This is a genomic window from Duganella lactea (genome assembly GCF_009857505.1).
Lineage (GTDB): Bacteria > Pseudomonadota > Gammaproteobacteria > Burkholderiales > Burkholderiaceae_D > Rugamonas > Rugamonas lactea.
The window spans coordinates 1-114,572 of sequence record NZ_WWCP01000001.1; the positions used below are offsets into that span (position 1 = coordinate 1).

Genomic DNA, 114,572 nt, shown 5'->3' on the forward strand with positions numbered 1-114,572 from the left:
GGCGCTGGTCAGCGCGGCGGCCTGGTTGGTGCCGATCGCGACGATCTGGTTGGTGCTCAGCGCGTTCAGGTTGTCGGTGCTGATGGCGGCGAACTGGCCGCTGGTCAGCGCTTGTACCTGGTCGGTGGTCAGCACCTTGAACTGGTCGCTGCTCAGCGTGGCGATGATGCTGGTTTTCAGGCCGACGAGGTCGCGGGTTTCAATCGCCGCGATATTGTTGGTCGACAGTGCGTTGAACTGCGACGAGTTCCAGCCGCTGAACTGCGCCGAACCCATGGCGACGATCTGGTCGGTGCTCAGGCCGGCCAGCTGGTCCGAGGTCATCGCGGCGAACTGTGCGCTCTTCAAGCCGGCGATGTTTTCGGTGGTCAGCGCGTGGACCTGGTTGCTGCTCAGCGCGGCGATCACCGAGGTCTTCAGCGCGGCCGCGTCGGCCGACTGCAGGCTCACGATCTGGTTGGTGGTGAGGCTCTGCGTCTGGTCGCTGCCCAGCGAGCCGGCTTGCGTGGTGGTCAGCGCGACGATCTGGTCGGTGCTCAGCACTTTGATCTGGTCGCTGTTCAGTCCGGCCATAGCCGCGGTTTTCAGTGCAGCAAAATCAACCGTGTTCAGCGCGACCAGGGCATTGGTCGTCAACGCCCCCACCTGAGTCGACGACAGCGCGCCGGTCTGCAGCGTGCTCAAGGCCGCAACCTGGTTGGTGGTCAGGCCCAGTGACAATTGGGTGGTGGTGATCACCGCGATCTGACGCGAGGTGAGCACGCTGAATTGCGTCGTGGTAAGGGCGGCGAATTGATCCGAGTTGAGACCTGCGACATCCTCTGTCGCCAGAGCAGCGATCGTATTGGTGGACAGGGCTGCTATCTGGGCGGTGGAAAAACTGGTGACGAGGCTCATTTTTACTCTCCTGAGGGGTACTGCTGAATTCTGTCTTTGGGCAACGCAACCAACGGGACCACCCCAGGTTTGCGCTCGCGGCCGGCATCCCGATCCGCTATTATTTTTCGATTAACACGACTGCAACTGACTATGTTCAATTCTTAACGACAACGGATTCGTTTACTTTAGGAATCTAAAGTTACGAAACTTGTTAGCGCTTACGCGCCCTGCCACCAATGCACTGAGATGATGCACACCACCGCCATGACGAGGTGCTTGGTGAATAAGCGACCGCCGCCAGGGTTTCATTAAGTAAACTTGTTTACTATGAGAAATTAAAACTCTACTGGTGCAATGCCCTGCTTCCAGTCCTCTCACACTGCCTGTGAGCAACAAAAAGCACACAAACAGAGCGCAAGTATAGCTGAAATTAATTTCCCAAAGGAATTTTTTAACGCCACTGTATCACCGCCGCAACCTGATTTTCGGTCAATATTTCGAGCCCGAAAGCCGCATGAATACAGGCTTGACGGGCAAATCTGCGTTTTATCAATACTGCAAAAAGCAATGTTGATTTGAAATTACTTTTTAAATAGGAGTCGGGGCGCAATATTTCCTCAAGACATGATGAGGCTTGCAGATGACCGCAGTATGACGCCGCCGGTCAGGACGCGGTCGCGGGCTGGCGCGCGCGCCGGTAGCAGACGACGGCGGTCACCGCCAGCAAGACCAACGCCAGCAGATTCACCACGAGGACGCCCTCGGCGACACGCAGCGACACGCCGAGGCTGACGCCAGCCTGCAGACTGAACTGCCAGCCACCGTCGAAGCGGTGGAAACTCAGCACTTGTGGCAGGTAATACAGCATGCCGCCCCACGCGCCAGCGCGGTGGCGCCTGAGCGACAGCAGCGCCGCCAGAAAACCGAGCAGCGCGACGCCGAACGTCGCCATGCGCGCCGGCGGCGCCTGGCCCAACAAGCCGAGGCTGACGGCCAGCGCCAGCCCGCTATTGAGCAACAACACCCGGGCCAGCCATTTTTCCAGTTCCCGCATCGGCCTCATCCAAAACGCGATTGATAGTCACTGGGCGCGACGCCCAGCTGCGCGGCAAACGCGCGCCGCAGATTGTACTCGCTGCCGAAGCCGCTCTGGCGGGCGGCGCGCTTGACCGTCATGCCGGGCCGCTCCAGCAGCGCGCAGGCCGCCTCCATCCGCAGGCGCAGCAATAACTGCGCCGGCGACATGCCGGCCTCCTGTCGCAGCCGGCGGTGCAGCGTGCGCACCGAGGTCGCCAGCGCCGCCGCCATCTGCTCGACATCGAGCTGCTGCGCCAGGCGCGGGCGCAGCCACGCGGTCAACTGGCCGTGCCAGCCCTGCGGCGCGGCCTGGGCCAGCAGTTCCGAGCTGAACTGGCGCTGCCCGCCGGGGCGCTTGAAGAACACCACCAGCCGTTTGGCCACCGCCAGGCCGGCGGCGCGGCCGCGGTCCTCCTCCACCAGCGCCAGCGCCAGGTCCATGCCGGCGGCGATGCCGGCCGAGGTGTACAGCGCGCCGTCTCTAATATAGATGGCGTCGTCCTGCACCGTGATCGCGGGATGCTGGGCCTGCAGCGCGGCGGCGTCCAGCCAATGGGTGACGGCGCGGCGGCCATCCAGCAGGCCGGCGCGCGCCAGCACGAAGGCGCCGGTGCACACCGAGCAGCAGCGGCCGGCGTGGGCGGCCGCCTGCCGCACCCAGCCGACCAGCTCCGGCGCCAGGGCCGGGCTGGCGCCGCATTCCAGGCCGCGCCCGCCGGACACGATCAGCGTCGCCCCGGCCAGCGCGGACGGCGATGGCAGCGGCGCGGTCAGCAGCGTCACGCCGGCGCTGGACACGACCGGGCCGCCGTCGGCGGACAGCATATGAATCCGATAAGGTTCGGGCAAGCCGGCGGCGCGCGCCTCGTCGTTCGCGGAAGAAAACACCTGGGCGGGGCCGCTGGCGTCCAGCAGCAGAAAGCCCGGATAGACCAGCAGCCAGAGATCGATGGGTGGCATCTGGCAGATATTCCACCATGGATGGCATATGTGTCAATCGCCGGCATGGCACGATGACAGCCATTCCCATCAGGAGGCAAGCCATGACACGCAGCGTCGGCATCTATGTATTCGATCAGGTAGAGGTGTTGGACTTCGCCGGTCCCTACGAGGTCTTCACCTGCGCCGCGCGGGTGGCGGGCGACGCGCCGTTCGCGGTGCGCACCATCGGCGCCAGCCGTGCGGCGGTGCGTGCCCGCGCCGGCCTGGCCGTGCATCCCGAGACCACGTTTACCGACTGCGCTCCGGTGGACGTACTGATCATTCCAGGCGGCGTCGTGACGGCCGAGCTGGCGCGTGCCGAAGTCATCGACTGGATCGCCGGCATGGCGCGTGAGTGCGAGCTGGTCGCCTCGGTCTGCACCGGTGCCATGCTGCTGGCCGAAGCCGGCCTGCTCGACGGGCTGAGCGCCACCACCCATTGGGAAGATCTGGACGCGCTGCGCGCCGGCTGGCCGCAAGTGCGCGTGGAAGGCGAGCGCCGCTGGATCGACCACGGCCAGATCGTGACCTCGGCGGGCATCTCGGCCGGCATCGACATGTCGCTGCACCTGGTCGCGCGCCTGGCGGGCCGCGCCCTGGCCGAGCGCACCGCCCGCCAGATGGACTACGATTGGAACCCCGGTGTCAGGTCTGACACCGGGTTTTACCGCCTAGAGTTTCTTCAGCTGTTCGCGGGCGTAGGCGGCGCTGGGGTGGTTGGGCGCCAGCGCGAGGAAGCTGGCGTAGGCTTGCCTGGCCTTGTCGGCGTCGGCCAGCTTCATGCGGGCGTCGCCGAGATTTAAATACGCGATGGCGCGCGAGGCGTCGATCTGCACCGTGTTTTCAAACCAGCGCGCCGCTTCGGCGTACTTTTCCTGCTTGTAGTAGACGAAGCCGAGGTTGTTGGCCGCCAACCCGAAGTCGGGCCGGTATTTCAACGCTTCGGTGAACGCCGCCTCCGCCTGCGCGTATTGCTTCTCCTTGTACAGTTGCAGCCCCTTGTCGTTGGCACGCTGCGCCAGTTGGCGCGCCGAGGCGTCCACCGGCTGCGGCGCGGCGATCTTCTGCTCGCCGCCCTGCAGGTTTTTGATGGTCACCGTGTTGCCGTCGGCTTGCTGGCTGCGGCCGGTGTCGAGCTTGCTGTTCAGGGCGATGGCGTCGGCCGGCAGTTGCGCCGATTGCGCGCTGAGGAACTCCGCTTCGGCCGGCAGCTGGAAGACGAATTCGCCCCCCTCCGAGCCCGGCAGGCTGCCGAACGCCGGCGTCTGTTGCGATACGCTGGCCACCGCCGGCGCCACATACGCGGCCAGTTCGGTGGCGGTGATCAGGCCGTCACCGTTGAGGTCGGCCTTGCCGTTCAGCGCCTGCAGCAGGGTCCAGGTGAACACCGAGTGGCCGCCCGGGCCGCCATCGGCCACCATCTGGTCGGCGCCGCCGGCGGTCAGCATCTGCCGGCCGATGCGGCGCGCGTTGTCGCGCAGGAAGGCGTTGCCGCCGCCGCCGCGCGTCAGCCCCAGGCCGCTGTAGCAGGCATCCATCACGAACAACACATGCTTGGCGTTGAGGCTTTCGGCGATGTTCTGCAAATCGGTCATCGGAATGGCGTCGACGCTGACTTGCTGCGGATCGGAGTCGGCCGGGATGATATAGCCGAGATTGCGCCCGGACGATAGCTGGCGCGTGGCGCCGTGCCCGGCAAAGAACACGAAGATGCGGTCGTCCTTCTTCAGCTTGGCCTCGGCCAGCTTGTCGTGGAATACCGCCAGCATGTTGTTGCGGGTCGCCTCGCCGTTGGTCAGCGTGAACACGCGCGCGCTGTCGAAGCCGAACTTGCCCACCAGCGTTTCGCGGATCGCTTTGGCATCCTGCACGGCGTAGCGCAGCTTCGGCCACTTCTGGTAATCGTTGATGCCGATCACCACCGCATAGCTGTTGGCGTAGCCGGTGCTGACGGCGATCTTCTCCGGCTCGGGTTGCGGCGCACCTTTCGGCACGTTGAAATCCTGGCCGTCCCAGCCGGCGAAGCTGTAGCCGTCGGCGATCAGCTTGTCCAGCACCATCGGCAGCGCCTTGACGCTGCGGTCGTGAATGTCGTGGAACAGGATGATGCCGCGCTGCTCCTTGCTCAGCGTGGTCAGCACACGGTTGGCGATCGAGCTCGGCACCGGATCGGCCCAGTCCATCGAGTCGACATTCCACATCACCGAGCGCAGGCCCAGCTTGGACAGCACGGCCATGCCCTCGGCGTTGCGCGCGCCGTAAGGGAAGCGGAACAGCGGCGAGCGGCGCGCATCGGCCGCCTTCAGCGCGGTGTCGGCGTCGGCGATTTCGCCGTACAGCTTGTCGCCGCTCTGCTTCGACAGCAGCGCGTGGCTGTAGCTGTGGTTGCCGACGGCGTGGCCGGCGTCGATCAGGCGCTTGCTCTCGCCCTGGTAGCGGCTGACGTTCTGCCCGACTTCAAAGAACACCCCCGGCACATTGTATTGCTTGAGGATGGCGGCGATTTCTTCGGTATAACTGCCATGCGGACCGTCGTCAAAGGTCAGCACCACGGTTTTCGGCGGCAGCGAATAGCCGAAGGTTTCCTTGGCCGGCGCGGCGGCCGGCGGCTCCGGGTACGGCACGATGACGCCGTAATCCTTCATGATCTGCTCACGGCTGTACAGCTTGCGCAGATGGGCGACGTAGTCGTCCCATTTCTCGCGCTTGGGCGTGATGGCGCGCGCCTCGAAGCGCGAGAAGATATCGCTGATTTCCTTGTCGTATTGCTTCTCGATATCCTCCAGCGCCGCCAGATCCTCGCTGACGCGCTTGTGCAGCTTGATGGCCGGCAGCGTCTGATCGGCGGCGGCCAGCTTTTGCAGCGCCAGCAGCACTTCGCGGAACGCCAGCCGGTCGGCATCGTACAGGTCCGGCGCGGATTCGATATACGACAGCAGCGCATCGTCGGCCGCGTCGCGCTGGGCCGGCGGCAGCGCCTGCGTCTGCGCCAGCAGCGGCTGGATGCGCGCCAGGCGCGCCAGATTTTCATGGAACAAGGACTGGCCGACCTGGTTGGCGGCCTTGCGCTCGCTGTCGTTGAGTGTCTTCTCGTCGGCCAGCAGCACGATGATCTTGCGGTAATTGGCCAGCAGCGCCTGCAATTCGGGCTGCAACGCCGGCGCCGCGGCAGCGGCGGCGGGCGCCTCGGAGGGCTGGCCGCGCAGCGCCATATACGCGCCGCCGGCCGCCAGCGCGGCCACGACCGCCGCGATCATCAACCTGGATTTCATTAGCAATTCTTTAAAGCAACGAAACCGGCATTTTATGACAGATTTGGCAACGCCGGCGACTTATTCCTGGTGCTCGTCCGATTTGGCCTCGCGCATCCACTGCACCAGCGGGTAGGCGTCCTTGAGGCCGGCGGCCAGCATCGGCACCAGCTTTTCCGGCTGGTTCAGCGGCACGGCGATCTCGGTCCAGACGAAGAAGCTCTTCAGCTTGATGTACTCGATGTGCTCGTGCTCCGGATCGAACCCCTTCGGCGGACGCATCAGCTTGCCTTCGTTCTGGATGTCGCCATAGGTGGCCACCAGTTTCTTGTTCTTGAGTACCTTGCGGAAGCCGGCCGCGTCGTCGACCATGTGCTGGCGCAGCGCTTTCAGCCGGTGCGGCGGCGGCATGTATTCGCCGGCGCCGAACAGCAGCTTGCCGCTGCCGTCGATCTGCATATAGTAGGTCGGGCCGCCGGCCTTGCTCGGGCGGCGCATGTCGTTCGGCGCCACCGCCGCCGAGAAACGCGTCTTGTATGGCCGCTTGTCATGCGCGAAACGCACGTCGCGGTTGATGCGGAACATGGCCTTCTTCGGATTGCTGAACTTGACCTGCGCATCGAACTTGCCCAGCTCGGCGATCATGTCCGTCACCACCTGCAGGAATTCCTCGCGCAGGATGTCGTAGCGCGGCTTGTTCATGATGAACCAGGGCCGGTTGTTGTTCTCTTCCAGCTCACGCAGGTATTGGGTCAGGTCGCGCAGATGCATGGGGTTCCTTATTTCGGGTTGGCCGGCCGCTTGCCGACCGTGACGTCCAGCGTGGTTTCCTGGTTTTTACGCAAGATCGTCATTTTAGCTTTTTCACCCGGCGTCAGCTGGGCGATCAGATTCAGCATGCTGTTGGTGTCGGCCACCGGCTTGCCGTCCACCGTCAGCAGAATGTCGCCCGGCTTGATGCCGCCCTTGTCGGCCGGGCCGTGGCGCACCACGCCGGCGATGATGGCGCCGCTCTGGCGCGGCAGGCGGAAGCTGGCCGCCAGCTCGGGCGTGATCTCCTGGCTTTCCACGCCGATCCAGCCACGCACCACATGGCCGGTCTTGATGATGGCTTCCATCACATTCTTGGCGGTCGAGACCGGAATGGCGAAGCCGATGCCGACCGAGCCGCCGCTCTGCGAGTAAATCGCCGAGTTGATGCCCAGCAGGTTGCCGCTGACGTCGACCAGCGCGCCGCCCGAGTTGCCGAAGTTGATGGCGGCGTCGGTCTGGATGAAGTTCTCGAAATGGTTGATGTGCAGGTTGTTGCGCCCCAGCGCAGAGATGATGCCCATGGTCACCGTCTGGCCGACGCCGAACGGATTGCCGATGGCCAGCACCACGTCCCCCACCTGCGCCTGCTCGGCCTGGCCAAGCACGATCACCGGCAGCTTCTCCATGCTGATCTTGATCACCGCCAGATCGGTTTCCGGGTCGGTGCCGACCAGCTTGGCGGCGGCCTTGCGGCCGTCGGTCAGCACCACCTCGATCTCGTCGGCCGCCTCCACCACGTGGTTGTTGGTCAGGATATAGCCCTGCGCCGAGACGATCACGCCCGAGCCCAGGCTGGACTCGTCGTCGTCGCTGTCCTCGCGCTCGCCGAAGAATTTTTTAAAGAAGGGATCGCGCAGCAGCGGATGCTTGCCGCGCCGCGGCTTCTTGCTGGTGATGATGTTGACCACCGCCGGCATGGCGCGCGCCGCCGCCGCCCGGTACGAGCCGCCGGCCGTCACCGGTGGCTTGGCCGGCCCGGCCTCCAGCATCGCCGCCGGATGGTCGGTGCTGCCCATTTGCTGCACGCGCACCGGCGCCGGGCGCTCCAGGCCCGTTGCCTTGTAGACGAAATACAGTGCCAATACGACGGTCACCGTTTGCGCAAACAATAACCAGAGTCGTCGCATAGCAGTCCAGCACGCCGCCTCGGAGGGCGGCTTCTATCAGTTATTTTTTCAGGGAATCGCGAATTTCACGCAACAGCACAATATCTTCCGGCGTGGGCGCTGGCGGCGCGGCGGCGGCCGCCGCCGCGTCCTGCTTCAGGCCCAGCGAGCGCGCCTTGTTCATCAGCCGCACCATCTGGAAGATCACGAACGCCAGAATAATGAAATTGAGCAAGATCGTAGCAAAATTCCCGTAAGCGAACACGGCGCCCAGTTTCTTTGCCTCCGCCAGGCTCAGATTGGCGGCCTGGCCGTTCAAGGCGATGTAGTAGTTGGCGAAGTCCAGCCCGCCAAACAGCTTGCCGATCGGCGGCATGATGATGTCGGCCACCAGCGAGTCGACGATCTTGCCGAAGGCGCCGCCGATGATCACACCGACCGCCAGATCGACCACATTGCCCTTCATCGCGAATTCTTTAAATTCCTGCATCATTGCCATAATATTATCCTCGCCAGTGTGGTCAATTGTGAACAAAACCGCGCTTGGATCATACTATTTTTTCAATTGGATTCCAAACACCCTTGCTGTTTACGCATTTACAAGCCGAATTACGCTATAAATTGACCTACATCAATTTCTGCGCACGGCCCCAGCACCTATCATCGCACCGGGAACGGTGTAAACCTGGATAAATTGGGAATCGGGCAACGTTGGTGTAAGGAGTTGCATCGTGCATACCTTATAAGGTAAGGTGGCTCGGTTTCGTTCTTGATCAAGTTTTCAGCATTCAGGTTGGTACACAGTTCTCGAGATTTTGTTCGCACTTTGACTGATTGGGGTTTGTATGAGTAACGAAAAGCAGGTCGATTCGGGCCGTCGCGGCATATTGGTCGCGACCGGCGCGGCGGGCGGCGTGGTAGGCTTGGCCACCGCCGGCGCATTGGTAAGTACCTTCCAGCCGTCGGAGCGCGCGAAAGCGGCCGGCGCACCGGTCGAAGTGGATATCTCCACGCTCAACGCCGGCGAAATGACCACCGTCGAGTGGCGCGGCAAACCGGTCTGGATCATCAAGCGCACGCCGGACATGATCGCGTCGCTGAAGAAGACCGACGGCAAGGTGGCCGACGCCGACTCCAAACGCAACCCCGAAGAATTCACCCCCGAATACGCCCGCAACGAATGGCGCTCGCGCAAGCCGGAAATCCTGGTCGCGGTCGGCATCTGCACGCACCTCGGCTGTTCGCCCTCGTCGAAGTTCACCCCCGGTCCGCAGCCGTCGCTGCCGGACGACTGGGAAGGCGGCTTCCTGTGCCCGTGCCATGGCTCGACCTTCGACATGGCCGGCCGGGTCTTTAAAAACAAGCCGGCGCCGGACAACCTGCAGGTGCCGCGCTATATGTTTTTGAGCGACACCAAACTGGTCATCGGTAAAGACGAGAAAGGCGAGGCATAACATGGGCGCTTTCAAGGAGACCAAATTCCCGGACGACGCGCCGGCCGCGCAAAAGGCGCTGGGCTGGGTCGACGACCGCTTCCCGCTGACCAAGCTGTGGAACGACCAGTGGGGCAAATACTACGCCCCGAAAAACTTCAACTTCTGGTACATCTTCGGCTCGCTGGCGATGCTGGTGCTGGTGCTGCAGATCGTCACCGGCATCTTCCTGACCATGCACTACAAGCCGGATGCCAGCCTGGCGTTCGCCTCGGTCGAATACATCATGCGCGAAGTGCCGTGGGGCTGGCTGGTGCGCTATATGCACTCGACCGGCGCCTCGGCCTTCTTCATCATCGTCTACCTGCACATGACCCGCGGCCTGCTGTACGGCTCGTACCGCAAGCCGCGCGAGCTGATCTGGCTGTTCGGCTTCGCCATCTTCCTGTGCCTGATGGCCGAGGCCTTCTTCGGCTATCTGCTGCCGTGGGGCCAGATGTCGTACTGGGGCGCGCAGGTGATCGTCAACCTGTTCGGCGCCATTCCGCTGATCGGCCCCGACCTGTCGCTGTGGATCCGCGGCGACTACGTGGTGTCCGACGCCACGCTGAACCGCTTCTTCGCCTTCCACGTGATCGCCATCCCGCTGGTGCTGCTGGGCCTGGTGGCGGCGCACCTGATCGCGCTGCACGAAGTCGGTTCAAGCAATCCGGACGGCATTGAAGTGAAGGAAAACCTGGGCCCGGACGGCCATCCGGTCGACTCGATCCCGTCGCACCCGTATTACACCGTGCACGACCTGTTCGGCGTCTCGATCTTCCTGCTGATCTTCAGCACGGTGGTGTTCTTCGCGCCGGAAATGGGCGGCTACTTCCTGGAGTACAACAACTTCCTGCCGGGCGACTCGCTGAAGACCCCGCTGCACATCGCGCCGACCTGGTACTTCACCGCCTTCTACTCGGTGCTGCGCGCCACCACCGCCGACTTCATGTGGGTGCTGATGTGCTTTGTCGCCGCCTACGTGGTGTTCGTCTGGCTCAAATCGCGCCTGGCGCGCACCACCAAGATCGCCATCGCCGTGATCGCGCTGGTGGCCATCATCGGCATGCTGCCGCAGATCCTCGACGCCAAATTCTGGGGCGTGGTGTTCTTCGGCGGCTCGGTGGTGATCCTGGCCTTCCTGCCATGGCTGGACAAGTCGCCGGTCAAGTCGATCCGCTATCGTCCCACCTGGCACAAATACGTGTACGCCGTGTTTTTCCTGTCGTTCCTGACGCTGGGCTACCTGGGCACGCTGGCGCCGACCGACGGCCGTACCCTGGTGTCGCAAGTGTGCACCCTGCTGTACTTTAGTTTCTTCCTGTTCATGCCTTGGTGGAGCGCCGCCGGCACGTTCAAGAAGGTTCCGGACCGCGTGGTCTACCAAGGTCACTGATCGCTAAAGTATATAAAGGACACCCCATGAAATTCCCGAAACGCGTGCTTGCCATTTTGGCACTGTTGCCCGGTCTGGCCTTGGCAAACGAGGGCGGCATCGCCCTCGACAAGGCGCCGGACCGCTCCAACAACATGGCGGCGCTGCAGCACGGCGCCAAACTGTTCGTCAATTACTGCTTAAACTGTCATAATGCGTCTTCCATGCGCTACAACCGCCTGAAAGACCTGGGCTTGAGCGAGGAGCAGATCAAGGCCAATTTGCTGTTTACCGGTGAGAAGGTCGGCGAAATGATGACCACCAGCATGAAACCAAGCGATGCGAAAGCCTGGTTCGGCGTGGTGCCGCCGGACCTGTCGGTGATCCAGCGCGCGAAAGCGTCTGGCGCCGGCAGCGGCAGCGACTACCTGTACACCTATCTGCGCACCTTCTACAAGGACGACACCCGCCCGACCGGCTGGAACAATATGGTCGTTAACAATGTGGCAATGCCACATGTGCTGTGGGAGTTGCAGGGCGTACAGAAAGTGGTCATGCGCGACGTGCCCGATCCGCACGAGCATGGCAAAATGATGCATCAGTTTGCTGGATTTGAGCAGGTCACTCCGGGTAAACTAGATAAATTGGCGTTTGACACCGCCGTGGCCGACCTGGTCGGCTACATGGAGTGGATGGCGGAGCCTGCTGCGCAGACCCGCAAAAAACTGGGCGCCATAGTCGTGTTATTCATGGCTGTGTTCGCCTTCCTGGCATGGCGCTTGAACGCGTCGTTCTGGAAAGAAGTGAAATAGACGAGAGCGCCGGCTGGTACGGCGCTTGTTTTGCGAAGCCCGCATTGACGGGCCGATATGGGGTGATCCGTTCGCGGCCCACCCCCTTTTGTTCTTCTAAGGAACGATAAACATGATGGTTCTCTACTCGGGCACGACCTGCCCATTTTCGCAACGCTGCCGCCTGGTCCTGTTTGAAAAAGGCATGGACTTCGAAGTGCGCGATGTCGACCTGTTCAACAAACCAGAAGATATCTCGACCATGAATCCGTATGGTCAGGTGCCGATTCTGGTCGAGCGCGAGCTGATCCTGTACGAATCGAACATCATCAACGAGTACATCGACGAACGCTTCCCGCACCCGCAACTGATGCCGGCCGACCCGCTGATGCGCGCCCGCGCCCGCCTGATGCTGTTCAACTTCGAGAAGGAACTGTTCGTCCACGTGCACACGCTGGAAAGCGAGCGCGCCAAAGGCAACGACAAGAGCCACGACAAGGCCCGCGCCGAAATCCGCGATCGCCTGACCACGCTGGCGCCGCTGTTCCTGAAAAACAAATACATGCTCGGCGACGAGTTCTCGATGCTGGACGTGGCCGTCGCGCCGCTGCTGTGGCGTCTGGACCACTACGGCATCGAACTGTCGAAGACCGCCGCGCCGCTGATGAAGTACGCGGAGCGCATCTTCTCGCGTCCGGCCTACATCGAAGCGCTGACGCCGTCGGAAAAGGTCATGCGCCGTTAAGCGGACGCTGGCTGTTTAGTCGAAGTATGACGGCGCGTTTGCCGGCCCTGCGCCGGCGGCGCGCCGTGTTTCACCGCCGTCTGGAATCCCATGCCTGAAATCTCAACCAAGCCCTACCTGCTGCGCGCCATCTACGAGTGGTGCACGGACAGCGGCTACACCCCCTACCTCGCCGTCAAGGTCGACGCCGGCACCACGGTGCCGATGGAATACGTGAAAAAGGGCGAAATCGTGCTCAACATCAGCTTCGGCGCCACCTCGGGCCTGAAGATGGACAACGACAGCATTCGCTTCCACGCCCGCTTTGGCGGCGTCTCGCGCGAAATCTACATCCCGGTCAACAACGTGATGGCGATCTACGCCAACGAAAACGGCCAGGGCATGGCGTTCGAGCCGCAGATCGGCGAGGCCGCCGCGCCGACGCCCGATGCGGTGGACAACGCCCCGGCCGCACCGGCGCTGGCCGCCGTCCCACCGGCCGCCGCCGACGCCAAAACCGACGCCGCAGCGCCGTCCGGCGACGACACCGACCCGCCCAAAAAGGGCGGCCGCCCCACCCTTACGCGAATTAAATAGCGTATAATTCGCACCGTAAAAGTTACGCCGACTTAGCTCATTTGGTAGAGCAGTTGATTTGTAATCATCAGGTGGCCAGTTCGAAACCGGCAGTCGGCACCAAAAAAATCAAAGGGTTACAGTGCATTCGCCTGTAGCCCTTTGTCGTATTAGGATATCCTCCAGCAGGCATTCGGCCCGCCGCTGTCTCAAGGACTGCCGGCATACCTCTTCGACAGCGCCTCCAGCTGCAGCGCGCCATGCGCGCCGATCCAGTTCCACACCGCTTCCACCTGCTCGCGGTTGCGCTGGTAGTAGTTGCGGTTGGCGCCCAGCCACATCGATGCGACACGCACCGGTTTGTTCAGCCGGGTTACCTGCTGGCCGTAGCGTTGGACGATGTAGGGGTCCAGCGCGGACGGCGTCATCAGTGACAGGCTGAAGCCGTCCACCCGCCTGAGCCGCAGTTTGTCCAGATTGTTCCACGAGCTGAAGCTGCCGTCGTCAACTTGCAGACCGGCGGCCTTCAGATGCAAGGCCAGGTTCGTGCCCTGGTTAACCGCCAGGGCATGCGTCTTGAAGTAACGCGCCGGATCGGTATCGGCAGGCAGATGATCCTCCGACCGCACGAACACATACGCCATCGTCCGCAACGCGCGACGATGGTCGGGCTCGCCGCTAGGGGTGGTGGCGATCAGGTAGCCGGTCTGTTGGTCGACCGGCGTTTCGGCGGGGGCGATGTCGATCGCGCCGCTGGTCAGCGCCAGACGCACGCGCGCCATCGGCAGTCGCACCAGCTCGACAGGACAGCCGACGCTGCGGAAGGCGTCGCGGAACAACTCCACCAGCACGCCGGGCTTGGCCGGCACTTCGGCGCCGTTGCCCATGTAGTAGGGCACGCGCTCGCGGTCCGCATAGCCGACGCGCACCGCTGTGCATGGCGCCGCCTGCGCGCCGCTGCAGGCCAGTAACAATAAAATAATCCAATGTTTCATGCCGCGAGTATAACGGCTGAACGGACAAGCTTGCCTAATCATTATTCTTAATCGAGAAACAAGATGACTGTCGGCACGGAAAAAGCCCCGCCTCGTGGGCAGGGCTTCTGCGCATTACGACTTGGCGAAGGCCAGGAAGTCGTTGTGGAACTTTTCTTTGTGTGTATCGGTCAGGCCGTGCGGCGCGCCTGGGTAGACGATCAGCTGCGAACCCTTGACGATCTTGGCCGAGGCGATGCCGGCGGCTTTGATCGGCACGATTTGATCATCATCGCCGTGGATGATCAAGGTCGGCTTGTCGAACTTTTTCAGATCTTCGCGGAAGTCGGTCTCCGAGAAGGCTTTGATCGAGTCGTAAGTATTCTTGAAGCCGCCCTGCATGCCTTGCGCATACCAGGCCTGGATGATGCCTTGCGATGGCTTGGCGCCCGCACGGTTGTAGTTGTAGAACGGCCCCGAGGCGAGGTCCAAATACAGCTGCGCACGGTCTTTGACCGAGGCGGCGCGGATGCCATCGAACACTTCCAGCGGCAGGCCGTCCGGATTGTCGGCGGTCTTCAGCATCAATGGTGGCACGGCGGAGATCAGGCCCAGCTTGGCGATGCGCTGGGTGCCGTGCCGGCCAACGTAGCGCGCCACCTCGCCGCCGCCGGTCGAGAAGCCTGCCAGGATGATGTTCTTCAGATTCAGCGCTTCGATCAGTTGCGCCAGGTCGTCGGCGTAGTGATCCATGTCGTTGCCATCCCAAGGCTGGCTCGAACGGCCATGGCCGCGGCGGTCGTGGGTGATGACGCGGAAGCCGTTATTGGCCAGGAAGAACGCCGCCGATTCCCAGCTATCCGCGTTCAGCGGCCAGCCGTGGCTCAGGATCACCGGTTGACCGCCACGCGGGCCCCAGTCTTTGTAGTAGATCTCAACGCCGTCGCGGGTGGTGATGGCGCTCGCGGTCTTGGTCACCGGGCCGGTGGTGGCGGCTTGCGCTTCGGCGGCGGTGCCCATGGCGGCCAGCGGCAGCGCCACGGCGGCGGCGGCGCCGACAGAGCTGAAGAATGCGTTGCGGCGGGACAGGTTGACGGTTGCGTTCATGATCTTCTTCCTTTTAGTCTATGTATGGATATGCAGTGGTTGTGCTACAGTCATTGCGTTCTGCAGCTGCGATGGAGTGCATCTTAGGCCGCGCAAAACGTTTGTGGAACAGACAACGCTGCAAGCCCACTTTGCAAAAATGCAGACCCCCTGATGCCAACTAGCACCGACTTCGACTGGAACGACATTCCGCTGATCCTCGCGCTCGCCCGCAGCGGCAGCATGAGCGCCACCGGCCGCCAGTTGGGCGTCGACGCCTCGACCATCAGCCGCCGCATCGCCGCCGCCGAGAAGGCGCTGAAGCTGCGCCTGTTCATCCGCGATAACACCGGCTACCGGCTGACCGACGCCGGCCAGGTCTTCGTCGAGCATGGCGAGGCGGTCTACGGCAATGTGCAGAGCATGCTGCAAGCCTCGTCGCAGGAGGCCGACGCCAACGCCGGCCCGGTCAACCTGACCTCGATCGATTTCCTGTTCGACTATTGGCTGCTGGAGCACGTCCCCGCGCTGCACGCCCAGCATCCCCATCTGCAACTGACCTTGCAGGCGGAAAACCAGAATCTCTCCTTCACCCGCCGCGAAGCCGACTTCGCGCTGCGCCTGGGCAAACCCAGCGACGACGCCGCGCTGGTCATGCGCAAGCTGGGCGACCTGGGCTTCGCCGTCTACGGCCACGAAAAATTCGCCGGCACGCCGCGCGCTTGCTGGGGCACGCAACCGTGGATCGCCTATGACGACGCGTTGGCCGGCACCGGCGAAATGCAATGGCTGGCGGCGATGCAGCCGTCGCCGCGCAAAGTACTCAAGGTGAACAGCCTGAGCACGATGGTGCGCGCCGCCCGCGCCGGCGTCGGCATGGCGCTGCTGCCGTGCCTCCTGGGCCGGCAGGAAGGGCTGCACCGCATCGGCGCCACAGTGGAAGTGCAGCGCGATATCTGGCTGCTCAGCCATCGCGACGCCGGTGGCATCGCCCGTTTCAAAACCGTCTCCGCCTGGCTGTCCCAGGCCTACGCCGCCAACGAACAGCTGTTGTGCGGCGCGGCTTCACACCCTTAAAACGCATTCTGCCCCCCGTTTTTCGCAGTTCGTCACATGCCGGTGGCTGGCCGGATAGCCCTTGTCTATAGTTCACTCAACACAACGAACTAACCACCCCAAGGAGCTTAAAATGAACATCGCTAAAAACATGGAAATCATCTTCGCCGCCGCTGTTGTCGTCGTCAGCGCCACCTCGTTCGCCACCGCCGCGGTCAACCCGCCAGTGATCTCGGTGAAGGCCGATTCGGTCAACATTCCAAGCGTGACGGTCACCGCCAAGCGCCTGACCGCCGCTGAAAAAGCCGCCTTGTAATTCCCACCCGATCAACACGGAGCGCAGCATGAAAAAATATCTGAAGGCCGCGATGCTGGCGGCGGTACTGGGCAGCGGCGCACACGCCGCGCAGGCCGCCGAGGTAATCAGCGAGAGCCGCAGCGTGGATGCGCGCGCCGTCAAGATCGAGCTGGATGGTGTGATCAGTCTCAAAGTAAAGCAAGGCGCGACTGCCTCGCTGACGATTTACGGCGAACCGGATGCCGTTAAAAAAGTGGTGGTGGAACAGAGCGGCGAAACGCTGCACATCGGCACCGCCAAGATGAACACCATCCACTTCGGTAACAAGCGCGAACTGCGCGCCGAACTGACGCTGCCGAATCTGCGCATGCTCACTTCCGGCGGCGTCGGTTCCGCCGATATCAGCGGCTTTAGCGGCGACAATCTGCGCCTGGCGCTGGAAGGCGCGGGCTCGGTAAAGGTCGATGCGCAGTACCGAAATATCGATGCGCGTCTCGGCGGCGTCGGTGGCATGACCATCAACGGCGGCAGCAGCGACAACGTCGACCTGCAGCTGAACGGCGCCGGCCTGATCGAGATGATCGGCAAGGCCAAACAACTGAACGCCAGCCTTGGCGGCGTGGGCAGCCTGGATGCGGAGCAGCTGCGCGCCGAGAACATCGACATCAGAATGAGCGGCCTGGGTAGCGCGACGGTGTACGCCAAAACCAGCGCCAGTCTGAAATTAACCGGTATGGGTTCGGCCAAGGTGTACGGCAACCCGACCAATCGTAACGCCAGCGCGCGCGGCATGGGCAGCGTGAGCTGGCAGTAAGGAACGCTCCGGCCCACGCGGCCGGGCTATCGTAAACACATGGGTGTGTTTTTTACCGTCCAAAAGGAGACAACTCCTTTCGGACGGTTTTTTTATTTGAGGTGGCGCACATCGTGACCGAGTACGATGCGCATGTCTGCATACGGCGTGCCGCCACTGGCTTGTTGCAGCGGCATGTGCAGGCGCCGGGCCAATGCCTGCGCCGTCTCACGCTGCCCGCGCACATATTCGATGCGGCCCCGCGGCACCACGAACGGCCGCATGTTGGACAAGCGCACGGTCTGCAATCCATCCAGCGCCAATGAACGCGCCAGCCGCGCGGCGGCGCCGGAGATACCGTTGCCGTTGCTGATCTCCAGCCGCACCGCCGCCGGCGCGGTTGGTGTGACTGTCTGGTCGGCGGCGTCGCTGCGCAGCACTTCCACCAGCGCCGGGCCGAGACGGCGCACCTGCGTGCGCGGCATATCGGCGACGGCTTCGTCGCGCGCCTGCTGCAGCACCGCGTAGTCCTGCCGCACATCATGCGCACGCAACGAGGCGGCTTGCAGATACATGGTGGCCGCGCGCTCACGCTCGCCGGCCACGACCAGCGCCGCCGCCAGCCGCTCCCAGTTGTCGGCATTGAGCGGATCACGCACGCACAATTGCTCCAGCGGCGTGATCGTATCGGTCTGCACCTGAACGCCGCCGCATGCGGCCAGCAGCATGCAGCTGGTGATGAATGTCTTGTTCATCGTCGCTTCCTAGTGAGGTTGCATCATGCGGTAGACCTGGATGGCGGCGGGGCCGATCAGCACCAGCATCAGCGTGGGGAAGATGCAGAAGATCAGCGGGAACAGCAGCTTCAAGGCGATTTTGGCGGCGGCCTCCTCGGCCAGCACGCTGCGCTTGCCGCGCAGGTTCTCGGAATGGATGCGCAGCGAATCGCCCATGCTGGTACCGAAGCGCTCCGACTGAATCAGCATCGCCACCAGCGTGTCAACATCCTCCACGCCGCTGCGCAGCGCCAGGTTGCGCAGTGCGCGTTCCTTGGTAAAGCCGGCGCGCATCTCCATCAGCACCAGTTGCAGTTCCTGCGCCAAGGTCATGCTCTTGATGTGGATCTCGCCCGCCACCTTGGCCAGCGCACGCTCCAGGCTCAGGCCAGCTTCCACACAAACGGTGAGCAGGTCGAGCGCATCCGGGAAGTTCTCGAAGATCTCCTGGCTGCGCGCGGCGGCCCGGTGCGACAGGACCGCGTTGGGCAGATAATAGCCGATCGCCGCCACCAGCAACAGCACCGACATGAAGCCCTTCTGCGGTATGTTCAACGTCAGTGCGCCGCCCAGCGCCACGATGGCGGGCAACCCAAGCGCCAACAGCGTCTTGGTGGCGAAGTACAGCGACGGCGCCGACGCGCCGCGCCAGCCGGCATTCATGAAGCGCGTGCGCAACGGCGATCTTTCCCAGCCCTGCTCCGGCAAGGACAGGCGCGAGAACGGCAGCGCCGCCTGCGCCACCTTTTCCACCCAGCCGGCGCCCACAGGATCGGGCGCCACGTCGGTGGTTTCTATTACGTCGGTCAGCCGCTCGCGCAGCGCCACCGGCGAAAATACCAGCAGCGCCGCCACCGCAATGCCGGCGGCCACCAGAAACACAATGGCCAGAAATATGATCTGTGATCCACCCATGCAGTCCTCCGTTCAAACGCGGATGCGTATGACCTTGCGCATCCACAGCACGCCGCCCGCCGCCACGGCCAGCGCATACCACATCAACTGGACGCCGATCGGGTCGGTCCACAGCACCCGCACATAAATCGGATTGGCCGCCACCATCACCGCCATCACGCCCAGCGGCAGCAGGCAAAGCACCCAGGCGGACATGCGGCCTTCGGCCGACATCACCCGCACCTGCGACAACAACCGGAGCCGCGCGCGTATCAGGCGGCTGATATTGCCGAACACCTCGGCCAGATTGCCGCCCGATTCACGCTGGATCAGCACCGCGATCACCAGATAGCGCAAATCAGTCAACGGCACGCGCAGCGCCAGGTTGTGCAGGGCTTCGTTCATCGGCACGCCGTAATTGACTTCCTCGTAGGCGAATTTGAATTCGCCGGCGATAGGCTCGGGCATCTCCTCGCCCACCATCTGTATCACGTTGGCGAAGGAATGGCCGGCACGTAGCGCGCGACCGAGGAAGTCGGCCGCTTCCGGCAACTGCTCCTCCAGCTTGCGCAGACGCGCGGCGCGGACGCGCAGCAACGCCAGCCACGGCAAGGCCGCGGCCAGCGCCAGCACGCCGATGGCAGGCGGCAGCGGCATGCCGAACATCGGCGGTAGCGCCAGGCCGGCAATCATCAGCATCAGCGAACAGCCGAGAAACTGCGCCACCGACCAGCGCACGCCGGCCTGCATCAGCAAGCGGTCCAGCGCGGCCAGCCGGCCGATGCGGCGCAGCTGCTTTTCCAGCCGCGGATTGCCGCTGTAGCTGCGGCGCTTGAGAATGTCCACCCGCTCGATGCCGCCCTGGCCGGAGGCCGCCATCATGTGCAGCCGCTTGGCGATGCGCCTCGCCGCGCCGCCATGCGCGCCGGACCACCACAGCCAGGCGCCCTCGATCATCAGGATCACGGCCGCGAACAGCAGCACGGCAAAGGCGGTGAAGATGCCGTCCATGTCGCCTACTCGTAGATCTTGTCCGGATCGAACACCGAATCCGGCACCTGCACACCGAACATGCGCAGACGGTCGGCAAAGCGCGGCCGCACGCCGGTGGCGGAGAACCGTCCCAGCACCCTGCCGTCCGCATCGACGCCCTTCTGCTCGAAGCGGAAAATCTCGTGCATCGCGATCACCTCCCCCTCCATGCCGGTCACCTCCTGCAAGCTGACCAGCTTGCGCGTGCCGTCGGTCAGGCGCGACACCTGCATCACCACCGTCACGGCGGAGCAGATCTGCTGGCGCGTGGCGCGCGGCGTCAGGTTCACGCCGGCCATGCCGACCATGTTCTCCAGCCGCGACAGCGCATCGCGCGGCGTGTTGGAGTGGATGGTGGCCAGCGAGCCTTCGTGGCCGGTGTTCATGGCCTGCAGCATGTCCAGCGCCTCCGGTCCGCGCACCTCGCCGAGGATGATGCGGTCCGGCCGCATGCGCAGCGCGTTGCGCACCAGCGAGCGCTGATTGACCTCGCCCTTGCCCTCGATATTCGGCGGCCGCGTTTCAAGACGCACCACATGCGGCTGGCGCAGCGCCAGCTCCGCCGCGTCCTCGATGGTGACGATGCGTTCGTGCGCCGGAATATACCCGGACAACACGTTCAGCATGGTGGTCTTGCCGGAACCGGTGCCGCCGGAGATCAGGATATTGATCTTGGCCTGTCCCAGCGCCTTCAGCACTTCCACCATCGGCGGCGTCAGGCTGCGGTAGTCCAGCAGGTTGTCGATGCTGAGCGGGTTGACCGCGAAGCGGCGTATCGACAGGATCGGCCCATCGATCGCCAGCGGCGGAATGATGGCGTTGACACGCGAGCCGTCCGGCAGCCGCGCGTCGACCATCGGGCTGGATTCATCCACGCGCCGGCCGACGCGCGAAACGATCTTCTCGATGATTTTCATCAGGTGGGCGTTGTCGTTGAACGTGGTCTCGGTCAGTTCCAGGCGGCCGGCCCGCTCGACATAGACTTTGGCCGCCGTATTGACCAGGATGTCGGACACGCCGGGATCGGCCAGCAAGGGCTCCAGCGGGCCGAAACCCAGCATCTCGTGCTGAATGTCCAGCACCAGGTTATGCCGCTCGTGCTGATTGAGCACGATGCGCTCCTCCTCGATGATGCGCTGGATCAGCAGCGCCAGTTCATGCTTGAACTGCTCGGGCGTGAGGCGCTTCAGGCGCTCCAGGTCGATGCGGTCCAGGATGGTCTGGTGCATGCTCTTCTTCAGCTCCTGGTAGGCGGCAGCGGCCAGTCCGGGCGGCCCGCCGGCGCCACGATCATCCTCCACATGCGACAGACGTTCGCGTAAGCTCATCATCATCCTCCATCGTTGCGGCCAAAGATGCGGTCGAACAGTCCCTTGCTCTCGGCGACGCGGCGCGCCGCCACCAGCTCCACCAGCTCCGCCAGGCTGCGCGACACCGCACTGGCGCGCGACAGTTGCAGCACCGGGATGCCCTGGTTGACCGAGTCCGTCGCCGACAGGTAATCGTTGGGCACCGTGTGCACCACGTCCGCGCCCAGCGCCTGCTCCAGATCCATCAGCCGCAGCTTGCCGCCCTTTTCGTAACGGTTGACGATCAGGCGCGTGCGCTCGTTCGGATAGCCCAGCGAGCGAAAGATGTCCAGCAGCCGGCGGCCGTCGCGGATGTCCGGCAGCGCCAGTTGCAGCACCGGGTAGATGGTGTCCGCCTGGTCCAGCGCGCGCAGCGAGATGGCGTCGATCTGGCGGCCGACATCCAGCACCACGAAATCGTAGTGCTGGCGGGCGATGCGCAGGATGGTGTCCATATGCTCCGGCTTCATGTCCACCGTGCCGTTGGGATCATCCGCCGCCGCCAACACGCCGAAGTTGGAGGCCACGTGCACCAGGCAGGAGTCGAGGAAGGCGCCGTCCATGCGGCTGATCTGCGCGCAGATGTCGGACAGCGTCATCGCCGGCTTCTGGTCGGAGACGTACAGCGTGGCGTCGCCGAACTGGCCGTGCAGGTCGATCAGCAGCACCTTCTTGTCGGCCAGCGCGGCCAGCGCGTAGCCGAAGTTGGTCGACAAAAAAGTCGCGCCGCTGCCGCCCTTGCAGGAGATAAAGGCCAGCACCTTGCCTTCGCGGACAGGGCTCAGGCCCGCCGCCACTTCGATGCGGTCCATCGCCTCGTGGAAGGCGCGGTGCACCAGCGGCAGCGGCAGCACCTCGCGCATGCCGGCGCGCATGGCGCGGATCAGCAGGTCCTGCCGCGGATCGCGCGTCAGCAGCATGAAGGTGGCCGACGGGTACTGCTTGCTCAGGCGTTCCACCAGCTCGCCCTCTTCTGCGGCGGCGTCGCTGGCGTCCAGTACCACCAGGTCCGGCGTTTCGGGCAGCGGGCGTTCCACCGCGTCGCGCAAGCCGTTGCGTGACGCCACCAGCTGCACCGCCGGCATGCGCGCCGAACCCTGCGCCGCGATTTCCGCGTGCAGCAGGCTGTCCTTGCTGATCATCAGTGCCTTCATTTGAGACCGCCCGTCGCCAGCGACTGCGTAGGCTGCGACTCGCCGCCGGATTTCTGATAGCGTTCGTAAGCGGCGCGGGCGCTGCGGCCATCCATGCCGGTCACCGGATCGGTATTGCGCGCAGCGGCAGGGTCGATCACCTGCTGCATCAGCGCCATGCGCGTGGCGACGCCGAAGCGGCTGTCCCAATGCGGCGTGGTGCTGGTGCAGGCGGACAAGGCGCCGGCCAGTAGTATCGGTACGTAACGCATGATCACTCCTTGCTAGGCTGTTCCGGCGTCGCTTCCATGCGGCCGTCCAGGAATAACCTGGCGCGGCTGGGCGTGGCGATGCTGTCGGTCGGCAGTTTGTAATTGGCGGGTAGCGGTCGCACCAGATGCGGCGTGACGACAAACAGCAGCTCGGTGCGGTCCTGCTGAAAGTCTGTGCTGCGAAACAGCGCGCCCAGCACCGGCAGTTCGCCGAGGATCGGCAGGCCGTGGATGTTGGTGCTCTGGCTATTGCGGATCAAGCCACCGATGGCGAAGCTCTGGCCGTCGTACAGCTCCACGGTGGTGCTGGCGCGGCGCGTGGTGAACAGCGGCAGCACGGCGGTGCCGGAAATGCCGGCCGCCGAAATACCAATGCCTTCGCGCGAAACCTCGGACACTTCCGGCGCCACGCGCAGGTTGATGCGGCCGCCGGCAAGCACGGTGGGCGTGAAACGCAGGCCGATGCCAAATTCCTTTTCATCCAGCGTGACCTTGTTGTTGTCCTGCGCCACCGGCACCAGAATGCGGCCGCCGGCGAGGAAGCTGCCTTCCTGGCCGCTGATCGCCATCACCGTGGGTTCGGCCAGCATGCGCACCAGCGCGTCCTTCTTGTCGGCGGCGATGGCGCCGCGTGTGCCGATGTTGAGCAAGCCTTTCAGCGTCTGGCTGACAAAGCTGGTGTTCAGCGTACTGGCCCAGCTGCCGCCGCCGAAGCTCAAATTGACGTTCGCTTCCAGCTTGTCCAGCAGCGATTTGGAGACTTCGGCGATTTTCACTTCCAGCATGACCTGCTGCGGCGCGCCGATATTCAGGAAGTTGACGATGCGGGCACTGGCCTGTGCGGTGGCGGTGGCGCTGCCGGCCGGCGGCAACGATGCCGTGGCGCCTTCGCTGCGCTTGCCGTCCAGCGCCAGCGGTTGCGCAGGGCGGCGCACGAAGGCGGCGGCCAGGTCCAGCACGCGCGCGGCGGTGGGCGCATCGTCCACGGTGCCGCTGATGACCAGCGTGTCGCCAGCGGCGCTGACCTGAATGTCCTTCTGCTCGGGCATCAGCGCGGCCAGGGCTTGCTGCAAGCCAGCGGGATCGATGCCGACCACCACTTCCACCACGTTGCACAAACCGCTGCGGCCTTGCACGATCATGTTGCTGGTGCCGATATCGGCACCCACCAGGTACAGCGTGTCCGGCGCCACCAGCATCGCCTGCAGCACGGCGGGATTGCCGACGCTGCGCGCCTGCACCGCTTCCGGCATGCGCATCAGTGTGGACTTACCCAGTTGCAGCGACAGGCTGCCCGGCTGCGCCGCCTGGCCGGTGCAGCGCAAGCCGCCATCGCCGGCGACGGGCGCGGACATGGGCGCCGCCTGCAGCGGCGCGGCCAGCAGCGGCGCGGCCAGCGTCAGCGCGGCGCACAGCGCCCATGGAGGGTGACGGAAGTCCATGGCACGCTCACAGACATTCCTGCGAGCGCTGAGCGCCCGCGATGACGCTGACACAGGGCCGCGCACGCGGCGTGGCGGTGGCGACCTGCACGCGCGGTCGCTCGATCACCTGCGCGCTCTCCGGCGGTACGGCCACCGGCGGCGCGGCCTGCGGCTCATGGCTTCCCAGCAGCGTGCCCTTGGTGGCGCCATCGGTGGTGCCGGGGCGCGGGTCCACCTGATTGCGCAGCACCAGCGACAGCGTGCCGACGCTGCGCGCCAGGTCCAGATTCTCGGCCTGCGCCGGCGTCACCTCCAGCGTCACCGCATTGACCACGCGCGGCTTGGTCTCGTCGCGCCCGACCTCCTGCGCCACCGCCAGCACCAGTATCCGTTCCAGCACGATCTTGGAAATCGCCCGCTCATTGGTCTGGGTGTTGACGATGATGTCGACAAAATTCCCCGGCAGCGCGAATCCCGCCACGCCCACCACGTCGTTGACGCGCACGGTGATGGCGCGCTTGCCCTCGGCGATCAGCGCCGACAGTCCGCCCAGCGTACCGGCCGGCGCCAGCTTGGCCTCGCTCAGCGGCTCGTCGCGCAGCACACTGCTTTTCAGCACGCGGCCAACCAGCTTGCCGCTGTCGGTCAGCGCGCCGCGCGGCAGCGCGTCGGCCGGCCAGTCGATCTGCTTGAGCATCTCCGGCGTCAGGCGCTGCCCCAGATTCACGTCGGTCGCCGCCACCACGATCTTGCTGGCGGTGCCCGGCGTCTGCCGCAGCAGCCAGCGCGACGCCAGCGACACCGCCGCCAGCCCGAACACGACGGCCAGCGCCATCATCAACAATGCGCGCCGGTTCTTCATGCTATCCGAGGCTCCACGTCATCGTCCACGCGCGCGCCCTCATCGGCGAACATGCTGACCCAGGCCTGCTCCAGCGAGGCCGGCGACAGGCGCGCCGGCTCGCCCAGATACGCGGCGAAGTCGACCACCCGGCCGACGATCTCGCGCGGATAGCAGGCCAGCAGCGGCAGGCCAGCACCCGCATGCAACTCGTCAAGCAGGTAGCGCAGCGCCGCCTCGTCATAGGCCACGCCCATGCTGATGCACTGCTGGCGAAACAGCGTGCGGTAACTGGCGGCGCTCAGTGCTCCCACCGGAATCTTGTAGCCCACGCGCCGCAGCGCCGCCTCGTCCAGCAGCGACGATGGCGTCTGGCTGGTGGCGAACACCAGCCGCAAACGGCACGGCGCCGGGAAGTGATATCCGCCGGCCAGCGACAGCACGCTGCGTCCCGTCTCCAGCGCCTGGACGAAGCGGTTCAGCAGCTCGGCGGCCGGCACGCGCTGGCGTCCCAGATCGTCGACGATCAGCAAACCGTTGTTGGCCTTCAGCTGCGGCGGCGCGCAGTAGCAACCATTGGCCGCATCCGGCTGCAGGTCCAGCATCTGCGCCTCCAGCGCGCCGTCCAGCGCCACCACGGGGCGCTGGCACAGCACCCAGCGCGGATCGCCGCTGCGCCGCTCCGGCGACGGCTGCACCATGCGTGCCTGGCGCGGCGACGGCGCGCGATGCACCGCCGCGTCATACACCTGCACGATGTCCTGCCCCACCACCAGCGCGTGCGGCACCGCCACCAGCCCTTGCAACAGACCGCCCAGGCGCCGCGCCAGCAGCGACTTGCCGCCGCCGGAGGGTCCGTACAGCAGCATGCTGCGGCCGGCGTGCATCGCCGCGCCCAGCATGCGCTGCACCGGCGGCGCCAGGAAATCGTCGGCGAATTCCGCCGCCAGATCATCGGCGGCCGGCTGCGGTGCCTGCAGCACCTGGCGTTCGACCATGGCGCGGTAGGCTTCCAGCGTCACCGGCGCCGCGCCGGCATAGGGGCTGCGCTCCAGCCACGCGCTGGCGCGCTGCTTGCCGGCGCCGGTCAGCTGGTACTGCACGTCGAGGTCGGAGTCGCCGCGCCACGCCACCTCCGCCACATGTTCGGCCACCATGAAATCGAGCACCTCACGCAGCACGTTGATCGACAGGTGCAGCCTGGTGGTCAGCACCGGCAGGTGGCATTTGCCGCCCAGGTACAGCGCCTTGGCGATCAGCTCGACAATCAATTGCTGCGGCAGGCCGGTGTCGCGCACCGACTTCGGCTGCGGCGGCAGCAAGGACTCCGGTTCGGCGTCCAGCAGGCGGGCATAGGGGGATGGCGGTTCGAGGGCAAGCATCGTTATCTCCGCAAGGCAATTGTTCGGCGTGGAAACAAGTCTATCCAGCCACCGTCATGCGGACATTGACGTGCAGCAAGCTCCGTTCAGTGATGCGTCCAGGCGACGAAGCCCACCGTGCCGAGCGCCACGGCAACGCCATACGGCATGCCACCGACGCTGTCGGCCGGCGGCAGCGGCACCGGCAGCAGCGGCACTCCTAACAAACGCAACAGCAACGGCTTGCACAGCAGCGCCAGATTGCGCAGGCCCTGCCGCCAGCGGCCGCCGCACAACAGCAGCGCCAGCGCCAGCACACCGCCGATCACATACGCCAGCGCGGCGATCCTCAGCGCCGGGCCGGGGCCGGCAAAGCTGCCGACCATGGCCATCAGCTTGACGTCGCCGGCGGCCATGCCGCGCAGCAGGTACAGCGGCAGGAACAAAAAAAAGCCGGCCACCGCGCCGGCCAACCACTGCGACAGCGGCGCCCAGGGCGGCCCGGCCAGCAGGTGCAGGATCAGCGCCAGCAACAGGCCGCTGAGGATCAGAACGTTGGGGATCTTGCGCAGGGCCAGGTCGGTCAGCGCCGCCTGCGTCACCAGGCAGATCAGAATCACTTCGAGGGCATTGAGCATGGGAAGGCTCCGCGAAAAGGCTCTCCAGCCTGGCTGCGACTGGAAAGCCGGGCTGCTTACGTCACTTTGATTTTCAGGGCGATGGCCTGGAAGGCATCCCCCAGCGCCGGTCCCAGATAGGCGAACGCGGCCGCCACGGCGGTCACCATGGTTGCCGCGATCAGGCCGTATTCGATGGCCGTGATCCCGTCCTCGTCGCGCGCAAACTCTTTTGCAATTGCCATCAGCGAGTGCATGTCGTACTCCTTGGTTAGTCCATAAAAAGCCTCTGATGCCATGTTCCGCACCATTGCTTGCCACTATACGGAGGCTGTATCCAAGAGGGTTGATGCCACGCAAGCTTTCCTTGTGGAATCTTTTCTAATCTATGTTGAAGATGATTGTAGGAAAAAAAACTCATTATTAGGCAATGTTAGTTTTTTTCACACATGAGAATTGCTTCAGTTGCAAAAAGCTATTATCCTGATCAGCTGTTTTTTGGAAAGGCATATGGATTCCCTACTGAAACACATGGTGGACATGACCGGTCACCGCGATCACACGATGCTCGACATCTCGGTGATTTCGGCGGTGCAGGAGCTTGCCTGCGCCAGTCAGGTCCGTGTGCTGACGCTGGCCACGGTCAGAGGGAAGGTGTTTGTCCGTCCGCGCGCCCTCATCCGCGCCGGCGAAACGGCGCAGATGATCGACACCGCCTACCAGCAGCATCCGGGCGATCCGATCGAGCGCACGCCGGCGCTGGCGCAATGCATCGCCCGCCACGAGACCAGCGCCGAGCTCGCCAACGAGGCCGGTGAGCACACGCTGTGGCTGCCGATCTGGCTCGGCGACAAGGCCGACACCTGCCTGGAAATCGTCCATCCGACGCCGTACACCCGGGAGACCATCCACGTCATCGGCGGCATCGTCAACGTCTACCGCAATTTCCAGAATCTGCTGGACTACAGCGAACGCGATTCGCTGACCGGCCTGCTCAACCGCAAGACCTTCGACGACCAGCTGTCCAAGATGCTGGCCGCCAGCACCGAGCAGGACGCCATCACGCTGCCGGGCGAGCCGGAGCGCCGCACCCACAGCGACGAGGAAAAGCAATGGCTGGCGGTGGTCGATGTCGACCATTTCAAGCACGTGAACGACCGTTTCGGCCATTTATACGGCGATGAGGTGCTGATCCTGATCGCCAACCTGCTGACCACGTCGTTCCGCGCGCAGGACCGCGTGTTCCGTTTCGGCGGCGAGGAGTTCGTCGTGCTGCTGCGCTCGGCCACGCTGGACAACGCCAAGAAAATCATCGAGCGCTTCCGCATGAACGTGGCCGCGCACGACTTCCCGCAGGTGGGCAAGGTGACGGTGAGTGTGGGCTTTGTCAGCATCAGCGCGCTGGAGGCGCCGGTGATCATCCTCGGCCACGCCGACCAGGCGCTGTACTACGCCAAGAGCCACGGCCGCAACCTGGTGTGCCACTACGACGAGCTGGTCAGCGGCGGCCTGCTGCAGACCATCGAATCCAACGATACCGCCGAGTTCTTCTAGGCGGCCACCGTCAGGAAGCGCATCGGATCGACATTCCATTTGTCCGGCGACTCCTGGCCGACGATCTTGTCGCCGCCGCCAAAGCCCAGCCCGCGCGACAAATCGACGGTTTCCGGCTTGATGTAGACATTCTTCTTGGTGTGGAAGAACACGTTGACCTTGGGCGCCAGCAGATTGGTTTCATGCGATTCCACCACCACCCCCAGCCGACCCGACTCCAGCAGCACCATGGTGCCCACCGGATAAATGCCGACACAGCGCATGAATTCCTGCGCATACTGCGGGTTGAAATGGAACTTGCTCCACTCGTAGATCTTGCGCAGCGCCGCCGCCGCCGGCAAACCCTTGCGGTAGCAGCGGTCTGAGGTAATGGCATCGTACACATCGACAATAGCGGCCATCTGCGCCAGTTCGCTGATCTGGCCGCTGGCCTGACTGCCGGGGTAGCCGCTGCCGTCGCAGCGCTCGTGGTGATGCAGCGTGATATCGAGCGGAATCGGGCCAATCTCCGGCGATTGCTTGAGGATGCGGTAGCCATCTTCCGGATGCTTCTTGACGATGGCGAATTCCTCGTCGCTCAGCGCACCGGGCTTGTTGAGTATGTCGTCGGGCACCAGCGCCTTGCCGGTGTCGTGCAGCAGCCCGCCCAGGCCGGCCTGGTGGGTCATGTCGGCCGGCAGGTTGCGCGAGCGGCAGAACGCCACCAGCAGCGTACACACGCTAACCGAGTGCAAAAAGGTGTAATCGTCCTTGTTCTTGATCCGCAGCAGGCCGATCAGCGCGCCCGGATTGCGCAGGATCGACTCGGTGATGTTCTGCACCACCGGCTGCACCTGGTCCAGCTCGATGGCCTTGCCGAGCCGGGCGTCGCGCATCACACTGCGCACCAGCGTCGAGGCCTGATGGCGGATCTTCACCGCACGCTGCAGCTCCTCGCCCAGCGAAACGCGTGCCGGAATCGGCGCCTGGACGGCCAGGTCGACGATCTCGCGCTCGGTGGCCGCTTGCGCTTCGGCCAGCGTCGGCGCATCCTCCACATCGTGTCCCCTGGCGCTGTCGATGACCACGGTACGGATGCCGGCGTCGACGATCTTGCGGATTTCGTCCGGGCTGGAAAGCATAAAACGGTTGCGCACAAATGGATGGGTCATCCAGTCGCAGCTCAAGTCATGAATATACATGCCGAGTTTCAGCTGAGAAGCATCAACTTTCTTTAACATACGAATACCCATCAAATAGAAGCTGGACGTTACGCCGTCATGCATTCAGTATAACAAAACGTTTCTCTGAGGGACTTAAATTTACATGGAACTGCGCCAGTTACGCTATTTTGTTGCCATCGCCGATCACGGCTCGCTGTCGCGCGCGGCGCTGATGTTGCACATTGCCCAGCCCGCGCTGACCCAGCAGCTGCGCCAGCTGGAGCAGGAACTGGGCGTGCAGCTGCTGCACCGCACCGCCCAGGGCGTGCTCAGCACGGATGCCGGCAAAGTGTTCTACGAGCACGCCCAGGCCATCCTCAAGCAGGTGGCCGACGCCCGCTCGGCGGTGGCGCAGTCGGCCGAACGGCCCAGCGGCAGCGTCACGCTGGGGCTGCCGCAGAGCATCTCCGGCGCGCTGGCCCTGCCGCTGCTGAAGGCCAGCCGCGCGCAGTATCCGGAAATCACGCTGCAGCTGACCGAGGAGCTGACCGGCAACCTCAGCGACCAGCTCAAGTCCGGCCGCGTCAATCTGGCCGTGCTGTTCGATGACGGCCAGCTGAGCCAGTTCGCCACCAGTCCGCTGGCGGAGGAGGAACTGCATTTCATCTGCCACGCCGACGCGGCGCAGGCCACCGCCGCACCGGCGGAGATCACGCTGGAGCAGGCTTTGCAGGCGGCGCTGATCCTGCCCGGCCTGCAACACGGCGTGCGGCCGCGGATTGAAAGCGTGGCGCGCGCGGCCGGCCTCAACGTCGGCAGCGTGATCGAAATCAACTCCATCGCCATCCTCAAATCCGCGCTGCTGGCGGACATGGGCGCCACCATCCTGCCCTCGGCGCCGGTGCTGGACGAACTGCGGCGCGGCGCCCTGCGCGCCCGGCGCATCCACAGTCCGGCGATTTCGCGCACCGTGGTGTTGTGCTCGTCACGAAACATTCCACCAACCAACGCCGCCGCCGCCATCGGCAGACTGGTGCGCCAAGTCAGCGAGCAGCTGTGTGCCGCCGGCCTGTGGCCCGGTGCCACCCCCCTATAAGATTTTCTTATACCCCCATCGGGATTCGGTATTTCCGTATACGTCAAGTAGCGCCGATACTGGGAGCAAGCCGCCGACCAGGCGGCATGATGGCTTGACCCTGGCGCGTCCACCCGACGTCCCCCAGTTCGAGCGCGATCCAACGACCAGACGGAGACACCGCCATGCCAGACGGCACCAGCTCGCTCACCTCCGTGAGCCTCGACGACAAATACACCTCCACCAACGGCAAGATCTTCCTGTCCGGCATCCAGGCGCTGGTGCGCCTGCCGATGATCCAGCACGCGCGCGACAAGACCGCCGGCCTGAACACCGCCGGCTTCATCTCCGGCTACCGCGGCTCGCCGCTGGGCGGCCTGGATGAAAACCTGTGGCAGGCCAAGCCGCATCTGGCGGCGCACAATGTGCAGTTCGTGCCGGGCGTGAACGAGGATCTGGCGGCCACCGCCGTCTGGGGCTCGCAGCAGGTGGATCTGATCGGCGAATCAAAATACGACGGCGTGTTCGCCATGTGGTACGGCAAGGGCCCCGGCGTCGACCGCTGCGGCGACGTGTTCAAGCACATGAACCACGCCGGCACGGCCAAGCACGGCGGCGTGTTGCTGGTGGCGGGCGACGACCATGGCGCGTATTCATCCACACTGCCGCACCAGTCGGACCATATCTTCTCGGCCTGCATGGTGCCGGTGCTCTACCCTTGCAATGTGCAGGAATACCTGGACCTGGGCGTGCATGGCTGGGCCATGTCGCGCTTCTCCGGCTGCGCGGTGGCCTTCAAGGCGCTGGCCGACACGGTGGAATCGTCGGCCTCGATCGACGCCGATCCGTTCCGCGTCGAGGTCAAGCTACCGAAGGACTTCGTCATGCCGCCCGGCGGCCTGAATGCCCGCCTGTCGTCCGTGCCATTGGGCCAGCAGGCGCGCAATCAGGAAGCGCTGATGCAGGACTACAAAATCTACGCGGCGCTGGCCTACGCGCGCGAGAACAAGCTGAATCACACCACCATCGATTCGCAAGATGCGAAGCTGGGCATCATCGCCTCCGGCAAATCCTACCTGGACGTGCTGGAAGCGCTGGAAGAACTGGGCATCGATGAAGCGATGGCCGCCAAGGTCGGCCTGCGCCTGTTCAAGGTGGCGATGCCCTGGCCGCTGGAACCGGACAGCGTGCGCGAATTCGCGCAGGGCCTCGATGAAATCCTGGTGGTGGAAGAAAAGCGCCAGTTCGTCGAATACCAGCTGAAGGAACAGCTGTACAACTGGCGTGACGACGTGCGGCCGCGCGTGATCGGCAAGTTCGACGACAAGGGCGAGTGGGTGGCGCCGCGCGGCGAATGGCTGCTGCCGCCAAAGGCCGACTTCTCGGTCTCGCAAGTGGCGCGCGTGATCGCCAGCCGCGTGGCGCGCTACATCAGCGACGCCCACATTCAGGACCAGATCAAGGCGCGCCTGGCCTTCCTCGACGCGAAAGACGCGGTGCTGAAGAAGGCCATCAACACGCCCTTCCGTCCAGCGTTCTACTGCTCCGGGTGCCCGCACAACACCTCGACCAAGGTACCGGACGGTTCGTTCGCGCTGGCCGGCATCGGCTGCCATGTGATGGCCACCTCGATCTACCCCGAGTACAACAAGCTGACCACCCACATGGGCGGCGAAGGCGCGCCGTGGATCGGCCAGGCCGCGTTCTCCAAAGTGCCGCATGTGTTCCAGAATCTCGGCGACGGCACCTACTTCCACTCCGGCTACCTGGCGATCCGCGCCGCGGTGGCGGCGCGCGTCAATATCACCTACAAAATTCTGTACAACGACGCGGTGGCCATGACCGGCGGCCAGCCGGTGGACGGCCAGACCTCGGTGCCGATGATCGCCCAGCAGATGGCGGCTGAGGGGGTAAAACGAATTGCGCTGGTGACGGAAGACCTGTCGCGCTACACCGACCGCGGCGCCCTGCCGGCCATCGTCACACTGCACGACCGCAAGGACATGGACACGGTGCAGCGCGAGCTGCGCGACATCGCCGGCGTATCGGTGCTGATCTACGACCAGACCTGCGCCGCAGAAAAGCGCCGCCGCCGCAAAACCGGCGCCTATCCGGATATCGCCAAACGCATGGTCATCAACGAAGCGGTATGCGAAGGCTGCGGAGACTGCGGCATTCAATCGAACTGCGTGTCCATCCTGCCGAAGGAAACCGAGTTCGGCCGCAAGCGCACCATCGACCAGTCGTCATGCAACAAGGACTACTCGTGCGTGAAAGGCTTCTGCCCGAGCTTCGTCACGGTGGAAGGCGGCGCGCTGAAAAAATCCAAGGCCGGCGCCACGTCAAGCGATGACGGCTGGGACGCGCTGCCGGCACCCGCGCTGCCGGACTGCGAACATCCCTACAACATCCTGATCAACGGCATCGGCGGCACCGGTGTGATCACCGTCGGCGCGCTGATGGGCATGGCCGCGCACATCGAAGGCAAAGGCGCCTCGGTGCTGGACATGACCGGCATGTCGCAGAAAAACGGCTCGGTCACCTCGCATGTGAAGATCACGCTTACGCCGTCGCACCTGCGCGCGCAACGTATCGCCACCGGCGAGGCGGACGTCATCCTCGGCTGCGACATGCTGACCGCCGGCGCCGCAGACGCGGTATCCAAGATGCGCCCCGGCCGCACGCTGGCCATCGTCAATCTGCACGAGCAGCCACCCGGCACCTTTGCGCAGAACGCCGACTGGCAGTACCCGGCCGCCGAGGTACGCGCGCTGATCGAAGAATCGGTCGGCGCGGGCGCGGCGGACTTCATCGACGCCACCAAGCTGGCCACCGCGCTGATGGGCGACTCGATCGCCGCCAACCTGTTCATGCTGGGCTATGCGTGGCAACGCGGCCGCATTCCGCTCAAAGAAGAATCGCTGCTGCGCGCGATCGAACTGAATGGCGTGGCCGTCGCCTCCAACAAAAAAAGCTTCCTGTGGGGCCGCCGCGCCGCCGTGGATCTGAAGCGCGTGGAACGCGTCGCCACGCCGGCACAACCCATCGTACTGCAAATGCCGCAAAACCTGGACAGCATCGTCGCCAAGCGCATGGAGTTCCTCACGGCCTACCAGAACGCCGCCTACGCCAACACCTACTCGGAACTGGTGGCGCAAGTGCGCGCACGCGAGACGGCGCTGGGCCTGAACAACCAGCTGTCCACCGCCGTCGCCAAGTACTACTTCAAGCTGATGGCCTACAAGGATGAATACGAAGTGGCGCGTCTGTACACGGACGGCCGCTTTGTCGAACAGCTCAAGCAGCAGTTCGAGGGCGACTTCAGCGTGAAGTTCAATCTGGCGCCGCCGCTGTTCGCGAAGAAGGACGCCAAGGGCCATCTGGTGAAGGCGGAATTCGGCTCGTGGATGTGGAACGCTTTCAGGCTGCTGGCGAAAATGAAGGGCCTGCGCGGCGGCATGTTCGACATCTTCGGCCATACCGAAGAACGCAAGATGGAGCGCGCGCTGATCGCCGAATACCGCGAACTGGTGGCCACGCTGATCGGCAAGCTGGATGCGGACAACCACGCCGTTGCCGTGGAACTAGCCTCGCTGCCCGAGAAGGTACGTGGCTTCGGCCACGTGAAGGAAGCCGCCGTCGCCACCTTCCACGCCGACAAGGCCCGCCTGCTGACGCAATTTGACCAGAAACGCGCCGCCTGAACCGTCCCCCGCTGGCGCGGGGACGAAAAATGAAATTACGCTAAAAATAACGGGACACCAATGAACGACCTCTCAACTCCGAAAGCTGCGGCCATCGCCGACCAGCCACCGCGCGTGGCGAACAAAATCCGCTTCGTCACGGCCGCGTCCTTGTTCGACGGCCACGATGCCTCGATCAACATCATGCGCCGCATCCTGCAATCGAACGGCGTGGAAGTCATCCACCTCGGCCACAACCGCTCGGTGGACGAAGTGGTCACCGCCGCGCTGGCGGAAGACGTGCAAGGCATCGCCATCTCCAGCTACCAGGGCGGCCATGTCGAATACTTCAAATACATGATCGACCTGCTGCGCCAGCGCGGCGGCGCCCACATCAAGGTGTTCGGCGGCGGCGGCGGTGTCATCGTCCCGCACGAAATCGAAGAGCTGCATGCTTACGGCGTCACCAAAATCTTCAGCCCCGAAGACGGCCAGCGCATGGGCCTCGTCGGCATGATCCAGTGGATGGTGCAGCAGTGCGACATCGACCTGTCGCGCTACGCGCCCACCTCGCTGGTGCCGCTGCGCGAAGGCGCCGACACCGCCGCGCGCCACCGCCCGCTGGCGCAACTGATCACGGCGCTGGAAAACGAAAAGGCCGCACCCACGCTGCGCGCCGAACTGCTGGCCGCCGCCGAAGACCTGCCAGCGCCCACGCTGGGCATCACCGGCACCGGCGGCGCCGGCAAATCCTCGCTGACCGATGAACTGATCCGCCGCATCCGCCTCGACCAGGGCGATACGCTGAACATCGCGGTGATCTCGATCGACCCGTCGCGCCGCAAATCCGGCGGCGCCTTGCTGGGCGACCGTATCCGCATGAACGCCATCAATCCATGGGCCGGCCAGTCGCGCGTGTTCATGCGCTCTCTCGCCACGCGCGAAGCCGGCTCCGAGATTTCGCAGGCGCTGCCCGACGTCATCGCCGCCTGCAAGGTGGCCGGCTTTGACCTGGTGATCGTCGAAACCTCCGGCATCGGCCAGGGCGACGCCGCCATCGTGCCGCATGTCGATGTGTCGCTGTACGTGATGACGCCGGAATTCGGCGCCGCCTCGCAGCTGGAAAAAATCGACATGCTCGATTTTGCCGACTTCATCGCCATCAACAAGTTTGACCGCAAGGGCGCGCTGGACGCGCTGCGCGACGTCGCCAAGCAGTACCAGCGCAACCGCGAACTGTGGAGCAAGCGCCCGGAAGAGATGCCGGTCTATGGCACGCAAGCCTCGCGCTTCAATGACGACGGCGTGACCGCGCTGTATCAAGGCCTGCTGCCCAAGCTCGCCGAATTCGGCCTGCGCGCGCAACCCTCCAAACTGCCGGCGACCGACATCCGCCACTCCAGCGGCAAGCATGTCATTGTGCCGCCGGCCCGCGCGCGCTACCTGGCGGAGATCGCCGACACCGTGCGCGGCTACCACCGCTTCACGCGCAAGCAGGTGACGCTGGCGCGCGAACGCCAGCAGCTCAGCGCGACCAAACGCATGCTGGCCATCGCCCACAAGACCGCCGACCTGGACGACCTGATCGCCGAGCGCGATACCGCCATGGACGCCGGCGCGAAAAAGCTGCTGGCCCAATGGCCGGACATGCAAGCCGCCTACGCCGGCGACGACTACGTGGTCAACATCCGCGACAAGGAAATCCGTACACGTCTGGTGCAGCACACGCTGTCCGGCACACGCATACGCAAGGTGGCGCTGCCGCGCTACGAAGACCACGGCGAAATCCTGCGCTTCCTGATGCTGGAAAACGTGCCGGGTTCCTTCCCTTTCACCGCCGGCGTATTCGCGTTCAAGCGCGAAGGCGAAGACCCGACCCGCATGTTCGCCGGCGAAGGCGACGCTTTCCGCACCAACCGCCGCTTCAAGCTGGTCTCCACCGGCATGGACGCCAAGCGCCTGTCCACCGCCTTCGACTCGGTCACCTTGTACGGCGCAGATCCGGCGCTGCGGCCGGACATCTACGGCAAGGTCGGCAACTCCGGCGTATCGATCGCCACGCTGGACGACATGAAAGTGCTGTACGACGGCTTCAACCTGTGCAGCCCAAGCACCTCGGTGTCGATGACCATCAACGGTCCGGCGCCAACGATACTGGCGATGTTCATGAACGCCGCCATCGACCAGCAGATCAGCAAATTCGTCGAAGAGAACAAACGCCAGCCGAGCGCCGACGAAGCGGCCAAGATCAAAGCCTGGGTGCTGCAAAACGTGCGCGGCACCGTGCAGGCCGACATTCTGAAGGAAGACCAGGGCCAAAACACCTGCATCTTCTCGACCGAGTTCTCGCTGAAGGTGATGGGCGACATCCAGGAATACTTTGTCCACCATCAGGTGCGCAACTTCTACTCGGTGTCGATCTCCGGCTACCACATCGCCGAAGCGGGCGCGAATCCGATCTCACAACTGGCCTTCACGCTGTCGAACGGGTTCACGTTTGTGGAAGCCTATCGCGCGCGCGGCATGCACATCGACGACTTCGCGCCCAATCTGTCGTTCTTCTTCTCCAACGGCATGGACCCGGAATACACGGTGCTGGGCCGCGTCGCCCGCCGCATCTGGGCGGTGGCGATGCGCGACAAATACGGCGCCAACGACCGCTCGCAAAAGCTCAAGTACCACGTGCAGACCTCGGGCCGATCGCTGCACGCGCAGGAGATCGACTTCAACGACATCCGCACCACGCTGCAAGCGCTGATCGCCGTCTACGACAACTGCAACTCGCTGCACACCAACGCCTACGACGAAGCCATCACCACGCCGACCGACGAATCGGTGCGCAGGGCATTGGCAATTCAATTGATCATCAACCGCGAATGGGGCCTGGCCAAGAACGAGAATCCGAACCAGGGCGCCTTCATCATCGACGAGCTGACCGACCTGGTGGAAGAAGCTGTGCTGCAGGAGTTCGAGCGCATCGCCGAACGTGGCGGCGTGCTGGGCGCGATGGAGACCGGCTACCAGCGCGGCAAGATCCAGGAAGAGTCGATGCTGTACGAGCATCAGAAGCACGACGGCAGCTTGCCCATCATCGGCGTCAATACCTTCCGCAATCCGAAGGGTGTGGCGGCGCCGGCGCAGATCGAGCTGGCGCGCTCCACCGACGACGAAAAGCAATCGCAGCTCGCGCGCCTGGAAGACTTCCACCAGCGCCACGCCGCCGAAGCGCCGCAAGCGCTGGCGGCCCTGCGACAAGCCGCCATCGACAACGCCAACGTGTTCGACAAACTGATGGACGCGGTGCGTGTCTGCTCGCTGGGCCAGATCACGACCGCGCTGTTCGAAGTCGGCGGCCAGTACCGCCGCAATATGTAGGCGTTGTGAAGCGCCTATTTCAGCTTGCCCGCGCCGGCGTTGGCTGGCACGGAGGTCAGTGTGGCCGTCGCCGTTTGCAGCGTGTAGGCATACGGTGGCGTCCACAGGCTGGCGGCTGGTGGCTGGGCGAAGCCGCATTGGCCGTCCACCGCGCTGGTGCCCGATTTGTCGCTGGTGAAGATGTGGCCCGATGAGCGGAAACCGATGAAGTCCTTGCCCTTGATCGCCTTGCCGCAGAACTCCGCCACCTTCAAGCCGGTGAAGTTGTAGTAGTGATTCTCCAGCAGCATGTTGGAACGGTAGCGCGCATCGGTGCCGCTCCCGAATTTGACGTCGCTGTCCTTGGTCGAGGTGCTGCCGCTAATCAGGTTGTTGAACATATGGACCTGCCCGAAGCGATTCAACGGTAGACGCGTGGTGGCGCCGTCCCACCAGTTGCCGCTGAAGGTCACGTGCAGACGGCCTTCGTCGCTCCATGCGCGGCCGCCATCGCCGTTGCCGACCAGCGTGGTCTTGTGGTGCTTGCCGAACACGCTGTTGGAGATGGTGACGTAATCGCTGCCGCGCACCACATCCAGCGCGCCGTCGTGGCGCGTGTCGTAGGTGCCGGTCGCCAGCGAATCCGGCGTGTCGCCGTCGCTGATGGTCAGATGATCGAGGTAGATGTTCTGGCCGCGCGATACCGTCACGCCGTCGGCATAGGCGTTGTCCGAGTCTTCGGGATTGACGTCCCACGGCGTATCGATCACCAGATTGCGCACGATGACGTTGCGGGTCCAGGTGGGATAGTCGTCGCCGTCCTTGCCGTCGGCGATCCATTTTTTGAAGTCCGCCTCCGGATCGCCACCCGCCGCCGCCGGCAGCTCGCCGCCGATCAGCAGCGACGTGCCGGTGATGCGCGCCGGCCGGCCCTGCGCGTCGTTGATGCCAACCAGCGTGGTGTTGGACGGGATCGCGATGGAGCCGCCAAACTTCTGATCCGAATAGCTGGTGTATTCACGGAAGACCGTGTTGTTCTGGCTCCAGCGCAGGTCGATGTGGCCGATCACGCGGATGATCTTGGGATCGTTGCCGGCTTCCTTGATGGCAGCCACCAGCTGCTGGCCGTTGTACACGGTGTAGACGCGGTTGGCGATCGCCGAGCCGCCGCCGGTCACCAGCACCGGCCCTTTGCGCGAATGCGCGTGCCAGCCGGTCGCCGGCGCCGGATCGCGCTCAAACTTCAGAACACCGCCGGTCGGATCGCTGGCCGCGAACTGCCACACCGGCAGCTTGGGCGCGGCCGCGTAGCTGGCCGGATCATGCAGTCCGCCCACCAGTACCGGCGCGGAATAATTGCGCACACCGTATTGGGCGACTTGTAACGGCGTGCTGGCGCCGGTCAGGGTCTTGGCGTCGATGGTGGCGGCTTGGGCGGACGAGGCCAGCAACACGCCGGCGACGATGAGTGAATAGTTCATGGTTGTCTCCAGAATTGAAATGCACTGATAGCTCGCGACGATCCCTGCCCACGTGCCTGTGCATTGCACATGGCAATAGAGAGAATGAGTTATGCGTGGGACAGGATCATCATTCAGGCACCTTGCGTACCTGCCGCCGTTGCGAAGAGGGTTGGGGATACCGAGTTCGCTCAGGTCAAACGCCGGTGGCGAAAACGCTGCGCAGCCGGTGTTTAAATACTAATCCTGAAGAAAAAATAATGCAACTAGCGAAAATGCGGGCCGGCGCCGCGTTGCGCCAACGCGTCACCGGAATTGCGCAAGGGGCAGGCTTTCAGCGACAGGCATCCGCAGCCGATGCAGCCGTCCAGCTGATCGCGCAACTGCGTCAAGGTCGCGATGCGTTCTTCCAGTTCCCGCTTCCAGGTCGCGGACAAACGGCGCCAGTCGGCGACGGTGGGCGTGCGGCCGGACGGCAAGGCGTCCAGCGCACTGGCGATGTCGGCCAGCGGCAGGCCAACCCGCTGGGCGACCTTGATCACCGCCAGCCGGCGCAGCACCGAGCGCGCATAGCGGCGCTGGTTGCCGGCGGTGCGCACCGAATGAATCAAGCCCTTGGCTTCGTAAAAGTGCAGCGCGGAGACGGCCACGCCGGAGCGTTCCGCCAGCTCGCCGACGCCCAGTTCCTTTGGAATCATCATATCCCTTGACCTCAAGTTAAGTTGAGATTTTATAGTGTCCGCACATTCACTGCACAAAGGGCATCATGAAGTTCATCAATCCAGAAGGTCTGTACGATCCACGTCCCAACGGCTACAGCCACGTTGTGGTGGCGGAAGCGCCAGCGCGCATCATCTACCTTGCCGGCCAGGGCGGCGAGAACACGGAGGGCGAATTGTCCGACGACTTCGGCGCGCAGGTCGCGCAGGCGCTGCGCAATCTGCAGACCGCGCTGGCGGCGGCCGGCGCCACGCATACCGAAGTGGCCAAGGTCACGGCGCTGATCGTGGATCACAGCGAAGCGCGTCTCGCCATATTCAGCAAGGCGCTGCGCGCGATGTGGGGCGATCATCCAGCGCCGGCCTGCACGCTGATCCCGGTGCCGCGCCTGGCGCTGGACGGCATGCTGTTTGAAATCGAGGCGACCGTGGTGCAGCAGGAGATCTACTGAGTGTGAGTAACGCCGCGCGCTTCAGGCGTCGCTTGCCTTGACCCGGCCCACGGTGGCGCCTTCCAGCAACACCGGCTGCCATAGTTCTTGCAGTTCGCCGGCGGGCACGCCGTTGATCAGGGCGAGCAGCATGTCGACCATGCGCGCACCGGCCTTGCACGGATCCGGCTGGTCGATGGTGGTGACGTTGGCGCCGGCCAGCGTGTCGGCCATGCTGCCCCAGACGATGACCGAGATGTCCTGGCCGATGACAATGCCGGCATCGAGCAGTGCGCGCACCGCGCCAACGCCGGACAGGTGGTTGTCGACGATGACCGCCGTCGGTCGCGGCGAGCAGGCCAGCAACTGCTGCATGGCCTGGTAGCCACTGCGGCGGTCCAGCGTGTTGTCGATGAGGTAGCGCGGATCGGCCGCCAGGCCTGCCGCCGCCAGCGCGGCGACAAAGCTGTCCTTGCGCTGCCGGGCGAAGTTCAGTTCCAGCGGGGCGCTGATCAGGGCCAGGCGCTGGTGGCCGAGCCCCAGCAAACGCTCCATGGCGATGCGGATGCCGGCCTCGTTGTCGTAGTCGAACCACGCATACGGCGCCTTCAGTTCGGTGCGGCCATGGGCGACAAACGGGAATTGGGCTTTGCTCAAAAAGGCGATACGCTCGTCGCGCACCAGCGTGCGCCCGACCACCAGGCCATCGACACGCCGTCCGCGCACCATTTGCTGATACGCCGGCTGCTCGGCCGCCGGCGATACCGGCGCGATGATCAGGCTGTTGTTGACCGCCTCCAGCGCCGACGACATGCCGGCCACCACATCGAGGAACATCGGATCGCCCATGTCGGACGGCAGCAGCGGGTAGATGATGCCGAAGACATTGGTGCGTCCCAGCGCCAGCGAGCGCGCCATCGGATTGGGCTGATAGCCGACCTCCTGGGCCGCCTTCAACACGCGCTCGCGGGTACGCACATTGACTTCCGGGTAACCGTTTAACGCCCGGCTCACCGTGGTCTTGGACATGCCAAGGTGGTGTGCGAGGTGTGCCAGGTTCATAGTCGATTGTTCAATGTTGACCGCTGATTATAGCGTTTGCGTCGAATTCACCGCCACCCTCATCGACGGCGTTTTTAAAGAAATACAACATTGGCAGTGCCGCATGACGCCGCCGGACGGCATCACTGCGGGCGGTGCGGTTGGCCTTGCCTTTTTTGTTTTTATGGCCTAACCTGCAATAAATGATTGTGCATCATCCTGCCTGAAAGAATGCCATGGCCTTGTCCGTCAACGCGCTGCAAGCATCGGTTGCACAAGCTGAAAGGCAGGTGCAACAAGACCGCGTGCGCGTCAATCAGGACACCAGCCGGCTGGACGCCAGCCGCGACCAGTTGGCCAAGGACAAGCAAACGCTGGCCGACAACCAGCAGGCAAGCGACAAGGCCACCCAGGCGGCCGAGACGTCCAACCAGCCGCTGCCCACCGTCAATCTCACCCGCGCCATTGAAAATCCACCACGCGCCGAGCAGGTGCTGCCACCCAACCTGACGATACCCAAGCCGCAGGTCAACACGCTGGGGCAGACCGTCGGCAAGTTCATCAACGTTACGGCTTAGCCGTCACCAGCGCTTCCCACCATTTGGCTTCCGCATGTGGCTGGAGAATATCCAGCTGCTTTCCGATTTCCGGCGTGGCGATCGGCCGACGGTGTTCGGCCGCCAGCCGCGTGATGCGGTCGAACGGATCGTGCCACGCGTGCAGCGACAAATCAAAGGTGCCATTGTGGATCGGCAGCAGCACCTTGCCGCGCAAATCGATATGCGCCTGCAACGACTCTTCCGGCTGCATGTGCACGTCCGGCCACTGCGGATCGTAGGCGCCGGTTTCCACCATGGTCAGGTCAAACGGGCCGTAGCGGCGGCCGATTTCCTTGAAACCGTCGAAATAGCCGCTGTCGCCGCTGAAGAAGAGGCGCACGTCGCGGTCTTCGATGACAAACGAGGCCCACAGCGTTTTGTTGCGGTCACGCAGGCCACGGCCGGAAAAGTGCTGCGCCGGCGTGGCCACCAGCTTCAGGCCGGCGACCTGGGTGGCTTGCCACCAGCCCAACTGCCGCACCTTGTGCGCCGGGATGCCCCAGGCGATCAGGCGCTCGCCCACGCCCAGCGTGGTGATGAAGTGCTCGGTCTTGGCCGCCAGCTGTTTGACGGCGGCATGGTCCAGATGGTCGTAATGGTCATGCGACAGGATTACACCCTTGATCGGCGGCAGCTCGTCGATGCTGATCGGCGGCGGGTGGAAACGCCGCGGGCCGGCCCACTGCACCGGCGACGCGCGCTCGGAAAACACCGGGTCGGTCAGCCAGAAATGGCCGTCCAGCTTGAGCAGCACCGTCGAGTGGCCGAGGCGGAACAGGCTGCGATCCGGCGCCGCCAATAATTGCCGCTGCGTCAGCGCGTGCACCGGTATCGGCTGCGACGGCACCGTGTCTTTCGGCTTGTCGAAGGCGAAGCGCAGCATGATGCCCAGCGATTTGACGAAGCCCATCTTGTGCATCCGCACCGGATTGCGGAAACGGCCATCGCGCGTGCGCGGCGCGCTGGGGACGGCCAATCCGTCCAGCCGCTCAATCGCGGACTCGGCAATTACAGATCGCTGCATGATTCACTCCTGAAAAGCCAACGTTAGCCGCTAAAGACGCACCGCGCGCGCGAATATTGTATGCGCTGTGCCGGTAAACCGATTACGGCTAAAATGCAATCGTCCCAACCAGCGGAGCGCCCATGTCGATTACCCCGGAAGAACTGGAACTGCTGATGCAGGAGGTGGAGCGGGAAGACCCGATCGACTTCGCCGACCTGCCGTTCGATGAACACGATTTGCGCGGGCTGATCGCCAACCATCTGTGCGAGATGGCCGGCGCCATGGACAACTTCAGCGCAGAAGACAAGCACCTGACGCTGCTGGCCGTCGCCGCCAAGCTGGTGCTGGAAAACATGGTGCTGAATGTGCGGCTGCTGCGCCGGCACGGCGTGCCGCTAAGCGACACCACGGAAGCGCTGTTGCAGCGCCTCCGCAAGAAAGATTAGCCGGCGCGCGGGAAATCGATCTCGGTCACATTGACCCGGTTGAACAGATTGGTGAAGGTGATGGCGGTGATGGCCAGCAAGGTGTCGACCAGCTGGGCGTCACTGTAGCCGGCCGCCTGCGCCGCGCTGACCACCTCGGCCGGCACGTCGCCGCTGGTGGTGACCACGCTGTGCACGAAGCTGGCCAGCGCATCCAGACGGGCATCGCCGCTCGGCTGGCCGTGGCGCACGCCACGCATGGCGTCGGCGCTGAGACCGGCTTTGGCGCCGATCAGCGTGTGCGCGGCCAGGCAGTAATCACAAGCGGCGTCCTGGCTGACGGCCAGTTTGACCACCTCGATTTCCTTGGCGCTCAGGCTGCTTTTGCGCAGCGCGGCGTCCAGGTTCAGCACGGCTTCCAGCGCCACCGGGCTATTGCTGCCGATGCCGGCATAGGCGTTCGGCACCTTGCCGACCGCACCCTTGATGGCGGTGAACAGTTGCGCGGCGTGGCCGGTGGCTTCCGAGACAGGCTGGGTGAACAAGCGGGACATGATGTGTTTCCTTTCAAAAGTGATTTGGTATGGAAACAGTGTAGGCCGGCCGCTTGCGATGGTGAATATCCCAAATGCTCTATAATTTGCTCTATCGTCTCATCCGTAACTTATGGACCCGCTCAGCCACCTGCTCTCGCTGTACCCGGTGCAAACCGCACTGGACGTGCGTTGCCGCTTCGGCGCGCCGTGGGTACTGCAGCATGGCGGCACGCCGCGTGGCGTCGCTCCCTATCACCTGATTGTGCACGGCGAGGCGCACGCCGGCGAGCTGACGCTGCAAACCGGCGACATCATCGTCTTCCCGCAGGGCGGCGCGCACCAGTTGCATCTCGGCGACCCGGCCGGCGCCACGCCGCCGCGCAGCGTACCCGGCCTGCTGCGTCTGGAAAGCAATGACGGCGACGGGCCGCAAACCGACATCCTGTGCGGTGAATTCCATTTCGACCTCGACGGCAGCGCCGGGCTGCTGGCCGCGTTGCCGTCGGTGCTGGTGGTGCGCACCGCCGGTCGGCCGGAGGCACAAAGCCTGCGCCACCTGCTGCGCATGCTGCAAGAAGAAGCGGAGACGCCGCGCGGCGGCTCCGAAGCCATCATCCGGCAACTGGCCTCGGCGCTGTTCGCGCTGTTGATCCGTACCTGGCTGGAGCAGTCGCTGGCGGTGCCCGGCCTGTTCGGCGTGCTGGCCGAGCGGCGCCTGCAGGCGGCCATGCACGGCATGCTGACGGCGCCGGAAAAACCGTGGACGTTGGAAGCGCTGGCGGACACCAGCCACATGTCGCGCGCCACCTTCGCACGCCTGTTCAAGCAGGCCGCCAACGCCACGCCGGCCGAGGTGCTGACGCAATTGCGGATGGCGCGCGCCGCCCGTCTGCTGGAGGCGGGACGCCACGCCGGCGACGTCGCAGAGGCGGTCGGCTACCAATCGGAAGCGGCCTTCAACCGCGCCTTCAAGCGCCAGTACGGCGCCAGCCCCGGCGCCTACCGCCGTGGCGGCGCAAGCCGCAACCCAGACTGAATTACCGGCTCGCCGCCGGCACCTGAAGCGTCAGGTCAGTCTCGGCAATCGCCACACAAGGCAGAATATACCCGTCGCGCTTCTCGTCCAGGCTCAAGCCCGGCCACTCGATCTTGTAGCGCACCGTGCCGCTGGTGGCGCGGCAGAGGCAGGTACGGCACGTGCCGTTGCGGCACGAGCTCGGCAAGCGAATGCCCGCCTTGTCCGCCGCCTGCAACAGCGTATCCGGCGCCGTCGCGTCAAAACTCCATCCCTGCCCTGCCAGCGTTACCTTCATGCCTGCCATCCATGTCGCCTGTCCAAGGCGACATGATATCAATGCAGCTGCAATTGCGACGAGGACTTGCCGCGCACCGGCGGCCGCGACGGCTGGCCACCGGCCGCGCGCTGACGCGGCGCCTTGCTGGTGCCATGCTGAAGCTTGAACACGGCGATCGCCTGAGATACCCAGCGCGCCTGCTCCGCCAGGTTACCGGCGGCGGCGGCGGCCTCCTCCACCAGCGCCGCGTTCTGCTGCGTGATGTCGTCCATCTTGATCACCGCCTCGTTGACCTGGCCGATGCCGGAACTCTGCTCGCGGGTGGATTCGGAAATCTCACCCATCACTTCAGACACCCGGCACACCGACGCGATCACCTCGTTCATCGTCACGCCGGCGCTGTTGGTCAGCGTGGTGCCGGCATGCACCTTCTCGATCGAGGTGTCGATCAGCGCCTTGATTTCCTTGGCCGCCGTGGCCGAGCGTTGTGCCAGGCCACGCACCTCGGACGCCACCACCGCGAAGCCGCGCCCCTGCTCGCCGGCGCGCGCCGCTTCCACCGCCGCGTTCAACGCCAGGATGTTGGTCTGGAAGGCGATGCCGTCGATCAGGCCGATAATGTCCAGAATCTTGGTCGACGAGGTGCTGATGTCGCCCATGGTCGACACCACCTGCGAGACGATCGCGCCGCCCTCGGTGGCCACGGTGCGCGCGCGCTCGGCCAGTTCATTGGCGCTGGCGACGTTGGTGGCGCTCTGCTGCACCGTCGCCGTCAGCTGTTCCATGCTGGAGGCGGTCTGCTGCAGGCTGGAGGCCTGCGATTCGGTGCGGCCCGACAAGTCCATATTGCCATCGGCGATTTCATCGGTGGCCAGCGCGATCTGATCGAAGTTGGCGCGCACGTCGCCGATGATGCTGTGCAGATTGATATTGGTCTGCCGCAGCGCCGCCAGCAACTGGCCCACTTCATCGTCGCGCTGAATCGCGATCTGGGCGGTCAGATCACCGCCGGCCATGCGGCGCGCCGCCGTGGTGGCCTCGCGCAAGGGCTGCGCCACGTTCACATACAGGTTGCGGCCGAACGCCAGCATGCCGACCAGCGCCACCAGCGCGGCACCGCCCAGCCAGCCGTGCGCCTTGGCGGCGGTGGCGTCGTCCATCACCAGCAAGGTCAGCGCCAGCACCGCCAGCACCCCCACCAACAGCGTGGTGGCCGCCGCGATCTGCGTCGACAGCGAGGTCTTGCTCATGTCGCGCAGACGCGCCACCAGGCCGGTCGACGCCGCGCGGCCGTTGACGATGCGCAGGCCGCGTGGATTGCCATTCTTGATTTCACGGTACAGGCCGTCGGCCTCGCGCACCTGCTCGCGCGTCGGCTTGGTGCGCACCGACAGGTAACCGACCGGCTTGCCGTTTTCGATCACCGGCGTGACGTTGGCCAGCACCCAGTAGTAATCGCCGTTCTTGCAGCGATTCTTCACCAGCCCGGTCCACGGCATGCCGTTCTTGATGGTGCTCCACAGGTCGGCGAACGCCTCCACCGGCATGTCCGGGTGGCGCACGACATTTTGCGGCGCGCCCATCAGTTCTGCCTCGGTGAAGCCGCTGACTTCAATAAAATAGGGATTGGCGTAATTGATATTGCCCTGCAGATCGGTGGTGGAGACGATGGTCTTGCCGTCTTCCATGATGTATTCGTTCTGCGTAACCGGGGTGTTGACGCGCATGACCGCTCCTTTTCACTGCGTATTAGTAGAGTAGTAGGCGAACCAGGGCTTGGGGGCGCCATAGGCACAGCATTGCCTGTAACTATAGAATAAAAGCAATCGGATTAAAAATGATCACTAAATGTCGCGGCGCGGCAAATTTTCCTTTGCCATACAACAAGCATTCAGGCTGCGGCGGTCATGCCGCTGATTGGTATAAAAAACAAAGTTACGCGGACAATTGATGTTTCCGGGCGACACCGCACACAAGCGACACCGAAGCCATTTGCCAAAATCGCGCAATAGGATCAAAGTATCTTTCCATGCCATGCATCGCCATGATGCGGGGAGACAACCATGAAGATTTTGCAATGCGCCATGCTCGCGGCGGCAGCAGGCTGGGCCGCGATGGCCGGCGCCCAGGCGCCCGCCCAGGACCCTGGATCACAAGCGGCGACGCGCAGCGCGACGGCCTATGAACCTTATCTGCCGCCGGCGCTGCGCAAGCCGCTGCGCGACGCCGGCGCCAGCGCCACGCTGCTGCGCTACCAACCGTCGCCGAAACTGAAAAAACGCTTTGAGGCCGCCGACCTCGACGGCAACGGCGCGCTCAGCCGCGAGGAGGCGCGCATGGCCGGCTTCACCGTGGTCGACAAGAATTTCGACCACATCGACACCGCCCGCCGCGGCAACGTCAGCTTCGACGACCTGCAGACCTACCTGATGCAGCGCCGCGAGGAAGCCAGCTCGCGCTAAGACCGTTACGCCGGCTGCTCCTGCGGCGGCGCGTCGCGGCGCGGCAGCGTCAGGCTGAACACCGCGCCCTCGCCCGGCGCGCTCTGCAGGGTCAGGCTGCCTTCATGCACCTCGGCCAGCTGGCGCGAGATGTACAGGCCCAATCCCAGCCCGGCCGGCGCGTCGCTGCCGACGCCACGCTCATACGGCTCGAAAATCTTGGCCTGGTGTTCCGGCGCCACGCCCGGACCGCAATCGCGCACATCGATGCACGCCCAGTCCTGCTCCACCGTCAACGTTACGCTGATCGGCTGCTGGCAGCCGTAGCGCATCGCGTTGGTCAGCAGGTTGACGACGATCTGCTCGATGCGGAACTCGTCCCACCAGCCGCTGACCGGCGTGCCCGCCTCCAGCGTGATGTTGGTGCCGGCGGTGCTGGCCTGCGGCGTCAAATCGTGCACCACCCGGCGCAGCAGGCCGGACAGCTCCACCCAGCCCGGCCGCAGCGACAGCTTGCCGCTGCGGATGCGCGACACGTCCAGCATGTCGTCGATCAGCCGGATGATGCTCTGGATCTGGCGGTCGTCGCGCGCCACCATGCGCTGCAGCTGCTCGGCGCCGAAGGCTGCCATGTTGCCGCGCTCCAGCTGCATCTTGCGCAGCTGGGTTTCCAGGTACAGCGTGTTGAGCGGCGTGCGCATCTCGTGCGACACCATCGACATGAATTCATCGCGCATGCGCAGCGCGCGCTCCAGCTGCGCCTGCATCTCGGCCTGACGCTGGCGCGCCAGCTCCAGCGCCTCGACCTGGCGGCGCATCGCCTCGCGCGCCTGGTACAGCGCCACGAACACCTGTACCTTGCCCTTGACCGCGCGCGGATCGAGCGGCTTGTACAGCACGTCGACCGCGCCCGCCTCGTAGCCCTTGAACGAATAATTGAGCTCCTTGCCGGCCGCCGTCACGAACACGATCGGAATCTGCCGCGTCTTCTCGGTGCCGCGCATCAGCTCGGCCAGTTCGAAGCCGTCCATGCCCGGCATCTGCACATCGAGGAAGGCCATGGCGAAGTCATGCTGCAGCAGCAGCGCCAGCGCCTCCTCGCCCGACCCTGCCTGGTACACCGCGCGCCCCTCGCCGCGAATCAGGGCGTTGAGCGCTTGCAGGTTCTCCGGCAGATCGTCGACGATCAGCAGCTTGGTGGGGGATGCGTCTTGCATTAATTATTCTCCAGCATCATCAACAGAGTGTGTATCTCATCCAACGGCAACACCAGGTCCGGCTGGCGCAGGCGGATCGCCTCCTGCGGCATGGTCGGCACCTCGGCCTCGCGCGGGTCCTGCACCACGGTCAGGCCGCCGGCCCGGCCGATGGCGGCAATGCCGGCGGCGCCGTCCTGGTTGGCGCCGGTCAGCAGAATGCCGACCAGCGCCGGACCGTAAGCGTCGGCCGCCGACGCCATCAGGTAATCGATCGCCGGGCGGGCGAAATGCACGGGCGCCTCGCAACTCAATGAAAAGCTGCGATCAAGCTCGACCGACAAATGGTAGCCCGAACCGGCAAAGTATAGCGTTCCGGACGCCAGGTCCTCCTTGTCGCGCGCCTCGCGTACCGGTAGTTTCATGCGCTGCTGGAACACGCCGGCCAGCTGGCTCTGGCGCCCCTCGGGCAGGTGCAGCACCGCCACCACGGCGCAAGGGTAGTGCGCCGGCAGCCCCGGCAACAGCCGCAGCAGCGCGCCGACGCCGCCGGCCGAGGCGCCGATGACCACCGCCTCCACCGTGCGGCCAGCCAGTGCCGCCTGGATCTGGGAGGTGTTCATGGTCAACGTTTGCGGAACAAGCGCTCGCGCTTGACGACCGGCTCGAAGTGCGGCGCGTAGGCGGAAAAGTCGATGCTCTCCTTGCTGCCCAGCCCGAGGAAGCCGCGATGGCACAGCGACTCATGGAACAGGCCGAAGGCGCGCTCCTGCAACTTCTTCTTAAAGTAGATCATCACGTTGCGGCAGCTGATCAGATGGGTTTCGGCGAACACCGCGTCGGTCGCCAGGCTGTGGTCGGCAAAGGTGACGTTCTCGCACAGCGACTTGTCGAACAGCGCCGCGTTGTAGGCGGCGGTGTAGTAGTCGGAGAAGCTGCGCAGGCCGCCGGCCTGCTGGTAGTTCTGCGTGTACTCGCGCATCGCCTCCAGCGGGAACACGCCCTGGCGCGCCTTCTCCAGCGATTGCGGATTGATGTCGGTGGCGTACAGCATGCTGCGTTCCAGCAAGCCCTCTTCCTTGAGCAGGATGGCCAGCGAATACACTTCCTCGCCGGTGCTGCAGCCGGCCACCCAGATCTTCAGCGACGGGTAGGTGCGCAGCACCGGCACCACCTGCTCGCGCAGCGCGGCGAAGTAGCTCGGGTCGCGGAACATCGACGTCACCGGGATCGTCAGGTATTGCAACAGCTGGCTGAAGGCGGCCGGCTCGTGGATGATGCGCGCCTGCAGCGCCGAGATGCTGTCGCACCCCATCTCATGCATGGCATGCAGCACGCGGCGCTTTTGCGAGGCGCCGGTGTAGTCGCGGAAATCGTAGCTGTACTTCATGTAGATCGCTTCGATCAGCATCCGCAGTTCGATGTCGGTGTCGCTATGCATAGATTACCCCTCGCATGCTCAGCTGCGCTCGCCGTTCGGCATCCACACGCGCAGCAGCGAGTACAGCCGCGACAGGTCGATCGGCTTGGCCAGGTAATCGCTGGCGCCGGCCGCCAGGCACTGCTCCTGATCGTCCTTCATCGCCTTGGCGGTGATGGCGATCACCGGCAGGCGGGCGAAGCGCGGGTCTTCGCGCAGGCGGCGCGTGGCCTCCAGGCCGTCCATGCCGGGCATCATCACGTCCATCAGGACCAGGTCGATGTCCGGCACGCTGTCGAGTTTTTCCAGCGCCTCGTGACCGTTGCGGCCCACCTCCACCAGCGCGCCCTTCTGTTCCAGCGCGCTGGTCAGGGCGAAGATGTTGCGCACGTCGTCGTCCACCAGCAGGATGCGGCGGCCCTCGAACACGCGGTCGCGCGAACGCACGGTCTTGAGCATGCGCTGGCGTTCGCTGGACAGGTCGGCCTCCACCTTGTGCAGGAACAGCGTCACCTCATCGAGCAGGCGCTCCGGCGAGCGGGCGCCCTTGATGATGATCGAGCGCGAGTATTTGTGCAGGTCGGCCTCCTCGGCGCGCGACAGGTTGCGGCCGGTGTAGACGATCACCGGCGGGAAGGCCGCCAGCGACTCGCCGGCCATGCGCTGCAGCAGTTCGTTGCCCTGCATGTCCGGCAGCTTGAGGTCGATGATCATGCAGTCGTAGACGGTGGTGCGCAGCAGCGCCAGCGCTTCCTCGCCGCTGCCGACGGCAACGATGTCGACGTCGTCGTCGGCGATCAGCCGCACCACGCTGTCGCGCTGGCGGTCGTCGTCCTCCACCAGCAGCACCCGCTTGATCTTCTGCGTCAGCTTGGCTTCGATACGGCCGAACACCTCCATCAGCTGCTCGCGCGAGGTCGGCTTGAGCGCGTAGCCGATCGCGCCCAGATGCAGCGCGGCTTCGCCGTTTTCGGAGCCGGACACCACGTGCACCGGGATGTGGCGGGTGTGCGCGTCGTCCTTCAGCAGTTGCAGCACCGACAGGCCGGAACGGTCCGGCAGGCGGATGTCCAGCAGCACCGCGTCCGGCTTGTACTGGCGCGCCAGCGCCAGTCCCTCGTCGGCGTCGAACGCCACCAGGCACTGGTATTGTTTCTCGCGCGCCAGATCGTACAGGATGCGGGCGAACGGCGCGTCGTCCTCCACCACCAGCACCAGGCGGCCACGCGGCACGATGCCGGCCTCCAACTGGGCGCGGTCGTCATCGAAGGCGCGCGGCGCCGGCGCGACCGGCGCGGGCACCGGTGCTGGCGCCGTGACGGGCGCCAGCATCACCGGCGGGCTACCCGGCGCCGCGCCATGGGCTTCGGTGGTCGAGCTGCCGGCGCGCGGGCCCGGCGCCGGCGCGGTCCACGCCAGCGGCAGCGTCAGCGTGAAGCAGCTGCCCTTGCCCGGCTCGCTCACCAGGCTGATGTCGCCGCCCAGCAGTTGCGCCAGGTCACGCGAAATCGACAGGCCGAGGCCGGTGCCGCCGTATTTGCGGCTGGTGGTGCCGTCCGCCTGCTGGAAGGCGTTGAAGATGCCCTGCTGATCCTCGGCGCGGATGCCGATACCGGTGTCCTGCACCGAGAACGCCACCTGGCCGGCGCCGGCCGGCTGCGCGGTCAGCGTGATGTGGCCGCCGCTGGTGAACTTGAGCGCGTTCGATAGCAGGTTCTTCAGAATCTGTTCCAGGCGCTGCCGGTCGCTGACCATGTGCTCGGCCACACCGTCGGCCACCTGCAGCTGGAAGGCCAGCTTTTTCTGCTGCGCCAGCGGCTCGAACACCATGGCCATGCCTTCGATCACATGGCGGATCGACAGCGGTTCCGGCACCAGGTCCAGCTTGCCGGCTTCCACCTTGGAGATGTCGAGGATGTCGTTGATCAGATTCAGCAGGTCGTTGCCGGCCGAGTAGATGGTGTTGGCGAAGCGCACCTGCTCTTCGTTGAGGTTGCCCTGGCTGTTTTCCGCCAGCAGCTTGGCCAGGATCAGCGAGCTGTTCAGCGGCGTGCGCAGCTCGTGCGACATATTCGCCAGGAATTGCGATTTGTACTGGCTGGCGCGCTCCAGGTCGCGCGCGCGCTCCTCCAGATCCTGCTGGGCCTTGAGCAGCGCGGTGTTCTTCTGATCCAGCGCCAGCCCTTGTTCGTTCAACTGTTCGTTGGTCTGTTCCAGTTCGGCTTTCTGGTTCTCCAGGCTGGCCTGGGATTCTTCCAGCACGCGCGACTGCTCTTCCAGTTCCTCATTGGCGGTGCGCAGTTCCTCCTGCTGCACCTGCAACTCCTCGTTCAGTTGCTGGGTTTCCACCAGCACTTCCTGCAGGCGCTGACGCGAATGGCTGGCCTCGATGGCGCTGCCGATATTGCCCTTCACCAGCGTCAGCAGATCGATATCGCGCTCGGCGATCGGGCGCAGCAGGCCCAGCTCGATGACACCGTTGATCACGCCGTCGCTGTCGACCGGCGCCAGCAGCACGCTGGCCGGAGCGCCGCCGCCCAGGCCGGAAGCGACCTGGATGTAATCGGCCGGCAGCGGCTCCAGGCGGATCACGCGCCGCTCCAGCGCCGCCTGCGCCACCAGGCTCTCGGCAGATTTGAACTGCTGGTCGCGCTGCTCCCATGCATCGCTGAAACCGTAGGACGCCACGCGGCGGAAACTGCCATCCGGCGCCCGCAGGTACAGCGCGCCCACCACCACGCCCATGTAGCGCGCCAGGAATTGCAGCAGCGCCTGCGACAGCTGCGGCAGCGCCAGCTGGCCGATGCCCTGCTGCGCCAGCTCGCTCTGGCCGGTGCGCAGCCAGGCCTGCTGTTGCAGCAACTTGGCGTGCTCGGCATGATCGTCCAGCGCCCGCGTGTAGACGCGCGACAGGCTGGTCAGCTCGCGCCGGCCGAACCAGGCCAGAATGCCGCCGACGCCCAGCGTCAGCAGCAGATACGCCACGGCCACCCAGGTGGTGACGCTGCGCGACTCATCGTTGCGCTCCAGGCGCATGCGCATTTCCGTGTTGACGAACGCGTCCAGCTGACGCCGGATCTCGTCGAATTGCGCCTTGCCGCGCGCGGTCTTGACCGGGCCGGTGACATCAGCGTTGGCGGCGCGCAGCTGGATCATTTCCTGCGCGTACTGGTCCCATTGCCGCTGCTGATATTGAATCGTGCGCAGGCGGTCGACCTGGGCCGGATTGTCCTTGACCAGCTGCATCAGGCCATCCAGATTGGCCGCCACCCGCGGCTTGGCGGCGAGGTAGGGCTGCAAGAAGGATTCGTCGCCGGCCAGCAGATAGCCGCGCACGCCAGTTTCCATGTCCACCATCTCTTTCCCGACCTGGTTGGCGTTGCCGATCACCCGTTCGCTGTGCTCGACCCAGTTCATGGTGGTGATCAGATAGGCCAGCAACACCACAAACACGCCGGCGCTGACCACGCCGGCGGCCAGCGGCAACGTGACGTTACGAACAAGGATGCGCCGGAACGCGCGGTCGTCCAGCATGGTGGAATTGGGCATGGTCTGACCAGATGAACTTAAGAAGCAAGAAGTTTATCTCAAACACAAGTGTTACCACCGGCGATTTCAATCGTGCGCGAAGGAAATATCCTATCCCCTCACGCAAAACCTTGTGTTTGATGCGGACCGTCGTCCCGGCGCAAGCCGGGACCCATACTGAATATCCGCTAAGCGGCGGGTGGCCGGCGTGATCGGCGTCGCCTTGTGGGCCACGTGCAAATTATCGGCCACCACCACATCGCCCTGCAGCCAGCGATGACGATAGGTGGCGCCGTCACGCGAATAATGGCGGTCCACCGCGTCGATCAGCGCGCGCGAGTGGTCGGGACTGTAGCCGGGCACGCCGGCCGTCAGGCCGATGTTCAGGTACAGCGCCGGCAAGCCGCTCTTCGGATGTCTGAGCACCAGCGGATGCACCTCGCCATTGCGGTGCGCCGTGCTCAGCCCCTCGAACTCCTGGCGGATCTCCGGCTGCAGCTCGGCATAGCCGGCCGCGACGCCGAACCGGCCGGCGTGCTGCGCATCGCCGCCCCCGAGCAGCAGCCCAACCTGATCGCCCGCAAGCTGGCCGGCCACCAGCACCACATCGTCGCCAGCCCGGCCTATCTGGGCGGGCCCGGCCTGGCGCTGCTGCCGGACTGGCTGATCCAGCAGGACCTGGAGGCCGGCGCGCTGGCGCCGGTGCTGGCCGACTACCGCGCCAATCCGGGCGAAATGGCGGTCGGCATTTACGCGGTGTACCCGGCCAACCGGCGCGGCGCGTCCAAGATCCGCGTGTTCACCGACCTGCTGGCGGCAGCGCTGGAATAAAGTTCCCGCGATCCGCCGCGCCGTTGAGCCGTCTCACACGGCGCGCACCCTGACGCGCAGCGCCGTCCGCCGCCGCCTACACTGCTGGCGGGAGGACGCATATGATGACCAAGCTGCTGGCGATTGCCTTGCTGTGCCTGCCGCTGTGTGCGCGCGCGGGCGTGATCGTCGGCGGCTCGCAACTGCTCGGCGCGGCCGACCTCGGCACGCTGGAAAGCTGGTTCGGCCAAGGCAAACTGACGCTGACCAACATCTACAGCCGCGATCCCGGCGACGTCGGCGTCGATTTCCATGCCGCCGCCGACAACCGCAGCCCCACCTTCGCCGTCATGCGCGCGCGCGGCGGTGACGGTCGCTGGAAAACCATCGGCGGCTACAACCCGCAAAGCTGGGACAGCGGCGGCGGCGCGCACTACACGGCCGATCCGCAAGACTGGGACGCCTTTCTCTTCAACCTCAGCGACGCCGTACTGTGGCGCCAGAGCGGTCCGGTGCAAACCTACAACCGCGACTTCGACGGCCCCACTTTCGGTGCGCCGCCGCTGGGGCCGGATCTGGGCGTCACCGCCGACCTGTCACAGGTGTTTTCGCTGGGCGGCTGGTCCTATGGCGGCCTCGATCAGCGCGAGCGCTCGCTGGTCGACGGCACGCTGCACGCGCCCAACATGCCGCTGGCCGCGCTGGAGGTGTTCAGCATCAGCGTGGCCGCCATCCCCGAACCGCCGCCGGCGCTGCTACTGCTGGTGGGGTTGCCCGCGCTGCTGCTGTGGGCCGCCCGCGTCAGGCGCGCGGCAGCGTGACGGCGAACACCACTTGCGGCGCGGCGTAGCGGTAGACGATCTCGCCGCCATGCTGCTGCACGATTTCCTGCGCAATATGCAAGCCCAGACCCAATCCGCCACGGTTGCGCACATTGCCGACCGACGCGTGTTTCAACGGGCTGTACAAAGTCGGCAACAGCTCGGCCGGAATCGCCGGCGCCGTGTTGCGCACTTCCAGCAACACCTTGCCGTCGCGCTCGTCCAGCATCAGTTCGATCAGCTCGCCATGGTCGCCGTGGTGGCGGGCATTGCTGACCAGATTGCTGACCACCTGCACCAGCCGGTCGCCGTCGACCTCGGCCACCAGCGCGGCCGGCATGCGGGCATCGATGCGCAACTCCGGGTGCGCGGTGCGCGCCTCGTCGAGCAGATCGTGCAGCAGCGGCACCAGGTCGACCAGCACGCGCGTCAGTCCCAGCCCCAGGCCGCCGTTGATGCGGCTCATGTCGAGCACCTGGCTGATCAGACGCTCCATGCGCGTGCTGGACGCCTGAATGCGAGTGCTCATGGTGCTGGCGGCGCCGCCGTGCTGCAACACGGTGGCCGCCATATTGATCGAATGCAACGGGCCGCGCAGGTCGTGGCCCAGCATCGCCAGCAACTGCGCGCGGGCACGGTCGGTTTCCACATGCTTGGCCACGCTGGCGCGGTGCATCTCACCGAGCAGCTGACTGGCCGCCAGCCGCTCGGCCGCCGCCCACGGCACGGCCCGCTCGCGCACCATCTGGCGCCACTCGTCGAACGAGCCGCGCGGCGTCAGGCGCGGCCCCATCGGACCGGTGCGTATCACCTTGTCCGGCCGGCCGGCCCAGCGAATGGTGTGGATCTGCTCGCGGCGCAGCGCCAGCAGCCACCCGTCGGTGGCCGGATCGAAGCGCAAGGCCAGCAGGCCGGCCCACGGCGCCAGCGCCGGCCGCAACGCCTGCGGCCAGTCGCCCACGGCGCTGCGCTCGACCATGTCCTGGCCGTGGGCCGGCAGCGAGGCCACCATCCGCGCGGCCAGCTCGGGGTCGATATCGCCATGCACCACCAGCTTGCCGTACTCGGTGACGATCAGCGCCTCCGCCTGCAGCGACTGGCACACGCCGGGCGCGTGCGCCAGCAGCGCGCGGGCCGGCTCGTCCTGGTGCAGCAACGTTTCCATCAAGCGGGTGCGCACTTCGGCCGACTGCTCGACCAGCAAGGCGTTGGCGCGCGCCTCCATCGACTGCACCAGCGAGGCCAGCACCTGCGCCATCACGTCGGCCGCCATGCGCACCGAGTACGGCACCTGCAACGGCGCCATGTGGTGACAGGCCAGCAAGCCCCACAGCCGCCCGGCCACCACGATGGACACACTCATTGACGCGCCCACGCCCATGTTCTGCAGGTACTCGATATGGATCGGCGAGACGCTGCGCAACACGCTGTGGCTCAGATCCAGCGGCGCGGCGCCGGCGCGGCCGACCAGCGGCGACGGCGTGTAATGGATGTCGGCGATCAGGCGCAGCGTGTTGATGGTGTACAGGCGGCGCGCCTGCGCCGGGATATCGCTGGCCGGATAGCGGCGGTGCAGATAGGGCTCCAGATCGTCACGGCGCGCCTCGGCGGTGACGTCGCCGCTGTCATCCTGGTGGAAGCGGTAGGCCATCACACGGTCGAACCCGGTGATGGCGCGGACCTGCTCGGTGGCCAGTTGCAGCAGCGCGTCGATCGACTTCTGCCGCCTCAGCCGATCAATGGCGGCGTGCGCTTTCAGCGCGAAGGCGGCAACGGCGTCGCTCGGCGTGTCGCGGCGCTCGAACTCAATGATCAGGCGGGCATGATAGGCGTGCACAATACAGTCGAAGCGCACCGCGCCGACGGTCACCTCCAGCGCCGTGACCGGTGCCTCGCCGTCCTCCACGCTGTCGAGGCATTCGCTGGCGGCCTGCGACACCTCGGCCGGCAACGGCAGCGCGGCCAGCGGCGTGTTCAGCGTGGGGGTCAGCTGCAGCAACTGGGCGACGTTGGCGCTCCAGCCCAGCAGGATACCCTCCAGGTCGAAGGCCAATAGCGCCCCGTGCGGCTGTATGCTGCCGGGGATGTGGATAGGTTCATCCGCACAATTGTCCAGCGTGACGGGAACGATCACTTGCATTTGGGCGGCATCGCTTTTCGGAGAGGTGGAAGAACGATTCTAACACCCCGACGTTGGCACAGATAGTGCACCGGCCCTATGTCCGCTAGCGTACATAGACGCCGCACAGGGCAAAAGTATGTCCGGCTTTTTTGATGCAAGTCAAAAATGTTGTAGAAAAATCGGATGATATTTTGATACGGCGCAACATGCGGCGCCAAAACGGAATTGTGCTGCAGTGCAGCACGTTAAATCCGCTAAGCGATTGATTTTGCAGGAAAACTTGGTGCGGCTGACTGGGATCGAACCAGTGACCCTTGGCTTCGGAGGCCAATACTCTATCCACTGAGCTACAGCCGCGACAGGGGGATACGCGAAGGCGTGCCGTAGGATACCGTTTTTATTGGCCGCCGTCCATGGGGCAGTATCGTTTTCAACAAGTTTGCGTTTCCCTCGCCGCATTGTTGTGTCTATAATCAGCCGTTTGGTGAAGGTTTTTACAAGGCAGCTGCTGATCAACTCTTCGCGCCACCCCGGCTTGAAATCAGTCTCTTAAGGAAATCATGAGCGACGCACACAACGAACACGAATCCGCAATCAGAACGCCCAAACAACTCGTCGTCGCCGTGATCGGCTTCTTCGTCGTAGTTATCTTCGGCATCATCCTCCTGGTCAAGTTTGTCACGACCGACAAGCTGACCGGCGCCGGTTCCGGCAGCCAGGAGCCGGACGCCATTGCCGCCCGCATCGCGCCCGTCGCCGACGACGGCTACACGCTGAAAGACGCCAGCGGCCCGAAAGTGCTGCAAACCGGCGAAGCCGTCTACAACGTCACCTGCACCGCCTGCCACGGCAGCGGCGCCGCCGGCGCGCCGAAGTTCGGCGACGCCGCCGCGTGGAGCGGCCGTCTGGCACAGGGCTACGACACCGTCCTCAAGCACGCCATCGAAGGCCTGCGCGCGATGCCGGCCAAAGGCGGCAACCCGGATCTGGACGATGTGGAAGTGGCGCGCGCCGTGGTCTACATGGCCAACGCCTCGGGCGGCAAGTTCAAGGAACCCGCAGTGCCGGCCCCGGCGGCGGCGGCGGCGCCGGCGGAGCCGCCTAAATAATCGGCGGCGTCCGCGCGCAACCGAGAACCGGCCCGCGCGGCCGGTTTTTTATTAGCGGCACAGGCCGTAGGCTTTGCGGTCGGCGAAGTAGCGGTAGGTGAAGGTGCGCACCGGGTACTGGTTCAGCGCGATCTCGAAGGCCGGCGGCACGACATCGAACCGGTCCGGCAGCTTTTGCGTGACGCGCAGGCGCACGCGCCAGATGGTTTCCGCGCCGGTGGCGCCGGCGATCAGCATGTCGGGCACTTTGGGGATCGCCTCGACGATTTCGGCCGGCGCGTTGGTGGCGCGCTGATAAAAAGTGACCAGCTCGGCCTTGGCGATGACCGGTCCTTTCGGCTGGGTGACGTTGTAGTCGCGGCTGACGAACATCGCCCGCTCGCCGCGCGGCACCAGATAGACAAAGGTGAACTCGGCGCCGCCATCGGGCAGCGTGACCGGCGGCGTGGTGGCGATGCTGATCCCGCGCGGCAGCTCGAAGCGCGAGCCCTGCTGCCACTCCTTGCACTCCGGCGTCTTCGCCATATACACATCGACCGGCGTATAGGAATCGCCGCAAGCGCTCAGCAGCAACGGCAGCAGCAGGGGAATGGTGTAACGCATACGCATGGCCATCAGGCTTCAGAAATTCGGGGAGCCAACAGTATAACCGGTGTCAGGTCTGACAAACGAACACGGGCTCAACTGCTACGCAGTTGAGCCCGTGTTCGTTTGTCAGACCTGACACCCGGTTTTTACCACATGATTACGCGGTCCTTCGGTGGCAGGTACATCTTGTCGCCGGGCTTGACGCCGAAGGCGTCGTAGAAGCCGGGCTGGTTGCGCATCGGGCCGTTGGCGCGGAACTGGCCTGGCGAGTGCGGGTCGGTCTTGATCTGCTGGATCTGCGCCGCTTCACGCATCTTCATGCGCCAGACCTGCGCGAAGCCCATGTAGAAGCGCTGGTCGCCCGTCAGGCCGTCGATCACCGGCGCCTTCTTGCCTTTCAGCGACAGCTTGTAGGCCTTGTAGGCGATCGCCACGCCGCTGTTGTCGGCAATGTTTTCGCCCAAGGTCAGTTCACCGTTGACGTGGTAGCCAGGCAGCGGGCTGAACTGGTTGTACTGCTCGACCAGCATCTTGGTCTTGGCCGCGAAGGCTTTGTGGTCTTCGGCGGTCCACCAGTCGCGCAGATTGCCGTCGCCGTCGTACTGGGCGCCCTGGTCGTCGAAGCCGTGGCTGATTTCGTGGCCGATCACGCCGCCGATGGCGCCGTAATTGACCGCGTCATCGGCGGCGGCGTCGAAGAACGGCGCCTGCAGGATCGCCGCCGGGAACACGATTTCGTTCATCTCCGGGTTGTAGTAGGCGTTGACGGTTTGCGGCGTCATGCCCCATTCGTCGCGGTCGATCGGTTTGCCCAGCTTGTTCAGTTCCTTGTTGTAGTCGAACTGGTGCGTGCGGAGCACGTTGCCGACCAGGTCATCCTTGCTGATCTGCAGCGCGCTGTAGTCGCGCCATTTGTTCGGGTAGCCGATCTTGTAGGTGAACTTGGCCAGCTTGGCTTGCGCCTGCTTCTTGGTGACCGGGGTCATCCAGTCCAGCTTGTCGATGCTGGTCTTGTACGTCGCCAGCAGGTTCTTCACCAGTTCTTCCATACGCTGCTTGCGCTCGGCCGGGAAGTGGGCGCCGACGTACAGCTTGCCGACGGCTTCGCCCAGCGCGCCTTCGGTCACGGAAACCCCGCGCTTCCAGCGGGGACGCTGTTCGGTCACACCGCTCAGCACGGTGCCGTAGAAGGCGAAGTTTTCGTCGACGAAGGCTTTGCTCAGGTAAGGCGCGTAGGCGCGCACCACTTGCCACTGGAAGTAGGCTTTCAGCGTGTCCAGCGGCGTGCTTTGCAGCAGCGCGCTCAGGCCTTTCAGGTAGCTCGGCTGGCTGACGATGACGTAGTTCACCTTGCCGGCCACGCCGGCGTCGCGCAGGTAGGCTTGCCAGTCGTAGCCAGGCGCCATCTCGCCCAGCTTGGCGATGTCGACCTTGTTGTAGGCCTTGATCGGGTCGCGCAGCTCGACTTTGGTCCACTGCAGTTTGGCCAGTTCTTTCTCGAACTCGACCACGGCGTGGGCGGTGGTGGCGCCGTGCGTGTCGCCGGCCAGGGTCAGCATCTTGCCGACGTGCAGTTCATATTTGGCCAGCGTGTCGGCCAGTTTCTTGTCGTCCGCTTTCAGGTAATAGTCGCGGTCCGGCAGGCCCAGGCCGTCCTGGTACAGGTCGGCCACGTATTTGGTCGAATCCTTGTTGTCCTGGTGAATGCCGTAGTTGTACGGAGCGGTCACGCCGATCTGGTTGAAGTGCGAGATCAGCGCCGGCAGCTGTTGCTTGTCGCTCAGCGCGGCAACCTTGCCCAGTTCGGCTTTGAGCGGCGCGATGCCCAGTTGCTCCAGCTTGGCTTCATCCATGAAGCTGGCGTAGAAGTCGCCGATGCGTTGCGCCTCCGGGCCGCCGGCCTTGTTGGCGGCGGCGCCCTCGATGATCGCGCGCAGTTGCGGCTGGATGTCGTCGCGCAGCTTGGCGAACGAGCCCCAGCTCGATTTGTCGGCCGGGATCTCGGTCGTGGCCAGCCACTTGCCGTTCATGTGGGTGAACAGGTCGTCCTGCACGCGCACCGCCGGGTCGATGTATTCGACGGCGATGCCGGAGGTCGGCTTGCTTGCTACGTTGGCGCTGGCGGGAGCGGCGCTTTTGGCGCTGTCCGCGGCGCCGGCCAGGCCTGCGATCAGGCTCAGCATCAATGCACTTACGAGGTGACGTTTCACGAGGATTTCCTTCTAGGTTTGAATGGCGGCCCATTGCTCACACGGACCGTACAGCTTTATATCACATCACCACATGATGACGCGGTCTTTCGGCGGCAGGTACAGCTTGTCGCCCGGCTTGACGCCAAAGGCTTCGTAGAAGCCCGGCTGGTTACGCACCGTGCCGTTGGCGCGGAACTGATCCGGCGAGTGCGGATCGGTTTTCAGATACACGATTTGCTGCGCCTCGCGGATCTTGGCGCGCCACACCTGGCCGAAGCCCATGTAGAAGCGCTGCTGGCCGGTCAGGCCGTCGATCACCGGCGCCGGCTGGCCGTTCAGCGAAATCAGGTAGGCCTTGTAGGCGATCGCCGCGCCGCTGTTGTCGGCGATGTTTTCGCCCAGCGTCAGCGCGCCGTTGACGAAGTAGCCCTTGACCGGGCTGTAGCCGTTGTACTGCTTGACCAGTTGCCGGGTCTTGGCGGCGAAGTTCTTGTGGTCGGCCTTGGTCCACCAGTCGCGCAGATTGCCGTCGCCATCGTACTGCGCGCCCTGGTCGTCGAAGCCGTGGCTGATTTCGTGGCCGATCACCGCGCCGATGGCGCCGTAGTTGACCGCGTCGTCGGCGTCGGCGTCGAAGAATGGCGGTTGCAGTATCGCGGCCGGGAACACGATCTCGTTGAGCTCGGGATTGTAGTAGGCGTTGACGGTCTGCGGCGTCATGCCCCACTCGTCGCGGTCGATCGGCTTGCCGAGTTTGTTGACTTCCTTCTCGTAGGCGAACACCTGCGCGCGGCGCACATTGCCGACCAGGTCATCCTTGTTGACCACCAGCGCCGAGTAGTCGCGCCACTTGTTCGGATAGCCGATCTTGGTGGTGAACTTGGCCAGCTTGTCCTGCGCCTGCTTTTTGGTCTCCGGCCCCATCCAGTCCAGCGTGTCGATGCTGGCGCGGTAGGCGGCCAACAGATTTTTGACCAGCGCCTCCATGCGCGCCTTGCGCTCCGGCGGAAAGTGCTGCTCGACGTACAGCTTGCCGAGCGCCTCGCCCAGCGCGCCGTCGGTGGCGTTGACGCCGCGTTTCCAGCGCGGCTGCTGTTCGGCGGTACCGCTCAGCACCTTGCCGTAGAAGGCGAAGTTCTCCTGCACAAAGTCCTGCGACAGATACGGCGCGTTGGCGTGCAGCACCTGCCACTGAAAGTAGGCCTTCCACGTCGCCAGCGGCGTCTTGCCCAGCAGCTTGTTGAAGCCGCGGATGTAGCTCGGCTGGCCGACGATGACGTAATCGGTCTTGCCGCCAATGCCGGTGTCGTTCAGCCAGGTCTTCCAGTCATAGCCGGGCGCCAGCCGGGCCAGCCGGTTCAGCGGCACCTTGTTGTAGGCCTTGACCGGATCGCGCAGCTGCACCTTGGTCCATTGCAGCCCGGCCAGCTGGGTTTCCAGCGCCACGATGGCCCGGGCGTCGGCCGCCGCGTTGGCGTTGCCGGCCAGCGTCAGCATCTTGGCGACGTGGCGCTCGTACTGGGCCAGCGTGGCGGCCAGTTTCTTGTCCGATTTTTTCAGGTAGTAGTCGCGGTCCGGCAGGCTCAGGCCGTCCTGGTACAGGTCGGCCACGTAGCGGGTCGAATCCTTGTTGTCCTGATGGATGGCGAAGCCGTAGGGCGCGGTGTAGCCCTGGCGGTTGAAGTGGGCGATCAGGCCCGGGATCAGCGTCTTGTCGTTGAGCGCGGCGATGCGGTCGAAGTCCGGCTTCAACGGCAGCAGGCGCAGTTCCTCCAGCCGCGCCTCGTCCATGTAGCTGGCGAAGAAATCGCCGATGCGCTGCGCTTCCGCGCCGCCGGCCTTAGCCTTATTCGCCGCCGCCGCTTCGATGATCGCGCGCAGCTGCGGCTTGGTGTCGTCGTCGAGCTTTTCGAACGAGCCCCAGCTCGCCTTGTCCGCCGGAATCTCGGTCTTGGCCAGCCACTTGCCGTTCAAGTGAAGGAAAAAATCATCCTGCGGCCGCACCGCGGGATCGATGTCGCGCAGGTCCACGCCCGAGGTCTTCTGTTGCGCGTGGACGCCGGTGGACGCCAGCAACGCCACCATCAGGGCGCTGAGCAGATGTGCTTTCATAGTTTTTTCTCTCCCATCCTTCAAGAACAATAGCAAAAAAGCCACACGGAGTGGCTTTTTTGCTGCTGATAAACGCTTACCAGATGATGATGCGCTGTTCCGGCGCAACATACAGCTTGTCGCCCGGTTTCACGCCGAAGGCGTCGTAGAAGCCCGGCTGGTTGACCACCGGGCCGTTGGTGCGGAACTGGCCCGGCGAATGCGGGTCGGTCTTGATTTGCAGGATCTGCTGCGCCTCGCGCATCTTCACGCGCCAGATCTGGCCAAAGCCCATGAAGAAGCGCTGATCGCCGGTGAAGCCGTCGATCACCGGCGCCGGCTTGCCGCCCAGCGACAGCTGGTAGGCCTTGTAGGCGATCGCCACGCCGCTGTTGTCGGCGATGTTCTCGCCCAGCGTCAGCGCGCCGTTGACGTGGTAGCCCGGCAGCGGGCTGTAGCCGTCGTACTGCTTGACCAGCGCGTCGGCCTTGGCCTTGAAGTTGGCGCGGTCTTCCTTGCTCCACCAGTCGCGCAGATTGCCGTCGCCATCGGACTGGCTGCCGCCATCATCGAAGCCGTGGCTAATCTCGTGACCGATGACCGCGCCGATGGCGCCGTAGTTGACGGCGTCGTCGGCGCGCGCGTCAAAGAACGGCGGCTGCAAAATCGCGGCCGGGAACACGATCTCGTTCATTGTCGAGCTGTAGTAGGCGTTGATGGTTTGCGGCGTCATGCCCCATTCGTCGCGGTCGATCGGCTTGCCCAGCTTGGCGATCATGCGCGCGTGGCGGTAGTTCGCGGCGCGCAGCACGTTACCGATCAGGTCGGCCTTGATGATGGTCAGCGACGCATAATCGCGCCACTTGTTCGGGTAGCCGATCTTCGGCGTGAACTTGGCCAGCTTGGCCTGCGCCTCGATCTTCGTCGCCGGGCTCATCCAGTCGAGATTGTCGATGCTGGTCTGGTAGGCGGCCAGCAGGTTCTTCACCAGCTGGTCCATGCGCTGCTTGCGCTCGGGCGGGAAGTAGTCGGCCACGTACAACTTGCCCAGCGCTTCACCCAGGCTCGCTTCCACCAGCGCCACGCCGGTCTTCCAGCGCGGCGGCTTGACGGCCACGCCGGTCAGCACGGTGCTGTAGAAATCGAAGTGGGCGTCGGCGAAGTCCTTCGACAGGAACGGCGATGCTTCGCGCAGCAGTTGCCATTGCAGATAGACCTTCCAGGTGGCCAGGTCGGTCTTGTCCAGCACGGCGGCAAAGCTGGTCAGATAGCTCGGCTGGTTGACGATCACGTAGTCGACCTTGTTGGCCACGCCGGCGGCGGCCAGCGCGTGGCCCCAGTCAAAGCCTGGCGCCAGCTCGGCCAGTTGCTTGATCGGCATCTTGTTGTAGCGCTTGACCGGGTCGCGGTTCTGCACCTTGGTCCATTGCGCTTCGGCCAGCTGGGTTTCCAGCGCGACGATCTTGCGGGCGTTGGCGACGGCGTCGCGGTCGCCGGCCAGGCCGAGGATCTTGGCCACGTGCAGCTCATACTTGGCCAGCGCGCTGGCCAGCTTGGCGTCATCCTTCTTCAGGTAGTAGTCGCGGTCCGGCAGGCCCAAACCGCTCTGGCCGATGTAGACCGCGTACCTGGTGGACTCGCGCGCATCCTGGCGCACGCTGATGCCGTAGGGCGCGCTGACGCCGATCTGGCCCAGGTGGGCAAACATCATCGGCAGGCCGTTCTTGTCCTTGATGGCGCGGATGCGGTTCAATTCGCCGGTCAGCGGACGGATGCCGATGGCGTTGAGCTTGGCTTCGTCCATGAAGCTGGCGTACAGGTCGGCGATTTTCTGCGCCTCGCTGCCCTGCTTGCGGGCCTTGTCGGCTTCGGCTTTCTCGATCAGGCCGCGCAGCTGCGGCAGCGTGTCGTCGCGCAGCTTGGCGAAGGTGCCCCAGCTGGATTTGTCCGATGGAATCTCGGTGGTCTTCAGCCAGTTGCCGTTCAGGTAGGTAAAGAAGTCATCCTGCGGACGCACGCTGGTGTCCATGTTGGGCAGGTCGATGCCGGAGATCGGCGCACTATCATGGGCTTCGTGGGCCAAGGCGAGGGCGGCTGTCAGGCTCAGGGTCAGAGCGGTCAGCAACAGGCGTTTTTTCACAGCGGGTCCTTATGGTTAGAACTTGGGTTTCCGAATTCTAACTTCAGCCCCGGCTGAGGGATAGTGGCCGTCCGTTTGTTACTTTACGATACATGCGCGGGTGGGCGTGCGCGCAACGAACGGCCGGTTAGCCACCACCACCCGGCAGATTGACATTCAGGCCCCCCATGCCGGCCCCCATGCCGCCACGCGCGCCCTTGCCGCCGCGGTGCTCGCCACTGTCCTCGCGGCGCTCCGGACGCGGGCTGACGCCGTCGTCCGGCACGCGCTGCAGTTGTTCGGCCAGCGTCCGCGCCACGGTCTGGCGCTGGCTTTCCGATAAGGCATCATTGACCGTCAGCCACCATTCGCGCAGCAGCTTTTCCTCGCCGGCGCTGACGCTGGCCTCCTCTTCGACGGCCTTGGCCAGGTCGCGCAGTTCCACATTGGCGCTCTGCGCGCCGGCCAGCGTGGCCGCCTGCAGACGGTCGCGACGCTCCTTGCGGGCACGCAACAAATTGCGCGTCTTGCTCTCGGTCTGCGACCACAGCGTCTGCTGGTTGCCGTTCAGGTTCAGCGATTTCTTCAGCTCAGCGGCCATCGGCAGATAGTCGTCGGCCTTCAGCTCCATCAACGGCAAGGCCATGGCCGGCGATAGCAAGGCGGAGAACGCCAGCGCCACACTGAGGCGGCGCAAGACGGACGAGGCGGGACGTGGCAAGAATCGCATGGATGCTCCGTAGATAAAAAAAAGCCAGCGCTTGGGGCGCTGGCGAAAAACCACTTCAGGGTAGAGAGAAATACGAGCTCAGTGTAGGCCGCGAATTTGCGGACGGCAGGGCTTCTTACAAATATTTACTGTCGTGAACGCTGGGGATACACGCCATACAAATCAGAAAAATGATTGTTTCGCCAAGCGGGCATTGGCGCGCTTCGGAAGTCAACGGCGCCCGTTGTAAATCGGCGTAAAGGTATAAATCAATTTCGCACGGGCCACTACGTTTGCCAGGAATCAGGTTTATACTCGTTTCACGCCCGCTGCAGATTCGCAGCGGCGAGCTTTGACAGGTGAAACATGGGCAAGAAATTAAAGAACTCCGGCTTGATCGGCGTGGGGGTGGTGGCCGGCATCGCCATCTCGCTGCAGTTTTCCGCCATGGCCCAAAAGCCGGTGGACCCGCCGCTGCCGCTGGCCGAACTGCGCCAGCTGGCCGATGTGTTCGGCCTGATCAAATCCGATTACGTCGAGCCGGTCGAGGACAAGAAGCTGCTGACCGAGGCCATTTCCGGCATGGTCGCCTCGCTTGATCCCCATTCCGCCTACCTCGACAAGAAAGCCTATGCCGAGCTGCGCGAGGGGTCGCAGGGCAAGTTCGTCGGCCTGGGCATCGAGATCGGCCAGAGCGAGGACGGCTACATCAAGATCGTCGCGCCGATCGAGGATTCGCCGGCCTGGCGCGCCGGCATCAAGCCGGGCGACCTGATCAGCCGGCTGGACAACGTGCAAGTCAAAGGCATGTCGCTGGACGACTCGATCAAAAAAATGCGCGGCGAGCCCAACAGCAAAGTCAGCCTGACCATCCTGCGCAAGGGCGAGCCGGAGCCGCTGACCTTCAACATGACGCGCGAAGAGATTCATCAGAAGAGCGTCAAGGGCAAACTCATCGAGCCGGGCTATGCGTGGCTGCGCATCTCGCAATTCCAGGAGCCGACCGTCGATGACATGGCGGCCAAGATTATCGAGCTGTACCAGCAAGACCCCCACATCAAGGGGCTGGTGCTGGACCTGCGCAACGATCCCGGCGGCGTGCTGCAAGGGGCGATCGGCGTGGCCGCCGCCTTCCTGCCGAAGGATGCGCCGATCGTGTCGACCAACGGCCAGTTGCCGGACCAGAAACAGATCTTCTACGGCCGTCCCGAATACTACGAGCTGCGCGCCGAAAGCGACGCGCTGGCCAAGCTGCCGGCCGCGCTGAAGAAGGTGCCGATGGTGGTACTGGTCAACACCGGCTCGGCGTCGGCCTCGGAAATCGTCGCCGGCGCGCTGCAGGACTACAAGCGCGCCGACATCATCGGCACGCAAACCTTCGGCAAGGGCTCGGTGCAGACCATCCGCCAGCTGACCGCCGACACCGCCGTCAAGCTGACCACCGCGCGCTACTACACGCCGAACGGCCGCTCGATCCAGGCCAAGGGCATCACGCCCGACCTCGTGGTCGATGAAAACGCCGACGGCGACGGCCTGAACGCGCTGCGCACCCGCGAGGCAGACCTCAGCAAGCACCTCAGCAACGACCGCGAGGCCGAGGGCGAAAAGAGCAAACGCGACGAGCTGGAAGAGCAGGTTCGCATCCTGGCGCTGGAAAAGAACCGCAAACCGCTGGAATATGGCAGCGGCGAGGATTTCCAGCTGCAACAAGCGCTGAATCACCTGAAGGGCCTGCCGGTCCAGCTGGCCAAGCCGGCCACCACCGTGGTCAGCACCGACACCGGATTGCCGAAGGACCTGGCGAAAAAATAAGCGGTCACATCAAGCAGACCCAGCGGCGCCTCCAGGGCGCCGCTTTTATTTTCCAGTAACGTGCAGCCATTGTGTAGAATTTGCCTCATTATTGGCAACTGCCATTGCTTAACTTGAAAGTTTAACCATGAAACAAGCCGTCATCAGCGGTACCGGCCTCTTCACGCCAGCGCAGTCGATCACCAACGAAGAACTGGTTGAATGTTTTAACGCCTACGTCGAACAATTCAACGCCGGGCACGCCGCCGCCATCGCGGCCGGCACGGTCGCGGCGCTGGAGCCGTCCAGCGTGGCGTTCATCGAGAAGGCGTCCGGCATCAAGGCGCGTTACGTGATGGAAAAGGCCGGCATCCTCGATCCGCGCCGCATGGTCTCGCGGATCGCCGAGCGCGCCGACGACGACCTGTCGCTGCAGGCGGAAATCGCCGTGGCCGCCGCCCGCCAGGCGCTGGACCGCGCGCAGAAAACCGCCGCCGACATCGACATGGTGCTGGTGGCCTGCTCCAACCTGCAGCGCGCGTATCCGGCCATGGCGGTCGAGGTGCAGGGCGCGCTCGGCATCGACGGCTACGGCTTCGACATGAACGTGGCCTGCTCGTCGGCCACCTTCGGCATCCAGCAGGCGGTGGCGGCGGTGCAAAGCGGCCAGGCGCGCGCGGTGCTGGTGCTGAATCCGGAAATCACCTCGGGCCACCTGAACTGGCGCGACCGCGACAGCCACTTCATCTTCGGCGACGCCTGCACCGCGATCATCATCGAAGCCAGGGACACCGCCACCAGCAGCCACCAGTGGGAAATCCTCGAAAGCAAGCTCAAGACCAGCTTCTCGAACAACATCCGCAACAACTTCGGCTTCCTCAACCGCTTCGATGAAAGCGGCGTCGGCCAGGCGGACAAGCTGTTCCGCCAGCAGGGCCGCAAGGTGTTCAAGGACGTCTGCCCGATGGCCGCCGAGATGATCAAGACCACCATCGCCGACGCCGGCCTGGAAGTGCCGCAGATCAAGCGCTACTGGCTGCACCAGGCCAACCTGAACATGAACCTGCTGATCAGCCGCCTGGTGCTGGGCCGCGACGCCGAGCCGGGCGAGGCGCCGGTGATCCTGGACGAATACGCCAACACCTCGTCGGCCGGCTCGGTGATCGCCTTCCACAAGCACTCGGCCGATCTGGCCAAGGGGGAGCTGGGCGTCATCTGCTCGTTCGGCGCCGGCTACTCGATCGGCTGCGTGGTGGTCAAGCGCGTCTGAGGACGGCACCATGCGCGCCGGCGCATGACCTGCATCGACCTTTGGAGTGGGCCATGGATTTTCCGCCGCTGGACAACAGCGCCGCCGAACCGCTGTACCGGCAAATCTACACGCGCTTGCGTAGCGCCATCGCGGAGGGCACGCTGCAACCCGGCGACCGCATCCCGGCCGCGCGCGCCCTCGCGCTGGAGCTGGGCCTGGCGCGCGGCACGGTGGAATCGGCCTATTCTCTGCTGACGGCGGAAGGCTATGTGACAGCGCACGGCCAGGCCGGCACCGTGGTCACGCCCGCGCTGGCGCGCCACGCGCCGGTATCGCCGACACCGCGCCCCGCCACCGCCCACAACAACCTCGGCGACGCCGCCTCGTCCACCCTGCCGTTCCAGATGGGCATACCAGCGCTGGACGCCTTCCCGCGCAAGGTGTGGGCGCGCCTGACGGCACGCGCGGCGCGCGCCACGCGGCCGGCCGACATGATCTATCCGCCATGGGCCGGGCTGCCGGAACTGCGCATCGCCATCGCCGCCTACCTGCAGCTGTCACGCGGCATCGACTGCACGCCGTCGCAGGTGTTCATCACCAGCGGCTACCGCAATTCGATGGAACTGATGACGCGCGCACTGCTGCGGCCAGGCGACGGCGTGTGGGTCGAAGATCCCGGCTATCCGCCCACCAGCGATTTGCTGCGCGAGGCAGGCATGCAACCGGTCCCGGTGGCGGTGGATGGCGAAGGTTTGATGGTGTCACACGGCGTGGCCACGGCGCCGCAGGCCAGAGCCGCCATCGTCACGCCGGCGCATCAAAGCCCGCTGTGCGTCTCGCTATCGCTGCCGCGCCGTCTGGCGCTGCTGGACTGGGCCTCGCAAGCCGGCGCCTGGATCGTCGAGGACGACTACGACGGCGAATACCGCTACGTCAGCCGTCCGCTGCCGGCGCTGCAAAGCCTGGACCGCGATGGCCGCGTGCTGTACTCCGGCACCTTCAGCAAGGTGCTGTTCCCGGCGATCCGGCTGGCCTACCTGGTGGTGCCGCCGGCGCAGGTCGCACGTTTCGAGCATCTGAGCCGCACCCTCGCCCTCGGCGGGCCGACGCTGATGCAAAGCGTGGTGGCCGACTTCATCAACGAAGGCCACTTCGCCCGTCACATCCAGCGCATGCGCCGTCTGTACGCCGAGCGCCGCCGGTTCGCCGCCGACGGCCTGACGGCGGCGCTGGGCCAGCACATGTCGGTGGAGCCGCAACCGGGCGGCATGCATCTGGTGCTGCGCATGAAAGGCCACGACGGTGATCGGCGCGACCGCGCACTGGCGGCGCGCATGGGCGACCACGGCATGGCGGCGCTGGCCCTGTCCGAGCGCGGCGTGCTGCCGCAGATTCCGTCGGCACTGCTGCTGGCCTTCACCAACATCGATACCGAGGCCAGGGCGCGGGAACTGGGCCAGCGCATACTGAACATCATGGCCTAGTCCAAAACACCATTCATGGCCCTTCAACGATAGTCCATCGAAGCGCACAATGACTCCATCGTCATCAAGCAAACCAAGGAGTCATCATGAGCAAGCGTCTGGAAATCTTCAAATTAGCCCCCGCCGCCTACAAAGGCTTCGGCGCCGTCAAAGACTATGTCGCGGCGGCGTTGCCGGCCGAGCTGCTGGAACTGGTCAACCTGCGCATCTCGCTGATCAACGGCTGCGCCTACTGCATCGACATGCACACCCGCGACCTGCTGAAGCAAGGCGTCCGCGCCGACAAGATCGCGCTGGTGCCGGTGTGGGACGAAGCCGCCGCGCTGTTCAGCGCAAAAGAACAGGCGGCGCTGGCATGGGCCGAAGTGGTCACCCGCGTCGAGCAAACCAAGGTGCCGGACGCCGCCTACCAGGCCGCGCTGAGCGTGCTGAGCGAGCAGGAACTGGCCGACCTCACCGTCGCCGTCGCGCTGATGAACGCCTTCAACCGCTTCGGCGTCAGCATGCGCATGCAGCCGGCGGCGTTGTCAATTTAGGATGGTCGCGGTGGAGGGTGTGTTACGCTGAGGGTTACACGTAGTTTTTTTCTTAAGGAACCCTCAACGCATGCCCCACAACATCAGCCTGATTACCACGATCGCCGCCGCACTGGGAGCTGGTCTCCTGTTCGGTTATTTAGCAACGCGCCTCAGATTACCGGCGCTGGTGGGTTATCTCGCTGCGGGCATTATCATCGGACCGGCAACGCCCGGTTATGTGGCGGATGCGGCGCTGGCCGGCCAGTTGGCCGAAATCGGCGTGATGCTGATGATGTTCGGCGTCGGCCTGCACTTCTCGATTGAAGATTTATGGGACGTGCGCAAGGTGGCCCTGCCCGGCGCGATCTTGCAGATCGCCGTCGCCACCGCGCTCGGCATGGCGCTGGCCCACTTCTGGGGCTGGAGCATCGGCGGCGGGCTGGTGTTCGGCCTGGCGCTGTCGGTCGCCAGCACCGTCGTGCTGCTGCGCGCGCTGGAGGAGCGTGGCATCCTGGACAGCTTCAACGGCCGCATCGCGGTCGGCTGGCTGGTGGTGGAAGATCTGGTCACGGTGCTGGTGCTGGTGCTGCTGCCGGCATTGGCCAGCTCCCTCGGCGGCGAAGCGCTCGACGCCGCCAGCGGCCATGGCGGCGGCGACGACAACTTGTGGACCACGCTGGCGCTGACGCTGGGCCAGGTCGGCGCCTTCATCGTGCTGATGCTGGTGGTGGGCCGCAAACTGTTCCCGTGGATTCTGTGGCAGGTGGCGCGCACCGGTTCGCGCGAGCTGTTCACGCTGTGCGTGATCGCCGCCGCCGTCGGCATCGCCTACGCGTCCACCCATTATTTCGGCGTGTCGTTCGCGCTGGGCTCGTTCTTCGCCGGCATGGTGCTGCGCGAATCGTCGCTGGCGCACCGCGCCGCCGAGGAATCGCTGCCGCTGCGCGACGCGTTCGCGGTGCTGTTCTTCGTCTCGGTCGGCATGCTGTTCGAACCGTCGGTGCTGACCGAACAACCGCTCAAGCTGCTGGCGGTGGTGGCGATCGTCGTCGTCGGCAAATCGGTGGCGGCCTTTCTGCTGGTGCTGCTGCTGCGCTACCCGGCGAAGACCGCGCTGATGGTCTCGGCCAGCCTGGCGCAGATCGGCGAATTCTCCTTCATCCTGGCGGCGCTGGGCCTGTCGCTGAAGCTGATGCCGGCCGAGGGCCAGACGCTGATCCTGGCCGGCGCCATCATCTCGATCGCGCTCAACCCGGTGGTATTCAGCATCACCAAGCCGCTGGAGCGCTGGCTCGGCAAGAATCTCGACCTGGCGGCCAAGTTCGACCGCTCACCCGATCCGCTGGCCGAGCTGCCGATGACCACCCCGCACGAGCATCTGCGCGGCCAGGTGGTGCTGGTCGGCTACGGCCGCGTGGGCCGCAAGATCGCCGCCAAACTGAAGGCGCAAGGCATCTCCTACGTGGTGGCGGAACAGAACCGCGAGATCGTCGACCAGTTGCGCAAGGACGGCATCCCGGCGGTGGCCGGCAATGCCGGCGAGCCGGCGGTGCTGATCCAGGCGCACATCGCGCACGCCGCCATGCTGGTCATCGCCACGCCGGACACCTTCCACGTGCGCGCGATGATCGAAACGGCGCGCGCGCTGAATCCGAACATCAAGAGCGTGGTGCGCACCCACAGCGACGCCGAGGCGGAGCTGCTGCGCAGCGAGCGCGTCGGCGAAATCTTCATGGGCGAGCAGGAGCTGGCCAAGGGCATGACCGCGTATGTGCTGGAACATCTGGACAAGGCACACAAAGGTCACGCCCACTGAGGCAGGAACGCTTACAGGCGCGCAGCCAGCTCCGCGCCTTCCTTGATGGCGCGCTTGGCGTCCAGTTCCGCCGCCAGCGCGGCGCCGCCGATTTTGTGGAAGCGCGGCGCGCCGGCCGCTTTGGCTTCCGCTTCGGACGGCATCAGCTCCGCCAGACTGTCCTGCCCGGCGCAGATCACCACGTTATCCACCGACAGCAAGCGCTGCTTGCCGCCCACAGTGATGTGCAACCCCTGATCGTCGATGCGGTCGTACTGCACGCCGGCCAGCATCACCACGCCATTGCGCGCCAGGACCGCGCGGTGCACCCAGCCGGAGGTCTTGCCCAGCCCCGCGCCCGGCCGTGAGGTTTTGCGCTGCAACAGATACAGCTGGCGCACCGGCGCCACCGGCGCCGGCGGCACCAGCCCGCCCGGCGTCTCGACCGCCAGGCTGACGCCCCACTCGCTGGCCCAGACATCCAGCGCCAGTGGCAGCGGATGGCGCGTGTCGTGCAGCAGGAATTCGCCCATGTCGAAACCGATGCCGCCGGCGCCGATGATCGCCACGCGCTTGCCGACCGGCGCCTTGTCGCGCAGCACATCGATATACGACAGCACCTTCGGATGATCGATGCCCGCGATCGGCGGCTTGCGCACCTTGACGCCGGTGGCGATGACCACATCGTCATAGCCTCCGGCCAGCAGCTGCTCGCGCGTGACGCGCTGATTCAGTCGCAGCTGCACACCGGTCAGCGCGATCTGACGCCCGAAGTAGCGGATGGTCTCGGCGAATTCCTCCTTGCCCGGCACCTGCATGGCGATCTTGAACTGGCCGCCGATGCTGTCGGCGGCCTCGAACAGCGTCACCTCGTGGCCGCATTGCGCCGCCACCGTGGCCGCCGACAAACCGGCCGGTCCGGCGCCGACCACCGCCACCCGGCGCCGCTTCGCCGCCGGCGCATACACCAGCTCCGTCTCATGGCAGGCGCGCGGATTCACCAGGCAGCTGGCGCGTTGCCGCGAGAAGGTGTGATCGAGACAGGCCTGGTTGCAGCCGATGCAAGTGTTGATTTCATCGGCGCGTCCGGCCGCCGCCTTGGCGACGAAGTGCGCATCGGCGAGGAAGGGACGCGCCATCGAAATCAGGTCGGCCTCGCCGCGCTGCAGGATGCCCTCCGCCTCGGCCGGCATGTTGATGCGGTTCGACGCCACCACCGGGATCGTCACCTCCAGCCGCAGACGCCCGGCCAGCGCGGCGAAGGCGGCGCGCGGCACCGAGGTGACGATGGTCGGCACGCGCGCCTCGTGCCAGCCGTAGCCGGTGTTCAGGATGCTGACGCCGGCCTGCTGCAAGGCCTTGGCGACGGCCACCACGTCGTCCCAGGTGTTGCCGCCTTCGACCAGGTCCAGCAGCGAGTGGCGGTACATGATGATGAAATCGCGGCCGACCGCCGCGCGCATGCGCCGCACGATCTCCAGCGGCAGCCGCATGCGGTTTTCGATGCTGCCGCCCCACTGGTCGGTGCGCAGATTGGTGCGCGCGCACAGGAACTGGTTCAGCAGATAGCCCTCGCTGCCCATCACCTCGACGCCGTCGTAGCCGGCGGCGCGCGCCAGTTGCGCGCAGCGGACGTAGTCGCGGATGGTCCGCTCGATGCCGGCCTCGCTGAGCGCGCGCGGCTTGAACGGCGAGATCGGCGACTTCTGCCCGGAGGCCGACACCACCAGCGGCTGATAGCCATAGCGGCCGGCGTGCAGGATCTGCATCAGGACCTTGCCGCCCTCCTCGTGCACCGCGCGCGTCACGCGCCGGTGGTTGGGCACGTCGCCCTGGAAGTTGAGCGTCCCTGCAAAGGGTAACAGCCAGCCGGAGCGGTTGGGAGAGATGCCGCCGGTCACAATCAATCCGACACCACCGCGCGCGCGTTCACGATAGAATGCGGCGAGCTTGGCGTAATTGTAGAAGCGGTCTTCGAGGCCGGTATGCATCGAGCCCATGATGACGCGATTGCGCAGCGTCGTGTGGCCGAGGTCGAGGGGCGCCAGCAGGTGCGGGTATGGTGTCGTTTTCATAATACCCGCATTTAATCCCAATTCTCTAGACCTGGGCTTCTAAAGTCCCCGCGTGCCGCGCTTGTATTCTGCCACCCTTTACCTTACGCTGGACCAATGATGCGATTCCTTGTGTTTTTGTTGTTGGGCGTGAGCGCCCCGCTGGCGATGGCGCAGACAGCGCGGTCCGAGCGGCCCGACCTGCCCAAGCTGGAGGTGTCGGTCAACCGCGTGGACCAGGACAACCAGCACATGTACGAAGTCGATGCCGTCGGCGCGGTGCACGCGTCGCTGCCCAAGGTATGGCGCATCCTCACCAACTATGAACGCATGACCGAGTTCGTGCCGGACATGGAGTCGTGCAAGGTGTTGTCGCGCAATGGCAATGAGGTGATCATTGAACAATTCGGCGTGGCCCGGTTCCTGTTCATGAACCGCACCATCCACCTGATCGTGCGCGCCACCGAGCAGCCGATGTCGTCGATCGACATCGCGCTCATTTCCGGCGACATGAAGCATTATGAATCGCGCTGGGAGCTGATGCCCGTCCCGGAGACGGGCGGCACCAAAATCGTCTACCACGGCAAGCTGCTGCCGAATTTCTACGTGCCGGGCCTGATCGGCTCGAAGATGATCCGTGGCGACATCGAGCGCATGATGAGCGCCGTGCTGGCGCGCATCGACCGCCGCGACGACGCCCGCGTCGAGGCCATCCCCAAATAAGCCGCGCCCGGCGCTCAGGCCAGGTAGGTATCGCGCGAGCGCAGCTCGGCGTAGTTTTCCAGATTGCCGATCTTGATCAGCACCGGGTTCAGGCTCAATTGCGCCTGCATCGCGCGCCAGGCGAATTGCCACTCCTGTTCCGGCGCCTCGGCCGCGGTCTTGGTGAAGGCCGCGCCCAGCGCGGCGCGCGTGCCGTATTCGACGGCGCCGTCGATGCCCGCCCAGCTCGGCAAGGCGCGCTGCACGGCACGGTGGATGCGCTCGCCGAATTCTTCGGTGTTGTGGATGATCAGGCAGGCGTCGGCGCTGAACAGCTCGAACAGCTTGCGGTCCCAAGCCTGGGAAAAGCTCAGCGTCAGGCACCGGCTGGCCGGGCGCAGAATGAATTGGCCCTGGCTCAGCGCCAGTTCCAGGTCTTCGCGCACGCCGTAGCGGTACAGGGTGGGCGGGCGTTGGTAGTCGTGCATGATGTTTCTCACATAAAAAGTTTAACGCTTGCGGCGGACGTGGCGCTGGGAGCGCATCCAGTTCGACGCAATATAGATTTCGCGCAGCAGCGAGACAAAGCTGCCGACCAGGCAGATCACCGCCACCACGAACATGCCGGCAATATACTTGTCCAGCCCGAGGTTGGTGATATCGCCGAGGAACAGCATCGCCACCATCACGCAAACGAACAGGCCGCAGGCGGTCGACAAGAAGATCGACATGTTGATCAGGTGCGAGCGGCGGTACAGCACGTCCAGCTCATTGAGGTAGGGGTCGCTGTAGGCCACATCGAGCCGGTCCTCCAGCACGCGTGAGCGGTCGATGATGCGCGCCAGCCGGTTGGTCAGCACGATCAGGTTGGTGCAAACGCCCGACAGCAGGAACACCGGCGCGATCGCCAGCTGAATGATGTGACCGATATCTGCGGTCTGCAGCGTCATGAGTGCCATACGGGTTTGGTTTTGTTCTTATCGATGGGTTCACAGTGTAGCAGCCCGCGTCTGCCACGGGCGGTTTTTCAGGCGAAGGCGCGCTGGCGCTTGAACTGCTCGGTGGCGGCCACCAGCGCGCGGGCGATGCCCTGTTCCATGGCGCCATGGCCAGCGTCCGGAATCATCTTCAGCACCGAGCCGGGCCACGCCTGGTGCAGGCGCCAGGCCGACACCGGCGGGCAAATGACGTCGTAGCGGCCCTGCACGATCACCGCCGGCAGGTGGGCGATACGGCCGATGTCGCGCACCAGCTGGTCGTCGCTGAAGAAGCCGAGATGGGCCATGTAGTGCGACTCCAGCCGGCCGACGCCGAGGTCCAGCGTGTCCGACGGCGGCTCGTCGGCCTGCGGCAGCAGGAACACGCGGCGGCCTTCGAAGCGGCTCCAGGCGCGCACCGCCGGCCAGTGCACGGCCGGGTCGTCGCTGATGATGCGCCGCACATAGGCTTGCAGCAGGTCGCCGCGCTCGGCCTCGGGAATCGGCGCGATGAATTCGGCGTGCACCTCGGGGTGGAACCATTGCGCGCCGTCGAGGAACCAGTCGATTTCCTTGCGCGTGCACAGGAAGATGCCGCGCAGCACGAAGCCGAGGCAGCGTTCGGGATGCGCCTCGCCGTAGGCCAGCGCCAGCGTCGACCCCCAGGAGCCGCCGAACACCAGCCATTGCGCGACGCCGGCCATCTCGCGCAGACGTTCGATGTCTTCGATCAACAGCTGGGTGGTGTTGGCGCGGCATTCACCCAGCGGCGTCGATTTGCCGGCGCCGCGCTGGTCGAACAGGATCACGCGGTACTGTTCCGGGTCGAAGAAGCGGCGGTGCTGCGGCGACAGGCCGGCGCCCGGCCCGCCATGCAGGAAAATCACCGGGATGCCGGCCGGATTACCCACCTCCTCCCAGTAAATGGTGTGCAGACCATCCACCGCCAGCATGCCGTGACGGCTGGGGGTGATTGGGGGAAACAGCGGGGAGGCGGCGTCGAACATGGCTATCCTTGGGGTATCGATAGCGGATTGTACGAAAAAAAAGCCGGGATCGCGAACGAACCCGGCCCGTGTGTGGCGGCGTTGCCGCTCAGGACATGTGCTGGCCGCCGTTGATGGCGATGTTGGCGCCGGTGACGAAGGCCGCCTCATCGGACGCCAGGTAGGCCACCAGGCCCGCCACCTCGTCCGGCTTGCCCAGACGGCCCATCGGGATTTGCGGCACGATCTTGGTATCGAGCACTTCCTGCGGGATCTCCATCACCATCTTGGTACCGATGTAGCCCGGCGAGATGGTGTTGACGGTCACGCCCTTCTTCGCCACTTCCAGCGCCAGCGCCTTGGTGAAGCCGTGCATGCCGGCCTTGGCGGCCGAGTAGTTGGTCTGGCCGAAGGCGCCCTTCTGGCCGTTGACCGACGAGATGTTGATGATGCGGCCCCAGCCGCGTTCGATCATGCCATCGCATACCGGCTTGGTCATGTTGAAGACCGAGTCCAGGTTGGTCTTCATGACCGCGTCCCAGTTGACCTTGTCCATTTTCTTGAAGGTCATGTCGCGCGTGATGCCGGCGTTGTTGACCAGCACGTCCACCGGACCGATGTCCTTCTCGATGGCGGCGATGCACGCCTGCGCCGACTCGTAGTCGGCCACGTCGCACGGATAGGCGCGGAAGTTATAGCCCTGGTCACGGGTCGTGGCCAGCCATTGTTCGACCTTGGGATTGCCTGGGGAATACGTGGTGACCACGCAATAGCCCAGCGCGGACAGCTTGTAGCTGATCGCTTCGCCCAGACCACCCATGCCACCGGTTACCAATGCTACTCTTGCCATATCGTCCCCCTCGTTGTTAAATGAAGCCAAAATTGGAGCGTGCCCGGCGCCGCCGGGCCGCGTCTTGTCATTATCTTGCTAGCGTATCCAGCGACGGTATCAAGCGCGCTCGATCGCCAGCGCCACGCCCATGCCGCCGCCGATGCACAGCGACGCCAGGCCCTTCTTGGCATCGCGGCGCACCATTTCGTGGATCAGCGTGACCAGGATGCGCGCGCCGGAGGCGCCGATCGGGTGGCCGATGGCGATCGCGCCACCATTAACGTTGATCTTGCTGGTGTCCCAGCCCATCTCCTTGTTGACCGCCACCGCCTGCGCGGCGAACGCCTCGTTGATTTCCAGCAGGTCCAGGTCGTCCGGCGTCCAGCCGGCCTTTTTCAGGCACAGGCGGGTGGCCGACACCGGGCCCATGCCCATGTAGGCCGGGTCCAGGCCGGACGAGGCGTAGGCCTTGATCCGCGCCAGCACCGGCAGGCCCAGTTCCTTGGCCTTGCTGGCGGTGGTCATGATGACGGCGGCGGCGCCGTCGTTCAGGCCGGAGGCATTGCCGGCGGTCACGCTGCCGTCCTTGGCGAAGGCCGGACGCAGGCCGGCCAGGCCTTCCAGCGTCGAGCCCGGTTTGATGTATTCATCGCTGTCGAACACGAAGCTGCCCTTCTTCTGCACGATTTCCAGCGGCAGGATCTCGTCCTTGAATTTGCCGGCTTTCTGCGCCGCCTCGGCCTTCAGCTGCGACTGCAGCGCGAACTCGTCCTGCTCGGCGCGCGAAATCTCGTATTTTTTCGCGACGTTCTCGGCGGTGGTGCCCATGTGGTACTGGTTGTAGGCGTCCCACAGGCCGTCGACGATCATCGAGTCGACCGCCTTGAAGTCGCCCATGCGGAAGCCGTCGCGCGAGCCGGGGATCACGTGCGGCGAGGCGCTCATGTTTTCCTGGCCGCCGGCGATGACGATCTGGGCGTCGCCGGCCTTCAGCGCCTGCGCCGCCAGGTGGGTGGCTTTCAGGCCGGAACCGCACACGTGGTTGATGGTGAAGCCGGGAATGGTGTTGGGCAGGCCGGCCTTGATGACGGCCTGGCGCGCCGGGTTCTGGCCGACGCCGGCGGTCAGCACCTGGCCGAGGATGGCTTCGCTGATCAGGTTGGGATCGATGCCGGCCTGGGCGATCAGGCCCTTGATGACATGCGCGCCCAGCTCCGACGCCGGCACCTTGGCCAGACTGCCGCCGAATTTACCCACCCCGGTACGGCCGGCGGCAACGATAACTACATCATCCATGTGATTCTCCAATGCGCCGGCCGCAGCCGGCTAAGTTGAGCGACAACGCGAGTGCTGATGATACGCCGTCCACCGGCATGCCGTGGCAGGTTTCAATGCTGCGCTGCCGCGAGAATAGGTCCGAGAAAAGGTCTCGCAACGCTAGCGTTGGGCACTCATCGTATGCGCCGCTTTCCGCACACACCTTGACGTGCATCAAATGCAAGCACTGTATTTTGAATAAACGGTAGCAATTTTTCAAGACATTAATTGGATACCGTCCAGCGAGGCGGCGCATTGCGCCCGTATCACATCGACGAAATCGCGCACGTAGGCTTGCTGCCGCAGCGCCGCCGGCACCGAGACAAACAGCTCGCTCCACAGGCCGTGCTCGCCGACCGGGCGCGCCACCACATAGCCGTCGTCGACATACTGCCGGATGGCCCAGTGCGGCAAAGCGGCGATGCCGCGCCGGCTGGCCACCAGTTGCAAGACCGCCACCGTCAGCTCGGCGGTGCGGCGCTGGAAGGGAATCTGCGCCGGCGCCAGCACCGCGCGCACCAGGTCGACGCGCGGCGCCGGCACCGGGTGGGTGATCAGGGTTTCGCCGGCGAAGTCGGCCGCCCGCAGGCGGCGCTGCGTGGCCAGCCGGTGCCGCGGCGCCATCACCACCAGCGTTTCATAGCGGAACAGCGGCAGCGCGACCCAGTCCGGGCCACAGTCGGGACCGATCACCAGATCGGCGTCGCCGCTGCGCAGCAAGGCCGCCGGCGCGGCGTCAGGGTCGGCAGCGGCAGCGGACACCAGGTCGATCTCGACCTCGGGCCAGCGCTGGCGGAACTGATCCAGCACCGGCATCAGCCACTCGAAGCAGGCCGGACATTCCAGCGCCACCCGCAGCTGGCCGGTGTCGCCCTGGGTCAGGCGCGCCACCTCGCGCTCGGCGGTCTCGATTTCCGGCAGCAGCAGGTCGGCCAGCTTGAGCAGCCGGGCGCCGGTGGCGGTAAAGCCGATCGGCACCGATTTGCGCTCAAACAACGGTCCGCCATAGCGTTCCTCCAGCAGCTTGATCTGGTGCGACAGGGCCGACTGCGTCAGATTCAGCAATTGCGCGGCGCGCACCAGGCTGCCGGCCGAGCGCAGCGCGCTCAAAGTGCGTAGATGGCGGATCTCAAGCATGGACTATGATGGATTTTCACGTGCGGACGAAATGGCTTCTATTTTAATGATAGACCGGTTGCCCCACACTGTAGCGCAGCAATATGAAATGTGGATGACAGCCGCGGATGACCGCCGTGACGCCCCCAAGCGGGCCTGGCGCCGCCGATTTCGCCGCGCGCACGCTTGCCGGGCCTCCCTTTTCCTGATGTTCCACAGTAAAATGCGGGGGCCTGCGCATGCGCGCGTGGCTAACCCTGATCCTCTCGCCCATGTCCAAGAGCCTGTTTCAAAAGCCGATCGAAATCAAAATTTCCACCGTCGTCGCCGTTTCCGCCATCCTGGCCACCGCCGACCGCCTGGCGCTCGACGCCGCGCTGGCCGAAATGACCGGCGGCACCACCGACTTTTTCGAGGACGACCTGACCGTGATCGACGTCGCCGCGCTGCCGGCCGGCGGCGCCCCGGTCGACTGGGGCGGCCTGATCGCCCTGCTGAAAAAATACCGCCTCAATCCGGTCGCCGTGCGCAACGCGGCGCCGGCCATGGCGGCCGACATCGCCGCCCATGGCCTGAGCCTGGAAACCGCCAGCGCCAAGCCGAAGGACGAGCCGACCACGCCACCACCGGCGGCGGCTGCGGCGCCGGTGGTGGCCGCCCAGGCGCAGCCGCCGGCCGCCGCCGGCAACGGCACCGAGGTGATGATCATCGACACCCCGGTGCGCGCCGGCCAGCGCATCTACGCCCGCGGCTGCGACCTGGTGGTCACGGCCGTCGTCAACAACGGCGCCGAGATCATCGCCGACGGCAGCATCCACGTCTACAACACGCTCAGCGGACGGGCGCTGGCCGGCGCCTCGGGCAATGCCCAGGCCCGCATCTTCGCCATGAACATGGCGCCGGAACTGGTGTCCATCGCCGGCGTGTACCGCACGTTTGAAGATGGCTTCCCGAGTGAATTTGCCCGCGCGCCGGCGCAAATCCGCCTCATGGGCGACCGAATCGATATACTATCTGTCAACCCCGCAACCCGCGCCTGACAGCACCTCTCTGAAAAGGATTATTCGTGGCAAGAATTATTGTTGTAACGTCCGGCAAGGGCGGTGTCGGCAAGACCACCACCAGCGCCAGCTTCTCCACCGGCCTGGCGATGCGCGGCCACAAGACGGCCGTCATCGACTTCGACGTCGGCCTGCGCAACCTCGACCTGATCATGGGCTGCGAACGCCGCGTGGTGTACGACTTGATCAATGTGATCAACAAGGAAGCCACGCTGACCCAGGCGCTGATCAAGGACAAGCACTGCGACAACCTGTTCATCCTGCCAGCCTCGCAAACGCGCGACAAGGACGCGCTGTCCGAGGACGGCGTCGAAGTGGTGCTGCACGAGATGATCAACATGGGCTTCGAGTTCATCATCTGCGACTCGCCGGCCGGCATCGAGCACGGCGCGCTGATGGCGCTGACCTTCGCCGACGAGGCGGTGATCGTCACCAATCCGGAAGTGTCGTCGGTACGCGACTCCGACCGCATTTTGGGCATCATCCAGGCCAAGTCGCGTCGCGCCCAGACCGGCGGCGAGCCGGTCAAGGAACACCTGCTGATCACCCGCTATTCGCCGAAGCGCGTCGAGCAGGACGAAATGCTGTCGTATGACGACGTGCAGGAAATTCTGCGCATTCCCTTGATCGGCATCATCCCGGAATCGGAACAGGTGCTGCACGCTTCCAACCAGGGTAATCCGGCCATCCACTTCAAGGGCACCGACGTGGCGCAAGCCTACGAGGACGTGGTGTCGCGCTTCCTCGGCCAGGACGTGCCGCTGCGCTTCACCAATTACGAGAAGCCGGGCCTGTTGCAGCGTATCTTTGGGAGCAAGTAACCATGGCTCTGCTTTCCTTCCTGTTTCCACCGAAGCCCAAGACCGCCACGGCGGCCAAGGAGCGGCTGCAGATCATCATCGCGCGCGAGCGCAGCGGCCGCGCCGGGCCGGACTTCCTGCCGGCGCTGCATAAGGAACTGATCGAGGTGATCTCCAAGTACACCAAGGTCAACGCCGACGACATCAAGATCTCGCTGGACCGCCAGGGCAACCTGGAGGTGCTCGACGTCAACGTGGTGCTGCCGGACGCCTGATTCAGGCTGTCGGCCGGTGGACGCCGGCCGACAGCAATTGCTGCGCCACGCTGGCGCAGGCGTCCACATGCTGATAGCCGATCTGGCGAAAGGCATAAAAGCCGATGCCGGCCGAGGCCAGTTGCCCGGCCAGCGGCACCAGCTTGCCGGCCTGCCGCACCACCGTCTTGAAACCGGTCTTGCGCAACACCTGCATCACCACTTCCCGCGTTACCAGTTTCCCCACCAGCATGCCGCCGACGCCGATCGCCGCCTCGTAGGCGATCAGCCGGAACTTCGGCTGCAGGCGCTCGATTTGCTGCTCGGACAGACCGAATTCCTGATTGATATCGTCAATTAACAACGTAAACAGGCGCAGGTCGGAGACGATATCGAGGCCCGGCAGCGGCACCGCCGCCATGCCGGCCGACACCATCGCGCGCCGCCGCACCAGCTGACGGCAGCGCTCGCGCACAGCGGCAATGTCGCGTTCCGACGCCGGCACCAGCGTCCAATGTGTGTCTTTTCTGCTGCGCATCACCCCTCCCGGCCCGTTCCAGGCGTTCTTGCCGATTTTCAACTTTCGCATTGAATTCGGCGTTTTTCCAGTGTACCGTGTATTCCAGATGCGGGCTGCCGGGGTGAAAACAAGCATTGCATAAAGTATATTCATAGTGCTCAAAAAAAATATTTTTAGCCGTTTTGCCAATTGATTTGTGAATCTCTGTTATATTTGTCGTGACTTCTCCTTAACATTTCTGGACAGGCAACAGCATGAGAATTGCCGTACTCGACAACGACCGCAGCCAAGCGGAACTGATCTGCCAGGTGCTGACCTCGGCGGGCCATATCTGCCATAGTTTCCAGACCGCCAAAGACGTATTGGCGCAGCTGCGCAAGGACAGCTACGACATGCTGATTTTCGACTGGCAGGTGGTCGACCTGGGCGGCGCCGAGGTGCTGCGGCGGGCGCGGGAAAAGCTGCCGGACAACGCGCCGGTGCTGTTCCTGACCACCAGCTCGGGCGAGGACGACATCGTGGCCGGGCTGGCGGCTGGCGCCGACGACTACATGATCAAGCCGCTGCGCCGCAGCGAACTGGTGGCGCGGGTGCAGGCGCTGCTGCGCCGCGCCTATCCGGCGCAAAACGGCGCCGAGTCGCTGCAATTCGGCCAGTACGTGTTTGAAACCCGGCCGGGCCGGCTGCTGATGGACGGCGCCGTGCTGGACGTCACGCACAAGGAGTTCTACCTGGCGCTGCTGTTTTTCCGCAACATCGGCCGCCCGCTGTCGCGCGCCTACATCCACGAGGCGGTGTGGATCCGCGAGACCATCGTCCCGTCGCGCACCATGGACACCCACGTCTCGCGCGTGCGCAACAAATTGCAACTCAAACCCGAAAACGGCTTCCGCCTGGTGCCGGTCTACAGCTACGGCTACCGGCTGGAAAAGCTCGGCGCCTGATTGACGTCAGCCAAAGCAGACCGTTGGTGCGTGTGCTAGGCTGGTCGGATGGAAACCGTTACCGAATCGCGCTGGCAAGAACTGCCAGGCCAGCTCAACGCTGCGGTAGCGCCCGACTACCGCGCCCAGTTGGCGAAGCGCATCGCATCGCTGATGCCGCACGCGGACCAGCCTGACGACGTGGCTATGTCACTCAACTCTGTGCGGTCGTTGCTGCAATTCCTCGCCCGCCATCCCGAATTGAAATGCCCTGAAATGACCGTCACGCCCAGTGGCGATATTTACGCAAGCTGGCAGAAAGATCGGAGTTGCGTCTTCAGCGTGCAGTTCATGGATAACGGACAAGCCAGGTTCGTGGTGCTGCGCCTGGAATCCGCTGAGCAACTCTCTGGATTGACCAGCCCCGTAAGCTTGATGGCGACGGTCGCCCCCCTCAACGTCATGGCGTGGGCCGGCAATGAAAGGTGACATCCTCCCCGACGACGCTGACGTCACCCGACTTTGCACGCACCAGCAGTTGGATGCCAATGGTTGGCCCAAAGCGACAGCCTTTTTACCGAGGCCAACAGGGGCATTTGTGTCTGTGAACTGGCTGGAAGCGCTTCGGCTGAGTAGCAGAAGCGTTGAGGTTACAGAAATCTTGCGTGTGCTGCGCAGCAAACGTAGCGTAGGCCAACTCGCGAAGTTGGCGCTACTTCACGTTGGCCGCTGCCGCGCCATGGTGACGGCAAACACTAAACCAGGATTGACTATTCAATATCGTCACGAGCCTGAAACACAGCCTGACGATCCCTCGCACAGCGGGATTGACAACATTCCACATGATGACAACACGGCGGCGGAACTGCTCGCGCTGTCCGTGGAGGCCCTGTATCCCTCCCGCTAGCCGCGTAAACTGCTATAGCATGAGGCAGTCCTACGGGCAACATACTGGCAGTAGGGGTATAATGGCCGCATAATTATCTGTCTGGACCCGAAATGCAGCTGCTTGCCGTCGGCCTCAACCACCACACCGCTCCGGTCTCGCTCCGCGAGCAGCTGGCGTTCGCCCCTGACCAGCTCGGTCAGGCGGTGGTCGCGGCGCGGTCGTGGTTCGAGCGCATCGACCACCGGGGCGGCGACGAGGCGGCCATTCTGTCGACCTGCAACCGCACCGAGTTGTACGCCGCCAGCACCGTGCCCGATCCGCTCGACGCCGGCGCGCATTTCCTCGCCGATTTCCACCAGCTGAACTACAGCGAACTGCGGCCCCACCTGTACATGCTGCCGCAGCACGACGCCGTGCGCCACACTTTCCGCGTCGCCTCCGGGCTGGACTCGATGGTGCTGGGCGAAACCCAGATCCTCGGCCAGATCAAGGACGCCATCCGCACCGCCGACGAGGCGGGCGGCCTGGGCACCTATCTGCACCAGCTGTTCCAGCGCTCGTTCTCGGTGGCCAAGGAAGTGCGCAGCACCACCGAAATCGGCGCCCACAGCGTGTCGATGGCGGCCGCCGCCGTGCGCCTGTCGCAGCGCATCTTCGACAAGATCGCCGAGCAGAACGTGCTGTTCATCGGCGCCGGCGAAATGATCGAGTTGTGCGCGACACATTTCGCGGCGCAGAACCCGAAAACCCTGACCATCGCCAACCGCACGCTGGAGCGCGGCGAAGCGCTGGCGCACCGCTTCGGCGGCCGCGCCATACGCCTGGCCGACCTGCAGGACAAGCTGCACAACTATGACATCGTGATTTCCTGCACCGCCTCGTCGCTGCCGCTGATCGGCCTCGGCATGGTCGAGCGCGCCATCAAGGCGCGTCGCCACAAGCCGATGTTCATGGTCGACCTGGCCGTGCCGCGCGATATCGAGCCCGAAGTGGCGCGCCTGAACGACGCCTTCCTGTACACCGTCGACGACCTCGGCAAGGTGGTGCAAACCGGCATCGAAAGCCGCCAGGCCGCCGTGGCGCAGGCCGAGGCCATCATCGAAACCCGCGTGCAGTCCTTCATGCACTGGGTCGATGACCGCGCCGTGGTGCCGGTGATCCAGAGCCTGCAGGAAAACAGCGAGGCGCTGCGGTTGCTGGAACTGGAACGCGCGCGCAAGATGCTGGCCCGCGGCGAGGACGTCGACACCGTGCTGGAAGCGCTGTCGAAAGGCCTGACCGCCAAGTTCATGCACGGCCCGCAACAAGCGCTGCGCCACGCCCACGGCGACGAACGCGCGCAACTGGCGGAGATCCTGCCGCAGCTGTTCCGCGGCCGCCGTTAGCGCCACCCGCCCCCGCACTCCCCGCTTCCGTCGCCGCGCACGCGGCGCCTGTTTTACCTCACCCGAAACACGCTATGAAACCATCCATGCTGGCCAAGCTCGATCAACTGGCGAACCGCCTGGTCGAACTCGATGAATTGCTGATGTCCGAAGGCGCCACCGCCAATCTGGACAGCTACCGCAAGATGACCCGCGAGCACGCCGAGATCGGCCCGCTGGTGGCGGTCTACAAGTCCTATCAGGAAGCGCTGGGCGACAGCGCCGCCGCCGAAGACATGCTGGCCGATCCGGACATGAAGGACTTCGCCCAGGAGGAAATCGAAGCGGCCAAGGCCCGCACCGCCGAACTGGACCTGGCGCTGCAGAAAATGCTGCTGCCGAAGGACGCCAACGACGAGCGCAACATTTTCCTGGAAATCCGCGCCGGCACCGGCGGCGACGAATCGGCGCTGTTCGCCGGCGACCTGCTGCGCATGTACACCCGCTACGCCGAGCGCAACCGCTGGCAGGTGGAGATGGTGTCGGAATCGGCGTCCGACCTGGGCGGCTACCGCGAGGTCATCGTGCGCCTGGTCGGCAACGGCGTGTATTCCAAGCTGAAGTTCGAGTCGGGCGGCCACCGCGTGCAGCGCGTGCCGGCCACCGAGACCCAGGGCCGCATCCACACCTCGGCCTGCACGGTGGCGGTGATGCCGGAGGCCGACGAGGTCGAGGACGTCAACATCAACCCGTCCGAGCTGCGCATCGACACCTACCGCGCCTCCGGCGCCGGCGGCCAGCACATCAACAAGACCGATTCCGCCGTGCGCATCACCCACCTGCCGACCGGCATCGTGGTCGAATGCCAGGATGACCGCTCGCAGCACAAGAACAAGGCGCAGGCGATGAAGGTGCTGGCCACCCGCATCAAGGACGTGCAGCTGCGCGAGGCGCAGGCCAAGGAGGCGGCCACCCGCAAGAGCCTGATCGGCTCGGGCGACCGCAGCGAACGCATCCGCACCTACAACTACCCGCAGGGACGCATGACCGACCACCGCATCAACCTCACCTTGTACAAGCTGGACTTCATCATGGACGGCGACCTCAACGAGCTGGTCAACGCGCTGGTGGCCGAGCACCAGGCCGAGCTGCTGGCGGCATTGGGTGATTAAGAACGGGCTAAGGCTGAAATAGCAACTTTGTGCGAGAATCAGCCGCTACACCTCACTAACCGGACCATCCATGCTACCTACCCGCTCCCTGCTGCTGTCGATCGCCGTCGGCGCGTTCGGCCTGATCGGCGTCGCCCTGTACCTGCAGCACGGCCTGGACATGCTGCCCTGCCCGCTGTGCGTGATCCAGCGCTACCTGTTCCTGACCGTCGGCGTCCTGGCGCTGATCGGCGCCTACACCGGCCAGCCCAAGGTGTTCGCCGGCCTCGGCCTGCTGGCCGCGCTGGGCGGCCTCGGCACCGCCGGCAAGCACCTTTGGATACTGGCCCATCCCGGCCTGTCGTGCGGCATCGACCCGATGGAGACCTTCCTCAACAAGATCCCCACCGCCACCTACCTGCCGTTCCTGTTCAAGGCCGACGGCCTGTGCGAGGACGCGCTGGCGCCGTGGTTCGGCCTGTCGATTCCGCAGTGGTCGTTCCTGTGGTTCGGCCTGTTCTCGCTGGCGCTGGCCTGGCTGCTGATCCGCCGCGCCAAATGAGCCACAGCATCGCCGCCCTGCAACGCCAGTCCGCGCTGGACGCGCTGGACCACCGCGTGCTGCTGTGCCACGCGCTGGGCGTCAACCGCATCGCCCTGATCACCCAATCCGAGCGCGTGCTGACGGAAGAAGAAATGCGGCGCTACAGCGCGCTGGTGCGGCGTCGTCTGGATGGCGAGCCGATCGCCTACATCGTCGGCCAGCGCGAGTTTTTCGGCCTGCCGTTTGAAGTCGGCAACGCGGTGCTGATTCCGCGGCCGGACACCGAACTGCTGGTCGAGCTGACGCTGGACCGGCTGCCGCGCGATGGCCGCGTGCTGGACATGGGCACCGGCAGCGGCGCCATCGCCGTCGCGCTGGCGCACACCCGCAAGGACGCCGACGTCACCGCGCTCGACGTCAGCGCCGAGGCGCTGGCGGTGGCGCGCCGCAACGCCGAGCTTAACGGCGCCCGCGTCACCTTCCTGCACAGCGATTGGTATGCCGCGTTGCAAGGCGCGGCGCCGTTCGACGTGATCGCCGCCAACCCGCCCTACATCGCCAGCGGCGACCATCACCTGTCCGAGGGCGACCTGCGCTTCGAGCCGGTGGGCGCGCTGACCGACCACGCCGACGGCCTGTCGGCGCTGCGCACCCTCATCGCCGGCGCGCCGCCGCACCTGAAGCCGCAAGGCTGGCTGCTGCTGGAGCACGGCTACGACCAGGCGGCGCGGGTGCGCGCGCTGCTGGCCGACGCCGGCTACACCGACGTGCAAAGCTGGCGGGATCTGGCCGGCATCGAGCGCGTCAGCGGCGGCCGCGTGGCCTGATCACAGCCTGATCTGCAGTCGCCGGCGCAACGCCGACAACAGCAGCGCCGGCGGCGCCGGCTTGTACAACACTTCGACGAAATCGTCCGGCCGCGCCGGCGGCAACAGCGCGTGCAGCAGCACCGGCGGCGCCGCCTCGCGCGGCCAGATGTCCCACACGCTCTCGTCGGCGCAAAGGATCAGCGCCGGTTCGCGGTCCTCGGGCTCATACTGCACGTCGAACTCGGCGCTTTCCAGAATCTCGCTCAGGTAATCCTGCATCGGCTGGTGCGGCTCCAACAGCAAAATGGCGCGGCCGGCGCCAAACGGTTCCGGCCAGTCGAAATGCGGCGTCGGTGGCATGGCGTCGCGCTCGTCGGCCAGCGGCGCGCGGATTTCAAAGCGCAAGCCGTCGCCGCTGCACTGCAAGCGGCCGCCCATGGCGCGCACCAGGTGCGCCGCCACCATCACGCCCGGCAGGATGCGTTGATCGTCCAGCGAGGCGGTCACATCGCACCACGGGCCGTCCGGCGTGCCGGCGGCGAAGCGCAGCCGCACCTCGTCGCCCACGCGCCACGACTGCACCGCCAGCTGGCCACCGCTGTGCGCGCGCAACCGCGCCAGTACCTGCGTCAGCCGGCGCGCGTCCAGCAGCGCCAGCGCCGGCAGCTCGCCGTCCAGCGGCACATGACGCACCAGCGCGTGCAGATAGGCCGGCGCCACCGCCAGCTCGGGCGGCTGCAATTCAAACCGCGCGCATTCCTGCAGATCGGACAGCCACTCCAGCTGGCGCGTCACCTCGCTCTCCAGCATCGCCAGATCGGCCCAACCGGTGCGCACCTGGGTGGCGATGCGCGCCAGCGGCGCGCGCAGGTCGTGGTTCAACGCCGCCAGCAGGCGGGCGCGGATGCGGGCGGCGTCGCTCACCGCGCTTGCCCGGTTGTGGTCAGCTCCAAGATAACGCGCTCTTTTTAAGGAATCTTATCTCTTAGTATGCAATAGTTTTTCTCCTTGGGTTGAAGCCGACCTCCAGCAAAAGCGTTTTCACCGCCATCAGAATGGCGGGCTCGCAAATGCCCGGCCCGCTTGCCTGGCACGGAAAAAGCCGCGTCCTTTGCTAAAATGCTCTTCTTGCCGCCTTTCGGCGAGTTCCGCCAATTTCGGTTACTCTCTGCACCAATAATTATTTTGCTGCACCAGAAAGGATTTCAAATTGCCAACTCTTTTGACACGACGCCTGGCCTTGCTGGCCGAAGAAAAACACCGCGCCGTGCTGGCTGGCGGGCTGCGAGGCATCGAACGGGAGACCCTGCGCGTGGACCGCGCCGGTCATCTGGCGCGCACGCCGCATCCGGTGGCCATGGGGGCGGCGCTGACGCATCCGCAAATCACCACCGACTACGCTGAAACGCTGCTGGAATTCATCACCCCGGCCGAGCGGGACATCGCCACCACGCTCGCCAAACTGGACGGCATCCACCGCTACGCCTACAGCAAGCTGGGCGACGAGCTGCTGTGGAGCCAGTCGATGCCGTGCGCGCTGCCGGCCGAGCAAGACATCGAGATCGCCTGGTACGGCAGCTCCAACCTGGGCACGCTCAAGCATGTGTACCGCCGCGGCCTGGCGCTGCGCTACGGCAAGGCGATGCAGTGCATCGCCGGCATCCACTACAACTACTCGCTCGACGAGCGCCTGTGGCGCGTGCTGGCCGATCACGAGGCCGACAGCCAGGCCGGCGCGCCGCGCCTGACGCCGCGCGCTTACCAGTCGGAGGCATATTTCGCCACCATCCGCAACTTCCGCCGCTACAGCTGGCTGCTGATGTATCTGTTCGGCGCCTCGCCGGTGCTGTCGTCCGGCTTCCTGCGCGGCCGTCCGCACCAGCTCGACACGCTGTCGGCCGACACGCTGTACCTGCCGTACGCGACCAGCCTGCGCATGAGCGACCTGGGCTACCAGAACGACGCCCAGTCCGGCCTGCGCCCGCACGAGAACTGCCTCGACAGCTACGTGGCCACGATGACCAAGGCCGTCAACCAGCCCTACGAACCCTACGCCAGGCTGGGCACCAAGCGCGACGGCGAATGGATCCAGCTGAACACCAATGTGCTGCAGATCGAAAACGAGTACTACTCGACCATCCGGCCGAAACGCGTGATCCAGACCGGCGAGCGGCCGATCCAGGCGCTGTGCGCGCGTGGCGTGCAATACATCGAGGTGCGCTGCATGGACGTCGACCCGTTCGAGCCGGTCGGCATCAGCGAACAGGCCGGCCGCTTCCTCGACGCCTTCCTGCTGTTCTGCGCGCTGGAGGACAGCCCGCCGACCACGCCGGAGCAAGGCGCGGTCTATGCCGACAACTTCGCCCGCACCGTCAAGGAAGGCCGCCGCCCCGGCCTGACGCTGAACCGGCAAGGCGCCGAGGTGGCGCTGACCGCCTGGGGCGCCGAGCTGCTGGAACGCATCCGCCCGGTCGCCGCGTTGCTCGACGCCCAGCGCGGCGACCACGTCCACGGCGACGCGCTGGCGGCGCAATCGGCCAAGCTGGCCGACGCCACGCTGACGCCATCGGCCAAGGTGCTGCAAGCGCTGCAAGCGCACGGCAACTCGTTCAACGCCTTCGCGCTGGCGCAAAGCCAACAGCACGCGGCCTACTTCCGCGACCACCCGCCGAGCGCCGACGACGCCGCCTACTTCGACCAGTTGGCCGCCGTCTCGCTGGCTGAGCAGGCCGCGATGGAAGCGGCGCCGCAGGCCGACTTCGACGACTACGTCGCCGCCTACCGCGCCAGCAACCTGTGCCAGTCGCGCCAGGGTGGCGACTGACCTCATGCTCACCTTCTACAACGAACTGCACGCGCAGCACCAGGGCCGCCACGAATTCTTTCGCGGCGAACTGGTGCCCTGCTTTGACCAGCCGGCGCGGGCGGATTCGGTGTTGGCGGAGCTGGGCCGGCGCGGCCTGGGCCGCATCGTCACGCCGCACGGCGTGCCGTTGATGTCGCTGGAGCGCATCCACACGCCGCGCTACCTGCACTTTCTGCGCAACGCCTGGAGCGAATGGGTGGCGCTGGACCCGGCCAACGCCGGCAAGGACGCCATCCCCTCGGTGTGGCCGGTGCGCACGCTGCGCAGCGACATCGAGCCGCACAACTTCGCCGCGCGCATGGGGCTGTACTCGATGGACAGCGGCACGCCGCTGACGGCCGGCACCTGGACCGCCGCCAAGACCGGCGCCGACTGCGCGGTCAACGCCGCCCACGCGCTGCGCCTCGGCGAGCGCGGCGCCTTCGTGCTGAGCCGCCCGCCCGGCCACCACGCCGGCGCCGATTTCTTCGGCGGCTACTGCTTCCTGAACAACGCCGCGCTGGCGGCGCAGCACCTGCTCGACGACGGCGCGCGCAAGGTCGCCATCATCGACATCGACTACCACCACGGCAACGGCACGCAAAGCATCTTCTACCAGCGCAGCGACGTGCTGTTCATCTCGATCCACGCCGACCCGCGCGACGAATACCCGTTCTACCTCGGCCACGCCGACGAGCGCGGCGACGGCGACGGCCACGGCTTCAACCTCAACCTGCCGCTGGCGGCGGGCAGCAGCACGCAGGCGTGGTTCACGGCGCTGGAGACGGCCTGCATCCGCATCGGCAGCTTCGCGCCGGACGCGCTGGTGGTCTCGCTGGGGGTGGACACCTTCGCCGGCGACCCGCTGTCGCGCTTCGCGCTGCACAGCGCCGACTACCTGAAGATCGGCGAGCGCCTGGCCTGGCTCAACCTGCCGACCGCCTTCATCTTCGAAGGCGGCTACGCGGTCAAGGAACTGGGCGTCAACGTGGTCAACGTCCTCGAAGGCTACGAGACCGCGCTTTAATACACGTCGCGGCGGTAGCGGCCCGCTTCCGCCAGTTGATCGAGCCGGGTACGGCCGATGATGTCGGCCAGCGCGGCGTCGACGCCGCCGGCCATGCCTTGCAGGCTGCCGCAGACGAAGATCAGCGCGCCGTCATCGATCCACGCACGCAGTTCGGCGGCGCGTTCGCGCATCGCGTCCTGCACGTAGCCGCCGCCGTTGGCATCACGCGAGTAGACCAGGTCCAGTGCCGGCAGATAGCCTTTATCGCGCAGCCCCTGAATCTCTTCGGCGCAGATGGCGTCGTGTTCACGCTGGCGTTCGCCGAAAATCAGCCAGTTGCGCCGCGCCCCTTGCAGCACGCGGTCGCGCAGGTGCGAACGCAGGCCGGCCAGGCCGGAGCCGTTGCCGATGTAGATCGCCGGCGCCGATGACGGACCAGCGTCGAACGCCGGATTGGCGATCAACCGCACCCGCACCGCATCGCCAATCGCCGCCTGGTCGGTCAGCCAGCCGGAGGCCAGGCCCAGGCCCTGACTCCGCGCGCAGCGCACCTGACGCACGATCAGTTGCAACGTGCCGTCCTGCGTGATCGACGCCAGCGAGTAGCGGCGCGGCGCCACGCCGTCACCATAGTGGCCCGGCCAGATGTCCACCAGCGCGCCCGGACGCCAGCCGGTGCCGATGGCGCCGCGCAGCGTGATCTCGTACAGCGGCAAGCCGATGCTGCCAGGATTGAGCAGCACGCGTTTTTCCAAACGCCAGCTGGCGTAATCCGCCTCGCCGGCGGCGGTGCTCAGCGCCAGTTCGGCGGCATCGGCCGCGCCCTCGCCCATCAAGCCACGCAAGGCGTTGCCCCAACGGGCCAGCGCGCCGGCGTCGCCGTTGTCGACTTCAATCATCGGATGCAGCGGCTGCGCGCCCATGACGGCCAGGCGCTGATCCAGCGTATGCCCAAAGCCGCAGAACTGCGCGTAATTGCGGTCGCCCAGCGCCAGCACGGCGTACTGTACATGCTTGAGTTCTTCCCGCGCCGCGGTCAGCAGACGCGCGAAGCGGCGCGCGCTGTCCGGCGGCTCGCCTTCGCCGAAACTGCTGGCGACGAACAGCGCACGACGATATTTGCCCAACTGCGGCGGCGTCAGTTTTTCCAGCGATTGCACGTGCACCGCCACGCCGGCCTTCTGCAAGGCGGCCGCGCTTTGCAGCGCCAGACGCTCGGCCTGGCCGGTCTGGCTGGCGTAGGCCATCAGCACCGGATCGTCCTCCGCGCCGACCGGCAAGGCGCCGGCGGCGAACTGCGCGCGCTCGGCGCGGGCGATGCGTTTCTGCTTGCGGCGGTCGAGGTACAGCATCCAGCCGGTGATGCCGAAGCCCGGCAGCGCCAGCGCGGCGATGAACACGATGATCTGACCGGTGACGCCGAAGTAGGTGCCGATGTGCAGCGGGTAGATGGTCGACTGAATGCGCGCGCCGACCGGCTTGTCGGCGTACAGCTCATTTTTCACCAGTTCACCGGTCTGCGGGTTGATGCTCATGCTGCTGCGCGCCCGCACGTGCGGCGCATCCTTGGCCACCCACAGAATCTGCAGCGGCGCGGCGGCGCGCTCCGGCAGCCGCAGGAAGGCCATCTGCCAGTTCGGCGCGTTCTTCTCGAAGGTCTGCCAGCTGGCACTCAAATCGACCGGCTCGGACTTGGGTGGCTTGACGCCTTTCGGTTTCGGCGCGGCCGCTTCGCGCGGCGGACGCAGGGTGCCCATCCAGCCGTCCGCCAAGTTGCGGATCGGGTCGAAGGCCCAGTAGACGCCGGACAGCGTGAACATCACGAACACCACCAGCACCCAGGTTCCCGCCACCGAGTGCAGGCCCCACAGGAACGAGCGGCCCTTCATACGCGGGTCGAAGGTGAGCCAGGTGCGCCAGTCCCACACACGGCGCGGCCAGCGCAGATACAGGCCCGTGAGCGTAAGGCCCAGCAGCATGAAGGCCAGCGTGCCGCTGAACATCTTGCCGGTGTCGCGCTCCATCAGCAGGAAGCGGTGCATGCGCTCATTCCATTCGAAGAAGCCGTCGTACTTCAGCTCCGGCAGCAGCGCGCCGGTGTAGGGATTGAGATAAATCGTTTCGCCACGGCGCTCGCCCGGCGCCGGCGCCAGGCCGACACGCGCGCTGGAACCCGGCGTGTCGTACAGGATGATGCTGGCGACGCGTTCATGCGGCCTGGCCAGCAGCGCCGCCTGCGCGAACCGCTGCGGCGACAGCACCGGCGCGTCCTGCACCACCACGTTGCGCACACCGGGATTGAGCGCATCGAGGATTTGCTCACGGAAGGCGAGGAGGGCGCCCGTCAGGCCGATCACCATCAGCACCGTGCCGGCGGTGATGCCAACAAACCAGTGCAGCTGAAACCACAGCTTTTTCACAGATCCACCTTCACGCTCAGTTTAATCAGGCGCGGCGCGCCCGACGCCAGACGCGTGCCGGCACCGGCCCAATACTGCTTGTCGGCGGCGTTGTCGATATTGACCTGCCAGACGGTATGCTTGCCGGCGATGCTGGTGGCATAACGGCCGCCGGCGCTGAACAAGGTGACGCCGCCGAGGAAGGCCTGATTCAAATCGTCGACCGGACGGCGGCCGGTGTAATACGCGCCGCCATTGAACGACAGGCCCGGCACCGCCGCCAGTTCATACGACAGGAAGGCGCTGGCGGTCTGCTTGGCCGCGTTCTCCGGCAGCTTGCCGTTGTAGCTGGCGTTGATGTTGCGGAACGACGGATCGAGCCACTGCGCCGACGATTGCCACGACAGCTGGCGCGTCAGCTTGCCCTGCGCCGACAGCTCCAGGCCGCGATAACGCTGCTCGCCATCGCTGGTATAGACGTTGGCGGTGTTGGTGTACGAGCCGGGACGCTTGATGTCGAACAGCGCCGCCTGCAGCAGCGTGCCGCCCGGCACGCGCCAACGCGCGCCCAGTTCCTTCTGGCGGCTGACACCCGGCGCCATGCGCTCGCCCGAGTTGACGGTGCCAAGCGGCGCGGTGTCGCCCTCCTCCAGGCCCTGCGACGACGAGGCGTAGAACGACAGGTCGCTATCGAGCTTGTAGATCAGCGCCGTCATCGGCGTGGTCTTGCTGACGTCATAGTGATTGGCGCCCTGGTCGCTGCGGTACTTCACGCTGCGCACGCCGGCCACCGCCTGCCACTGCGGCGAGAAGGTCAGATGGTCGATCGCGTACACACCCTTGTCGCGCGTATCCAGCGCGGCGGTGCTGGGCGTGGTCGGGTAGGCGCCGATGCTGTAGCTGGTGATCGGCACCGGGTTGTACAGGTTCTGCGAGGCGATCGTGTAGTTGGCCGTGTAAATCGGGTCCTGGCCCTTGTCGGTGCGGTTGGCGCCGAAGGTGAGGTCATGCTGGACCGCGCCGGTGCGCAACGTGCCCGCCAGTTCGGCGCGCAGCATGGTGGAATCGAGTTCGCTGTGCTGCAGATTACCGGTGATGCGGCCGGCGCCGGTGGCCAACGCGGCGGCATTGGTGAAGCGGAAGATCGGCAGCGAGCGATCACGCGCGGTCTCGGCGTGGCCGGCTTCCACCGTCAGCGCCCAGTCGTCGCTAAGCGCATAGTCGGCGCGCAGCAGCACGTTCTTGCTTTCGGTCTCAAAGCGCGCCCAGTCCGGACCGACCAGGCGCCGAGGATCGACCGCGCGCGGCAGCGTGATCACGCCATTGACGGCGGTCGGCAGCTGAACGCCCGCCTGCTCGGTGACGCGGCGCTTGTCGTATTCCAGATCGGCCTTCAGCAGCAGGCGCGCGTTGACGCGCCAGTCCAGCGCCGCCGACGCGAACTTGCGGTTGCCGTTGCCCACGTCGTCCATGTAGGAAGCCAGCGTACCGCCGGCCAGGTTGACGCGCACGCCCACCTGCTGCGTATCGCCGAAGCGGCGCGCGACATCAGCGGTGGCGACGGCGGTGCCGTTCTGGTCGACCGTCATGCCCACCGTGCTGACCGGCGTGGCGCCGGCGCGCTTGGTGACGAAGTTGACCACGCCGGCCGGCGAGGTAAAGCCGTAGTACAGGGCGGTGGCGCCCTTCAGCACTTCGACCCGCTCCTTGTCCTCCATCGGCACCTGGGCGAAGTTCATGATCGCCAGTGAGCCGTTCAAGCGGTAGTTGGTGCGGTTCTCGACCGGAATGCCGCGAATCACCAGCTGGTCCCAGGTCTCGCCGCCGTTCTGCTGGCGCGTAACGCCGGCGGTGTTGCGCACCGCGTCGTACAAGCCGCCGGCCGCCTGCAACTCCAGCACTTCGCGCGTGATGACGTTGACGGTCGAGGGCACATCCATGATGTCGGCGCCACGGAAGCTGCCCGCCTCCACCGTCTTCGGCTCGAAGCCGTCCGCCCGCGCGGCGGTCACTTTGACGGCTTCTAGAACCTGGTCGTCGGTCTGCCCGGCTTGAGCATCCGCATAGGCATAGGCGGGGAATACGGCGGCGAGCGCGAGATAGACAGGAAGGAGACGCATGGGAATAACCTGATGAAAGAATCGCCCCATTCTACAGTGAATGGGAATGATTATCAATTACAGAATTACCAAGTGCCGCCAGATTGGGGCGAAAAAAAGCCGCTTCGCGGCGGCTTTCCTGTTGCCGGCCAGCTTCAAGCCGCCAGCAGCATACGCCCCGGCGGATGCCGCGCGTCGCCGCCGCCGAGCTTGAACGCCGCCACCGCCTGCGACAGATGGCTGGCCTGCTCCTCCAGTGACGCCGCCGCCGCCGCCGCCTGCTCCACCAGCGCGGCGTTCTGCTGCGTGGTCGCGTCCAGCGTCGATACCGCCTGGTTGATCTGGCTGATGCCGACTTCCTGTTCCTGACCGGCGGCGCTGATTTCGGTCATGATGTTGGTGACGCGCTCGATGCTGGCGACGATCTCGCCCATCGTGGCGCCGGCCTCGCGCACCTGGCTGACGCCGCCGTCCACCCGCGCCACCGAATCGCTGATCAGCGCCTTGATGTCCTTGGCCGCCTCGGCGCTGCGATGCGCCAGCGTGCGCACTTCCGACGCCACCACCGCGAAACCGCGGCCATGCTCGCCGGCACGCGCCGCCTCCACGGCGGCGTTCAGCGCCAGGATATTGGTCTGGAAGGCGATGCCGTCAATCACGCTGATGATGTCGGCGATGCGGTTGGAGGCGGCACGGATCGACTCCATGGTGTCAATCACATTGCCCACCACCTCACCGCCGCGCGCGGCCACCCGCGAGGCTTCCTGCGCCAGCGCATTGGACTGGCGGGCGTTGTCCGAATTCTGCCGCACGGTGGCGGTCAGCTGCTCCAGCGACGACGCGGTTTCCTCCAGGCTGGCGGCCTGCTGCTCGGTGCGGCCGGACAGATCCAGATTGCCGGTGGCGATTTCCGACGTGGCGGTGGCGATGCTGGCCGCGCCGTCGCGCACGATGACGACGGTGGCCGACAGCTTGCTCTGCATCTGCTCCAGCGCGCGCATCAGCTCCGACATCTCATCGTTGCCATGCACGTCAATGGCGTTGGCCAGATCACCGTCGGCCATGCGCTCGAAGTGTTTTACCGAAGCGCGGATCGGCACCAGGATCGAGCGCAGCAGCGAGACCGCCGCCGCCACGATCAGTGCCAGGCCGCCGAGGATGGCACCGATGGTCAGCCAACGCTGGTTGACGTAGCTCGCCTGACTCTGCTCATAGGCGCTAGCCCCCGATGCGGCCTGGAACTCGGCCAGCGCCTGGGCGCTCTCCGACAGCTTGGCAAAGGTCGGCTGCATGGTCGTCATGATGACCTTGTCCGCCAGTGCGGCGTCGCGATCACGCAGCGCGCGCAGCAGCGGCTGCAGCGCCTGCTCCTTGAACGCCAGGCGGTCCTTGTCCATCTGGTCCGACAGGCGCTTTTCCTCGCCGCCCTGCGGCAGCGCCAGATAACGCGCCCAGGCCTTGTCGGACGTCGCCACAAAACTTTCGGCGCGGCTCATGGTCTTGGCGGAATCGGCCAGCTCGGGGTGCATGGCCACCCGGTCCAGCGCCAGACGCGCGCGCGCCAGCGCCAGCTGCGATTCACCGATGGCCATGGCCGACGGCATGGCATTTTCGTTGACGTCGCGCAGGCTCAGGTTAATCTTCTGCATACCGTACAAACCGCTCACACCCGTCACGACCAGCAATACCCCAAGCAGGGCCATGGCCGTGATCAATCTGAATTTAATCGTCACTTTCATGATGATACTCTCCATCTACAATTGCGAAAAGGCCACTTGAGGTCGTGGAGTGAGCGCAAGGCTCGGACTCGGCGGCAGGATCGGCAGCGTAGCGGCTGCGTGAAAGGAGGGGAAACAGGGGTGGGGTTTCAACTTCGGAAAATTTCCCGATGGAATTAATTCTACGCTTAGTTTGTGAGAATTGGAAAGAATTTCTTCACTTGCAATTTGGATGAATGTTGTTCAACACAAGGCGCCCTACGTTCACACAGTGTCTTTTTCGGTATTTGGTTGCATAGCTAACTAATATTCGCTATAGTCTGTTCATGTTTGATCACTGCCTCTACTTCAACACCTCAGCGCTTGCGCGGCGCCTCGAGAAGGAATGGACCGATGCGTTTGCGCCCTTTGAGTTGACACCGCCGCAGGCCTTTACCCACACACCCAGATACTGATGCTTCAATCGCCAGTAAGGCATGCCTGTCGCTGCCATATCTTCATCACAGCATGCGGGGCAACCCTTTAGTGGATGAACATTCCGAAAACCCCCAATAGGCAACGCCAGGGGAAAATTCAGCATTTTTTTTGCAGACCTTCTCCCTGACTCCACCTGCTTCAGCTGGCTACTGTTCATGAACATCCGGAAAAAACGGAAAAGTGTATGCTCCTCCAGGATCTGCTCCGCCGTGCCCAGGCTACCTTGTGTTCTTACTACGAAGATGTCGAGTTCGCTATGGTCTTCGTGGAGGCTTCCTCCGCTTGCCGAACCAAAGAACATCTTGATGGTGTCCTCAGGAGACATAGCGCCACGAACCTGATGATTTCGGGCCAACAGGCTATACAAGGTCTCGTCTTCTTGCCAATTTAAAACCAACCCTTCTATTGGTTCTAATTGCGCCGCCTGTTGAGCGACCAATGCTTCTTCAATCTTTTTACGACTATTTTTTTTTCATTTTCGACTATATTTTGTTTTTTTTGACTTTATTTACGCGGAACATTTACGTCGAAAGCAGACTATATTTTTCAATTTTTAAAATATCGCTTGCTATTTGATCGCATACTATGTACAGTGTGCATATGGGCGCTGCAAACAGCGCGAGTTGTAGTAAATTAGCAAGCTGCTTTCTAACACGAAGGTAGCAAGCGATTGAATAGCCAACAAACTTTTGAAGTATTCACTCACTGAAAGGAATCATCATGTCGATCGAAAAAGTACTGTACACCGCACACGCTAAAACCACCGGCGGCCGCGAAGGCCAATCCGCTTCGACGGACGGCAAACTGAACGTGAAGCTGAGCACGCCAAAAGAACTGGGCGGCGCCGGCGGCGAAGGCACCAATCCTGAACAGCTGTTCGCTTCGGGCTACGCCGCCTGCTTCATCGGCGCGATGAAATTCGTCGGTGGCCGCGACAAGATCGCCGTGCCGGCCGACCTGTCGGTGGAAACCTCGGTGGGCATCGGCCCTGTCCCAACCGGCTTCGCCATCGAGGTCGAGCACAAAATCTCGCTGCCGGGCATGGACCGCGAAACCGCGCAGAAACTGGTCGACGCCGCGCACATCGTGTGCCCTTACTCGAACGCCACCCGCGGCAACATCGACGTGACCCTGACCATCGTTTAATCCAGTCAGCGGCATGCCAGGCCGGCCCCTCTCCGAGGCGCCGGCCTTTTCACATACAATCGATGTTTTGATTCCGAACGAGACAAGCAATGATTGAATGGCACTGGCTGGCTTTTGACGACATTCCGCGCGCCGACTGGTATGAGGTGCTGCGCCAGCGGCAGGCGGTGTTCATCCTGGAGCAGACCTGTTTGTATCCCGACATCGACGGCGCCGATCCGGTCTGCCATCACCTGATGGGCTGGCGCGACATCGACGGCCAGCGCACGCTGGTCGCCTATCTGCGCTGCGTACCGCCGGGCGTGAAGTTCGACCAGATGTCGCTGGGCCGCGTGCTGACCACCCAGGCCGGACGCGGCAGCGGCGTTGGCCGCGAGTTGCTGGCCAAGGCGATACCGCTGGCCGAGAAGCTGCACCCTGGTCACCGCTTCCGCATCGGCGCGCAGGCGCACCTGCAACCGTTCTACGCCAGCTTTGGTTTTCAGACGGTGACCGAGCCGTATGACGAAGACGGCATCATGCACGTGGATATGGTGCGCTGACTTTCTTCAGAACGTCAGGATGAAGCGCGCGCCGGCACCGACCGGCCGCGCGTGGCGCACCGTGCCGCCGTTGGCGTGCACCAGATGCCGCACCATCGCCAGGCCGATGCCCCTGCCCTGCTTCTTGGTCGAAAAGAAGGGCGTGAAGATATGCGCGGCCAGTGCTTCCGGCACGCCGGGACCGTTGTCCGCGACTTCGATCCGCAGACGGCCGCCACGGCTCAGGCGCGCGCTCACCTGCGCCTGGGTGCCCGCTTCCGCGGCGTTCTTCAACAGGTTGATCAGCGCTTGTTCCAGCTGGCCGGGATCGACCATCACTTCCAGCGACGCCGGTTCGACCGAGAACGTCAGCCTGCCCTGCCACTGCGGTTCCAGCAGCGCCTTCAAGCGTTCAAACAATTCTTCCAGCAGCACGCGTTGCGGCTGCGCTGGCGGCACGGTCGACAGGCTGCGGTAGCTGCCGACAAAATCGGCCAGGCTGGCGGCGCGGCGGGCGATCGCGTCCAGCGCGGTGTTGAGGTCTGCGTGAATGTCCGGCTGCAGATCGTTCTGTACTTCTTCCAGCAAGCCACAGGCGGTGCGCGACAGCGACGCCACCGGCGTCAGGGAGTTCATGATTTCATGGGTCAGCACTTGCACCAGCTCGCGCCAGGCGTTGAGGGCTTCGGCTTCCAGCTGGCTTTCCACCGGCATCAGCGCGGCAAGACGCTGCGCGACGCCTTGCACCGACAGCGCGGAAATGGCGACCAGCGCGCGCTCGGCGCCGCGCTCCGTGTTGAAGCTGACCAGTTGACGTTGGCCTACCGCCTGCGCGCCCAACAGCTGGTGCAGTTCCCGCGGTGCGATGGCGCGGCCGGGCGCCAGCAGGCGACGCGCGCTGGCGTTGAGCGGAGCCACGGCACCAGCGCCGCTTGCATGCTCGATGCGAAACAGCGCGATAGGCGCATGTTCAAGGCGGGCATCCAGCGCGAGGTTGGCGTCGGCCAGCGCGCGCGGTGTCTCCGGCGCGCTGGCGGCGATGCTTTCCATGTGCGGCATGCGCGGTGTGAGGCGATGCAGGCATCGCCAGAGCAAGCAGGCCGGCGCCAACGCGAGCAGGCCACACAGGACGATGCGGCGCGGCTCCGGCGTCGGCGCCAGCACGTCGGCGGCAATGGCGAGCGCCATCAGCCCCGCCACGCCGACGGCCACACCCAGCTTGAGCGCGCGCTCAGATGCCATGTTTGCCCAGCTTGCGATACAGCGCCGCGCGGCTGATGCCCAGCGTCTTGGCCGCGTGGCTGATGTTGCCGTTGAATTGCGCCAGGGTCGAGGCGATCGCCGCACGCTCGATGGCATCCAGTGTGGCGTCGCCGGTGACCGTTCGCGCGACAGCGATATGCGTGGCGGCAGGTGCGGCGGCGAGACCGAAATCGGCCACCACGTATTCCGCGCCCTGGCCCAATATCACGGCGCGCTCGCAAGCGTGGCGCAAGGCGCGTACATTGCCCGGCCAATCGTGCAGCAACAAGGCGTCCAGCGCACTGGGGGCGATGCCGCGCGCGGGGCGCTGGTACCGCGCCTCGTAAATTTGCAGATAATGCCGCAGCAGCACCGGCACGTCCTCGCGCCGTTCGCGCAATGGCGGCACGCGCAGCACGATGGTGTTGAGCCGAAACAGCAAGTCAGCGCGGAACACCGATGGATCGAACAGACTCGCTTCTTCCAGATTGGTGGCGCTGATGATGCGCACGTCGATCGCTTCCGGCTTGTCGGCGCCGATGGGCGTCACCTCGCGCCGCTCCAGCGCGGTCAGCAGCTTGGCCTGCGCCGCCAAGGGCATATTGCCTATCTCGTCGAGGAACAGCGAGCCGCCGCGCGCCGCCTGGAAGCGCCCGGCGCGATCCACCTTCGCGTCGGTGAACGAGCCTTTGCGGTGTCCGAACAACTCACTCTCGAAGGTCGATTCCGGCAACGCGCCCATGTCCACCGCCAGCAAGGTGCCGGCGGCACGGCGCGACGACGCATGAATCGCGCGCGCCACCAATTCCTTGCCGACGCCGTTCTCGCCCAACACCATGACATTCGCCTCGGTCGGCGCCACGCTGGCGATCAGCGCCTTCAGCTCACGCATGGCTTGCGACTCGCCCATCAGCGCCGACGAATCCGCGCCAACGCCGCGTTCCGCACCACGCCGCGCCAACGCCTGGTCCACAGCGGCGACCAGGCGCGCGTTATCCCATGGCTTGGTGATGAAGTCACCGGCGCCGCGCTTCAGCGCTTCCACCGCCAGCGGCACATCGGCATACGCCGTCATCGCAATCACCGCCGGCGGACGCGCCTGGGCACGCAGCAGGTCGAGCAGCGCCAACCCCTCCGCGCCGTTGATGCGGCCCGGCGTGAAATTCAGATCCAGCAGCACCACGTCCGGCACGCCGCGCGCCAGCAAGGCCGACAAGCCCGCTGGATCGTTCAGTGTGCCCACCTGCCCGTAGCGCCGGCGCAGCAGCAACTGCGCCGCGGTGGCGACATCGGCATCATCGTCAAGGATCAGAATATAGGTGGACATGCAAACATTCTAACAGCGGTTTTATCGCCGCAAACGGCGGTGTTTAAAGGCTGTCCACTTGCGAACAGCGGGCACTGTCCGTAAATGAACACCTGTAGCGCGACAGCGGCCAGAAACCGCGATTTCCGGCATGGCACAGGGTTTGCTGTAAGGCCGGTATGCACATCGAAAAAAAAATTCCGCCCCCGGCGCAGCAGCTACCCGCCAGCGGTGCAGCCATGGACAGCGTGGCGCCGCGCAGGCGCGGCAAGCGCCTCGCCATCATCGCCGGCGCCGTGCTGGCGTTTGCCGCGGCAACCTGCGCGCTGTGGGCATGGATGCCGCGCGGCCTGCAAATAGATGGCGGCGACCTGCGCATCGGCCAGGCGACGCGCGGCGTCTTTGTCGATGAGGTGATTGTGCGCGCCAACGCCGAGCCGCTCAATGCCGTCATTCTCGACGCGGTGGAATCCGGCCGCGTGGAGGAAGTCTTCGCCGCCGATGGGGCGCTGGTCAAAAAAGGCCAGCTGCTGTTCCGCATCTCCAACCCGCAGCGCAACCTGGAACTGCTGGCGCGCCAGTACGAGCATTCGGTCAGCATTTTCAACTTGTCCAACCTGCGCGTGTCGCAGCAGGCCAGCGCCAGCGATCACCAGCGACGGCTGGACGACTTACAATTCGCGCTCGATCAGGCGCGCAAGCAGCATGCGCGCAACGTCCGGCTGGCGACCCAAGGCTTCATCTCCGGCGTGGCGCTGGAAGAATCGGAAGACCGGTTGGCGCAGCAGGAGCGCTCGCTCAGGCAGGAGCAGCATGCCAACGCCGCCGAGACACGCGTGCGGCAAGGCGCGGAACAGCAACTGGAAAGCTCGATACAGGGCCTTAACTCGGGCCTCAGACTGGTCTCCGCCACCGTCGACGCGCTGGCCGTGCGCGCGCCGGCCGACGGGCGCCTGACCAACTTTCGCCTGCAGATCGGCGAGTCCATCGCCACCGGCAAGAACATCGGACGTATCGACGATCCGTTGCGCTTCAAGCTCACCGCCAGCGTGGACGAGTACTACCTGAACCGCATGGCGGTCGGCCGCCACGGCAGCGTGAAGCAGGATGAGCGCAACTACGCCGCCGACATCAGCACCATCTACCCGCAGATCAAGGACGGCCGCTTCACCGTCGAATTGGTGTTCACCAGGGGCCAGCCGCCGGTGCTCAATCCCGGCCAGAGTCTGGACGCGCGCATCACGCTGGGCGAGCCGTCCACCGCGCTGTTGCTGCCCAACGGCGCCTTCATCAACGACAGCGGCGGGGCCTGGGTGTATGTGCTGGACGACGGCGGCCGCAACGCCCAGCGTCGCGCCGTGCGCACCGGTCGCCGCAACAACAGCCAGATCGAAGTGCTGGACGGCCTGAAGGCCGGCGACAAGGTCATTCTGTCCAGCTACGCCGCCTACGGAAATTCACCACGGCTGCACATTACGCAGTAACCTCTTATCCACTCACCATAAGGCACACGCACATGCTCAAACTTGTCGGCGTCAGCAAAGTTCACCAGGCGGGCGAAATCCAGACCACGGCCCTGGACCGCATCGACCTGGAAATCGAGGCAGGCGAATATGTCGCCATCACCGGGCCTTCCGGCTGCGGCAAATCGACCATGCTCGGCATCCTCGGGCTGCTGGACGTGCCGACGCGCGGCGAATACTGGTTCGAGGGCCAGAACATCGCCGGCTGGAGCGAGGCGCAGCTGAACAAGCTGCGGCGCGGCCGCATCGGCTTCATCTTCCAGAGTTTTAACCTGATCGAGGAGCTGACGGTGTTCGAGAATGTGGAACTGGCGCTGGAATACAACGGCACGCCGGCGCGCGAACGGCGCGAGCGCGTGACGGCGATGCTCAACAAGCTGGGGGTCGGCCACCGCGCCGGCCATCGTCCGTCGCAGCTGTCCGGCGGCCAGCAGCAGCGCGTGGCGATCGCCCGGGCGCTGGTGTCCGGCCCCGCCATGCTGCTGGCCGACGAGCCAACCGGCAATCTGGATAGCGCCCACGGTGATGAGGTCATGCGCCTGCTGCGCGACATCAACGCCGAAGGCACGACGGTGGTCATGGTCACGCACTCGCCCGACCACGCGGCGCAAGCCTCGCGCACCCTGAATCTGCTGGATGGGCGCATCATGGTCGATGCACTGCAGGCCGCATGATGTTGCGTGACTTCCGTATCGCCTGGCGCCTGCTGCTGCGCCATCCACTGAACTCCGCGGTGGAATTATTCGGCCTCGCCGCCGGCTTCGCCGTGTGTTTCCTGCTGATGGGCTTTGTGCACTACTCCTTCAGCTATGACCGCGATGTGCCGCAGCGCGAGCAGGTTTTCCTGATCAAGCACCGGCTCAATTTCATCCCGCAGCCGCAGTGGATGGAGTACACGCCATTCGCGCTGCGCAGCGTCGCCCTGCAAAGCGGCCTGCCGCTTGAGGCCAGTATCTGGTGGCCAAGGCAGGCAAGCGTGAACCAGCACGGCGTGCCGCGCATGGTCGACTATACCGCTGTCGATCCGGCGTTCGAACGAATTGCCGGACTGCGCGCGCTGCAAGGCGATCTGCAACAGGCGCTGACGCAGCCTGACGGTCTGGCGCTCACGCGCAAGGCCGCGCTCCAGCTGTTCGGCGTTAGCGAGGCGCTGGGCCGGAGCATCGTCCTCGATGGACACACGCTGCAGGTGTGCGCGCTGCTGCCGGACCGGCCATCCAACAGTACCCTGCAGTTCAACATGCTGGTCGGCACCGGCACGGCGCTGTGGACCGAGCAGCAGCGGCGCGAAGCGCTGTCCAACTGGATGGGCATCGCCGGCCGCATTTACGTCAAAACCAGCGCCAGCCCGGAAGCGCTGCAAAAAGCGCTGCAGGACGTGATCGACCGGGCCCCATGGGGCGATATGTCCTCGCCGGAACTGAAGGCGGCGCTGAATGGACGCAAGATGGTCGATATCGGGCTCGGTCCCTTGGCCGACGCTTACTTCGACCGCACGGTGGCCAACACCATGGGCGCCGGACAGCGCGGCGACCAGCGCATGGTGTTGGCGCTTGGCGCCGCCGGCCTGCTGATACTGCTGCTGGCGGTGGTCAACTACATCAATCTGGCGACCATGCGGGCGCAGCGCCGCCAGCGCGAAATCGCCGTGCGGCGCGTGATGGGCGCCGGCACGCGCCAGTTGCTGCTGCAGTTCATGAGCGAGGCGCTGCTGCTGTCCACCGCCGCCGCCACGCTGGGCGTGCTGCTGGCATGGCTACTGCTGCCGCTGGCGTCCGAACTGCTGCAACGGCAGCTGGACGGCGTGTTCACGCCGCTATCGGTGCTGGCCTGCGTGGCGTTCGGCGCGGTGGTCGGCGTGCTGGCCGGCGCCTACCCCGGCTGGCTGGCGCGCGGTATCGACATGCGCGCCACACTGGCGCAACGCAGCGGCGAGACGCCCGGCGGTGCATGGTTGCGGCGCGCACTGACGGCGGTGCAGTTCAGCGCCGCCATCGGCATGGGCAGCGTGGCGCTGGCCATTCTTTGGCAGACGCAGTTCGCCGCGTCCGCGCCCCCCGGCTTCGATCCTGCGCCGCTGCTGGCGGTGGAGATGCCGATCCCGGTCAGCCAACCGCCTGCGGACACGCTGCGCGAGGCGGTGGCGCGGCTCCCCGGCGTGGCCAGCGCGACCTGGAGTGGCAATGTGCCGGGCCGCGACGACCGCACCGGCACGCGCGGCAGCAGCAACGTCCAGCGTGTCGATGGCAGCAGCGTGGCATTGTCGGTGCAGTGGGTGGGAGCGGACTTCTTCAAGGTGTACAAGGTGCCGGCGCTGGCCGGCAGGGTGTTCGACGCGCGCGAGCGGCAGGCGGCGGAGGGTGAGCAGAACGTGGTGCTGAACCAGGCGGCGGTGACGGCGCTGGGATGGACCTCGGCGCAGCAGGCGCTGGGCCAGCGCATCAACGGCAGCCCGTGGCGCGTGGTCGGTGTGGCGCCGGACCTGCGCTGGGAAACACTGCGCGATCCGGTGCGGCCGATGATCTACATGGTACTGCGCGACAATGGCCTGATGACGGTGCGCCTGGACGGCAGCGTCGCGCGCGCCGAGGTGGAGGCGGCCATCGCCGCCGTCTGGCTGCGCCACTATCCGACGCAGCCGGTGTCGCTGCGGCCGGTGGCAGGCTACTACACGCAAGCGTACGCCGATGACCTGCGGCTGGCGCGCCTGCTGGCTTGCGCCACGGCGATGCTGCTGGTGCTGGCGGCGTTCGGCATCTACGTGCTGGCGGCGCACAGCGTGCAGCGGCGCGCGCGCGAGATCGTGCTGCGCAAGCTGCACGGCGCCGGCCGCGCGGCGATTGCGCTGCTGGTCGGCCGCGAGTTCGTGCTGCTGGCCGGCGTGGCGGCCTTGATCGCGCTGCCGCCGGCCTGGCTGGCGATCGCGCGCTATCTGGCGCCGTTCGCCGAGCGCTCGCCGCTGGGCGCCTGGGCGCCGCTGGCGGCACTGACGGCGGCGCTACTGGTGGTGCTGGCAGCCAGTGCGCGCCACACCTGGGCGGCGATGCGCATCACGCCGGCGCGCGCGCTGCGCGAATAGAAAAAGGCAGCCGAAGCTGCCTTTTCGATGCGCTCTGCGCTTACTTCACGGCGGTCAGCGAGATATCGAACACCAGCGTGGAGTTGGCGGGGATCGTGACGTTGCCGGCGGCGTCCTGCTGCGCGGCAGCGCCATACGCCAGATCAGGCGGAATGGTCAGCGTGCGGGTGCCGCCAACCTGCATCCCGACCAGGCCCTGATCCCAGCCCTTGATGACCGCGCCGGCGCCCAGCACGAAGGAGAAGTTGCTGTTGGTTTCCTTCAGCGCGCTGCGCAGCGTGACCGAGCCGCCATCATACACATACAGGTTGTAGGCCACGGTCAACGTCTTGCCGGCGGCGGCGGTGTCGCCGGTGCCGGTGGTGGTGTCCTTGATCACCAGCGTGGTTGGCGCCGGAACCGGTGTGACCACGACCGCCTTGGTGACGCTGACCATTTCGAAGTCGAACACCATCGGCGAGTTGGCCGGAATCGCGCTATAGGTGATGCCGTTGGCGGTCACCGCCTCGTAGGCGGTGGCGCCATACGCCAGGTTGGCGGGCAGGATCGCGGTGCGGGTGCCGCCGGCACGCATGCCGACCAGCGCCATGTCCCAGCCCGGGCCGATGCCGGCAGTGAACGCGCCGGCGCCCACGCCCACGGTGTAGGTGAACGTGGTGTTGCTGTCATAGGTGCTGCGCACCTTGTCGCCGCGATAGCCGTTGGCCGCGTTGTTGGCGTTGTACAGATAGCCGTTGTACTTGAAGGTCACGGTGTCGCCGGCCGCCGCCACCACGCTGCCGGTGCCAACGGCGGTCTCGGTCAGCTTGTAGTCCGGCTGCGCCACCACCACCGCCTGCGGAGTTTTATCGCCGCCGCCACAGGCGACCAGAGTTGCTGCGCAAGCCGCAGCAACGATAAGTTGCAACATCGCTTTCATATTTACCTTTTGATGAGTATTCGTATTCGGTCGTCCCGGCGCAGAAGTTTAGCAGACGTCAACCCTTCCACTCCCGGCACTACATTCAGTTACATCTTTTTGTCTTCAAATTTCCACTTGCGTGCCCAGTTCGATGACGCGGTTCGGTGGAATCTGGTAGTAGTCGGCGGCGCCGCGCGCATTGCGCGACATGGCCACGAACAGATGCTCGCGCCAGGTGGCCATGCCCTGCCCCGGCGCCGAAATCACCGTCTGGCGGGCGATGAAGAAAGACGTCTCCATCATCTCAAACGGCAGGCCCAGAGGCTCGCACAGCTGCATCACGCGCGGAATATCCGGCTCGTCCTTGAAGCCATAGTAGATGTTCAACTGATAGCACTGGTGCCCGAGGTCGGTGATCTTGGCCTGGTCGGCCGCCGCCACATACGGTTCCTCGACGATGTGCACGGTGACGAACACCACCCGCTCGTGCAGCACCTTGTTGTGCGACAGGTTGTGCAGCAGCGCGTGCGGCACGCCGTCGCTCTCGCCGCGCATGAAGATGGCGGTGCCATAGACGCGCGTCGGCGGCGCCACGAACAGCGATGCCAGGAAGTCCTCCAGCGGAATGGCGTGCTTCTGCAAGTTTTCAAACACCAGCTGGCGACCGCGCTTCCAGGTCAGCATCACGGTGAACAGCACCACGCCCAGCAGCAGCGGGAACCAGCCGCCGTGGAACAGCTTCAGCGTGCTGGCCGAGAACAGCGCGATGTCCAGCGTCAGGAACAGGCCGGTGGCGCCGATGCACAGCGCCAGCGGCAGGTGCCAGCGGTAGCGGATGACGAAGAAGGTCAGCACCGTGGTGGCCAGCATGGTGGCGGTGACGGCGATGCCGTAGGCGCCGGCCAGCTTGTCGGACGAGCCGAAGCCGACCACCGCCAGCAACACCACGATCAGTTGCAGCCAGTTGACGGCCGGGATGTAGATCTGGCCGATCTCGGTGGCCGAAGTGTGCAGGATGCGCATGCGCGGCAGCAGGCCAAGTGCGATGGCCTGCTTGGTCATCGAGAAGGTGCCGGAGATGGTGGCCTGCGAGGCGATCACCGCCGCCGCCGTGGACAGGATCACCAGCGGGTAGACGGCCCAGTCGCCCAGCTGGTGGAAGAACGGGTTGTCGACGGTGCCCGGATGGGTCAGCAGCAGCGCGCCCTGGCCCAGATAGTTCAGCGCCAGCGCCGGGAACACGATCATGAACCAGGCGGCGCGGATCGGCTGCTTGCCGAAGTGGCCCATGTCGGCGTACAGCGCCTCGGCGCCGGTCAGCGCCAGCACCACCGCGCCGATGGCGACAAAGGCGATCATGCGGTTCTCGTACATGAAGCGCAGCGCGTGGAGCGGATTGAGCGCGGCCAGGATCTGCGGCGCCTCGATGATGTTGATCACGCCCATGGCGGCCAGCGCGGCGAACCACAGCACCATGACCGGGCCGAAGAAGCGGCCGATGCCGGCGGTGCCGTGGCGCTGCATCGCGTACAGCGAGATCAGCACGATGATGGTGAGCGGCACGATGTACTGCTCCAGGCCGGGCGCGGCCACCTCCAGCCCCTCGATCGCGCCCAGCACCGAGATGGCCGGGGTGATCACGCTGTCGCCATAGAACATGGTGGCGCCGAACACGCCCAGCAGCATCAGCGGGAAGTGCCAGCGCGGCGCCGCCTTGCTGACCGAATTCAGGGCCAGCGCCATCAGCGCCATGATGCCGCCCTCGCCGCGGTTATCGGCGCGCAGCACCAGCGTCACGTACTTGAGCGAGACGATGATGGTCAGGCCCCAGAAAATCAGCGAAATAATGCCCAGCAGGTTGGCCTCGCTCAGCGCCAGGCCGTGCTCGGGATCGAAAATGGTTTTGAGGGTGTAAAGAGGGCTCGTGCCGATGTCGCCATAGACGATGCCGATCGCCGCCAGCGTCAGCGCCGCCAGACTGCTTTTCTTGTGTTGCTCGGTCAAGATTGCACCTGCTGTTGTTTTGGTGCATTGCACAATAGGTGATGTTTATGCAAAACGCAAGGATATTTTGGCATGGTCAAAAGCGGTTGGGACGATCAATACCGAGAGTGTACGCTGCCGCTCGCGCCAGCGCGAGCGCGGCCGCCAGCGGAGCGTGCACGGATGAGCGATAATGCCAGATTGACCATTCCTTTTAGCCGATCTTTCCGATGAATTCCGGTCTGTTGTACGCCTTGCTGGCCTTCCTGTTATGGGGCTTGTTCCCGTTGTATTTCCACGCCATCAAGGAAGTGCCGCCGCAGGAAATCCTCGCCCACCGCATGTTGTGGTCGCTGCTGTTCCTGGTGGTGGTGCTGAGCGTGCGCCAGCAGTGGAAATGGCTGCCCAGGGTGGCGCGGCAGCCGCGCGTGCTGGCCAGCTTTGGCGCCAGCGCGCTGCTGCTGACGGCCAACTGGGGCGTATATATCTGGGCCATCAACAACGGCCACGTCATCGACGCCAGCCTGGGCTACTTCATCAATCCGCTGATCAATGTGCTGCTGGGCGTGCTGGTGTTGCACGAGCGCCTGCGTCGCCGCCAGTGGCTGGCCATCGCGCTGGCCGCCAGCGGCGTGGCCTGGCTGACCTGGCAAGGCGGCCATCTGCCGTGGGTCGCGCTGATTTTGGGCATCACCTTCGGCTGCTACGGCCTGCTGCGCAAGACCGCGGCGCTGGAGGCGCTGGAAGGCTTGTCGCTGGAAACCATGTTGCTGCTGCCGCTGGCGCTGGCCTATGTCGGCTGGCTGACCTGGCACGGCCAGAACACCTTCCTTCACACGCCCAATGACAGCACCCGCTGGCTGCTGGCGGCGGCCGGGCCAATCACCGCGATTCCGCTGCTGCTGTTCGCCGCCGGCGCCCGCAAGATTCCGATGGCGGCGCTGGGGCTGGCCCAGTACCTGGCGCCGACCATCCAGGCGATGCTGGGCGTGTGGTTCTTCCACGAGGCCTTCCCGCCGCAACGGCTGATCGGCTTCATGATGATCTGGGGCGCGCTGATGCTGTTCGTGGCCGAGGGGCTGTGGGTCGGCCGGCGCGCCAAATAGTGGGAGAATAGTGGGAGAATACGCGGATTTATCGTATCCTGTCGTCCTTCCTTGCACCCTCACTGAGATTCTCAATGGCAAATTACGTCTATACCATGAACCGCGTGGGCAAAATCGTCCCGCCCAAGCGCCAGATTCTGAAAGATATTTCGCTGTCCTTCTTCCCAGGCGCAAAAATCGGCGTACTGGGCCTGAACGGCTCCGGTAAGTCGACCTTGCTGAAAATTATGGCCGGCATCGATACCGACATCCAGGGCGAAGCACGCCCGATGCCGGGTCTGAACATCGGCTACCTGCCGCAGGAGCCGCAGCTGGACCCGGAAAAAACCGTGCGCCAGGAAGTCGAATCCGGCCTCGGCGAGGCGTTCGAGGCGCAAGCCAAGCTGGACGCCGTGTACGCCGCCTACGCCGAGGAAGACGCCGACTTCGACGCGCTGGCCGCAGAGCAGGCGCGGCTGGAAGCGATCATCTCGTCGTCCGATGGCGGCAACCTGAATTTGCAACTGGAAATGGCCGCCGACGCGCTGCGCCTGCCGCCGTGGGACGCCAAGATCGGCGTGCTGTCCGGCGGTGAAAAGCGCCGCGTGGCGCTGTGCAAGCTGCTGCTGTCCAAACCGGACATGCTGCTGCTCGACGAACCGACCAATCACCTGGACGCGGAATCGGTCGAGTGGCTGGAGCAGTTCCTGCTGCGCTTCCCTGGCACCGTGGTCGGCATCACCCACGATCGCTACTTCCTCGACAACGCCGCCGAGTGGATTCTGGAACTGGACCGCGGCCATGGCATCCCATGGAAAGGCAACTACTCGTCGTGGCTGGACCAGAAGCAGGACCGTCTGAAGCAGGAAGAAGCCACCGAATCGGCGCGCCAGCGCGCGCTGCAGAAGGAACTGGAATGGTCGCGTCAGAATCCAAAGGCGCGTCAGGCCAAGTCGAAGGCGCGTCTGGCCCGTTTCAACGAGCTGAGCGAGTACGAATACCAGAAGCGCAACGAGACCCAGGAGATTTTCATCCCGGTGGCCGAGCGTCTGGGCAACGAAGTGATCGAATTCAAGAACGTGTCGAAAGGCTTCGGCGACCGCCTGCTGCTGGACAATGTTTCCTTCACGATTCCGCCGGGCGCCATCGTCGGCATCATCGGCCCGAACGGCGCCGGTAAATCGACGCTGTTCAAAATGATCGCCGGCATTGACCAGCCGGACAGCGGCGAAGTGGTGATCGGTAAGACCGCGCGCATTTCGCTGGTCGACCAGAGCCGCGACGCCTTGGCCGATAGCAAGACCGTGTTTGAGGACGTGTCCGGCGGCGCCGACGTGCTGAGCGTGGGCCGCTTCGAAATGCCGTCGCGCGCCTATCTGGGCCGCTTCAACTTCAAGGGCGGCGACCAGCAGAAGATCGTCGGCAACCTGTCCGGCGGTGAGCGCGGTCGTCTGCACTTGGCCAAGACGCTGCTCAAGGGCGGCAACGTATTGCTGCTGGATGAGCCGTCGAACGATCTGGACGTGGAAACCCTGCGCGCGCTGGAAGATGCGCTGCTGGAATTCGCCGGCTCGGTGATGGTGATCTCGCACGATCGCTGGTTCCTGGACCGTATCGCCACCCACATCCTGGCGTTCGAAGGCAACTCGCAAGTGACCTTCTTCGACGGCAACTACCAAGAGT

Annotated in this window: 100 protein-coding genes, 2 tRNA genes and 4 pseudogenes (1 of these 106 running past the window's edge); 49 read left to right on the forward strand and 57 right to left on the reverse strand. The window is 64.9% G+C overall.

The window, feature by feature from the left end; genetic code table 11:
- The 3 genes and pseudogenes from GTP44_RS00005 to GTP44_RS00015 all read right to left on the reverse strand — a co-directional run.
- Positions 1-897: pseudogene (locus GTP44_RS00005) on the reverse strand (heme utilization protein); the annotation flags it as partial.
- A 646-nt stretch (positions 898-1,543) separates the two neighbouring features.
- Positions 1,544-1,933, reverse strand: coding sequence for a hypothetical protein (locus tag GTP44_RS00010; RefSeq protein WP_161017825.1), 390 nt, complete (start codon positions 1,931-1,933; stop codon positions 1,544-1,546).
- 5 nt (positions 1,934-1,938) lie between these two features.
- Positions 1,939-2,916 (reverse strand): GlxA family transcriptional regulator, encoded by a 978-nt coding sequence (locus GTP44_RS00015; protein ID WP_161017826.1) that lies wholly within the window; start codon positions 2,914-2,916, stop codon positions 1,939-1,941.
- An 83-nt stretch (positions 2,917-2,999) separates the two neighbouring features.
- Between GTP44_RS00015 and GTP44_RS00020 the strand changes: the two are divergent.
- A pseudogene (locus GTP44_RS00020) lies at positions 3,000-3,503 on the forward strand (DJ-1/PfpI family protein); the annotation flags it as partial.
- 105 nt (positions 3,504-3,608) lie between these two features.
- Here GTP44_RS00020 and GTP44_RS00025 read toward each other — a convergent pair.
- From GTP44_RS00025 to mscL, 4 genes are read right to left on the reverse strand one after another with little or no spacing between them, the layout of a single operon-like run.
- Positions 3,609-6,209, reverse strand: a complete 2,601-nt coding sequence (locus GTP44_RS00025) for a polysaccharide deacetylase family protein (RefSeq protein ID WP_161017827.1) — start codon at positions 6,207-6,209, stop codon at positions 3,609-3,611.
- Positions 6,210-6,269: 60 nt separating this feature from the next.
- Positions 6,270-6,959 (reverse strand): DUF2461 domain-containing protein, encoded by a 690-nt coding sequence (locus tag GTP44_RS00030; protein ID WP_161017828.1) that lies wholly within the window; start codon positions 6,957-6,959, stop codon positions 6,270-6,272.
- Positions 6,960-6,967: 8 nt separating this feature from the next.
- Positions 6,968-8,128 (reverse strand): Do family serine endopeptidase, encoded by a 1,161-nt coding sequence (locus GTP44_RS00035; RefSeq protein WP_160988552.1) that lies wholly within the window; start codon positions 8,126-8,128, stop codon positions 6,968-6,970.
- Positions 8,129-8,168: 40 nt separating this feature from the next.
- Positions 8,169-8,606, reverse strand: a complete 438-nt coding sequence (gene mscL, locus GTP44_RS00040; RefSeq protein WP_160988551.1) for a large conductance mechanosensitive channel protein MscL — start codon at positions 8,604-8,606, stop codon at positions 8,169-8,171.
- A gap of 346 nt (positions 8,607-8,952) precedes the next feature.
- On the opposite strand from mscL, the gene petA reads away from it, so the two are divergent.
- The 6 genes from petA (at position 8,953) to GTP44_RS00070 (ending at position 13,168) form a co-directional block, all read left to right on the forward strand.
- Positions 8,953-9,561 carry a ubiquinol-cytochrome c reductase iron-sulfur subunit gene (petA, locus tag GTP44_RS00045; protein WP_160988550.1) on the forward strand — a complete coding sequence of 203 codons (609 nt, stop codon included), beginning with the start codon at positions 8,953-8,955 and terminating at the stop codon, positions 9,559-9,561.
- A gap of 1 nt (position 9,562) precedes the next feature.
- A complete protein-coding gene (locus tag GTP44_RS00050) occupies positions 9,563-10,975 on the forward strand; it encodes a cytochrome b (protein ID WP_161017829.1) in 1,413 nt (470 codons plus the stop codon).
- Positions 10,976-11,001: 26 nt separating this feature from the next.
- The gene (locus GTP44_RS00055) at positions 11,002-11,766 is read left to right on the forward strand and encodes a cytochrome c1 (protein ID WP_160988548.1); all 765 of its coding nucleotides are present in this window, start codon (positions 11,002-11,004) and stop codon (positions 11,764-11,766) included.
- A gap of 112 nt (positions 11,767-11,878) precedes the next feature.
- A complete protein-coding gene (locus tag GTP44_RS00060) occupies positions 11,879-12,490 on the forward strand; it encodes a glutathione S-transferase N-terminal domain-containing protein (protein ID WP_072788101.1) in 612 nt (203 codons plus the stop codon).
- Positions 12,491-12,580: 90 nt separating this feature from the next.
- Positions 12,581-13,066 (forward strand): ClpXP protease specificity-enhancing factor, encoded by a 486-nt coding sequence (locus GTP44_RS00065; RefSeq protein ID WP_161017830.1) that lies wholly within the window; start codon positions 12,581-12,583, stop codon positions 13,064-13,066.
- Between the two features lie 26 nt (positions 13,067-13,092).
- Positions 13,093-13,168: transfer RNA gene (locus GTP44_RS00070), tRNA-Thr, on the forward strand.
- 86 nt (positions 13,169-13,254) lie between these two features.
- Here the strand turns inward: GTP44_RS00070 and GTP44_RS00075 are convergent.
- The gene (locus GTP44_RS00075; RefSeq protein ID WP_161017831.1) at positions 13,255-14,019 is read right to left on the reverse strand and encodes a hypothetical protein; all 765 of its coding nucleotides are present in this window, start codon (positions 14,017-14,019) and stop codon (positions 13,255-13,257) included.
- Between the two features lie 135 nt (positions 14,020-14,154).
- Positions 14,155-15,126 carry an alpha/beta fold hydrolase gene (locus tag GTP44_RS00080; protein ID WP_161017832.1) on the reverse strand — a complete coding sequence of 324 codons (972 nt, stop codon included), beginning with the start codon at positions 15,124-15,126 and terminating at the stop codon, positions 14,155-14,157.
- A 153-nt stretch (positions 15,127-15,279) separates the two neighbouring features.
- On the opposite strand from GTP44_RS00080, the gene GTP44_RS00085 reads away from it, so the two are divergent.
- From GTP44_RS00085 to GTP44_RS00095, 3 genes are all read left to right on the forward strand, one after another.
- On the forward strand, positions 15,280-16,182 hold the full coding sequence (locus GTP44_RS00085; protein ID WP_161017833.1) for a LysR family transcriptional regulator: 903 nt from the start codon (positions 15,280-15,282) through the stop codon (positions 16,180-16,182).
- 112 nt (positions 16,183-16,294) lie between these two features.
- Complete coding sequence (locus GTP44_RS00090; protein ID WP_161017834.1) at positions 16,295-16,477, forward strand: hypothetical protein; 183 nt, start codon at positions 16,295-16,297, stop codon at positions 16,475-16,477.
- Positions 16,478-16,505: 28 nt separating this feature from the next.
- Entirely contained in the window at positions 16,506-17,273 is a 768-nt protein-coding gene (locus GTP44_RS00095; RefSeq protein ID WP_160988541.1) for a head GIN domain-containing protein, read from the forward strand.
- 92 nt (positions 17,274-17,365) lie between these two features.
- Here the strand turns inward: GTP44_RS00095 and GTP44_RS00100 are convergent, their stop codons facing one another.
- The 11 genes from GTP44_RS00100 to GTP44_RS00150 all read right to left on the reverse strand — a co-directional run bounded on the left by GTP44_RS00100 (position 17,366) and on the right by GTP44_RS00150 (position 27,208).
- Positions 17,366-18,007 (reverse strand): LytR C-terminal domain-containing protein, encoded by a 642-nt coding sequence (locus GTP44_RS00100; protein WP_161017835.1) that lies wholly within the window; start codon positions 18,005-18,007, stop codon positions 17,366-17,368.
- A 9-nt stretch (positions 18,008-18,016) separates the two neighbouring features.
- Complete coding sequence (locus GTP44_RS00105) at positions 18,017-18,943, reverse strand: type II secretion system F family protein (protein ID WP_161017836.1); 927 nt, start codon at positions 18,941-18,943, stop codon at positions 18,017-18,019.
- Between the two features lie 12 nt (positions 18,944-18,955).
- Entirely contained in the window at positions 18,956-19,933 is a 978-nt protein-coding gene (locus GTP44_RS00110; RefSeq protein WP_161017837.1) for a type II secretion system F family protein, read from the reverse strand.
- 5 nt (positions 19,934-19,938) lie between these two features.
- A complete protein-coding gene (locus GTP44_RS00115) occupies positions 19,939-21,282 on the reverse strand; it encodes a TadA family conjugal transfer-associated ATPase (protein ID WP_161017838.1) in 1,344 nt (447 codons plus the stop codon).
- A 2-nt stretch (positions 21,283-21,284) separates the two neighbouring features.
- Entirely contained in the window at positions 21,285-22,457 is a 1,173-nt protein-coding gene (locus tag GTP44_RS00120) for a CpaE/TadZ family protein (protein ID WP_161017839.1), read from the reverse strand.
- Positions 22,454-22,708 (reverse strand): pilus assembly protein, encoded by a 255-nt coding sequence (locus tag GTP44_RS00125; RefSeq protein ID WP_161017840.1) that lies wholly within the window; start codon positions 22,706-22,708, stop codon positions 22,454-22,456. Before GTP44_RS00125 ends, GTP44_RS00120 begins: the two co-directional genes overlap by 4 nt.
- 2 nt (positions 22,709-22,710) lie before the next feature.
- Positions 22,711-24,150, reverse strand: a complete 1,440-nt coding sequence (locus GTP44_RS00130) for a type II and III secretion system protein family protein (RefSeq protein ID WP_161017841.1) — start codon at positions 24,148-24,150, stop codon at positions 22,711-22,713.
- A 7-nt stretch (positions 24,151-24,157) separates the two neighbouring features.
- A complete protein-coding gene (cpaB, locus tag GTP44_RS00135) occupies positions 24,158-24,994 on the reverse strand; it encodes a Flp pilus assembly protein CpaB (protein ID WP_161017842.1) in 837 nt (278 codons plus the stop codon).
- Positions 24,991-26,355: a DUF8689 domain-containing protein gene (locus tag GTP44_RS00140; RefSeq protein WP_161017843.1), complete on the reverse strand. Its 1,365-nt coding sequence runs from the start codon at positions 26,353-26,355 to the stop codon at positions 24,991-24,993. Before GTP44_RS00140 ends, cpaB begins: the two co-directional genes overlap by 4 nt.
- 86 nt (positions 26,356-26,441) lie before the next feature.
- Positions 26,442-26,972: a prepilin peptidase gene (locus GTP44_RS00145; protein WP_161017844.1), complete on the reverse strand. Its 531-nt coding sequence runs from the start codon at positions 26,970-26,972 to the stop codon at positions 26,442-26,444.
- A 56-nt stretch (positions 26,973-27,028) separates the two neighbouring features.
- Positions 27,029-27,208 carry a Flp family type IVb pilin gene (locus GTP44_RS00150; protein WP_160988530.1) on the reverse strand — a complete coding sequence of 60 codons (180 nt, stop codon included), beginning with the start codon at positions 27,206-27,208 and terminating at the stop codon, positions 27,029-27,031.
- 253 nt (positions 27,209-27,461) lie between these two features.
- Between GTP44_RS00150 and GTP44_RS00155 the strand changes: the two genes are divergently transcribed.
- The gene (locus tag GTP44_RS00155; protein WP_161017845.1) at positions 27,462-28,505 is read left to right on the forward strand and encodes a GGDEF domain-containing protein; all 1,044 of its coding nucleotides are present in this window, start codon (positions 27,462-27,464) and stop codon (positions 28,503-28,505) included.
- Here GTP44_RS00155 and GTP44_RS00160 read toward each other — a convergent pair.
- Positions 28,502-29,770 carry an HD-GYP domain-containing protein gene (locus GTP44_RS00160; protein WP_371867116.1) on the reverse strand — a complete coding sequence of 423 codons (1,269 nt, stop codon included), beginning with the start codon at positions 29,768-29,770 and terminating at the stop codon, positions 28,502-28,504. The two genes, GTP44_RS00155 and GTP44_RS00160, sit on opposite strands and share 4 nt — an antisense overlap.
- A gap of 40 nt (positions 29,771-29,810) precedes the next feature.
- Here GTP44_RS00160 and GTP44_RS00165 point away from each other — a divergent pair, with 40 nt between their 5' ends.
- The 3 genes from GTP44_RS00165 to icmF all read left to right on the forward strand — a co-directional run bounded on the left by GTP44_RS00165 (position 29,811) and on the right by icmF (position 37,780).
- The gene (locus GTP44_RS00165; RefSeq protein ID WP_161017846.1) at positions 29,811-30,743 is read left to right on the forward strand and encodes a LysR substrate-binding domain-containing protein; all 933 of its coding nucleotides are present in this window, start codon (positions 29,811-29,813) and stop codon (positions 30,741-30,743) included.
- Positions 30,744-30,907: 164 nt separating this feature from the next.
- The gene (locus tag GTP44_RS00170) at positions 30,908-34,426 is read left to right on the forward strand and encodes an indolepyruvate ferredoxin oxidoreductase family protein (RefSeq protein WP_161017847.1); all 3,519 of its coding nucleotides are present in this window, start codon (positions 30,908-30,910) and stop codon (positions 34,424-34,426) included.
- Between the two features lie 60 nt (positions 34,427-34,486).
- Entirely contained in the window at positions 34,487-37,780 is a 3,294-nt protein-coding gene (icmF, locus tag GTP44_RS00175; RefSeq protein WP_161017848.1) for a fused isobutyryl-CoA mutase/GTPase IcmF, read from the forward strand.
- 14 nt (positions 37,781-37,794) lie between these two features.
- Here the strand turns inward: icmF and GTP44_RS00180 are convergent, their stop codons facing one another.
- Together GTP44_RS00180 and soxR are read right to left on the reverse strand one after the other, a co-directional pair.
- A complete protein-coding gene (locus GTP44_RS00180; RefSeq protein WP_161017849.1) occupies positions 37,795-39,240 on the reverse strand; it encodes a pectate lyase family protein in 1,446 nt (481 codons plus the stop codon).
- Positions 39,241-39,485: 245 nt separating this feature from the next.
- Positions 39,486-39,920, reverse strand: coding sequence for a redox-sensitive transcriptional activator SoxR (gene soxR, locus GTP44_RS00185; RefSeq protein WP_160988523.1), 435 nt, complete (start codon positions 39,918-39,920; stop codon positions 39,486-39,488).
- Positions 39,921-39,985: 65 nt separating this feature from the next.
- Here soxR and GTP44_RS00190 point away from each other — a divergent pair, with 65 nt between their 5' ends.
- Positions 39,986-40,390 (forward strand): RidA family protein, encoded by a 405-nt coding sequence (locus tag GTP44_RS00190; protein WP_160988522.1) that lies wholly within the window; start codon positions 39,986-39,988, stop codon positions 40,388-40,390.
- Between the two features lie 21 nt (positions 40,391-40,411).
- Here GTP44_RS00190 and GTP44_RS00195 read toward each other — a convergent pair whose 3' ends face one another.
- Entirely contained in the window at positions 40,412-41,431 is a 1,020-nt protein-coding gene (locus tag GTP44_RS00195) for a substrate-binding domain-containing protein (RefSeq protein WP_160988521.1), read from the reverse strand.
- Positions 41,432-41,444: 13 nt separating this feature from the next.
- Here GTP44_RS00195 and GTP44_RS00200 point away from each other — a divergent pair, with 13 nt between their 5' ends.
- Both GTP44_RS00200 and GTP44_RS00205 read left to right on the forward strand, forming a co-directional pair.
- Positions 41,445-41,603, forward strand: a complete 159-nt coding sequence (locus tag GTP44_RS00200; protein WP_161017850.1) for a hypothetical protein — start codon at positions 41,445-41,447, stop codon at positions 41,601-41,603.
- 43 nt (positions 41,604-41,646) lie between these two features.
- A complete protein-coding gene (locus GTP44_RS00205; protein WP_202412610.1) occupies positions 41,647-41,988 on the forward strand; it encodes a hypothetical protein in 342 nt (113 codons plus the stop codon).
- Here the strand turns inward: GTP44_RS00205 and GTP44_RS00210 are convergent.
- Positions 41,978-43,033 (reverse strand): MBL fold metallo-hydrolase, encoded by a 1,056-nt coding sequence (locus GTP44_RS00210; protein ID WP_160988519.1) that lies wholly within the window; start codon positions 43,031-43,033, stop codon positions 41,978-41,980. The genes GTP44_RS00205 and GTP44_RS00210 overlap by 11 nt on opposite strands.
- Positions 43,034-43,155: 122 nt before the next feature.
- On the opposite strand from GTP44_RS00210, the gene GTP44_RS00215 reads away from it, so the two are divergent.
- Positions 43,156-43,461, forward strand: a complete 306-nt coding sequence (locus tag GTP44_RS00215) for a hypothetical protein (protein WP_161017851.1) — start codon at positions 43,156-43,158, stop codon at positions 43,459-43,461.
- Here GTP44_RS00215 and GTP44_RS00220 read toward each other — a convergent pair.
- The gene (locus GTP44_RS00220) at positions 43,458-43,994 is read right to left on the reverse strand and encodes a carboxymuconolactone decarboxylase family protein (RefSeq protein ID WP_161017852.1); all 537 of its coding nucleotides are present in this window, start codon (positions 43,992-43,994) and stop codon (positions 43,458-43,460) included. The genes GTP44_RS00215 and GTP44_RS00220 overlap by 4 nt on opposite strands.
- Positions 43,995-44,106: 112 nt before the next feature.
- Between GTP44_RS00220 and GTP44_RS00225 the strand changes: the two genes are divergently transcribed.
- Positions 44,107-45,012, forward strand: a complete 906-nt coding sequence (locus GTP44_RS00225; RefSeq protein WP_161017853.1) for an AraC family transcriptional regulator — start codon at positions 44,107-44,109, stop codon at positions 45,010-45,012.
- Between the two features lies 1 nt (position 45,013).
- On the opposite strand, the gene GTP44_RS00230 is transcribed toward GTP44_RS00225, so the two are convergent.
- Both GTP44_RS00230 and GTP44_RS00235 read right to left on the reverse strand, forming a co-directional pair.
- Positions 45,014-45,298 carry a 2Fe-2S iron-sulfur cluster-binding protein gene (locus GTP44_RS00230; protein ID WP_160988515.1) on the reverse strand — a complete coding sequence of 95 codons (285 nt, stop codon included), beginning with the start codon at positions 45,296-45,298 and terminating at the stop codon, positions 45,014-45,016.
- 29 nt (positions 45,299-45,327) lie between these two features.
- Positions 45,328-46,998 (reverse strand): methyl-accepting chemotaxis protein, encoded by a 1,671-nt coding sequence (locus GTP44_RS00235; protein ID WP_160988514.1) that lies wholly within the window; start codon positions 46,996-46,998, stop codon positions 45,328-45,330.
- A gap of 336 nt (positions 46,999-47,334) precedes the next feature.
- Here GTP44_RS00235 and GTP44_RS00240 point away from each other — a divergent pair, with 336 nt between their 5' ends.
- The gene (locus GTP44_RS00240; protein ID WP_160988513.1) at positions 47,335-47,733 is read left to right on the forward strand and encodes an EF-hand domain-containing protein; all 399 of its coding nucleotides are present in this window, start codon (positions 47,335-47,337) and stop codon (positions 47,731-47,733) included.
- Positions 47,734-47,738: 5 nt separating this feature from the next.
- Here the strand turns inward: GTP44_RS00240 and GTP44_RS00245 are convergent, their stop codons facing one another.
- The 5 genes from GTP44_RS00245 to GTP44_RS27090 all read right to left on the reverse strand — a co-directional run bounded on the left by GTP44_RS00245 (position 47,739) and on the right by GTP44_RS27090 (position 54,354).
- Positions 47,739-48,929 carry a hybrid sensor histidine kinase/response regulator gene (locus tag GTP44_RS00245; RefSeq protein ID WP_160988512.1) on the reverse strand — a complete coding sequence of 397 codons (1,191 nt, stop codon included), beginning with the start codon at positions 48,927-48,929 and terminating at the stop codon, positions 47,739-47,741.
- Positions 48,929-49,531, reverse strand: coding sequence for a chemotaxis protein CheB (locus GTP44_RS00250; protein WP_161017854.1), 603 nt, complete (start codon positions 49,529-49,531; stop codon positions 48,929-48,931). The genes GTP44_RS00245 and GTP44_RS00250 overlap by 1 nt, the downstream gene beginning before the upstream one ends.
- A 2-nt stretch (positions 49,532-49,533) precedes the next feature.
- Positions 49,534-50,349 (reverse strand): CheR family methyltransferase, encoded by an 816-nt coding sequence (locus GTP44_RS00255; RefSeq protein ID WP_161017855.1) that lies wholly within the window; start codon positions 50,347-50,349, stop codon positions 49,534-49,536.
- Between the two features lie 18 nt (positions 50,350-50,367).
- Entirely contained in the window at positions 50,368-53,877 is a 3,510-nt protein-coding gene (locus tag GTP44_RS00260; protein ID WP_161017856.1) for a response regulator, read from the reverse strand.
- Positions 53,878-53,967: 90 nt separating this feature from the next.
- Positions 53,968-54,354, reverse strand: a complete 387-nt coding sequence (locus GTP44_RS27090) for a TauD/TfdA dioxygenase family protein (RefSeq protein WP_308494295.1) — start codon at positions 54,352-54,354, stop codon at positions 53,968-53,970.
- Here GTP44_RS27090 and GTP44_RS00270 point away from each other — a divergent pair.
- Both GTP44_RS00270 and GTP44_RS00275 read left to right on the forward strand, forming a co-directional pair.
- Positions 54,289-54,687: a type 2 periplasmic-binding domain-containing protein gene (locus tag GTP44_RS00270; protein WP_229256745.1), complete on the forward strand. Its 399-nt coding sequence runs from the start codon at positions 54,289-54,291 to the stop codon at positions 54,685-54,687. The genes GTP44_RS27090 and GTP44_RS00270 overlap by 66 nt on opposite strands.
- Positions 54,688-54,788: 101 nt before the next feature.
- Positions 54,789-55,487: a PEP_CTERM-anchored TLD domain-containing protein gene (locus tag GTP44_RS00275; protein ID WP_161017859.1), complete on the forward strand. Its 699-nt coding sequence runs from the start codon at positions 54,789-54,791 to the stop codon at positions 55,485-55,487.
- On the opposite strand, the gene GTP44_RS00280 is transcribed toward GTP44_RS00275, so the two are convergent.
- Together GTP44_RS00280 and GTP44_RS00285 are read right to left on the reverse strand one after the other, a co-directional pair.
- Complete coding sequence (locus GTP44_RS00280; RefSeq protein ID WP_161017860.1) at positions 55,468-57,627, reverse strand: ATP-binding protein; 2,160 nt, start codon at positions 57,625-57,627, stop codon at positions 55,468-55,470. The genes GTP44_RS00275 and GTP44_RS00280 overlap by 20 nt on opposite strands.
- Positions 57,628-57,890: 263 nt before the next feature.
- Positions 57,891-57,966: transfer RNA gene (locus GTP44_RS00285), tRNA-Arg, on the reverse strand.
- A 203-nt stretch (positions 57,967-58,169) separates the two neighbouring features.
- On the opposite strand from GTP44_RS00285, the gene GTP44_RS00290 reads away from it, so the two are divergent.
- The gene (locus GTP44_RS00290; RefSeq protein WP_161017861.1) at positions 58,170-58,718 is read left to right on the forward strand and encodes a c-type cytochrome; all 549 of its coding nucleotides are present in this window, start codon (positions 58,170-58,172) and stop codon (positions 58,716-58,718) included.
- A gap of 51 nt (positions 58,719-58,769) precedes the next feature.
- Here GTP44_RS00290 and GTP44_RS00295 read toward each other — a convergent pair whose 3' ends face one another.
- From GTP44_RS00295 to GTP44_RS00315, 5 genes are all read right to left on the reverse strand, one after another.
- A complete protein-coding gene (locus tag GTP44_RS00295; RefSeq protein WP_160988502.1) occupies positions 58,770-59,327 on the reverse strand; it encodes a hypothetical protein in 558 nt (185 codons plus the stop codon).
- A 125-nt stretch (positions 59,328-59,452) separates the two neighbouring features.
- Positions 59,453-61,489, reverse strand: a complete 2,037-nt coding sequence (locus GTP44_RS00300; protein WP_202412624.1) for a M13 family metallopeptidase — start codon at positions 61,487-61,489, stop codon at positions 59,453-59,455.
- A 93-nt stretch (positions 61,490-61,582) separates the two neighbouring features.
- Positions 61,583-63,610 (reverse strand): M13 family metallopeptidase, encoded by a 2,028-nt coding sequence (locus GTP44_RS00305; protein WP_161017862.1) that lies wholly within the window; start codon positions 63,608-63,610, stop codon positions 61,583-61,585.
- A 76-nt stretch (positions 63,611-63,686) separates the two neighbouring features.
- Entirely contained in the window at positions 63,687-65,729 is a 2,043-nt protein-coding gene (locus GTP44_RS00310) for a M13 family metallopeptidase (protein ID WP_371867118.1), read from the reverse strand.
- A gap of 127 nt (positions 65,730-65,856) precedes the next feature.
- Positions 65,857-66,438, reverse strand: coding sequence for a hypothetical protein (locus GTP44_RS00315; RefSeq protein WP_161017863.1), 582 nt, complete (start codon positions 66,436-66,438; stop codon positions 65,857-65,859).
- Positions 66,439-66,783: 345 nt separating this feature from the next.
- Between GTP44_RS00315 and GTP44_RS00320 the strand changes: the two genes are divergently transcribed.
- The 5 genes from GTP44_RS00320 (at position 66,784) to GTP44_RS00340 (ending at position 73,278) form a co-directional block, all read left to right on the forward strand.
- Positions 66,784-68,229 carry a S41 family peptidase gene (locus tag GTP44_RS00320; protein WP_161017864.1) on the forward strand — a complete coding sequence of 482 codons (1,446 nt, stop codon included), beginning with the start codon at positions 66,784-66,786 and terminating at the stop codon, positions 68,227-68,229.
- A gap of 127 nt (positions 68,230-68,356) precedes the next feature.
- Entirely contained in the window at positions 68,357-69,478 is a 1,122-nt protein-coding gene (locus GTP44_RS00325) for a beta-ketoacyl-ACP synthase III (RefSeq protein ID WP_161017865.1), read from the forward strand.
- Between the two features lie 53 nt (positions 69,479-69,531).
- Complete coding sequence (pdxR, locus tag GTP44_RS00330) at positions 69,532-70,944, forward strand: MocR-like pyridoxine biosynthesis transcription factor PdxR (RefSeq protein ID WP_161017866.1); 1,413 nt, start codon at positions 69,532-69,534, stop codon at positions 70,942-70,944.
- An 86-nt stretch (positions 70,945-71,030) separates the two neighbouring features.
- The gene (locus tag GTP44_RS00335; RefSeq protein WP_160988495.1) at positions 71,031-71,480 is read left to right on the forward strand and encodes a carboxymuconolactone decarboxylase family protein; all 450 of its coding nucleotides are present in this window, start codon (positions 71,031-71,033) and stop codon (positions 71,478-71,480) included.
- A 70-nt stretch (positions 71,481-71,550) separates the two neighbouring features.
- Positions 71,551-73,278, forward strand: coding sequence for a cation:proton antiporter domain-containing protein (locus GTP44_RS00340; protein WP_161017867.1), 1,728 nt, complete (start codon positions 71,551-71,553; stop codon positions 73,276-73,278).
- An 11-nt stretch (positions 73,279-73,289) separates the two neighbouring features.
- On the opposite strand, the gene GTP44_RS00345 is transcribed toward GTP44_RS00340, so the two are convergent.
- The gene (locus GTP44_RS00345; protein WP_161017868.1) at positions 73,290-75,332 is read right to left on the reverse strand and encodes an NADPH-dependent 2,4-dienoyl-CoA reductase; all 2,043 of its coding nucleotides are present in this window, start codon (positions 75,330-75,332) and stop codon (positions 73,290-73,292) included.
- Positions 75,333-75,443: 111 nt separating this feature from the next.
- Between GTP44_RS00345 and GTP44_RS00350 the strand changes: the two genes are divergently transcribed.
- Complete coding sequence (locus GTP44_RS00350; RefSeq protein ID WP_371867119.1) at positions 75,444-76,034, forward strand: SRPBCC family protein; 591 nt, start codon at positions 75,444-75,446, stop codon at positions 76,032-76,034.
- A 14-nt stretch (positions 76,035-76,048) separates the two neighbouring features.
- Here GTP44_RS00350 and GTP44_RS00355 read toward each other — a convergent pair whose 3' ends face one another.
- The 6 genes from GTP44_RS00355 to GTP44_RS00380 form a co-directional block, all read right to left on the reverse strand.
- Entirely contained in the window at positions 76,049-76,501 is a 453-nt protein-coding gene (locus GTP44_RS00355; RefSeq protein WP_161017869.1) for a hypothetical protein, read from the reverse strand.
- Positions 76,502-76,522: 21 nt separating this feature from the next.
- Positions 76,523-76,963 (reverse strand): DUF2721 domain-containing protein, encoded by a 441-nt coding sequence (locus GTP44_RS00360; RefSeq protein ID WP_160988588.1) that lies wholly within the window; start codon positions 76,961-76,963, stop codon positions 76,523-76,525.
- A 77-nt stretch (positions 76,964-77,040) separates the two neighbouring features.
- Positions 77,041-77,997: a prolyl aminopeptidase gene (pip, locus tag GTP44_RS00365; protein WP_161017870.1), complete on the reverse strand. Its 957-nt coding sequence runs from the start codon at positions 77,995-77,997 to the stop codon at positions 77,041-77,043.
- Positions 77,998-78,085: 88 nt separating this feature from the next.
- Positions 78,086-78,826: an acetoacetyl-CoA reductase gene (gene phbB / locus GTP44_RS00370; RefSeq protein WP_160988490.1), complete on the reverse strand. Its 741-nt coding sequence runs from the start codon at positions 78,824-78,826 to the stop codon at positions 78,086-78,088.
- 99 nt (positions 78,827-78,925) lie between these two features.
- The gene (locus tag GTP44_RS00375; RefSeq protein WP_160988489.1) at positions 78,926-80,104 is read right to left on the reverse strand and encodes an acetyl-CoA C-acetyltransferase; all 1,179 of its coding nucleotides are present in this window, start codon (positions 80,102-80,104) and stop codon (positions 78,926-78,928) included.
- Positions 80,105-80,341: 237 nt separating this feature from the next.
- A complete protein-coding gene (locus tag GTP44_RS00380) occupies positions 80,342-81,262 on the reverse strand; it encodes a LysR family transcriptional regulator (protein ID WP_161017871.1) in 921 nt (306 codons plus the stop codon).
- Between the two features lie 251 nt (positions 81,263-81,513).
- Here GTP44_RS00380 and minC point away from each other — a divergent pair, with 251 nt between their 5' ends.
- The 3 genes from minC to minE are packed head-to-tail and all read left to right on the forward strand — an operon-like array spanning position 81,514 to position 83,377.
- Positions 81,514-82,281 (forward strand): septum site-determining protein MinC, encoded by a 768-nt coding sequence (minC, locus tag GTP44_RS00385; protein WP_161017872.1) that lies wholly within the window; start codon positions 81,514-81,516, stop codon positions 82,279-82,281.
- Between the two features lie 26 nt (positions 82,282-82,307).
- On the forward strand, positions 82,308-83,123 hold the full coding sequence (gene minD, locus GTP44_RS00390; RefSeq protein ID WP_160988487.1) for a septum site-determining protein MinD: 816 nt from the start codon (positions 82,308-82,310) through the stop codon (positions 83,121-83,123).
- Between the two features lie 2 nt (positions 83,124-83,125).
- The gene (minE, locus tag GTP44_RS00395; RefSeq protein ID WP_072782712.1) at positions 83,126-83,377 is read left to right on the forward strand and encodes a cell division topological specificity factor MinE; all 252 of its coding nucleotides are present in this window, start codon (positions 83,126-83,128) and stop codon (positions 83,375-83,377) included.
- Position 83,378: 1 nt separating this feature from the next.
- On the opposite strand, the gene GTP44_RS00400 is transcribed toward minE, so the two are convergent.
- Positions 83,379-83,894: a hypothetical protein gene (locus tag GTP44_RS00400; RefSeq protein ID WP_161017873.1), complete on the reverse strand. Its 516-nt coding sequence runs from the start codon at positions 83,892-83,894 to the stop codon at positions 83,379-83,381.
- Positions 83,895-84,130: 236 nt separating this feature from the next.
- Here GTP44_RS00400 and GTP44_RS00405 point away from each other — a divergent pair, with 236 nt between their 5' ends.
- From GTP44_RS00405 to prmC, 7 genes are all read left to right on the forward strand, one after another.
- Positions 84,131-84,820: a response regulator transcription factor gene (locus tag GTP44_RS00405; protein WP_160988486.1), complete on the forward strand. Its 690-nt coding sequence runs from the start codon at positions 84,131-84,133 to the stop codon at positions 84,818-84,820.
- A gap of 48 nt (positions 84,821-84,868) precedes the next feature.
- Positions 84,869-85,288, forward strand: a complete 420-nt coding sequence (locus GTP44_RS00410) for a hypothetical protein (protein WP_161017874.1) — start codon at positions 84,869-84,871, stop codon at positions 85,286-85,288.
- Positions 85,278-85,706 carry a hypothetical protein gene (locus GTP44_RS00415; RefSeq protein ID WP_160988484.1) on the forward strand — a complete coding sequence of 143 codons (429 nt, stop codon included), beginning with the start codon at positions 85,278-85,280 and terminating at the stop codon, positions 85,704-85,706. Before GTP44_RS00410 ends, GTP44_RS00415 begins: the two co-directional genes overlap by 11 nt.
- Before the next feature lie 92 nt (positions 85,707-85,798).
- Complete coding sequence (gene hemA, locus GTP44_RS00420; protein WP_160988483.1) at positions 85,799-87,073, forward strand: glutamyl-tRNA reductase; 1,275 nt, start codon at positions 85,799-85,801, stop codon at positions 87,071-87,073.
- A 74-nt stretch (positions 87,074-87,147) separates the two neighbouring features.
- The gene (gene prfA / locus GTP44_RS00425; protein WP_161017875.1) at positions 87,148-88,224 is read left to right on the forward strand and encodes a peptide chain release factor 1; all 1,077 of its coding nucleotides are present in this window, start codon (positions 87,148-87,150) and stop codon (positions 88,222-88,224) included.
- 70 nt (positions 88,225-88,294) lie between these two features.
- Positions 88,295-88,765 carry a disulfide bond formation protein B gene (locus GTP44_RS00430; RefSeq protein WP_161017876.1) on the forward strand — a complete coding sequence of 157 codons (471 nt, stop codon included), beginning with the start codon at positions 88,295-88,297 and terminating at the stop codon, positions 88,763-88,765.
- Positions 88,762-89,574: a peptide chain release factor N(5)-glutamine methyltransferase gene (gene prmC, locus GTP44_RS00435; RefSeq protein ID WP_160988480.1), complete on the forward strand. Its 813-nt coding sequence runs from the start codon at positions 88,762-88,764 to the stop codon at positions 89,572-89,574. Before GTP44_RS00430 ends, prmC begins: the two co-directional genes overlap by 4 nt.
- Here prmC and GTP44_RS00440 read toward each other — a convergent pair whose 3' ends face one another.
- Entirely contained in the window at positions 89,575-90,480 is a 906-nt protein-coding gene (locus GTP44_RS00440) for a histidine kinase (protein WP_161017877.1), read from the reverse strand.
- Positions 90,481-90,766: 286 nt separating this feature from the next.
- Between GTP44_RS00440 and gshA the strand changes: the two genes are divergently transcribed.
- Together gshA and GTP44_RS00450 are read left to right on the forward strand one after the other, a co-directional pair.
- On the forward strand, positions 90,767-92,380 hold the full coding sequence (gshA, locus tag GTP44_RS00445; protein ID WP_160988478.1) for a glutamate--cysteine ligase: 1,614 nt from the start codon (positions 90,767-90,769) through the stop codon (positions 92,378-92,380).
- 4 nt (positions 92,381-92,384) lie between these two features.
- Positions 92,385-93,428: a histone deacetylase family protein gene (locus GTP44_RS00450; RefSeq protein WP_161017878.1), complete on the forward strand. Its 1,044-nt coding sequence runs from the start codon at positions 92,385-92,387 to the stop codon at positions 93,426-93,428.
- Here the strand turns inward: GTP44_RS00450 and GTP44_RS00455 are convergent.
- The 3 genes from GTP44_RS00455 to GTP44_RS27960 form a co-directional block, all read right to left on the reverse strand.
- On the reverse strand, positions 93,425-95,830 hold the full coding sequence (locus GTP44_RS00455) for a PepSY domain-containing protein (RefSeq protein WP_371867120.1): 2,406 nt from the start codon (positions 95,828-95,830) through the stop codon (positions 93,425-93,427). The genes GTP44_RS00450 and GTP44_RS00455 overlap by 4 nt on opposite strands.
- The gene (locus tag GTP44_RS00460; protein WP_161017879.1) at positions 95,827-97,929 is read right to left on the reverse strand and encodes a TonB-dependent siderophore receptor; all 2,103 of its coding nucleotides are present in this window, start codon (positions 97,927-97,929) and stop codon (positions 95,827-95,829) included. The genes GTP44_RS00455 and GTP44_RS00460 overlap by 4 nt, the downstream gene beginning before the upstream one ends.
- A gap of 134 nt (positions 97,930-98,063) precedes the next feature.
- The gene (locus GTP44_RS27960) at positions 98,064-99,647 is read right to left on the reverse strand and encodes a methyl-accepting chemotaxis protein (protein ID WP_161017880.1); all 1,584 of its coding nucleotides are present in this window, start codon (positions 99,645-99,647) and stop codon (positions 98,064-98,066) included.
- A gap of 305 nt (positions 99,648-99,952) precedes the next feature.
- On the opposite strand from GTP44_RS27960, the pseudogene GTP44_RS27315 reads away from it, so the two are divergent.
- Positions 99,953-100,060 (forward strand): annotated as a pseudogene (locus tag GTP44_RS27315) (MarR family transcriptional regulator); the annotation flags it as partial.
- Between the two features lie 50 nt (positions 100,061-100,110).
- On the opposite strand, the pseudogene GTP44_RS27320 reads toward GTP44_RS27315, so the two are convergent.
- Positions 100,111-100,428, reverse strand: a pseudogene (locus GTP44_RS27320) (hypothetical protein); the annotation flags it as partial.
- Between the two features lie 395 nt (positions 100,429-100,823).
- Here GTP44_RS27320 and GTP44_RS00475 point away from each other — a divergent pair.
- Together GTP44_RS00475 and GTP44_RS00480 are read left to right on the forward strand one after the other, a co-directional pair.
- Positions 100,824-101,249, forward strand: a complete 426-nt coding sequence (locus GTP44_RS00475; protein WP_161017882.1) for an organic hydroperoxide resistance protein — start codon at positions 100,824-100,826, stop codon at positions 101,247-101,249.
- A gap of 89 nt (positions 101,250-101,338) precedes the next feature.
- Positions 101,339-101,791: a GNAT family N-acetyltransferase gene (locus GTP44_RS00480; protein WP_161017883.1), complete on the forward strand. Its 453-nt coding sequence runs from the start codon at positions 101,339-101,341 to the stop codon at positions 101,789-101,791.
- A 6-nt stretch (positions 101,792-101,797) separates the two neighbouring features.
- Here GTP44_RS00480 and GTP44_RS00485 read toward each other — a convergent pair whose 3' ends face one another.
- A complete protein-coding gene (locus GTP44_RS00485) occupies positions 101,798-103,012 on the reverse strand; it encodes a sensor histidine kinase (protein WP_161017884.1) in 1,215 nt (404 codons plus the stop codon).
- Complete coding sequence (locus GTP44_RS00490) at positions 103,002-104,339, reverse strand: sigma-54-dependent transcriptional regulator (protein WP_161017885.1); 1,338 nt, start codon at positions 104,337-104,339, stop codon at positions 103,002-103,004. Before GTP44_RS00490 ends, GTP44_RS00485 begins: the two co-directional genes overlap by 11 nt.
- A gap of 158 nt (positions 104,340-104,497) precedes the next feature.
- On the opposite strand from GTP44_RS00490, the gene GTP44_RS00495 reads away from it, so the two are divergent.
- The 3 genes from GTP44_RS00495 to GTP44_RS00505 are packed head-to-tail and all read left to right on the forward strand — an operon-like array spanning position 104,498 to position 108,920.
- Positions 104,498-105,802: an efflux RND transporter periplasmic adaptor subunit gene (locus GTP44_RS00495; RefSeq protein WP_229256717.1), complete on the forward strand. Its 1,305-nt coding sequence runs from the start codon at positions 104,498-104,500 to the stop codon at positions 105,800-105,802.
- A gap of 32 nt (positions 105,803-105,834) precedes the next feature.
- The gene (locus tag GTP44_RS00500; protein WP_160988467.1) at positions 105,835-106,515 is read left to right on the forward strand and encodes an ABC transporter ATP-binding protein; all 681 of its coding nucleotides are present in this window, start codon (positions 105,835-105,837) and stop codon (positions 106,513-106,515) included.
- Positions 106,512-108,920 (forward strand): ABC transporter permease, encoded by a 2,409-nt coding sequence (locus tag GTP44_RS00505; RefSeq protein WP_161017886.1) that lies wholly within the window; start codon positions 106,512-106,514, stop codon positions 108,918-108,920. The genes GTP44_RS00500 and GTP44_RS00505 overlap by 4 nt, the downstream gene beginning before the upstream one ends.
- Before the next feature lie 40 nt (positions 108,921-108,960).
- On the opposite strand, the gene GTP44_RS27965 is transcribed toward GTP44_RS00505, so the two are convergent.
- On the reverse strand, positions 108,961-109,839 hold the full coding sequence (locus GTP44_RS27965; protein WP_161017887.1) for an FKBP-type peptidyl-prolyl cis-trans isomerase: 879 nt from the start codon (positions 109,837-109,839) through the stop codon (positions 108,961-108,963).
- A gap of 105 nt (positions 109,840-109,944) precedes the next feature.
- Positions 109,945-111,825, reverse strand: a complete 1,881-nt coding sequence (locus tag GTP44_RS00515; RefSeq protein WP_161017888.1) for a potassium transporter Kup — start codon at positions 111,823-111,825, stop codon at positions 109,945-109,947.
- A 209-nt stretch (positions 111,826-112,034) separates the two neighbouring features.
- On the opposite strand from GTP44_RS00515, the gene rarD reads away from it, so the two are divergent.
- Both rarD and ettA read left to right on the forward strand, forming a co-directional pair.
- Entirely contained in the window at positions 112,035-112,910 is an 876-nt protein-coding gene (gene rarD, locus GTP44_RS00520) for an EamA family transporter RarD (RefSeq protein WP_161017889.1), read from the forward strand.
- A 74-nt stretch (positions 112,911-112,984) separates the two neighbouring features.
- Positions 112,985-114,572, forward strand: partial view of an energy-dependent translational throttle protein EttA gene (ettA, locus tag GTP44_RS00525; RefSeq protein WP_090188862.1) — the 5' portion only. It continues 80 nt past the right edge of the window; 1,588 of the gene's 1,668 nt are visible here — the first part of the coding sequence; it begins with the start codon at positions 112,985-112,987; the stop codon falls past the right edge of the window.

Coding starts and splice junctions, on each gene's coding strand:
- GTP44_RS00290 (WP_161017861.1), top strand. CDS start 58,170: ATGAGCGACGCACACAACGAACACGAATCCGCAATCAGAACGCCCAAA.
- GTP44_RS00335 (WP_160988495.1), top strand. CDS start 71,031: ATGAGCAAGCGTCTGGAAATCTTCAAATTAGCCCCCGCCGCCTACAAA.
- GTP44_RS00405 (WP_160988486.1), top strand. CDS start 84,131: ATGAGAATTGCCGTACTCGACAACGACCGCAGCCAAGCGGAACTGATC.
- GTP44_RS00190 (WP_160988522.1), top strand. CDS start 39,986: ATGAAGTTCATCAATCCAGAAGGTCTGTACGATCCACGTCCCAACGGC.
- GTP44_RS00090 (WP_161017834.1), top strand. CDS start 16,295: ATGAACATCGCTAAAAACATGGAAATCATCTTCGCCGCCGCTGTTGTC.
- GTP44_RS00315 (WP_161017863.1), bottom strand. CDS start 66,438: ATGCGATTCTTGCCACGTCCCGCCTCGTCCGTCTTGCGCCGCCTCAGT.
- GTP44_RS00505 (WP_161017886.1), top strand. CDS start 106,512: ATGATGTTGCGTGACTTCCGTATCGCCTGGCGCCTGCTGCTGCGCCAT.
- GTP44_RS00400 (WP_161017873.1), bottom strand. CDS start 83,894: ATGCGCAGCAGAAAAGACACACATTGGACGCTGGTGCCGGCGTCGGAA.
- GTP44_RS00125 (WP_161017840.1), bottom strand. CDS start 22,708: ATGCGTTACGTACCGATACTACTGGCCGGCGCCTTGTCCGCCTGCACC.
- GTP44_RS00225 (WP_161017853.1), top strand. CDS start 44,107: ATGGACCCGCTCAGCCACCTGCTCTCGCTGTACCCGGTGCAAACCGCA.
- GTP44_RS00110 (WP_161017837.1), bottom strand. CDS start 19,933: ATGGACGGCATCTTCACCGCCTTTGCCGTGCTGCTGTTCGCGGCCGTG.
- GTP44_RS00300 (WP_202412624.1), bottom strand. CDS start 61,489: ATGCTGAGCCTGATCGCAGGCCTGGCCGGCGCCGCGGACAGCGCCAAA.
- GTP44_RS00100 (WP_161017835.1), bottom strand. CDS start 18,007: ATGAACAAGACATTCATCACCAGCTGCATGCTGCTGGCCGCATGCGGC.
- GTP44_RS27960 (WP_161017880.1), bottom strand. CDS start 99,647: ATGAAAGTGACGATTAAATTCAGATTGATCACGGCCATGGCCCTGCTT.
- GTP44_RS00325 (WP_161017865.1), top strand. CDS start 68,357: ATGAAACAAGCCGTCATCAGCGGTACCGGCCTCTTCACGCCAGCGCAG.
- pip (WP_161017870.1), bottom strand. CDS start 77,997: ATGTTCGACGCCGCCTCCCCGCTGTTTCCCCCAATCACCCCCAGCCGT.
- rarD (WP_161017889.1), top strand. CDS start 112,035: ATGAATTCCGGTCTGTTGTACGCCTTGCTGGCCTTCCTGTTATGGGGC.
- GTP44_RS00255 (WP_161017855.1), bottom strand. CDS start 50,349: ATGCATAGCGACACCGACATCGAACTGCGGATGCTGATCGAAGCGATC.
- GTP44_RS00095 (WP_160988541.1), top strand. CDS start 16,506: ATGAAAAAATATCTGAAGGCCGCGATGCTGGCGGCGGTACTGGGCAGC.
- prmC (WP_160988480.1), top strand. CDS start 88,762: ATGAGCCACAGCATCGCCGCCCTGCAACGCCAGTCCGCGCTGGACGCG.
- GTP44_RS00085 (WP_161017833.1), top strand. CDS start 15,280: ATGCCAACTAGCACCGACTTCGACTGGAACGACATTCCGCTGATCCTC.
- GTP44_RS00120 (WP_161017839.1), bottom strand. CDS start 22,457: ATGAAGGCACTGATGATCAGCAAGGACAGCCTGCTGCACGCGGAAATC.
- GTP44_RS00205 (WP_202412610.1), top strand. CDS start 41,647: ATGGCCTTGTCCGTCAACGCGCTGCAAGCATCGGTTGCACAAGCTGAA.
- GTP44_RS00460 (WP_161017879.1), bottom strand. CDS start 97,929: ATGCGTCTCCTTCCTGTCTATCTCGCGCTCGCCGCCGTATTCCCCGCC.
- GTP44_RS00250 (WP_161017854.1), bottom strand. CDS start 49,531: ATGAACACCTCCCAGATCCAGGCGGCACTGGCTGGCCGCACGGTGGAG.
- prfA (WP_161017875.1), top strand. CDS start 87,148: ATGAAACCATCCATGCTGGCCAAGCTCGATCAACTGGCGAACCGCCTG.
- GTP44_RS00245 (WP_160988512.1), bottom strand. CDS start 48,929: ATGCAAGACGCATCCCCCACCAAGCTGCTGATCGTCGACGATCTGCCG.
- GTP44_RS00055 (WP_160988548.1), top strand. CDS start 11,002: ATGAAATTCCCGAAACGCGTGCTTGCCATTTTGGCACTGTTGCCCGGT.
- cpaB (WP_161017842.1), bottom strand. CDS start 24,994: ATGAAGAACCGGCGCGCATTGTTGATGATGGCGCTGGCCGTCGTGTTC.
- icmF (WP_161017848.1), top strand. CDS start 34,487: ATGAACGACCTCTCAACTCCGAAAGCTGCGGCCATCGCCGACCAGCCA.
- GTP44_RS00235 (WP_160988514.1), bottom strand. CDS start 46,998: ATGCGCGTCAACACCCCGGTTACGCAGAACGAATACATCATGGAAGAC.
- GTP44_RS00500 (WP_160988467.1), top strand. CDS start 105,835: ATGCTCAAACTTGTCGGCGTCAGCAAAGTTCACCAGGCGGGCGAAATC.
- GTP44_RS00165 (WP_161017846.1), top strand. CDS start 29,811: ATGGAACTGCGCCAGTTACGCTATTTTGTTGCCATCGCCGATCACGGC.
- GTP44_RS00260 (WP_161017856.1), bottom strand. CDS start 53,877: ATGCCCAATTCCACCATGCTGGACGACCGCGCGTTCCGGCGCATCCTT.
- GTP44_RS00495 (WP_229256717.1), top strand. CDS start 104,498: ATGCACATCGAAAAAAAAATTCCGCCCCCGGCGCAGCAGCTACCCGCC.
- GTP44_RS00305 (WP_161017862.1), bottom strand. CDS start 63,610: ATGAAAGCACATCTGCTCAGCGCCCTGATGGTGGCGTTGCTGGCGTCC.
- GTP44_RS27965 (WP_161017887.1), bottom strand. CDS start 109,839: ATGAAAGCGATGTTGCAACTTATCGTTGCTGCGGCTTGCGCAGCAACT.
- GTP44_RS00415 (WP_160988484.1), top strand. CDS start 85,278: ATGAAAGGTGACATCCTCCCCGACGACGCTGACGTCACCCGACTTTGC.
- GTP44_RS00145 (WP_161017844.1), bottom strand. CDS start 26,972: ATGCTCAATGCCCTCGAAGTGATTCTGATCTGCCTGGTGACGCAGGCG.
- GTP44_RS00270 (WP_229256745.1), top strand. CDS start 54,289: ATGCACCTCGCCATTGCGGTGCGCCGTGCTCAGCCCCTCGAACTCCTG.
- GTP44_RS00410 (WP_161017874.1), top strand. CDS start 84,869: ATGGAAACCGTTACCGAATCGCGCTGGCAAGAACTGCCAGGCCAGCTC.
- GTP44_RS00450 (WP_161017878.1), top strand. CDS start 92,385: ATGCTCACCTTCTACAACGAACTGCACGCGCAGCACCAGGGCCGCCAC.
- GTP44_RS00480 (WP_161017883.1), top strand. CDS start 101,339: ATGATTGAATGGCACTGGCTGGCTTTTGACGACATTCCGCGCGCCGAC.
- GTP44_RS00360 (WP_160988588.1), bottom strand. CDS start 76,963: ATGACGCTGCAGACCGCAGATATCGGTCACATCATTCAGCTGGCGATC.
- GTP44_RS00295 (WP_160988502.1), bottom strand. CDS start 59,327: ATGCGTATGCGTTACACCATTCCCCTGCTGCTGCCGTTGCTGCTGAGC.
- GTP44_RS00025 (WP_161017827.1), bottom strand. CDS start 6,209: ATGAAATCCAGGTTGATGATCGCGGCGGTCGTGGCCGCGCTGGCGGCC.
- GTP44_RS00230 (WP_160988515.1), bottom strand. CDS start 45,298: ATGGCAGGCATGAAGGTAACGCTGGCAGGGCAGGGATGGAGTTTTGAC.
- GTP44_RS00105 (WP_161017836.1), bottom strand. CDS start 18,943: ATGGGTGGATCACAGATCATATTTCTGGCCATTGTGTTTCTGGTGGCC.
- hemA (WP_160988483.1), top strand. CDS start 85,799: ATGCAGCTGCTTGCCGTCGGCCTCAACCACCACACCGCTCCGGTCTCG.
- GTP44_RS00430 (WP_161017876.1), top strand. CDS start 88,295: ATGCTACCTACCCGCTCCCTGCTGCTGTCGATCGCCGTCGGCGCGTTC.
- minC (WP_161017872.1), top strand. CDS start 81,514: ATGTCCAAGAGCCTGTTTCAAAAGCCGATCGAAATCAAAATTTCCACC.
- GTP44_RS00130 (WP_161017841.1), bottom strand. CDS start 24,150: ATGGACTTCCGTCACCCTCCATGGGCGCTGTGCGCCGCGCTGACGCTG.
- GTP44_RS00380 (WP_161017871.1), bottom strand. CDS start 81,262: ATGCTTGAGATCCGCCATCTACGCACTTTGAGCGCGCTGCGCTCGGCC.
- GTP44_RS00200 (WP_161017850.1), top strand. CDS start 41,445: ATGTTGACCGCTGATTATAGCGTTTGCGTCGAATTCACCGCCACCCTC.
- GTP44_RS00280 (WP_161017860.1), bottom strand. CDS start 57,627: ATGCAAGTGATCGTTCCCGTCACGCTGGACAATTGTGCGGATGAACCT.
- GTP44_RS00115 (WP_161017838.1), bottom strand. CDS start 21,282: ATGAGCTTACGCGAACGTCTGTCGCATGTGGAGGATGATCGTGGCGCC.
- GTP44_RS00320 (WP_161017864.1), top strand. CDS start 66,784: ATGGGCAAGAAATTAAAGAACTCCGGCTTGATCGGCGTGGGGGTGGTG.
- GTP44_RS00050 (WP_161017829.1), top strand. CDS start 9,563: ATGGGCGCTTTCAAGGAGACCAAATTCCCGGACGACGCGCCGGCCGCG.
- GTP44_RS00485 (WP_161017884.1), bottom strand. CDS start 103,012: ATGGCATCTGAGCGCGCGCTCAAGCTGGGTGTGGCCGTCGGCGTGGCG.
- GTP44_RS00065 (WP_161017830.1), top strand. CDS start 12,581: ATGCCTGAAATCTCAACCAAGCCCTACCTGCTGCGCGCCATCTACGAG.
- GTP44_RS00180 (WP_161017849.1), bottom strand. CDS start 39,240: ATGAACTATTCACTCATCGTCGCCGGCGTGTTGCTGGCCTCGTCCGCC.
- GTP44_RS00355 (WP_161017869.1), bottom strand. CDS start 76,501: ATGCACGACTACCAACGCCCGCCCACCCTGTACCGCTACGGCGTGCGC.
- minE (WP_072782712.1), top strand. CDS start 83,126: ATGGCTCTGCTTTCCTTCCTGTTTCCACCGAAGCCCAAGACCGCCACG.
- petA (WP_160988550.1), top strand. CDS start 8,953: ATGAGTAACGAAAAGCAGGTCGATTCGGGCCGTCGCGGCATATTGGTC.
- GTP44_RS00375 (WP_160988489.1), bottom strand. CDS start 80,104: ATGGATGATGTAGTTATCGTTGCCGCCGGCCGTACCGGGGTGGGTAAA.
- GTP44_RS00015 (WP_161017826.1), bottom strand. CDS start 2,916: ATGCCACCCATCGATCTCTGGCTGCTGGTCTATCCGGGCTTTCTGCTG.
- GTP44_RS00060 (WP_072788101.1), top strand. CDS start 11,879: ATGATGGTTCTCTACTCGGGCACGACCTGCCCATTTTCGCAACGCTGC.
- GTP44_RS00155 (WP_161017845.1), top strand. CDS start 27,462: ATGGATTCCCTACTGAAACACATGGTGGACATGACCGGTCACCGCGAT.
- GTP44_RS00345 (WP_161017868.1), bottom strand. CDS start 75,332: ATGAAAACGACACCATACCCGCACCTGCTGGCGCCCCTCGACCTCGGC.
- GTP44_RS00340 (WP_161017867.1), top strand. CDS start 71,551: ATGCCCCACAACATCAGCCTGATTACCACGATCGCCGCCGCACTGGGA.
- GTP44_RS00080 (WP_161017832.1), bottom strand. CDS start 15,126: ATGAACGCAACCGTCAACCTGTCCCGCCGCAACGCATTCTTCAGCTCT.
- phbB (WP_160988490.1), bottom strand. CDS start 78,826: ATGGCAAGAGTAGCATTGGTAACCGGTGGCATGGGTGGTCTGGGCGAA.
- pdxR (WP_161017866.1), top strand. CDS start 69,532: ATGGATTTTCCGCCGCTGGACAACAGCGCCGCCGAACCGCTGTACCGG.
- GTP44_RS00170 (WP_161017847.1), top strand. CDS start 30,908: ATGCCAGACGGCACCAGCTCGCTCACCTCCGTGAGCCTCGACGACAAA.
- GTP44_RS00030 (WP_161017828.1), bottom strand. CDS start 6,959: ATGCATCTGCGCGACCTGACCCAATACCTGCGTGAGCTGGAAGAGAAC.
- GTP44_RS00220 (WP_161017852.1), bottom strand. CDS start 43,994: ATGTCCCGCTTGTTCACCCAGCCTGTCTCGGAAGCCACCGGCCACGCC.
- GTP44_RS00240 (WP_160988513.1), top strand. CDS start 47,335: ATGAAGATTTTGCAATGCGCCATGCTCGCGGCGGCAGCAGGCTGGGCC.
- GTP44_RS00210 (WP_160988519.1), bottom strand. CDS start 43,033: ATGCAGCGATCTGTAATTGCCGAGTCCGCGATTGAGCGGCTGGACGGA.
- GTP44_RS00475 (WP_161017882.1), top strand. CDS start 100,824: ATGTCGATCGAAAAAGTACTGTACACCGCACACGCTAAAACCACCGGC.
- GTP44_RS00035 (WP_160988552.1), bottom strand. CDS start 8,128: ATGCGACGACTCTGGTTATTGTTTGCGCAAACGGTGACCGTCGTATTG.
- GTP44_RS00140 (WP_161017843.1), bottom strand. CDS start 26,355: ATGCTTGCCCTCGAACCGCCATCCCCCTATGCCCGCCTGCTGGACGCC.
- GTP44_RS00275 (WP_161017859.1), top strand. CDS start 54,789: ATGATGACCAAGCTGCTGGCGATTGCCTTGCTGTGCCTGCCGCTGTGT.
- GTP44_RS00490 (WP_161017885.1), bottom strand. CDS start 104,339: ATGTCCACCTATATTCTGATCCTTGACGATGATGCCGATGTCGCCACC.
- GTP44_RS00215 (WP_161017851.1), top strand. CDS start 43,156: ATGTCGATTACCCCGGAAGAACTGGAACTGCTGATGCAGGAGGTGGAG.
- GTP44_RS00150 (WP_160988530.1), bottom strand. CDS start 27,208: ATGCACTCGCTGATGGCAATTGCAAAAGAGTTTGCGCGCGACGAGGAC.
- GTP44_RS00010 (WP_161017825.1), bottom strand. CDS start 1,933: ATGCGGGAACTGGAAAAATGGCTGGCCCGGGTGTTGTTGCTCAATAGC.
- GTP44_RS00195 (WP_160988521.1), bottom strand. CDS start 41,431: ATGAACCTGGCACACCTCGCACACCACCTTGGCATGTCCAAGACCACG.
- soxR (WP_160988523.1), bottom strand. CDS start 39,920: ATGATGATTCCAAAGGAACTGGGCGTCGGCGAGCTGGCGGAACGCTCC.
- GTP44_RS00160 (WP_371867116.1), bottom strand. CDS start 29,770: ATGCATGACGGCGTAACGTCCAGCTTCTATTTGATGGGTATTCGTATG.
- mscL (WP_160988551.1), bottom strand. CDS start 8,606: ATGGCAATGATGCAGGAATTTAAAGAATTCGCGATGAAGGGCAATGTG.